The following is an 84,350-nucleotide window of genomic DNA, read 5'->3' as shown; positions in this document are numbered from 1 at the left end:
CAGTAGTTTTACCCACTACAGAAATTATAGAGCCAAAAAGATATACTATTTTTCTTGAAAAATTGTATTGCTGTGCTATAATAAAGCAAAGAAATTTTTAATGTTTATTTTGGAGGACTTAACATGCAAGCAGCATTTCTCTTTTTACTGATTTCATTCTTGATTATCTTGGGAATTCTCATCAGTATGCTTTATGTCGTACGTCAACAGTCAGTAGCTATCGTTGAACGTTTTGGACGCTATCAAAAAATCGCAACGAGTGGTATCCATATGCGTTTGCCATTTGGTATCGATAAAATTGCAGCTCGTATTCAACTACGTTTGCTTCAAAGTGAGATTGTGGTCGAAACCAAGACCAAGGACAATGTCTTTGTCATGATGAATGTAGCCACTCAATATCGTGTAAATGAGCAAAATGTTACAGATGCTTATTACAAACTCATGCGTCCAGAGGCTCAAATCAAATCATACATTGAGGACGCCCTTCGTTCATCAGTTCCTAAATTGACGCTTGATGAGCTTTTTGAGAAAAAGGATGAGATTGCCCTTGAGGTTCAACACCAAGTAGCAGAAGAAATGACAACTTATGGTTATATCATTGTTAAGACCTTGATTACCAAAGTTGAGCCAGATGCTGAAGTTAAGCAGTCTATGAACGAAATCAATGCTGCCCAACGTAAGCGTGTGGCAGCCCAAGAATTGGCAGAAGCTGATAAGATTAAGATTGTCACAGCAGCCGAAGCCGAAGCTGAAAAAGATCGTCTTCATGGTGTTGGTATTGCCCAACAACGTAAGGCTATCGTTGATGGTTTGGCTGAGTCTATTGCAGAACTTAAAGAGGCTAATGTGGGTATGTCTGAAGAGCAGATTATGTCTATTCTCTTGACTAACCAATATCTAGATACCCTTAATACTTTTGCGGCTAAAGGTAATCAAACCTTATTCTTGCCAAATAATCCAAACGGTGTGGATGATATTCGTACCCAAATTTTGTCAGCCTTGAAAGCAGATAATAAAAATTAAGCACAAAAAAAAAGTCAGATCTATACGATCTGACTTTTTTGATTTATTTTTCTAGGAATTGAGCCAAACGAATAACTTCAATCTTATAGCCATCTGGATCAGTGATAAAGTAATACATTTTTGGTTCACCAGGAAGACCTGAGAGGTCTGTAACAGTGTATCCAGCCTCTTTGTGAGCTTGGTGTGTAGCTTCTAAATCATCGACACCAACAGCGATATGACCGTATCCATCTCCTAAATCATAGGCTTCGTGGTCATAATTGTAGGTTAATTCCAACTCGTAATCAGGATCATCTTCGAGTTGCAAGTAGACAAGGGTGAACTTATATTCTGGAAAATCATTTCGACGAGCTTCTTTGAAACCAAGAGCTTCTTTATAAAATTTAAGTGAGGCTTCTAGGTCCTTGACACGGACACAAGTGTGTAGAAATTTAGTCATGTGAGATACTCCTTTTATCTAATTCTGTAAGTTTATGATAGCATTTTGAAACCGTTTTTTCTACTATTAGCTCTTTTATGCTATAATGACGAAAAACAATCTGTGGAGGATGATAATGACGATTTTAGCGATTGATTTTGGAGGAACACAGGTGAAGTCAGCACTTGTTTCGGAGGAGTTTGCCATTGAAAAAAGTCTGCCGACGCAGTCATCTCCACAAACCTTGGACCAAGCTATTGATGTTATTGATCATATAGTCACTTCAGTTGAAGCCAAGCTATCAGGTATTGCTATTAGTGTTCCTGGGACGGTTGATACTGAGGAAGGTGTCATTTATCATGGTGGCTTATTGAGATTTTTCCATGGTTTTCGTATTAAAGAGGTCCTTGAAGCCAAGTACCATTTGCCTGTAATGGCTCTTAATGATGGTAAAGCGGCAGCCTTGGCAGAGCTAGCCACAGGTCATTTGCAAGGAGTGACCAATGGTGCAGCCCTTGTTTTGGGTTCAGGTCTTGGTGGTGGACTTATAATTAATGGTAAACTTTTTCAAGGAAGTCACTTTCAAGCGGGCGAGTTGACCTTTATTTTACCAGTTCAAATGGAAAAAGTTGAGCCTTCATTGATGCGAGGCATGACTCTGTCAGCTGTAGGTTTAATTACCAAAATTAATGAAGTGTTAGGTAACTCTGACTTAAAGAATGGTTTAGCCGCATTTGAGGCAATTAATGTAGGAGATAAAATAGTCTATCCACTTTTTGAAAGCTATTGCCGTAACTTAGCCATTACCATTTTGAATCTTCAAACCATTTTTGATATGGAAACCTTTGTTATTGGAGGTGGTATTTCAGCCCAGCCTATTCTTATCGAGGAGGTCAATCGCCAGTTTGATAAGGTTCACCATGAGATTGACTTTATTGGTAAAATTATTAAACGTCCGAAGATTGTGGCCTGTCATCATCATAATGGAGCTAATCTGATTGGAGCAGCTTATTTTCTTAAGCAGAAATAAACGGATACTAAAATCAAAAGTTGATAGAATAATACATAAAATACTTAAATACCTAACTTTTTAAAGATGAACGGTTAATTCCGTTCGTTTTTTACTGTTAGGACTTTACAATATTCAGAAAATTCGCTATAATGGGACCATTAAAATTTTGGAGGTGTCTTTATGACAATTTATAATTTCTCAGCAGGACCTGCTACATTACCAAAACCAGTGCTTGAAAAAGCGCAGGCTGAATTGCTTAACTATCAAGATTCCGGTATGTCCGTGCTAGAAATGTCCCACCGTTCTCCAGAATTTGACAAGATCGTTAAAGATGCGGAAGCGACACTTCGTGAGCTCATGGCCATTCCTGATAACTATAAGGTTATTTTCTTGCAAGGTGGTGCTTCAACACAATTTACAATGGTCCCACTTAACCTCGCTCAAGGTAAGAAAGCTTACTACCTTGTAGGTGGTTCATGGGGTAAAAAAGCTTATACAGAAGCTGTTAAACTTTCAAAAACCATTCCTTTCGAACCAATTCTTTTGGCCTCTTCAGAAGAAACTGTTTACGATCACATCCCAAGTTTTGACCCAGCAACAATTGATCCAGAAGCTGCCTATGTTCACTTGACAACGAATAATACCATTGAAGGTACAGCTATCTACGATTTGCCTGATACTAACGGTGTGCCAATTGTAGCTGATATGTCTTCAAATATTTTGGCTGCTCGCTACAATGTTGAGGACTTTGCCCTTATCTACGCTGGAGCTCAAAAAAATATTGGACCAGCTGGTGTAACAGTAGTTATCGTTCGTGAGGACTTCCTAAATGACCAGCCACAATTGTCTGCCATGTTGGATTACCGTATTCAAGCTGAGGCAGGATCACTTTACAATACACCACCATGTTTCAACATCTATATTTCAAAACTCGTCTTTGACTGGGTTAAAAATGAAATTGGTGGCGTAGACAAGATGGCTGAAATTCAACGCGAAAAATCAGGTCTTCTCTACGATTACATTGAGTCATCTGATTTCTACACAAACCCTGTTAAAGATGCCAAGGATCGATCTGTCTGCAACATTCCATTCGTCACACCAAGTAAAGAGTTGGATGCTAAGTTTGTAGCAGAAGCAGATGCTCTTGGTTTCAAGAATATCAAAGGACACCGTTCAGTAGGTGGTATGCGTGCTAGTGTTTATAATGCTTTCCCACGTCAAGGTGTGCTTGATTTGATTGACTTCATGAAGAAATTTGAAGCCGAAAATAAATAATTAGGTAAAGAGATGGAAATTAGACAAGCCTTTCCAAATGAAATTGGGGCTATTATGACTGTCATTGAGAGTGCTAGAACTGCTTTAGCAGAAGCTGGTAGCACCCAATGGCAAGGAGCTGATGGTTACCCTACTGAAGAAACAATCTTCGACGATGTCCTTAAGGGACAGGCCTATGTAGGACTCATTGATGGTCAAATTGTTTCTTATGCTGCGGTGGTTGCTGATGGAGAGCCTGCTTACGACAAAATCTATGATGGAGACTGGAAACATCACAATAAGCGCTACATTACTTTCCATAGGGTTGCTGTTTTGACTGAGGTTACGGGTCAAAGGGTCGCTCAAACCTTTATTCAAGGTCTTATTGAGGGAACTGATGCTCATGATTTTCGTTGTGACACGCATGAAAAGAATCTTATCATGCGGCATATTTTGGAGAAACTTGGCTATGTCTATTGTGGCAAGGTCCCTATTGATGGTGAACGTCTTGCTTATCAGAAAATCAAAACCAAGCGTGAGAAAGCCTTTTATCAAGAAGTTGATGAAGCAGCTCACCACGGGATACATTGATTTAAGAGGAATAAAATTATGGTATTTAGTGTAAAAACATATAACAATATTAACCAGATTGGTTTGAAGGAACTTGGAAATCATTTCCAAATTGATGGTGATTTAGCGGAAAATCCAGATGCCTACATCATTCGTAGTCAAAATCTCCATAATACCGTCTTCCCTGACAACTTGAAAGCTATTGCGCGTGCTGGTGCAGGAACTAACAATATTCCAGTTGACGAAGCAACTGAAAAAGGAATTGTTGTCTTCAATACTCCAGGTGCCAATGCTAACGCTGTTAAAGAAGCTGTTCTGGCCTCTATCTTACTCTCAGCACGTGACTATATTGCGGCCAATGCTTGGGTTAACACACTTAGTGGTGACGATGTTCCTAAACAAATTGAAGCAGGGAAGAAACAGTTTGCTGGTAGCGAGATTGCTGGTAAGACCCTTGGTGTTATCGGGCTTGGTGCTATTGGTGCACGTATTGCCAATGATGCTTACCGTTTGGGTATGAAGGTCTATGGTTATGATCCATACGTTTCTATTGAAGCAGCTTGGAATATTTCTCACCATGTAAGACGTGTTTCTGATCTCAAAGAGATTTTTGAAAACTGTGATTATATCACTGTTCACGTCCCATTGACACCTGACACAAAAGGAACTTTCAATGCGGATGCTTTTAACCTTATGCAAAAAGGGACAACTATCATTAACTTTGCCCGTGCAGAGTTGGTAGATAACGATGCCCTCTTTGATGCTTTGGAAACAGGTGTGGTTAAACGTTATATCACCGACTTTGGTACAGAAGAGCTACTTAATAAACCTCATGTGACTGTCTTCCCACACGTTGGAGGATCAACAGGTGAAGCAGAACTTAACTGTGCGATTATGGCCGGTCAAACCATTCGTCGTTTCATGGAAACAGGTGAGATTGTTAACTCTGTTAACTTCCCACGTGTGCAACAGGCCTTGAGTGCCCCATACCGTATCACCTTGATTAATAAAAACGTGCCTAATATTGTGGCTCGTATCTCTACAGCGGTTTCTGATTTTAATATCAATATTGATAATATCATCAACCGTTCTAAGGGAGACTATGCCTATACACTTCTTGACCTTGATGAAACAGACAAGTCTAAGATTGATGAATTGGTTGCTAAGTTTGAGGCTAGCGACAATATCGTTCGTGTGCGTTTGATTAAAGGTAAATAATAAGAGTTAATTGACAGGAACAAGAGATTCCTGTCTTTTTGTTATAATAAATATATGTTTTATCGTCAGTATTATTTATCTCCTATTGGACGCTTGTGTTTGGTGGCAAGTGACCAAGCGCTTTATGGCATTTGGTTGGAGGGACAAAAGCATTTTCAGGCAGGTATTAAGGAAGAGGAAGTAGTAGACACCTCAAATCCTATCTTGAAAATGACGAGGGATTGGTTAGAGACTTATTTTAAAGGTAATAATCCAAGTCCAGATACCCTCCCTCTAGCAGATAGAGGGACCTCCTTCCAGTTAAAGGTTTGGTCAGCTTTACAGGACATTCCTGCGGGGCAGAGTAGAACCTATAGTCAGATTGGAAAAGTGATTTCATGTCAATCGGCACAGGCCGTAGGAACTGCTGTTGGTAAGAATCCATGGTTGGTTCTCGTCCCTTGTCATCGGGTTCTTCCTAGTAGTGGTCATATAGGAAAATATGCTGCAGGAGAAGAAGCCAAGCGTTTTTTACTTCATTTAGAAGGCATTAGGTTTGACAAGTCTTAGACAGATATTTTATGCTAGAAAAAAGGAGAAAAACATGTACACTTTTTATGAATATCCCAAATGTAGCACTTGTCGTAAGGCAAAGGCGGAACTCAATCAATTAGGTTTAGATGTTAAATCTATTAATATTAAGGAAAACCCACCTTCGGCTCAGTTTTTAAAAGAGCTTTTGGCAGGGTCAGATTTAGAGCTTAAGAAATTCTTTAATACGAGTGGACAATCCTACCGATCTCTAGGATTAAAGGATAAGCTACCAACGCTATCTCTTGATGAAGCTGTTGAACTCTTAGCTTCAGATGGTATGTTGATTAAACGTCCTATCTTGATTAAAGATGGTAAGGTTTTACAGGTTGGTTACCGTACGCCTTACCAAGACTTAAATTTATAAAAAATAAGCAAAAAATCTTGCCACAGTAAATAGAAATATGGTAAGATTAAAACAGTTGCCGCTATAGTTAAATGGTATAATAGAGCAATGGTAATGCTCCGTTCCGAGTTCAATTCTCGGTGGTGGCATCTGTGATAGAGTCCAGCCTTTAGGTTGGATTTTTTTATATTCAAAGGGGCTGATTTATGGCTCTCAAATTTTCAAAAGAATTTACTGAAAACTCTTGATATTCAAAAAAAAAGGAGTAGACTAATAGGTGATTAAACCTAGGAGGCAAGTTGTGAAATACTACGTTCAATTCATGTTGATTTGTTTGTTTGCCGTTATTGGTGAAGCTCTGTCAACATTCTTCAAATTACCTATTCCTGGAAGCATTATTGGCTTATTCTTGCTTCTGATTGCTCTTCAGCTTAAGTGGATTCGTCTACGTCATATACATGCTGTGGCAGAATTTTTAATTGCCAATATGACTATTCTATTTTTGCCAGCAGGTGTCGGTATTATGGAACGTTGGAATGCTATTTCAGCGAATATTGTCCCTATTATTTTGATTATTATGGGAGCTTTGGTTCTTAATATTGTAGTGATTGCAGTAGTCGTCGGTTTCATCAAAAAACATTTTGAAGGTGATTACGAGGAGGTTAAACGTGGCTAATTTTTTTAACACACCCTTGTTTGGGCTAACACTTTCTGTACTAGCTTACACAATAGGGCTATTGATTTATCGACGTTTCCCTAATCCTTTGACGACGCCTCTTCTTGTATCGACTGCCCTGATTATCGTCATTTTGCACTATACAGGAATTTCCTACAAGGATTACTATGTCGGTGGCTCTTATCTTAACAGTTTGATTATTCCTTCAACAGTCGCGCTAGCAGTTCCTTTTTATAAAAATCTACACCTCATGCGCCATCACTATAAGAGTATTCTAATTGGATCAACGGTTGCTTGTGTTCTAAATACGACATACACGGCCTTGATTGCTAAGCTTTTTGGAATGGATTATTTTTTGGCTATTTCGCTCTTTCCTAAGTCTGTAACGACTGCCATGGCTGTGGGAATTTCGGAAAAAATGCAGGGGATTACGACGGTAACCTTGGTTGTAGTTGTTATTACGGGTATCTTAACCTCTGTCTTAGGTCCTGTCTTTCTAAAAATGATTGGGATTAAAGACCCAGTCGCTATCGGACTTTCACTAGGAGGAACCGGACACGCTGTAGGTACAGGAACTGCCTTCAGATATGGTCAGGTTGCCGGTGCCATGGGTGGTCTCTCAATTGCTGTGACAGGGATTCTATATGTCTTTATTAGTCCTATTGTGGCGAGTTTGATTCTGAAATAAAAAATTAAGGTTTGGATAGGTTTTCCAAGCCTTTTTAGCTGTGAAAAGCAAGCAAAATCTGACCTTTTATGTTATAATTAAGGTTATGAATTATGGAGATTATATCTGGGATTTGGGTGGTACCTTGTTGGATAATTACCAGGTATCAACCCAAGCCTTTCTAGCAACTTTAGAACAATTTGAGCGTACAGCAGAACCTCAAGCAGTCTATGATGCCCTTAAGGTATCAACGAGCACTGCCATTGCTATGTTTGCGCCTGATATAGCTGATTTTCGAACCCTATATAAGCAGGAGGAAGCCAAGCATTTACAGGAACCTGTTCTTTTTGAAGGTGCTAGGGCTGTCCTAGCTAAGATTGTGACCGAAGGTGGGCGTAATTTTTTGGTTAGCCACCGTAATCACTTGGTGCTAGACATCCTTGATAAAGCAGAAATTGCCTCTTATTTTACAGAGGTTGTAACTTCTGAAAATGGTTTTGCTAGAAAGCCGAGTCCAGATAGTTTCCTTTATTTAATTAAAAAATACGATATTAAACACGGCTTGGTCATTGGTGACCGCCAGATAGATATAGAGGCAGGAAAAGTAGCGGGTCTGGATACCTTGCTTGTTGACGGCCATAAATCATTATTGGAGATTGTGACATAAATGACTGATGAATTAAAAAATCTTGAAGAAAAAGCGCAAGAATATGATGCCAGCCAGATTCAAGTCCTAGAGGGACTTGAAGCGGTACGTATGCGCCCAGGTATGTATATTGGCTCAACCTCAAAAGAGGGGTTGCATCATTTGGTATGGGAGATTGTCGATAACTCAATCGATGAGGCCTTGGCTGGTTTCGCCACTCATATTCAAGTCTTTATCGAGCCGGACAATTCTATTACGGTTGTCGATGATGGTCGTGGTATTCCAGTCGATATCCAAGAAAAAACTGGCCGTCCTGCGGTAGAAACTGTCTTTACAGTACTTCACGCTGGTGGTAAATTCGGCGGAGGCGGTTATAAGGTCTCTGGTGGTTTGCATGGGGTTGGTTCTTCGGTCGTTAATGCCCTCTCAACACAACTTGATGTTAAGGTTTATAAAAATGGCCATATCCACTTCCAAGAGTATAAACGTGGGGTAGTGGTAGCAGATTTGGCAGTAATTGGTGAAACAGAGAAACATGGTACGACTGTTCACTTTACGCCAGACCCAGAGATTTTCCAAGAGACAACCGAGTTTGATTTTGGAAAATTGGCTAAACGTATCCAAGAATTAGCCTTTTTGAACAAGGGGCTCCGTATCTCTATCACAGATAAGCGTGAAGGTCTCAAACAAGAGAAACATTATCACTACGAAGGTGGTATCACATCCTATGTGAAATACATCAATGAAAACAAGGATGTTATCTTTGATGAACCTATCTACACTGATGGTGAGATGGATGGTATTTCGGTTGAAGTTGCTATGCAATACACGACTGGCTATCATGAAACGGTAATGAGTTTTGCCAACAACATTCACACCCATGAGGGTGGTACTCACGAACAAGGTTTCCGAACAGCCTTAACGCGTGTCATTAATGACTATGCACGTCAGAATAAGATTCTCAAAGAAAAAGATGATAATTTGACAGGGGATGATGTTCGTGAAGGTTTGACTGCTATCATCTCTGTTAAACATCCAAACCCACAGTTTGAAGGTCAAACCAAGACCAAGCTTGGAAACTCTGAAGTGGTTAAGATTACCAATCGTCTTTTCAGTGAAGCTTTGAGTCGCTTCCTCTTGGAAAATCCTGCTATCGCTAAGAAGATTGTTGAAAAAGGGATTTTGGCTTCTAAGGCCCGTATCGCCGCTAAGCGTGCCCGTGAGGTGACACGTAAGAAGTCAGGTCTTGAAATTTCTAACCTTCCAGGGAAGTTGGCAGACTGTTCATCGAATAATGCTGAAATGAATGAACTTTTCATTGTCGAAGGGGACTCAGCCGGTGGATCTGCTAAATCAGGTCGTAATCGTGAATTCCAAGCTATTCTGCCAATTCGAGGTAAGATTTTGAACGTTGAAAAGGCTAGCATGGATAAGATTCTAGCCAATGAAGAAATTCGTTCTCTCTTCACAGCTATGGGAACAGGTTTTGGAGCTGAATTTGATGTCAGCAAGGCTCGTTACCACAAGTTGGTAATCATGACCGATGCCGATGTCGATGGGGCCCACATCCGTACTTTGCTTCTGACTTTGATTTACCGCTTTATGCGTCCAGTCTTGGAAGCAGGCTATGTCTACATTGCTCAACCACCAATTTATGGGGTTAAGGTTGGTTCTGAGATTAAAGAATACATCCAACCTGGTGCCGATCAAGAAGACAAATTGCGTGCTGCTTTTGAAAAGTATAGTGTGGGACGTTCAAAACCTACAGTACAACGTTATAAAGGTTTGGGTGAAATGGATGACCACCAACTTTGGGAAACTACCATGGACCCTGAAAATCGTTTGATGGCACGTGTTTCTGTGGATGATGCTGCAGAGGCCGATAAGATTTTCGATATGCTGATGGGAGACAAGGTTGAACCTCGCCGCGAATTTATCGAAGAAAATGCCGTTTACAGTACTCTAGATATCTAATATTCTTTTAGAAAAGGGTGCAATGCTAGGATAACTATGATATAATCGTAATGTTATTCTACATTTATGAACATAATAGACGATTAAGGAGAAACTATGTCTAGCGGAATTGTTTTACTGATTGTAGTGGTAGTTATGCTCGTAATTATCGCTTACTTAGTCGGTATTCTTATTAGAAAACGAAATGATTCGCGGATTGCACAGCTTGAAGAACGCAAGCAAAAATTGTTTGACTTGCCAATTAACGAAGAAATTGAAGAAGTTAAAAAGCTTCACTTGATTGGACAAAGTCAAACAACATTCCGTGAATGGCATCAGAAATGGATTGATATCTCGACAAATTCATTCGCAGATATTGAAAATCATATTTTCGAAGCTGAAAATATGAATGATACCTTCCATTTCTTCAAGGCTAGTGGTGAAATCAATAACATTGAGAGTCAGTTAGATCTTGTGGAAGAAGACATCAAGTCTATCCGTGAGGCGCTCTCAACCTTGAAAGAACAAGAAGAAAAGAACAGTGCTCGCGTTAAGCATGCATTAGACTTGTACGAAGAGTTGCAAAACTCAATCGAGGAAAACTCTGATAATTTCGGTTCTACCATGACCGAAATCAATAAGCAACTTAAAAACATTGAAGCTGAGTTTGCAGAATTCGTGACTCTTAACTCATCAGGTGACCCTGTTGAAGCATCTACTATCTTGGATCGTGCAGAAGAGCACACTATTGCATTGGGTCAAATTTCAGAGAAGATTCCTGCTATTGTAGCTAAGTTGGAAGATGATTTCCCAGATCAGTTGGATGATTTGGAATCTGGCTATCGCAAGTTGATTGAGCAAAATTATCACTTCCCTGAGAAAAATATCGAACGTCGCTTCCAAGAAATTCGTGAAGCTATCCGTTCAAACTCAAGTGAGTTGGTTTCTCTTGATTTAGACCGTGCGGAAGAAGAAAACGCTGAGATTCAAGAAAAAATTGACAACTTGTATAGCATTTTTGAACGTGAAATTGCCTCATACAAGGTTGTTATGCGTCAAAAGAAAATTTTGCCAGGTTATCTCAAGCATGCTAAAGAAAACAACAAGAAACTTCAAGAAGAGCTTGAGCGTCTCATGTTGACTTACATCTTCGATGAAACTTATGCGGCAGATGTTCGTAGCTTTGCATCTGATATCTCAGGTGTGGAGACGGCTGTTCTTCCAACCCTTGAAAATTTTGAAACTCAGGTAAAACCATTCTCAGAACTTGAGAAAATCTTTGAAAAGAGTCTTAATACCTTGTCAGCTGTTGAAAATGGTCAGGTTGAGGTCTTTGAAAATCTTCAGGCTATTGAGAAAAACGAAGCTAAAGCACGTGAAGAGCTTGATGTTTATGTTAATAAATTGCATGTTATCAAGCGTTACATGGAAAAACGTAACCTGCCAGGTATTCCTCAATCCTTCTTGAGTGTATTCTTCTCAACTAGTGCTCAAATTGAGGCCCTTATGGACGAACTCAGCCGTGGCCGTATTAATATTGATGCGGTAATGCGTTTGACAGAAACATCTAAAAACGCCATTGATCATTTGGAAGAGACTGCTTACTTGGTTGTTCAAAATGCAACCTTGACTGAGCAACTCTTGCAATACTCAAACCGCTACCGTTCGTTCGAACCTGCTGTTCAAAGTAGTTTTGAGCATGCACTTAAATTGTTTGAGGTTGATCATGATTATGATGCATCTTTGGAAGAAATCTCTTATGCCTTGGAAACAGTTGAACCAGGTGTGACAGATCGTTTTGTATCATCTTACGAGAAGACACGCGAACAAATTCGTATGTAAGAGAAAGATTCTGGACTACGGTCCAGAATTTTTTGTAAGGTCCGTTTTTCATTTCATATTTGAATTAAATCTAGTGAAGGCTTATATAGGCATCGAAGAATCGAGGTAATTATGTCAGAAGTTAAAGGTTTATTAGTTATGGACGTAGATTCTACGCTAGTCCAAGAAGAAGTTATTGATTTATTGGGAGAAGAAGCAGGCGTTGGTCAAAAGGTTGCTGAAATCACAGAGCGTGCCATGCGTGGGGAATTGGATTTTAGACAGGCCTTGAATGAGCGTGTGGCGACCCTCAAGGGATTACCAGAGAGTATATTTGACAAGGTCTACGCCCGTATTCATTTCAACAAGGGAGCCAAGGAACTTGTAGATGAACTCCACGCCCGTGGCTTTAAGGTAGGCTTGGTTTCTGGAGGTTTCCATGAGACTGTGGATAGACTAGCAGTTGAAGCAGGAATCGATTATGTTAAGGCTAATCACCTAGAGGTGGTTGACGGTGTCTTAACTGGTAAGGTCTATGGTGACATTGTCACCAAAGATGTCAAGGTAGCCAAACTCAAAGATTGGGCAGCAGAAAATGGTCTCGAACTCTCGCAAACCATTGCTATGGGTGACGGTGCTAATGATTTGCCTATGATTAAGACAGCTGGCATCGGCATCGCCTTTTGTGCTAAACCAATTGTCCGTGAACAAGCGCCTTATCAAATCACAGAACCAGATTTGTATAAGGTGATTGATATTTTGGATGGGGTTAAGAAATAGAACAGATAAAAAGAGTCCTTTGGATAATTCCAAGGGACTCTTTGTCCAGCAAAAAAAGCACCGAATCGGTGCCACTTTCTAAAGTTGAATACGGACTAAGCCTTATTTTAACTTTGCTGCCTTGTTTCGAATGGTTTCACTCCCCCATTGTAATGATTTTGGTTGACTTCTCTTCAAACGAATCTTATCATAGAGGAGTATAGTATTGAAATGGGGGAAGAGACATGTTATACGAATATCCAGCGATTTTTCACACGATTGAGGAAGGTTATCAAATTAGTTTTCCTGATTTTGGTCGTAGCATTAGGGCAGATTCTTTACCTCTTGCCATGACAAAAGCGTCTGTGTTCTTATCACATATTATTAAGGGGTATGGAGATAAGGCTTTACCTGAGCCGACTGCGGTAAGCAGCATTCCTAACGAGGAAGAACTCGTCGTGTTAATCCAAACAGAGCTTGATTAAGACTAAAAACTCTCGGAAGATTAATTCCCGAGAGTTTTAGGTTTTATTGGCCACATAGACGCCCAAGACGACTAAAATACCTGCAAAAATTTGTAAATACGAGAAGGGTTCTCCTAAGACGACGACAGCCGCTAGAATTGAGATAATTGTCGAAATCCCAATAAAGGATGCTGTTCGGTTAACCCCGATATTTGCGATGGCAAAATTTGATAGAAGATAGCCCAGAACACTGCATCCCAAGCCTTGATAAAGGATGGTGATAGTGAATTTTGGATTGGTCACAGGGAGTAGCAAGAGCTCTTTCAAATCGCCTGCTAGAAAGCCTTGGCTGAGTGCAAAGAGTCCAAATGTCAGGCAACCACTGGCAAGCATAAAATAAGTAATCTCAAGACTATTGAATTGACTAGCCCTTTCAACATCAACGCAATACAGGGCGTAGGAGACAACTGCTAGACCTAGAATCAAGTAGCCCACCAGGGAGAAGTGGGTAGAACCGCCAGCAGCAAAGACAGCCATGATGATACCGACGAGGGTGGTGATGACACCGACCACCTGCCAACGGCTGGGCCATTCTTTTAAAATAAGGCTAGACATGATAAGGGCAACGACTGGGATGCAGGCGAGAAAGGCTCCACTTTCAGAAGCCGTCGTCATACGAATACCAATTGTTTCACAGATAAAATAGATTATCGGATTGAGGATAGCAATACGTGTCAGGGGTTTAAGATTTCTACCGTTAATTGTTATCCGACGTCGACTGATGAGAAAATAGAGGTTAATAAAAAGGAAGGCTGTGACAAAACGCCAAGAGATTAAAGCCAGGTCACTGACCTGTGCTGTAATAGATTTGGTAAAGATAAAACTGAGCCCAAAGAGAATCTCACAAGTCGCTGCAGCCAAACATCCCAAGATGATTTTATTTTTCATTGTCTCACCTCCTGAATTTGGATTTCCACGCCTATTATAACACTTTCAGGAAGCGTTTACATCAATCTAAATCTAAAAAAATAGACTAGCAGAATAGCTAGCCTTTTTTATCTTATTTAGTTACCAATTGAAACAGTTCCGTCTGATCCGACTTTGACGTTTGTACCGTCTTGGCTATTAACATCGACTGAACCATCTTGACCAACTGTTGCGCTGTTACCTTCGCTATCGTTAGCTTCTACAGTGTTATTGCCGTTTGTTTTTGCTGAGTTAGCGTTTCCGTCGCTGACTTCAGATGATCCATCTTTGTTGACTTTTACTGAAGCACTTGAATCAGTTGAAGAAGATTCTTTGGTCACCTTGCTTGATGATGGTGCTGAAGATGATGAGTCAGTTTTGTCTTTAGAGTTGCCACATGCTGCTAAGGTCAACAAGGCAAGAACTGAGACAGAGGCTAAAGTTAATTTAGAAAATGTTTTCATAATAGTCTCCCTTTTTTCTTAGTAAATTCATTTTAAATGAAAAAATAAAATTTTAAAAGCGCTTCCAGTCGTTTTTACTCAACTGTAATCCCTCGGTAATATCAGTGTTGTACAAGACTAATCTATTGGAAAATAAGAGCTGCTAACCCTTACGCTTTCTGTTTTTTTGATAGATATTTCAAATCGTTCAGCTCGGTCCTTAGCCCTCTCTTTGTTATAATAATAAAAAATAGATTGAGGTGACATGATGTATCAAACAACAATTAAAGGTGACAAACGATTCCATTCACTTTCAGAGGGGTATGGAGCACCTGTGGAACTTTTTGGCTATACGGAAGATGGGGAAACACCTATGAGCCTGGTGAATATTGCTTTGGCTTCTTGTGTGACCATGTGTCTACAGAGTTATTTTGCCAAGTATCAGGGAATTGAGGAGCTTGCTATTCAGGTTGATTCCAACTATGAAGAAGGGCATTTCACACTTGCGATTCATTTACCTAAGGATCTGATTTTGGAAAATGAACAAGAACTCTTGGCTTTTGTGGATAATTATTGTCGAGTGAAGAAGCTTTTTCGTGAAGATATTAAGGTTGATATTAGCTTAGCAAAATAAGCTTATTATCCTTTATGAACTTCGTGTTATACTAGTAGATAAAGACGTGTCATTTCACTAGGTGTGGAATGAGCAACGATAGGAGGGCTTGCTATGGAAGACAAACTACATGAGATCCGTGTATTTGAGAATTTTCAAGAAGAACTATTTGAAACGGGACATGTTATCGTGACAACTAAGGTAGTCGAGAAGTCCCTGAATTATTTTGGTAATGCTCATGGGGGATATCTGTTTACGCTTTGTGACCAGGTCGCAGGGCTCGTGGCCATTTCAACAGGTGACTATGCGGTGACGCTTCAGTCTAATATCAATTATCTCAAGGCAGGGCATTTGTCTGACCAACTCAAGATTGAGGGATTGTGTGTTCATAATGGCAAGACGACCAAGGTGGTGGAAGTTGTCATTACTAATCAGGAAGAGAAAATCCTTACAAGGGCTACATTTACCATGTATGTGACAGGCTCGGTCGAGGAATAGAAAAGGAGCGTTTATGTCAGATTTTCAAACCATGGATGACTTTGCGCTCTTTGTTAATGACTACCTGACACCAAACCAACTGGGCGTTCAAGCATATTCCTATGCATCTGACCAGCAGGAGCTCTCTCTTCTGGTGACCATTGACGATTATGAGATGATGTGTCGTTGGCATGCTGTCTGGACTTTTTCAGGTTTACACCAGGCCTGCTTTCAGTCTGTAATGGACACGGATAACAGCTTTTCTATTGATAGTGATAGCTTGGCTATGAAAGTGCGTTTAAGGGATCAAGAGCTCTTGTTTCAAGCAAAGGGGCTTGAAATGGTGGTTGTCGATTTGCCTGAGCCTCTTTTTCGTTTAGCTGATGTGTCTTTTAACGAAGGAGGAAAGCACTTTACCTACCTTTGTGAAGATCAAAGTGTTGCAGCAGAAGATTGGGTCTTGGTTCCTATAGGCTCTGGTAATGCCGAAAAAGAAGCATTTGTAGAAAAGATTTCCTATGTCCTAGTGGACGAGGTTCCAGTTGAGCTGACAAAACTGAAAAAGGTGATTCAAAAGTTGGATTTAGTAACCGTTCGTTATGATGTGAGGGTTGTTCGGAAGGGGTTTTTGAGTTTTTCAGGGATGGCTTTTGAAGGCGAGGAATTAGGTAAGCCAACAGACTTCCTTTGGGTACCTTTTTTAGCAGAACAAGATGATTTGGCTGTTCCTACCTATGGCATTCGGATCAATGATGGTAGTCGCAAGACTTATGTAACAGCCTTGGCTGGTGAGGATGATAGTATGGAAATGATTGCTCTAGCACCAGCTACTTATGCGGTATTTAAACTTAGAGGGCCTGCAACGGCAGCTGTTTGGGAGAGTTTTCACTATGCTAAGAACCATTTTGAAATGATTGACCAGCCCACTGTAGAGGTTTATCTCCCAGGAAATCGTCAAGCTGAAGATTATGAGATGGAAGTTTGGATTCCAATAAAGGAGGAAGTTTAGATGCGTCTGGATAAGTTTTTGGTAGACTGTGGTGTCGGGAGTCGTAGTCAGGTCAAGACCTTTCTAAAAAAGAAGCAAGTGACTGTAAATGGTCAAGTGGAGACGTCACCTAAGGCTCAGATTGATGAGAAGCAAGATCAGATTGCTTTTCAAGGTCAAGCATTAACACATGAGACCTTTGTTTACTATCTTTTAAATAAGCCTCAAGGTGTCATTTCAGCAACAGAGGATGCCCGTCACAAGACAGTGCTCGATTTACTCGATGACACAGCAAGACATAAGCAGGTCTTTCCTGTTGGTCGTTTGGATATTGACACTCACGGCCTCCTGCTTTTGACCAATAATGGTGACTTAGCTCACGCCATGCTATCTCCAAAGAAACATGTGGACAAGATTTATCAAGCCAAGGTGGATGGTATCCTGGATCAGGAGGATATTCTGGCTTTTGAAAAAGGGATTGAACTCAAAGACCACACTTGCCAACCAGCTAAACTAGAGATTGTATCCGTAGATAGGGATGCTGGGACTAGCTTGGTTCAGATTACCATTGCTGAGGGGAAATTCCATCAGGTTAAGCGTATGGTAGCTGCTTGTGGTAAGGAAGTGACAGAGTTACAACGTATGAGTATGGGGCCTTTAAGTCTGCCAGATGATTTAGAACTTGGTGCTTGGCGACGTTTAACCGAGGAGGAGTTGGAAGCTTTAGCTGTTTTTGGAATTCCTTTGGCTTAAGCTAGTTAAGAGTTGCGAAATGGGCAGATTTTTGTTACTATTATTGTGAAATAATAGAAGAAAAAACGAGGTAAATTCAAGTGGCATTTGGAGATAACGGACCACGTAAGAAATCATTTTTTGAACGTCTAACAGTATTGGTCGTTTTGATCATGCTATTAGTAACAGTTGGGGCATTGATTTTCCAAGCAGTCGCAGCTGTCCTTTAAGACGCTATCAAGCGTTTTTTTGTGTCTGTCAGAAATTCTTTTATGTGAGAATGTCTTGATATAGGACACACGAGTCAGAAAGAGAGATATAGAGATGAGTATGTTTTTAGATACAGCCAAGATTAGTGTCAAAGCTGGTCGTGGTGGTGACGGGATGGTCGCTTTCCGTCGTGAGAAATATGTACCCAATGGCGGTCCTTGGGGCGGTGACGGTGGTAAGGGTGGCTCAGTCATTTTCAAGGTTGACGAAGGCTTGCGTACCCTTATGGATTTCCGTTATAACCGTAAATTCAAGGCTAAGAATGGCGAAAAAGGGATGACCAAGGGAATGCACGGTCGAGGTGCTGAAGACCTCATCGTTAGCATCCCGCCAGGTACGACAGTTCGTGATGCTGAGACCGGCAAAGTTATTACTGATTTGGTTGAAGATGGCCAAGAGTTTGTCATTGCTCACGGTGGACGTGGTGGTCGAGGAAATATCCGTTTTGCAACACCTCGTAACCCTGCTCCTGAAATCGCTGAAAATGGTGAACCAGGTGAAGAACGCGAACTTCAATTGGAATTGAAGATTTTGGCTGATGTTGGTTTGGTTGGTTTCCCATCTGTTGGTAAATCAACGATTCTCAGTGTGGTAACAGCAGCAAAACCAAAGATTGGTGCCTATCATTTTACGACAATTGTTCCTAACTTGGGAATGGTTCGTACTAAGTCAGGTGAGAGCTTTGCTATGGCTGACCTTCCAGGATTGATTGAGGGGGCTAGTCAGGGTGTTGGATTGGGAACGCAGTTCCTTCGCCACATTGAGCGTACACGTGTTATCCTTCATGTGATTGATATGTCAGCGAGTGAAGGGCGTGATCCTTACGAGGATTATCTTCAGATCAATAAAGAGTTGGAAACTTATAATCTTCGCTTGATGGAACGCCCACAAATTATTGTGGCTAATAAGATGGACATGCCTGAGGCTGAGGAAAACTTGAAAGAGTTTAAGGAAAAATTGGCTGCTAACTACGATGAATTCGATGAGTTGCCACAAATTTTCCCAATTTCAAGTTTGGCTCACCAAGGTTTGGAAAATCTCTTAGAAGCTACTGCAAAATTGCTTGATGAGACAGACGAATTCTTGCTTTATAGCGAAGATGATATGGAACAAGAAGAAGTTTACTACGGCTTTAACGAGGATGAACGTCCATTTGAAATTAGCCGTGACGACGATGCCTCATGGGTACTTTCTGGTGAGAAACTTGAAAAACTCTTTGTTATGACCAACATGGAACGTGACGAATCAATCATGAAATTTGCACGTCAATTGCGTGGTATGGGAGTTGATGAAGCGCTTCGTGAACGTGGTGCTAAGGATGGCGATATCGTTCGTATTGGTAACTTCGAATTTGAGTTTGTGGATTGACCATGAAAGACTTTCTAAGTGCCAAGCACTTGATAGTCTACGGCAGCCGCTATGGCGGATTGCCTATCAACCTCACTGACTGCGTAAAGTCGGTATAATCGACCGACTTTCCTTCGTTTCGTGACCATGAAAGATTCTCTAAGTGTCAAGCACTTGATAGTCTACGGCAGCCGCTATGGCGGATTGCCTATCAACCTCACTGACTGCGTAAAGTCGGTATAATCGACCGACTTTCCTTCATGTCGTGACCATGCAAGACTCTCTAAGTGCCAAGCACTTGATAGTCTACGGCAGTCGCTAAGGCGTTCTGCCTATCAACCTCACTAACTTCGCAAAGTCAGTGAAATATAAAAATATTGAAATAAGAGGTTTACAATGGGAGATAAACCGATATCCTTCAGGGATAAAGATGGGAACTTTGTTTCTGCGGCCGATGTTTGGAATCCAAAGAAACTTGAGGAACTCTTTACGCGCTTAAATCCTAACCGAAAACTCCGTCTTGAGCGTGAACGTTTGGCAAGGGAAGAAGCAGCAAAACACCCTGAATTAAATGAAGAAACAGAGCAAGTCTAGCACTTGCTCTGTTTTTTTCTTATCCAAATTGGTAATCAAAAACAGCTACTCTAGCAAGAGTAACTGTTGTGATGATTAAGCGTTTAGAACCTTGTCCAAGAATTCTTTCAAACGTGGGTGTTGTGGGTTATCGAAGATTTGATCTGGCGTACCATCTTCGAGGAACTCACCGTCCGCAGTAAAGATTACTCGGTTGGCTACCTGACGGGCAAATCCCATTTCGTGGGTAACGATAATCATGGTCATACCTTGCTCTGCTAATTCTTTCATAACGTTAAGAACGTCTCCGACCATTTCGGGGTCAAGGGCAGAAGTAGGTTCGTCAAAGAGCATGATATCAGGATTCATTGCCAAACCACGTGCAATTGCCACACGTTGTTTTTGTCCACCTGACAAGCTATCAGGTGTAGCATCGGCTTTGTCAGCAAGTCCAACACGATCAAGAAGATCCATAGCTAATTTATCAGCTTCTTCCTTGTTCATACGTCCAAGTTCAACAGGTGCAAATGTTACGTTTTCAAGGACTGTCATGTGTGGGAAGAGGTTGAAATGTTGGAAGACCATCCCGATATTTTCACGGGCTTTGTCAAGGTCTGTCTTAGGATCTGATAATTCATAGCCATCAACGACTACTTTACCAGATGTCACTGTCTCAAGTAGGTTAAGGGTACGAAGGAAGGTTGATTTACCTGAACCTGAAGGACCGATGATACATACAACGTCACCTTCGTAGAATTTGGCGTCAATGCCTTTAAGGACTTCATTGTCGCCGTATGATTTGTGCAAGTCCTGCACATCGATTTTCAATTCAGCCATTATTTAAGTCTCTTTTCTAGTCGTTTAGCCAATTTCGTCAAGCATGTGATGATGACCAAGTAAAGGATGGCCAAGATCGCATACATACGGAATGATTGGTAGTTACGAGCAATGATGATTTTACCAGTTTGGAAGAGTTCAACCAAACCGATAGCTGATACGATAGTCGTATCTTTCAATGAGATAACAAATTGGTTGATGAAGTTTGGCAACATCAAGCGAACCGCCTGTGGCAAGATAACCTTACGCATTGTTGTATTGTAAGGGACACCCAAGCTTCGGCTAGCTTCCATCTGACCAATTGGGACAGCTTCGATACCACCACGCACAATTTCGGCAATGTAAGCACCACCGTTAAGTGAGAGGGCGATTGTTGCTGCCACGAAGTCATTGATTGGTGACTGGTGACCAGTGATGTTTTCAATCAAGTTAGGAATACCCCAATAGATGAAGGCTGCAACGATCATCAATGGGATACCACGAACCACGTCAACAAAGACTTGTGAAATCACACGAAGTGTCTTGTTTGGTGCAACTGCCATCATACCGAAGATAACACCGATAATCATAGCAATAGCAAATGAAAGAAGGGTCAAACCAAGGGTAATTCCAAGACCTTGGAGAAGTTGTTTGTAGTTGTTTTTAATCAAGCCTACGATGGTTGTTTCATCGGTAGCTTTTTTTGTGCTTCCTTCTTTTGATTTGTTGCTATCGAGGTATTTATTGATAATCTTATCGTAAGTACCATCTTTCACGATAGCAGCCAAACCATTGTTGAACATTTCAATCAACTCAGGATTAGCACCTTTTTTAACAGCAAAGCCGACTTCACCAGTAGCAATACCTTCGATAGGTGTTGTAAAGTTACGCCCTTGTTGGATAGCGTATAGAAGAACGGCTTCATCATCCATAAGAGCATCGATTGAACCAGAGTTCAAGCTGTCGTACATAGTAGAAGCTTCATCGTAAGCACGAACAGTAAAGCCATATTCACCAGCATGGTCTTCCAACCATGAGTAAGATGACGTACCATTTTTAGCTCCTACAGTCTTACCTTTAAGATCCTTGTAAGATTTAACCTTACTTCCTTTAGCTACAGCCAAACGAATGTTTGATGTGTAGTAAGGATCTGAGAAGTCAAAGATTTGTTTACGAGCATCAGTGATGGTCATACCAGCCAATACGGCATCAGCTTGGCTAGATTGTACAGCATTAAGTGATGCATCGAAACCAGGGTTTGTCAATTTGACATTGAAACCTTGGTTTTTAGCAATGGCATTGATGATATCGACGTCGATACCTACATATTTACCTGAACCATTTTGGTATTCGAATGGAGCAAAAGATGAGTCCATTGAGATAGTGTAGGTTTCCTTAGCAGGAGTGGCTTTTGCGTTGGCATCACCAGTCAATTTAAGATCTGCTGAAGGTTTTGATGAAGAAGATTTTGATGAGTCACCCAACCATTTGTTCATGATTTTGTCGTAGGTGCCGTCATTCTTCATTTCCTTAAGAGCTTCGTTGAAGTCTTTGATAAGATTTTCGTGTTTTCCACCTTTTTTAACAGCGAAAGCGAAGCTACCGATAGATTCAGGCTTAATGTTGATAGCGTAGTCTTTTCCTTGACCAATAGCGTATTTAACAACTGGTGTGTCGTCCATAGCTGCGTCAACAGAACCAGAATCCAAGCTGTTGTTCATCAAGTCGCTAGTGTCAAAAGTTTTAACTGTGAAACCATATTTGCTAGCGTTTTTATCAAGCCAAGTTTGAGAAGCGGTACCGTTTTTAACACCGACTGTTTTACCCTTCAATTGTTTGTAGTCGCTGACTTTATCGCTACTACGTGTGTAGATAACAATTGAGGTGTCGTAATAAGTGTCTGAGAAAGTAAAGACCTTCTTACGTGCGTCGGTAACAGTAGTACCGGCCATAAGGGCGTCAGCTTGGCCTGATTGAACAGCATTGACAGCTGCGTCGAAACCAGGGAAGGTTTGGTTAACGTCCCAATTTTTACGTTTGGCAACTTCGTTGATAATATCAACGTCGATACCCTTGTAGGTCTGATCAGAATCTTTGAATTCAAATGGGGCATAGGCTGTATCTGAAACGACTGAGATAGTCTCGGCAGATACCTTAGCTCCGAAAACAAAGAAAACTGACATGACACTCAAGAAGAGTGTCAGAAGTTTTTTCTTCATTATAAAAAGTCTCCTTTATAAAATACCTTCCTATTCTATCAAAAAAAGGTCTTGTTATCAAACCTCTTGGAGTTTGATGTTAGGAAATGTAACAAGGTTCGTTAGCTATGAGAGCTATCTGAGAAGAAGTTGACAAGCTTGTGTCAATTAGTTACACTGTAATCGAATACATGTAAGATTTGTTACAGGAGCTAAAAAATGAAGAAACGTATGCTTGAGAAATATACTAGCCGATATGATAAAGTTCCAAGTTGGCTGATGATTATGCTGTCCTGTTTTATTGCCTTTGGTTATGTCCTTATCGGTGGGTTCCTGGCTGGGATTGCTGTGGGAATTCCTCTCTTTATTGTTTTTGCTTTCTTGATGCTTAATGGCAATATTCAGCTACAAGATGTCAATACAATTTCCTTTAATTTGTTCTCAACTTTATATTTCCAGTTGGGCGTCTTTGTTTTTATTGCCTTAGTTATCTTTTTCTGGGTTAAAGTTGTTGAAAAACGTCCCATTCGTACACTTGGATTTTTCAAGGGTCATATTTGGTTGAACTTGCTTAAGGGTTGGGGACTTGGAACTTTGCTCTTGTTAGTTAGTTTCCTTGGGACTTATTTACTAGGCGGTTTAGAATTTGTGAAGGTAGACTTTTCGCAGAAAACCCTCTTATACATACTTTCCCTAATACCTTTCTGGTTTATCCAAGGTGGAACCGAGGAACTGGTGACACGTGGTTGGTTGCTTCAGACGGTGACTAATAAATTGAACCTTTCTTGGGGAATTGCTATTTCAAGTTCTTTCTTTTCAATATTACACCTAGGAAATCAAGGTGTTACCGCCTTGTCTCTAATCAGTATTGTTCTAGTAGGGGTTCTCATGGCTCTTTACATGCTCAAGACAGATAATATCTGGGGTGTCGCTGCCCTTCACGGTGCTTGGAACTTTGCGCAAGGGAATCTAGTTGGCGTGGCAGTTAGTGGACAGAATGCAGGCGGCAGCTTATTGCACTTTCAGGCCAGGTCAGGCGTGCCTGATTGGTTGTCAGGAGGAGCTTTTGGTTTAGAAGGAAATCTTGTTACCTGTCTCGTACTCCTGGTAGGTATCGTCATCCTTCGTCTACAATTGAAAAAAGAAAACTTTTAAGGCTGAGTTCAAAGACTCGGTCTTTTTACTTCTGTGTTAAAATAGAAGAAACGCTTGGAGGAGACAATATGATAGTTAAGCTTGATAGGGTCATGTTGAAATTGAAAATAGTCGTTGGCCTTATATTTTCTGTCTTGTCTTTATGGATTCTTTGTCCTGAGCTAATTAGAGGTTCTCTTCGTGATAATCCAGTCAAGCAGTTCCTTGCTGTCATTGTTTTATTTTGGCTTTTATTATCCATTGTTCACCTTATAGACGGTATCGTAAATCTCAAAGGTCATGGAAAGCTCTTGGAACTGGATGACAATTCCTTGACCTACTATGGCCAAGCATTTGGACGGAAAACTTTTGACATTCCCTTATCCGAGATTGAATTTGTCAAGAAAGCTTGGACAACACGGATGGAGGATATTGGACGCTCTTCGACAGTGAGATATTCTTTGAAACGCATCGAGCATGTCTTCGACTATGATGCCGAGGTTGATGATAAAAAGAGATATCAGGTGTTGCTTATCTTCTTCAAAAATGGTGAGACAGCTGTTACCTATGACAAAAAACTTGGTCATCAATCACGGAAGAAACGTGCCTATGTCGCTAAGATGCGAATGATTCAAATTCCGCTTACAAGTGGAGAAATCTTCTCCGACCAAGAGATGAATGATTACATAAATGAAAGGAAAAACCATGATAGATAGAAAAGAAGACAACCAATTTCATTTGGTTTCTAAATATGAACCTTCTGGGGATCAACCTCAGGCCATTGAAGCCTTGGTTGATAATATCGAAGGTGGAGAAAAGGCTCAAATCCTAAAGGGAGCGACAGGGACAGGTAAGACTTATACCATGAGTCAGGTCATCCAGCGCGTGAATAAACCAACCTTGGTTATCGCCCACAATAAAACCTTAGCAGGTCAGCTTTACGGAGAATTCAAGGAGTTTTTCCCAGACAATGCTGTGGAATACTTCGTTTCCTACTACGATTTCTATCAGCCAGAGGCCTATGTACCATCATCAGATACCTATATCGAAAAAGATAGCTCTGTAAACGATGAAATTGATAAGCTACGACACTCAGCAACGTCGGCCCTCCTTGAGCGTAATGATGTTATCGTTGTGGCTTCTGTTTCTTGTATTTACGGTTTGGGTTCGCCCAAAGAATATGCTGATTCAGCAGTCAGCCTGCGTCCTGGTCAAGAAATTTCTCGAGACAAGCTGCTAAATGACCTAGTTGATATCCAGTTTGAGCGAAACGACATTGATTTCCAACGTGGGAAATTCCGTGTACGTGGCGATGTGGTCGAAATTTTTCCTGCCAGCCGTGATGAGCACGCCTTTCGTGTCGAATTTTTCGGTGATGAGATTGACCGCATCTGTGAGATTGAGAGTTTGACAGGACGCAATCTCGGTGAAGTCGAGCACCTTGTTCTTTTCCCGGCGACTCACTTTATGACTAATGAAGAGCATATGGAAGAGGCCATCAAGAATATTATGGAAGAGATGGAAGCTCAAGTTAAGCAATTTGAAGCTGAGGGTAAGCTTATCGAGGCTCAACGTATCCGTCAAAGGACAGAATACGATGTTGAAATGCTTCGTGAGATGGGCTACACAAATGGTGTTGAAAACTACTCACGACACATGGATGGGCGAAAAGAGGGCGAGCCACCGTTCACCTTGCTTGATTTCTTCCCAGAAGATTTCCTCATCATGATTGATGAAAGTCACATGACAATGGGTCAAATTAAGGGAATGTATAACGGGGACCAAGCTCGTAAGAAGATGTTGGTTGATTACGGTTTCCGTTTGCCATCGGCGCTTGATAACCGTCCACTTCGACGTGAAGAATTCGAGAGTCATGTGCATCAGATTGTATATGTTTCTGCTACCCCAGGCGACTATGAGATGGAACAGACCGAGACTGTGGTTGAGCAAATCATTCGTCCGACAGGACTTCTTGATCCAGAAGTCGAAGTTCGTCCAACTATGGGTCAAATGGATGACCTCCTTGGTGAAATTAATGCCCGTACTGAAAAAGGCGAGCGTGTCTTTGTAACCACTTTGACTAAGAAGATGGCTGAAGACTTGACTGACTATCTCAAGGAAATGGGTGTCAAGGTCAAATACATGCACTCTGACATTAAGACTCTAGAGCGTACTGAGATTATCCGTGACTTGCGTCTGGGTGTCTTTGATGTTCTTATCGGTATTAACCTTCTTCGTGAGGGAATTGACGTTCCTGAAGTTAGTCTGGTTGCTATTTTGGATGCTGATAAGGAAGGCTTCCTTCGTAATGAACGTGGACTTATCCAAACAATCGGACGTGCTGCCCGAAATAGTGAGGGGCACGTTATCATGTATGCGGATAAGATTACAGAATCTATGCAGAAGGCCATGGATGAAACAGCTCGTCGTCGTGAAATCCAGATGGCCTATAATAAGGAGCATGGCATTGTTCCACAAACGATTAAGAAAGAAATTCGTGACCTTATTTCGATTACCAAGGCTAATGAAGCAGAAGTGGCAGAGGATACTGTGGATTACAGTGCCATGAACAAGAAAGAACGTCAAGAAGCCATCAAGAAACTTCAAAAACAAATGCACGAAGCAGCAGAACTGCTTGACTTTGAATTGGCTGCACAAATCCGTGACATGGTGTTAGAACTGAAGAGTATGGATTAATTTACCTCCCTGCCCCAGCCTTTATTTAAGTAATCTATTGTATATGAAAGAAAGGAAATATATGTCACGCTCACAAGCAACCATTCTGACTAACATGTGTCTCATCGAAGATGGTCATGGAAATATTGTCATGCAGATTCGCGATTCCAAGCGTTATTCTTGGTCGGGTGCTGCCCTACCTGGTGGTCATATTGAAGCACACGAGGGGCTAGTGGAGTCAGTTATTCGTGAGGTCAAGGAAGAAACTGGCTTGACCATCAAAAATCCTAAGCTGGTTGGTATGAAGCATTGGTACACGACAGATGACGAGCGTTATCTGGTGTTCCTCTATAGAACTTCAGACTTTGAAGGAGACATTCACTCGACAGAAGAGGGAGAAGTACGTTGGGTTGCTCGAGAGGATGTACCTAACATGGATCTAGCCTATGATATGCTCAACCTCCTGCGAGTGTTTGAAGAGGATCAACTTTCCGAACTTTACTATCGTGAGCGTCTTGAAAATGACTTTATCCGAGAATTTTGGTAAAAAAATGAACTATTTATTCAAATGAATGAATAGTTTTTTTGTCTTTAAAAACAGATAGAAAGCTTAAAATAAACGATTTTCAGATTTTGCGACGATGATAAAATTAATAAAAATAAAAATTACAATCAATAAAAGTCCATTTTTTCGTTGACAAATGCATAATAATGCATTATTATACTTACATAAGTTAATAAATATAGAAAAGAGATTGATTATGAAAACATGGAAAAAACTTTTGTTGGGATTTGCAGGGATTTTCGCTTTGACAGCTTTAGCAGCTTGTTCTTCGTCGAAGTACACTTTGGAAAAGGTACAAGATAAAGGAACTTTGACAGTTGCTCTTAATCCTCACTTTGCTCCTTTTGAATTCAAGACAATCCAAAATGGTAAGGATACGATTGTTGGGGCAGATGTTGAAATTGCTAAGGCTATTGCAGATGAGCTTGGTGTAAAAGTTAAATTCTCTGAAATGTCTTTTGATAATGTCTTAGCCAATGTTCAATCTGGTAAGGCAGATATCGCCATTTCCGGAATCTCAGCTACTGAAGAACGTCAAAAAATCTTTGATTTCTCAGATACTTACTATGAGTCTGAAACGGTTCTTGTTGTCAAAAAAGATGCGACAGGAACTTACAAACAAACCGGTGATTTTGCTAAAAAATCTGTAGCCGTTCAAAAAGGTTCTATTCAAGAAAATATTGCCAAAGCCAACTTGTCAGATGCTAATGTGGTATCCTTGGCGCAACCTGGCGAAGCCATCAATGAATTGAAGTCTGGTCAAGTTGAAGGAGTAGTTCTTGAAAAGGCCATTGCAAAAGGTTATGTAGACCAAAACAGCGACCTAGCTGTGTCAGACATCGCGCTCAAGTCTGATTCAAAAGATGCCTATGCTGTAGCAATGCCTAAAGGAAGCGATAAGCTAAAAGAAAAGGTTAATAAGGTTATCGCTAAACTCAAAAAAGAAGGTAAGATTGACAGCTATGTTCAAGATGCCTACACTCTTTCACTTAAGAGTTCTAGCAAATAAGGAGTTATTATATGAAGAAATTTTGGTTTATCCTTACAGCTCTAGTCGCTACCTGCTTTCTAGTTGCTTGTAGCGGAAGTCAGGGAGTAAATCCCAAAACGATTAAGGAAAAGAAGAAAATTGTCGTGGCAACAGAATCAGAATTTGCACCATTTGAGTTCAAATCATTGGTTAACGGCAAAGATACGCTAGTTGGAGCAGACATCGAGTTGGCCAAAGCTATCGGTGAAAAACTCGGTGTAAAGGTTGAATTTTCCGTGATGTCTTTTGATAATGTTCTTGCTAACGTGCAAAGTGGTAAAGCCGATATTGCCATTGCAGGGATTTCGGTGACAGACGAACGTAAGAAGGTTTATGATTTTTCAGACAGCTACTATACGTCAGAAAATGTAGTGATTGTCAAAAAAGACAAGGTAAATGACTATACAAGCACTGATAGTCTCGCAAAACAAACTGTCGGTACGCAAAAAGGCTCTGTTCAAGAAACCGTTGCTAAGAAACAAATTTCTAAGGCAAGTGTAGTATCACTGACTTCAAATGGCGAAATGATTAATGAACTCAAGTCAGGACAGCTTCAAGCAGTTGTACTTGAGAAGGCCATTGCAGAAGGTTATATCTCTCAAAATGATGATTTAACCCTTGCCAACTTTAACCTCAAGTCAGACGGTTCAGATGCTTATGCAGTCGCAACACGTAAGGGGTCAGATGACTTGCTTAAAGAAATCAATGCCGTCATCAAAGAGACTAAAGACTCTGGAAAATTTGACCAATGGTTAAAAGAAGCATCAACCTACAAACAAAGTAAGTAAATTTAAAACTTCTGAGCACCTGAAACGAGTCAATTTCAGGTGCTTTCATCAACGGCGGAAAGTCTCGTTTGGTGTTGGCTTTGCTCACTCAAGGGGAGTCGTCAAAAATTCTTAAATCTAAATGGGGGAATACCCCATTTTTTATTGAATTCTCTGCTAAAAACAGTTATTATCAAAGTAGGTAAGTCTGTCAAAATAGACAAATGACATCGTATAGAGTGCTTAAGAAAAGCAAGGAGAAACTATGAAGCTACCACGTTTTGGTGTTGAAGAATGGCTGAATGTCCATGAAAAGTCTGCCATATATGATATCGCAGGAGTTTCAATTAAGGCCCTCACAATGGAAGAATTATTTGACTTATCAGGCCTTGATAAGGAAGCCTTTTTTGCTCAACTACTAAAGAAAAAGATGGATTACGGCTGGATTGAAGGGGCACCAGAGTTCAAAACTCAAGTGTCTAGCTTATACAAGGACATGCCGGTTGATAATATCCTCCAAACTAATGGGGCTACAGGAGCGACGATGCTAGCTCTTTATGCGCTTATTGAGCCTGAGGACCATGTCATTTCCATGTATCCAACTTATCAGCAGCTCTATGACATTCCTAAGTCACTAGGAGCAGATGTGGACCTCTGGGAGATTGAGGAGGACAATAACTGGTTGCCTGATTTGGACCAACTTCGCCGTCTGATTCACCCAAATACCAAGATGATCTGCATTAACAATGCCAACAATCCTACTGGTGCCCTTATGGATACTGCTTACCTTGAGGAGCTTGTGACTATCGCTAAAGAAGTAGACGCCTATATCTTCTCAGATGAGGTCTATCGCAGTTTTGACCAACCTGCACCTTCTATTGTGGATTTGTATGAAAGGGGCATTGCCGTCAATAGTCTGTCAAAGACCTATTCGATTCCTGGTATTCGAGTTGGTTGGGTAGCTTCTAATACTGAGGTGGCAGACATTCTGCGGGACTACCGCGATTACACAATGATTTGTGCAGGTGTCTTCGACGATATGGTGGCTACCCTTGTTTTAGAAAATAAAGAAGCCATCTTGGAACGTAATCGTCAGATTGTAGAGGAAAATCTAGCTCTTATGGACGTGTGGATTGCCAAAGAGCCTAAGGCTAGCTGGATTCGTCCTGCCAGTGTGTCAACTTCCTTCGTCAAATTAGATGTTGACCGTCCCATTGAAGAGTTCGCCTTAGAGCTTCTTCAGGAGTACGGTGTGCTTGTGGTTCCAGGTAACCGTTTTGACAAGGAGTCGCATGTCCGCATTGGTTATTGTTGCGATAAGGAGGTCCTTCAAAAGGGCTTGGAAAAACTGTCGCAATTTCTTAATAAATGTTGACAATGCTACTAATTTTAAGTAAAATAACAAGCGAAAAATTATATTTATACAGGAGTTTCTTATGAAAATGAAAAAACTTTTCCTTGGGGCTATGGCTCTCCTTGCTACTGTGACTTTAGTAGCTTGTGGGTCAAAAAAGGATGCTTACTTATCCATTAAAGAAAATAAAAAACTTGTCGTGGCTGTCAGCCCAGACTATGCTCCATTTGAGTTCAAAACTTTGGTAGATGGTAAAGACCAAGTAGTTGGTTCAGATATCAAGTTGGCACAAGCTATCGCTGATGAACTCGGTGTTAAGCTTGAAGTTACAACAATGAGCTTTGACAATGTCCTTTCTAGCCTTCAATCAGGTAAGGCTGATCTTGCTATTTCAGGTATCTCAGTAACAGACGAACGTAAGAAAACCTTTGATTTCTCATATCCTTACTACGAAACACAAAATGCTATCATCGTTCGCAAAGATCAAGAGTCTACTTACTCAAGTCTTGATGCTTTCAAAGGTAAGAAAGTAGCAGTTCAAAAAGGTACCATTGAAGAAGGCCTTGCTAAGAAACAATTGAAAGATTCAACAGTCGTATCACTTACAGCAATGGGTGAGGCGATTAACGAGGTGAAATCTGGCCAAGTTGATGCTGTTGACCTTGAAAAACCAGTAGCAGAAGGTTACGTGGCACAAAATTCAGATTTGGCTTTGGCAAGCGTTGCCCTCAAAGTTGATGATGGCGATGCAAAAGCAGTCGCTATGGCTAAAGGCAACGAAAGATTGAAAGAAGTAGTCAACAAAGTCGTCAAGAAATTGAAAGCAGATGGTACTTACGACGAGTACATCAAGGATGCTTCTAAATACACAGCAGTTGAATAAATCAGTAGCTAGGGGAGATGCCTCCTCTAGTTTTTGTATAGGAAAAAACTTGGATAGTTTTAGTAGACTTAGAAGTCAACTGTAATAGCAAAAATTCCTAAACTTAAATATATTTCTTGACAGAAAAAGGCGAGTCTTGTATACTTGAATAGAACGTGTAAAATGTTACATTATCTTGAGGAGGTGAATTCAATGTCAAAAACAGTAGTACGTAAAAACGAATCACTTGACGACGCTCTTCGTCGTTTCAAACGTTCTGTGACTAAAGCTGGTACTCTTCAAGAGGCTCGTAAACGTGAACATTACGAAAAACCTTCTGTAAAACGTAAACGTAAATCAGAGGCAGCTCGCAAACGTAAAAAATTCTAATTAAGAATGAAATTAACAGAAAAAAGCTTGAGTCTTCTCAAGTTTTTTTCTTTTCATCGAATAAAGAAGTCGGTTAGTAGGTATGAGATACAAAAAATAAGACGTCTGAGATTTCAGACGTCTTAAGTTTCATATGTCTTTAGTTGAACAAATAAAGATTATTTGTTTGCAAGAAGGTCGCGGATTTCAGTAAGCAATTCTTCTTGTGATGGACCTGCTGCTTCAGCAGCATCTTCAGCTTCTTTTTTGCTAAGAGCAGTTGCTTTGCTAGCAGCTTTAACAACGAAGAAGAGAGTAGTACCAACGATGATGAAGTTGATAACTGCGCTCAAGAAGCTACCGTATGCGATACCGTTCCATGACAATTTAGAGAGGTTTTCAACGTTAGCGGCCTTAACAACTGGGTTAAGGATAAGTGGTGTGATGATATCACCAACAAGTGAAGTGATGATAGCGTTGAAAGCAGCCCCCATAACAACGGCTACAGCAAGATCAAGGACGTTACCCTTGAACAAAAAGTCTTTAAGTTCTTTAATCATTTTGACAATGAATCCTTTCTTTTATTTACTTTTAATATTTTATCTGATTTTGTAAATCTTGACAAGAGATTTGCTCATGTAAAATCAATTTTATTTTACTTTCATTTTTCATCGTGTTATAATTAGGGGTAATGCAATTATGGTAAGATAGGGGGCGATTAGATGGTGATTGATAAAGCTTTAATAGAAGATATTAAGAGCAGCACCAACATCGTCGACGTGATTGGTGAAGTTGTCAGTCTTAATCGCGCAGGTCGTAATTACCTTGGCTTATGCCCCTTCCATAAGGAAAAAACTCCCTCATTCAACGTTATTGAGGATAGGCAGTTTTACCATTGCTTTGGTTGTGGAAAGTCTGGAGATGTCTTTAAATTTTTAGAGGAATACCGTCAGATTTCTTTCCAAGAAAGTGTCAAGGTTCTGGCAGACCGCTTAGGTATTGCAGTTACGATAGACGCACCAAGACAGGCTCAGCAGCAGAATTCTCCTAATCAACCTTTCTATGATCTTCATGAGGATGCGCTTAAGTTTTATCACGCAGTCTTGATGACGACTAAGATAGGAGAAGCAGCGCGTGCCTACCTCTATGAACGTGGCATGACTGACGATTTACTTAAGACCTTCCAGATTGGTCTAGCCCCTGACGAACCAGATTATCTCTATCAGTCTGTATCAAAAAAATATGACGAAGAGGTGCTGACAGAATCAGGTCTTTTTAATCTTTCTGAAAGTAATCGTCTTTTCGATACTTTTAAAAATCGAATCATGTTTCCGCTTAAGAATGAGTTTGGAAAGACCATCGGTTTTTCAGGGCGTGTTTGGACTAAGGACGATATTGAAAAAGGACAAGCCAAGTACAAAAATACAAGGGCTACCCACATTTTCAATAAGTCTTATGAACTTTATCACCTCGATCAGGCTAAACCGGTGATTCAGAAGACTCATGAAGTCTATCTGATGGAGGGATTCATGGATGTCATTGCTGCCTATAGGGCTGGGCATGTTAATGCTGTGGCTTCTATGGGGACGGCGTTGACCCCTGAACATGTTAATCGTCTTCGTAAGTTAACCAAGAAAATTGTTCTGACCTATGATGGTGATAAGGCTGGGCAAAATGCGATCGCCAAGTCTCTGGAACTGTTATCGGATTTTCAAGTCGATATTGTTAAAATTCCAGACAATATGGACCCTGATGAATATCTACAGAAAACATCCGAAGAGGCTTTGGGGAAACTCTTGGTCGAGTCCCGCATTTCAGATGTGGAATTTTGGATTGGACAGCTCAAGCCTGCTAATGTAGACAATCTTCAAGCAGAGATTGCCTATGTTGAGCAGATTGCTAAGATTATTGCCAAGTCACCTTCTGTGACGGCACAAAATTCCTACATTTCTAAGGTGGCTGACCTTTTGCCTGACTTTGATTTTTTCCAAGTCGAGCAAGCGGTCAATAACGAACGGTTGACCATGAGGAATAAGCAGACGGCTCAATTATCGGCTGCTAGTAATAGTGCTTATGAGTCTTCAGCATCAGGATTCAGAGGGACGGTCAAACTACCTTCTACACCTAAGATTACAGGTCTTCGTCGGGCGGAAAATCAACTCTTCCATCGTATACTTAATCATCCTATGATTTTGAATGACTATCGCATGAGAGAGGAGTTTTTCTTCCAAACACCTGAGTTAGAGGAACTTTATCATATTCTGAAACAAGATGGTCAGATTGATACCGTAGCTTTGTCTCTACTTTCTCAAGAGGTGCAAACAGCCTATTATCAGGTTTTAGAGGAGATTTTACCACCTGAAACCAGTCTTGAAGAAGTTCAGGCTATCGAAGAGCGTAGAAATCATTTTTTGAGGGAACAGGACTTTCGTAAGCAAAGTAAACAAATAAGAGAATCAAGTAACCACGGTGATGTGGATGCAGCGGTGGAAGCCCTGCAGATGCTCATCGCCCAAAAACGAGATATGGAGTAACACATGGCAAAGAAAAAACAAAATACAGCATTTAACGTTCAAGTCGCTGATTTCATTCGTAACCACAAAAAAGCTGGTACAGCAATTGATGATGAAGTCACAGAAAAACTAGTTATCCCATTTGTTCTTGATGCTGATGGGATTGATGACCTTTTGGAACGTTTGACAGACGGTGGTATCTCTATCACTGATAAGGACGGAAATCCTTCATCTAAATATGTTGTTGAAGCCCCAAAACCAGAAGAATTGACAGACGAGGAGCTTCTTGGTTCAAACTCAGCTAAGGTCAATGACCCTGTTCGTATGTACCTCAAAGAGATTGGGGTAGTCCCTCTCTTGAGTAACGAAGAGGAAAAAGAATTGGCTATTGCTGTTGAAAATGGTGACTTGGAAGCTAAACAACGTTTGGCAGAAGCCAACCTTCGTTTGGTAGTCTCAATCGCTAAACGTTATGTGGGACGTGGTATGCAGTTCTTGGACTTGATTCAAGAAGGTAACATGGGGCTTATGAAAGCCGTTGATAAATTTGACTACTCTAAAGGTTTCAAATTCTCAACTTATGCGACATGGTGGATCCGTCAAGCAATCACTCGTGCCATCGCAGACCAAGCACGTACCATCCGTATCCCAGTTCACATGGTTGAAACTATTAATAAATTGGTGCGTGAGCAACGTAATCTCTTGCAAGAGTTGGGACAAGACCCAACACCTGAGCAAATCGCTGAACGTATGGATATGACTCCAGATAAGGTTCGTGAAATCCTTAAGATTGCTCAAGAGCCAGTTTCTCTTGAAACACCTATCGGTGAAGAAGATGATAGCCATTTGGGTGACTTTATCGAGGATGAAGTTATCGAAAATCCAGTAGATTACACAACTCGTGTGGTTCTTCGTGAACAATTGGATGAAGTGCTTGATACCCTTACAGACCGTGAAGAGAATGTTCTTCGTCTCCGTTTCGGTCTTGATGATGGCAAGATGCGTACTTTGGAAGATGTTGGTAAAGTCTTCAACGTCACTCGTGAACGTATTCGTCAGATTGAAGCTAAAGCCCTTCGTAAATTACGCCACCCAAGCCGTAGTAAACAACTTAAAGACTTTATTGAAGACTAAGATAGTAAATGGAAGGGGCCTGAATATTAGGCCCTGATTTTGGAGGAAAAGCTATGTCTGAAGTAAAATACACTGAAGCAGAAATTGAAAAAATCAAGGATCGTATCTTGGAAGCTTTAGAAATGGTTATTGACCCTGAGTTGGGGATTGATATTGTCAACCTTGGCCTTATTTACGATATCCGTTTCCAACAAGATGGCTATACTGAAATCGATATGACCTTGACGACTATGGGATGCCCACTGGCAGACCTTTTGACAGACCAAATTTATGACGCTATGAAAGAAGTGCCAGAAGTCACTAAGACAGAGGTTAAATTGGTCTGGACACCAGCATGGACTATCGAAAAGATGAGTCGTTATGCCCGTATCGCCCTAGGTATTCGTTAGGAGAAATCTTATGAAAACACTGGCTATCGTTGTTCCTTGTTATAACGAGGAAGAGACTATTCATCCTTTCTTAGAGGCTTGTCAGGCAGTTGAGCGACAAATGGCCAATCAGTTGGCTTTCAACTATTACTTTGTCAATGACGGTTCAAAAGATCGCACCTTAGAAGTTTTGAGACAGGTTTCAAAACAATTTGAGAATGTTCACTATCTCTCTTTCTCTCGTAATTTTGGGAAGGAAGCAGGCTTACTTGCAGGACTTGAAGCAGCCCAAGGTGACTACGTCACAGTTATGGATGCCGATCTTCAAGATCCACCTGAACTGCTCATCGAGATGTATGCCAAAATCCAAGAAGGTTACGACGTTGTCGGTACACGACGTGCAGACCGCAAGGGTGAGCCACCTATTCGTTCACTCTTTGCTAAGGCTTTCTATTGGTTGATTAATAAAGTTTCTGATACTGAAATGGTGGATGGGGCACGTGATTTCCGCTTGATGACTCGTCAAGTCGTTGATGCCATCCTTGAGCTCAAGGAAGTCAATCGCTTTTCAAAAGGCCTCTTTTCTTGGGTCGGCTTTGATGTGGCCTATGTCTCTTATGAAAATCGTGAACGTGTGGCAGGAGAGACTTCTTGGTCTTTCTGGAGCCTATTGAGTTACTCACTTGATGGCTTTATCAACTTCTCAGAAGTACCCTTGAAACTTGCCACATGGGCAGGAACCTTCTCATTCTTAATCTCCTTGGTTGGAATTCTCTTTGTCGTTATCCGAAAACTAACTATAGGTGGGAGTGTTGCAGGCTGGGCAAGCCTTGTCTCGATCATCCTCTTTATCGGAGGAATCCAACTCTTGGCCTTGGGAATCATCGGGAACTATATTTCAAAGATTTTCCTAGAAACCAAGAAACGACCAGTTTATATTGTTAAAGAAAAAGGGTGAAGATAACCAGCTATTTATACAAATAAATTTGTTGTATAGAATTATAAATGAAAGCAGATTTTTTCTGCTTTTTTTGATAAAATTAAAGTGCTATTAATGAAAATTACAAGGAGAAAAATATGATTCTAGTAACAGGTGCAAATGGCCAACTCGGAACCGAGCTTCGTCACCTTCTTGACGAGCGTAACGAAGAGTATGTAGCAGTAGATGTGGCAGAAATGGACATCACAGATGCTGAAAAAGTAGATGAAGTGTTTGCGGAAGTAAAACCAACCTTGGTCTATCACTGTGCTGCCTACACAGCTGTTGATGCTGCTGAAGATGAAGGTAAAGAGCTTGACTATGCTATCAACGTGACAGGTACTGAAAATGTCGCTAAGGCTGCCGAAAAACATGGTGCAACGCTTGTTTATATTTCAACGGACTACGTTTTTGATGGTGAAAAACCAGTAGGTCAAGAGTGGGAAGTTGATGACAAACCAGATCCACAGACAGAGTATGGTCGTACAAAACGTATGGGTGAAGAACTAGTCGAAAAACATGTGTCAAACTATTATATTATACGTACTGCTTGGGTATTCGGTAACTATGGTAAGAACTTTGTCTTCACTATGCAAAACCTTGCTAAGACCCACAAGACACTCACAGTTGTTAATGACCAACATGGTCGTCCAACTTGGACACGTACTTTGGCAGAATTTATGACTTATTTGGCTGAAAACCGTAAGGAATATGGTTACTATCACTTGTCAAATGATGCAGCAGAAGATACAACTTGGTATGACTTTGCGGTTGAAATCCTTAAAGATACTGATGTTGAAGTGAAGCCTGTTGATTCAAGCCAATTCCCAGCTAAAGCTAAACGTCCACTTAACTCAACAATGAGTTTGGCTAAGGCTAAGGCTACAGGATTTGTCATCCCAACATGGCAAGATGCTTTGAAAGAGTTTTATAAACAAGAAGTGAAATAAAAACACAGCAGTCCTTTGTGGCTGCTGTTCTGTTTGTATTAGGCAAAAGCCTTGTAAAATGGTATAATTGATTAGATTATAGACTTGTTAGAAAGGGGATTTATGCAACACGTATTCATCATCGGAAGTCGTGGACTTCCAGCAAAATACGGTGGTTTTGAGACATTTGTAGATCAATTAGTCTCCAACCAAGTTTCATCCCAAATTAAATACCATGTTGCCTGCCTTTCTGATAAACAGGCCTATGAGCATTTCGAATATAAAGGTGTAGATTGTTTCACGATTAAGGCCCCCCAATTAGGACCTGCTCGCGTTATTGCCTATGATATGATGGCTATTAATTACGCTTTGAAGATAATCCGTAAGGAAAATATAAAAGAACCAATTTTCTATGTTTTGGGAAATACTATAGGTGCCTTTGTGGCTCCCTTTGCTGGTAAGATTCATAGAATTGGTGGTAAATTCTACATTAATCCAGATGGTTTGGAGTGGAAGCGAGCTAAGTGGCCCAAGCCAGTACAAGCTTATCTAAAGTATTCTGAGAAAGTAATGACAAGACATGCTGACTTGGTTATCTCGGATAATCCAGGAATTGAAACTTATATTCAAGATGCCTATCCGTGGTCTAAGTCAACTTATATTGCTTATGGAACAGATTTATCACCGACAACATTAACAAATCAGGATGCTAAAGTTAGAGATATTTACAAGACATGGAATACTTACGAGAAAAATTATTATTTGATTCTTGGACGTTTTGTTCCAGAAAATAATTATGAAACGGCTATTCGTGAGTTTATGAGTTCCTCAACAAAACGTGATTTAATTATTATTTGTAATTATGAGGGCAATGCTTATTTTGAGGAATTGCGTTCCAAAACACAGTTTGATACGGATCCACGTGTGAAGTTTGTTGGAACAGTTTATGATCAAGACCTATTAAAATATATTCGCAAAGAAGCTTTTGCCTATATTCATGGTCACGAAGTTGGAGGAACCAACCCTGGCTTACTGGAAGCTATGGCACAAACTGATTTGAATTTAGTATTAGGTGTCTCATTTAACCGGTCAGTAGCTCAAGATACAGCTCGTTATTGGGAAAAAGATGAAGGCAATCTGTCGCATTTGATTGATCAAGTAGATGACGTTTTAGATTACTCTGAACTAGGTAAGTTAGCTAAGGAGAACATGAAACAGAACTTTACTTGGAAAAAAATTGTAGGTAAGTACGAGGAGCTATTTTTATCATGAAAGTAAATATCTTACTGTCAACCTACAATGGTGAGCAGTATTTAGCGGAACAAGTTAAGAGTATCCAAGAGCAAACCTATCAGGAGTGGGAACTTCTCATACGTGACGATGGTTCATCTGATGGAACAGTCGAACTTATTAAACAACTGGCTACACGAGATTCACGTATTCACTTTATTAATGAGAATCATATCGAGAATGTTGGTGTGATCAAAAGTTTCCATGCCCTACTTAAGCATGAGGAGGCAGACCTTTACTGTTTCAGTGACCAGGATGATTTTTGGCTTCCTGAAAAAATCTCACTTCAAGTGGCAGAAGCCAAAAAGTATTCTCAGGATAAACCTCTACTCATTTATACTGATTTAAAGGTAGTGGATGAAAATCTATCTGTCCTTCATGATAGTATGATCCGTACTCAGTCTGACCATGCCAATATTGAGCTGATTCAAGAGTTGACTGAAAATACAGTTACTGGTGGCGTTGCTATGATTAACCATGCTTTAGCGGAACTATGGACTGGTGAGGAAAAGCATGATTTACTGATGCATGACTGGTATCTAGGTTTGCTAGCTTCTGCCTTTGGTAACTTAGTCTATATTGATGAGCCAACTGAGCTCTATCGTCAACATAGTAGTAATGTCCTTGGAGCTCGAACTTTGCGAAAGCGGATGAAAAATTGGGTTAGACCCCATATCCTTTTTGCCAAATATTGGAGTCTTATCAAAGCTAGCCAAGATCAAGCTAGAAATTTGCTGGAACTCCCGTTAAGTTCACAGAATAAGGAAATCATTGAAAACTTTGTAACAATTATGGATGCTCCATTTAGAGAACGTTTAGCACGTATTCGAAAATACGGTTATCGAAAAAATAGAGCATTTCACACAATTGTGTTTACGACATTGATTCTTACAAAGTTTGCATATAGAGGAGAGAAAGATGTTAGACTTTTTTAGTCAGAAAAATCGTATTTTGTTACGAGAAATGGTTAAAACCGATTTCAAATTGCGCTATCAAGGTAGTTTAATCGGTCATTTGTGGTCTATTTTGAAACCACTTATGCTCTTTACAATTATGTACCTGGTATTTGTTCGCTTCTTACGTTTTGATGATGGCACACCACATTACGCCATTGGCCTCTTAATCGGTATGGTTACATGGAGTTTCTTTTCAGAAGCGACGAGTATGGGGATGATGTCAATTGTATCAAGGGGTGACTTGTTACGAAAATTGAATTTTTCAAAAGAAATTATTGTTATTTCATCAGTTGTTGGAGCTTCAATTAACTATGTGATTAACCTCCTTGTTGTCTTTGTTTTTGCCTTGGTAAACGGTGTTAATTTTTCATTAGGCTGGTTGACAGTTATTCCATTGTTTGCTGAACTCTTCCTTTTCTCAGCCGGTATTGCCTTTGTCTTAGCAACGCTCTTTGTTAAGTACCGTGATATTGGTCCAATTTGGGAAGTAGTTATGCAAGCTGGTATGTATGCGACACCTATTATCTATTCGTTGACATTTATTTTGCAACGTGGACAAGTTAAGATTGCAAAACTGATGATGTTGAATCCTTTAGCACAAATTATTCAGGACTTGCGACACTTTATTGTCTTCTCAGGTAGCTTGCGTGGTTGGGATTTAATTGGTCATAAAGCTATTGCTATTATTCCGTATTTCCTACCACTTGTTATCTTTGCTATTGGTTACTACATTTTCCATAATCAAGCTAAAAAATTCGCGGAGATTCTCTAATGACAGAAAAGAAAATTGCAGTTAAAGTGGACCATGTAAGTAAGTTTTTCAAATTACCGGTTGAGTCTACTCAAAGTCTTAGAACTGCCTTAGTAAATAGATTTAAAGGAATCAAAGGCTATAAAGAACAACATGTTTTGAAGGATATTGACTTCGAAGTTGAGGAAGGTGATTTCTTCGGAATTGTGGGACGAAATGGTTCAGGAAAGTCGACATTATTGAAGATTATTTCTCAAATTTATGTTCCTGAACAAGGGACGGTTACAGTAAATGGTAAAATGGTTTCATTTATTGAACTTGGTGTCGGATTTAATCCTGAATTAACTGGACGTGAGAATGTTTATATGAACGGAGCAATGCTTGGCTTTACGACAGCAGAAGTGGACGCCATGTATGATGAGATTGTTGAGTTCGCAGAACTTGAAGATTTCATGAACCAAAAACTCAAGAACTACTCGTCTGGTATGCAGGTCCGTTTGGCTTTCTCTGTGGCTATCAAGGCACAGGGTGATGTTCTTATCCTTGACGAGGTTCTTGCAGTAGGTGATGAGGCTTTCCAACGTAAGTGTAATGACTACTTTATGGAACGTAAGAAATCAGGGAAAACAACAATTCTTGTAACTCATGATATGGGGGCTGTTAAGAAGTACTGTAACAAGGCTATTTTAATTGAGGATGGATACATTAAAGCCAAAGGCGAGCCAAGAGACGTTGCCAATCAATATAGTTTTGACAATACAGAACAAGTAATCACTTCAGAACAATCAGGAATTGAAAGAAGTGGTTCGCTTGTGGAAAATCTGAAGCTATCACTGTTGTCTTCTAAGAGGGCTACACCAAATGAACCAATTTCATTTGATTTGACGTATACTTTGCTAGAAGATGTGCCTACTTATATTGCTATCTCATTTACAGATATTGATCGTAATATTTGGATTTACAATGATAATACGATGGACAACTTAACAAGTGGCAAGGGTGATGTTAAAGTAAACTACCAGTGCTCACTAGCAGGGTTAAACGATATTAAGTTAAAACTCGAAATTACTGTAAGGGATGCGAATAACCAAGTTCTAGCCTTTCTTCCGGCTGATGAGATTCCAGTTATTGTTCTTAATAGGGATGATATTGATGAAGATGACGAGTCAGCCAAAGATTCTGCAACTGGTATTATTCAAAGAAATGGGAAGTGGAGTTTTTCTTAAGAGAAAAAAGGGAAGTTTGAATGAAAGTATCGATTATTTGTACCAATTATAATAAGGGGGATTGGGTACGAGAGGCTATAGATAGCTTTCTCAATCAGAAAACAAATTTTGGTTTCGAGATTATTATCATTGATGATGCTTCGACAGATCATTCGTATGAGATTATTCAAGAATATCAAAATAAGTTTCCTGAAAAAGTTAGAACTTTTCGTAATGAAGTGAATCTTGGCATTACTAGAACTTGGAAAAAAGTTTGCCAAGAAGCTAAGGGTCAGTACATCGCGAGATGTGATAGTGATGATTTTTGGACGGACCCATTAAAACTTCAAAAGCAAGTTGATTTGCTAGATGCTTCAACAGATTCACTATGGTCAAATACCGAATTTGACATGGTAGACCTAGACGGAAATCTTATCCAAAAAGATGCTTTTGCTAATAAGGCACTCCCTTTAATTGATTCTTACGAAGAGATGCTTGTCATGAAAGGAATGACAATGGCTTCAACCTGGTTGGTTGATACCACTCTTATGCAAGATGTATCTGCTCAAATTAGCGATACAGCCGCAGACGATACATTTGAGTTGCAACTTGAATTATTCAAACGCACTAAAATTTCTTTTTTGAGTGATTCCACTACTGTATATCGTATGAATTTGGGATCTGATTCAAAACCTATGACATTGGAGACTGCTGAAAGGCGGTTCACAGGTATCTTAGATTCTCAAATTAAATATCTCAACAAATATCCAGATCAGGATATTCAAAGAATTTCACACTTAGCGCTTGTTAAGGATCGTGATTTGGATATCTTAGTTTTTAAAAAAGATCGTCAGATAGAAGACTTGAATTTGAAATTAAATCAAGTATCACAGATTTCTCATGACCAAAACGAGTATATTGAAGTTTTGAAAAAAGAGAAAGAAGAGTTACGTTCTAATTTGACTAGTGAGTTGAATCGTATACAAAGTCTATATGATGACTTACAAATCCAATATAACAGTGTTGTTACTTCGAGAAGATGGACAATACCAACTAAAATTATTAATTTCTTTAGGAGAAGTAAATGAAACGTCTATTGCTTTATGTTCATTTCAATAAATATGATCATATTAGTCGACATGTATTTTATCAACTTGAACATATGAGACCGTTGTTTGATAAATTGGTTTTTATTTCAAATAGTCGTCTTAGTGAAAGTGAAGTACAGAAACTTCGTGATAAATACTTGATTGATGATTTTATCCAACGTGAGAATAAAGGTTACGATTTTGCTGCTTGGCATGATGGTATGGAATTTGTTGGATTTGATAACTTGAAACAGTATGATTCTGTCACTGTTATGAATGATACCTGTTTTGGTCCTCTATGGGATATGGCACCAATCTATGATAAATATGAATCAAATTCAAATGTAGATTTTTGGGGTATGACTAATCATCAAGGAATCAAGGCTGGTGATATTTATATTCATGAACATTTGCAATCTTACTTTATTTCATTTAAAAAACGTTTAGTTGAATCTAGTGTTTTCCAAAAGTTCTGGAAATCAGTTGAGAGTTTCGATGATGTTCAAAAGGTAATCGATAATTATGAAACTCTTTATACCAAGAAGTTTATGGATGCTGGATTTAAGTATGAATCGATTCTTAATACGATTCCACTAAATGATCAGTTTTTCCATAGTAATTTTACAATTCATTATCCTCATGTTTTGCTTGATGCAGGGGTTCCGTTTATTAAGGTTAAGACATTTGATTTAACCCAGCATCTTGCTCCTTATTTGCTTAAGGAAATCGAGAATAGAACAGACTATCCGGTAGAATTCATTTTGTCTCACATGTCAGATATGAGTTTACCGACTCCACCCTACTTGCTTGACCGCAAGGTTATTAAGGAAAGCTCAAAGCCATATTCAGACAATAAAAAGATTGCTGTACATCTTCATACCTACTATGTTGACTTACTTGAAGACTTTTTAAAGCAATTTGAGAATTTTCACTTTACTTATGATCTCTTCCTAACAACGGATTCAGAAGAGAAGAAGGAAGAGATTCAGTCTATCCTTGATAAGAATGGAAAAGTAGCTCGAATCTTTATTACTGGGAATCGTGGACGTGATGTTATTCCAATGCTTAAATTGAAAGATGAACTTTCTGCTTATGATTATATTGGACATTTCCATACGAAAAAATCACCAGAATACCCTTATTGGGTTGGAGATTCATGGCGAAATGAACTTTTCTCAATGTTAATTCAACCTGCTGATAATATTATTGCAAATCTAGAACGTGATGATAGGTTAGGGCTTGTAATTGCTGATATTCCAACTTTCTTCCGTTATACTAAAATTGTGGATCCCTGGAATGAGAATCGTTTTGCCGAAGGAATGAATGATTTATGGGAGCGTATGAATCTTGGTCGAGAAATTGACTTTGATAAGATGAATACTTTTATCATGAGTTATGGAACATTTATTTGGTTCAAGTATGATGCTTTAAAACCATTGTTTGACCTTGACTTACAAGATGAAGAGATTCCAGCAGAACCAATTCCTCAACATACCATTTTGCATTCAATTGAACGTATTCTAGTTTACCTTGCTTGGGCAAGACGTTATGATTATGCCATTGCAAAAAACGATATCTATATTACGCCTTTTGTAGATAATGTTGTGTTAAATATCCGACCAGATACTTTACCAAATACCTATATTAATTTTGATAATATCGGTGGTATAAAAGGTGCTCTCAAATATATTATTGTAGGTCCAGGGACCGCTGTGAAGTACATTTTGAGAAGAATAAAGAGAAAATTTAAATCTAATAATATGAAGGAGAAATTATGACAGAAAAAATTGCGGTGCTTTTACCAGCTTACAATGAAGAAGTGACTATCCAAAAGGTTATTGCAGATTTTCAGAAGGTACTTCCAAATGCGGATATTTATGTTTATGATAATAACTCTAAAGATAAAACTAATGAATTAGCAAGAGAAGCAGGGGCGATTGTCCGTTTTGAACCTAGACAGGGTAAGGGAAATGTAGTTCGATCTATGTTCCGTGAAATTGATGCTGATTACTATATTATGGTTGATGCTGATGACACTTATCCCGCAGATGAGGTAGAAAAACTTTTAGAGCCGTTACGTTCAGGTATGGCTGATATGACCATTGGTGATAGATTATCAAATGGTACTTATGCTGAAGAAAATAAACGAGGTTTTCATGGTTTCGGTAATAATTTAGTCAGACTTCTAGTAAATAAATTATATAAGGGTAATTATCAAGATATTATGACTGGTTACCGGGGCTTTAATCGACTTTTTGTTAAGACCTTTCCAGTTCTTTCCCCTGGCTTTGAAATTGAGACAGAGCTTTCTATTCACTCATTAGATAAACGTTTTAAATTGGTCGAGGTTCCGATTACCTATCAAGATAGACCAGAAGGCAGTGAATCTAAGTTAAATACTTTCTCAGATGGTTTTAAAGTTCTTAAAATGATTTTTAACCTTTTTAAAGATTATAAACCTCTTTTGTTCTTTAGCTTAGTTAGTCTTGTATTATTTATTTTAGGTCTATGTGTAGGAATTCCTGTAGTAACTGAATTTGCTAAAACAGGATTAATTGCTAAGATGCCATCAGCAATTTTAGCAACGGGGTTGATGATTCTTGCCGCTTTATCTTTTATTGCAGGGTTTATTCTAGATACACTAGTAAGACAAAATAGAATGCAGTATGAGTTGAAAATCTACGACTTTTATAAGGATTGATAGAATCTATTATGGAAACGATAAAAGATAATTTTTTTAGTAGAAAAGGTTATAGTAATGTTTTACTCACGATCATTCTGATGGTTACTCTACTTACGGGATTAGTGTCTATTACTTTGAGGAGCCCTATGGTGGGATTAGATGAAATGGGGCATTACGCAAGGAGTATTGAACTTTCAAATGGTAATTTACTTAGTTTACAGGATGGGAATCCTGCACTTGCTGGAGGAAAAATTTCAAATACACAATATGAATTTATAGAAAAAGCTAAGCAAGTTCAATCGGGTAATTCTACTAAGTATAAAGCGACGGATAAAGATTGGTATCATAAATTTTCTTCAATTCCTTTTACTAATCAGAAAAGGTTTTATGTGAATACAAATACTGTTCCCTATACACCTTTTTCTTACTTACCATATGTTTTTACAGCTTATTTGTCGAAAATTATTGGAATAAAGCCTGTTACAGAATATTTGTTAATGAGACTTATTGGTTTCTTAACCTATTTTCTTTTGTTTATATTAGCTATCAAAATTACACCAGTTGGGAAGTTTACTTTAGCATTTATTTCTACTATTCCGACTGTAATAGTTAGTTGGACTAATATTTCTGCCGATGGTTATATGGTTGCAATCTCAGCTTTATTCTTTGCTGTAATATTGAGAGTGGTTTATTCCTTAAAGCAAGGAAAAAACATTACTTTAAATGATGTACTAGCTGTCTCGATTGTAACGATATTATTATCAATGGGAAAAATTCCAATATTCCTATATTTATTTTTGCTATTACCGCTTGCGTTCTTACTTAAAAAAAGATCAAATTTTGAACATAAGGCATACTTTTATTTATTGCTTCTTTTTGGTCTTAGTTTTTTGGTAACTATATGGTGGGTACTGATTGTTAAGAACATTAATACAGGTGCTTATTTTGGTAGAAATGTAGATACGTTCAAGCAGTTGAGTTTTATCTTATCAGATATTCCAAGTTTTTTAACCTTACTTGTTCGTACATTATTGGGCTATAATTTTTTTGTATATACTATTGGGTATACGAATGATTTAGCTGTACATGCAATTCCAAAGTTGTTTACCTACTTGAGTGCTACAGCACTGGTATTATCAGTATTTGCTAAATACAATAGTCAAAACTATCTGAAAGCACCAAGAAATATTTATTTTAAGTTGTTTGAGATTTCAAAATATTTAATTTCTTTTGCTTTTATTGTTTCGGTATTTATCATACTTTACTTACAGTTCTCAGAAATTGGTAGTCATACCATTGATGGAGTTCAAGAACGATATTTTATCCCAATTTACTTCATTTTATTAAGCATAATTCCTAAACGAAAAATATCATCTGGATTATACCTGACTATAATTTCGTTATTGGCAATTTTACCAGCGATTTCTTACTGGTTAATTCTTTTTAATCAACTCTAGAAATGGAAAATAATTTTATGAAAAAAGCTCGTAGTTTGGGGATATCTTTTATCAAGTGGCGTTACGTAATCGCTCTATTTGCTCTTATTTGTTCAGTAAGTCTGAATCTTAATGGTAGTTCAATTGCTAATTGGAATAACTTTGGTGTTAGAGAAACCGTGTCAGGTGTTCAGTCTGAAACAAAGACAGTTGACGATTATCAAGGCTTTCAAAAATTAAAGTTATGGGTTCCATCACTGTATCGTACGGATGATACTATCATAGGTAGTCCTAGACCAATCAGATCTGATGAATGGTTAGTCCAAACACCTTTTTACTTATCTCAGGTAAAAACAGGAAATCATTTTACAAATAAATCCTATCAAGTTACAGGTCAGAATATGATGCTTGCTTATAATGTTTCATCCTGGCATATTTCAACGATAGGGAAACCATTTAACTGGGGATTTCTTTTCTTAGGAGCCTCTAGAGGGTTATCTTGGTATTGGAGTTTTAAAATTATAGCAATGCTACTATTAGCTTATGAATTTGCTATGATTTTAACCTCTAGGCGTAAGCTATTATCAGCTGTATCAAGTTTTTGGATAACTTTCACACCAACAGTACAATGGTGGTTCATGCAACATCTTGGCGATGTGGTATTCTTTTCATTATTGATAATGGTGTCTATATATCATTATTTTAACTCTGAAAAGAAAGTGTTCAAAATATTAATGGCAATAAACTTGATAATTGCTCTTATTGGGTTCCCATTAATTATATATCCAGCATTCCAAGTCCCATTTGCTTATATTATTCTATTATTTACAGTAATACAGTTTTTCAAGGCATTAAGAAATAAAAAGGTTACACTATTTGATGTGATTGTGATTACATTAACTTTATTTGTTTCGCTTACGATAGATGCATTGACCATTTATCAGAGTTGGGATGCAATATCAGCAACTCTTCATACTGTATATCCGGGAAAAAGAATTTCTGTTGGTGGGGAATATACTTGGAAAAATTTAAGTGATTTCTTATTTAATATCGTTCTGCCATTTAAGGCTCCTCAAGTAAGTAACCAAGTTGAACTATCAAGTTCATTTAATTTCTTACTTTACATACTGATAATCTTGCCTTTTGTTATTAAAAGGAAAGATATCAATAAAAACATCTTTGGGATTGTCTTAGTAGTTTATTCACTAATGCTGATGCTTTATAGTATAGTTGGTATACCAACCGTACTATCTAAATTAACATTGTTTAGCTATGTACCATTTTCTAGGTCGTGGCAATCGATGTCAGTAATTGCAGTTTTTGCTTCGATATGGTTTATATCTTTTATCTGGGATAAATTAGAGAGAGTAAAGTTAACTAAAATTTTACCATCTTTATTCATTGTCACGATACTCTACTTATACAGAGGACTAACAGATGATATCTATAAGAATTATTTAGGAAGGTTTACATCCGTTATTTTAATTGTGATTATGTTAATTGCTTTTATTTGTATTCTTTATAGAAAAAAAGGTGTATTCTATCCTATTATGTTAGTCATTATAACTGTGAGTGGATTGACTGTTAATCCACTCACACATGGCATAGGTGCTATTGAAAATAAATTACTATCTCATGAAGTTGAAAGCATTGTAGGAAGAAATCCTAATGCGATTTGGATGTCTGATTCTACAAATCTCTATCACTTTGTTCAAATGTTTGGTGCTAAAAGTATAGATGGTGTTAGATTTTATCCCGATAGACAACTTATGTCTAAAATTGATAAGCAAAATCAATATGAAGATGTATGGAATAGATATGCACACTTAAAATATTCATTAACGAACGAGAACACATCTATGACTACACCAGTTCCCGATAATGTAAATATTAACTTAAATATAAATGAGTTAAAAGACTTAAATGTAAAATATATTTTGACAACTAGAGACTTAAATAAAGAATTTGGTTCGTCATTTACAGAGATTTATCAGGATAATGATAATAATAGAATCTTTGAATATTTGAATTAACTTCCCCCTCCCACTTACGAATAAGTAAGTAGGAGGTTTTTTTCTTATGTATAGTATTGTAGCTGAGGAGTCGGGGCTTTTGCCTCGTGAGCGTCTCTTGCAGAAAGGAGCAGAAGTGTTGTCTGACCAAGAGCTGTTGGCGATAGTGCTGCGGACGGGGACCAAGTCTGAGTCGGTCTTATCTATGGCTAATCGTATTTTGAAAGGGATGACGAGTTTGGCGGATTTGTCTCGTTTGTCCTTGAATGAGCTTCAGGAGATTCCTGGTATTGGACGTGTGAAGTCTATTGAGCTCAAGGCTATGGTGGAGTTGGCTAAGCGGATTGAGAAGGCTGAGTTGTCTCGTTCTGAGCAGATTATGTCCAGTCAGCAGGTGGCTCGTCGTATGATGTTGGATATTGGGGACAAGCCTCAGGAGCATCTGGTGGCTATCTATTTGGATACGCAGAACCGTATTATTCAGCAAAAGACGGTCTTTATTGGTGGGGTCCGTCGTTCGATTGCTGAGCCACGTGAGATTTTACATTATGCCTGTCATCTGATGGCAACGTCTTTGATTGTGGTTCACAATCATCCGTCAGGTGAGGCCTATCCAAGTCGAAATGATATCGATTTTACTCAAAAGATTAAGCGGGCCTGTGATGACTTAGGGATTTGTCTGCTTGATCATCTGATTGTTGGAAAATCAACCTATTATTCCTTTCGTGAGGAGAGGGAGGATTTTGATCTTTAGGTTGAACCTATGTGATAAAGACAAGAGAAAAGCAACTGAGTACAGTCTCAGTTGCTTTTAAAGTTCGTTAACGACGTATTCAAAGAGTTTGAGGTCTTCTTCGCGTTTGTCTAGGAGAAGCTCTGGGTGCCACTGTACACCAAGGAAACGAAGGTCTGGACTATTTGACTCAACGGCTTCGACGGTGTTGTCCTCAGGGTCACGCGCAATGACACGAAGGTCAGAGGCCAAGTGTTTGATACTTTGATGGTGGAAGGAGTTGATAGAGGTTTCACGTCCGTAGATTTCTGCCAACTTACTGTTCTCATCAACAATCATCTCATGGTAGAGGTAATCAGACGGCTTGTCCTGCCAGTGATGCTCAATATCTTGATGGAGGCTACCACCTAGTGCGACGTTCATGAGTTGGGTTCCACGACAGATTGAAAAGATGGGTTTCTTCTGCTTAGTGGCTTCCTCGATGAGTGCCATTTCAAAGATATCCCGTTCGAGGAAGAAGTCATCTTCACTGGCATGGTTCTCTTCGTTGTAGAATTTAGGGTCAACGTTTTGCCCACCGATCAGGATAAGCTTATCAATCATGGAGATGTAGTTCTTGGCTTCCGAAGGATCGGATACTGGTAGTAGGATTGCTAGGCCACCGGCTCTTTGAACTCCTTCTACAAAGCCAGATGGGGCATAGGACCAGTTGATGTCTTCATGGGCTGGATTAGGCCTTACATTGGCAGTGATTCCGATAATTGGTTTAGTCATTGTTTCTCCTTGATTTTTCTTCTTCTTTCATGAAATAGAGTAGGGTTTGTAGTTCGCTAGTCAAGTCTACGTATTGGACTACCACATGGCGTGGAAGATTGAGGTTGACCGGAGAGAAACAGAGAATGCCTTCAATTCCGGCATCAACCAAAAGATCAGCCACCTCCTGGGCCTTAACTGATGGCACTGTCAGGATGGCTGTTTTGATATCTTCTTGGGCAATCTTGTCCTTAATTTGGGAAATCCCATAGATAGGAATCTTGTCCTCGGTTTGAGTTCCAACCAATTCGTTATCGTCTGTATCAAAAGCCATGACCAGCTGCATGCGGTTACGCTCTTGAAAACGGTAGTGGAGGAGGGCACGCCCAACATTCCCAACACCTACGAGGAGTACCTTGGTAGTCGCATTGTCATTTAGGAGTTCAGCGAAAAATGTCATCAGCTTGTTTACGTCATAACCAAAACCACGGCGACCTAGCTCACCAAAATAGGAGAAGTCACGACGAACAGTAGCAGGGTCAATCCCAATCGCTTCAGCAATTTGTTTAGAGCTTGCTTTATCGATATTTTCACGATGGAATCGTTTGAAAATACGATAGTAGAGAGAGAGACGTTTGGCAGTGGCGTTTGGGATGTTTTTCTCAAATGTCATTGATCGCTTTCCTTTCTTTAATTAGTATGATTCTCCTATATTTTAAGAAAAGTTTGTGAAGATTGCAACAAAATAGTGTAGATGAGGCGATATAAAAAACCTATCACATGGATAGGCTATTTCTATGTAGTAAGAAAAAACTTAGACTTCTTCTTGCTCGAAAACGTTACGATCAACCAAACTCTGCATCAAGAAGTAGAATTTTTCTTGCAAGATGTGATGATCTTCATTTTTAAAGATATTAACGTTACGAAGGCCAGATTGGTCTGTGATAGACAATTTGAAGCCTGTCAAGTCTTTGTTAATAGTGATTTTGAGTGGGAAACCTTCGCCTGAGTTAGGCACTTTTTCGAGAAGACGGTGCAACTCGTAGTTTCCGATTTTATTTTGCACAAAAGTCGTATCACGTAGAGTGAATTTTTTGACATTAGGACTGATGGTGTAACGGTACTTACAGTCAGTCAAATGAATGCTTTTTTCAAATGCCATGTTAGTCTCCTATGATTTGATTAAGTTTTTCTGCTAGGGCCTGGAGTTCTTCAGCGGTATTTTCCTCTGATAAACTAATGCGAATGGCTGTTTTTAGCTTGTCAGAATCCTTGCCATAGAGGGCCTGGATGACATGACTTGGATCAACAGTTCCAGCAGTACAAGCAGAACCCGTTGAGACAGCAAAGCCTGCTAGGTCTAACAAGGTTAAGAGAGGCCCATTTTCCTTACCAGGAAAACTGATGTTGATGACGTGAGGTAGGCTAGGTCCTCCACCATTGATTTCATAAGGAATGGTAAGGGAATCTAGAAAGGCCTGACGAATCGTTTCAACATGCTGGTAATTGTCTTGGTAGTGGTCACTAGCATGCTTGTAAGCAGCGGTCATACCTGCAATCCCAACCAGGTTTTCAGTACTGGCACGGCGTTTTTCTTCTTGCTCACCACCGTGGAGTAGGTTGTCAAAATGCAAATCGTTATGATAGAGCAAGCCGACACCTTTAGGTCCGTGGAATTTATGGGCACTAATAGAGAGAAAATCGGCTCCAAGTTCCTCTGGGTGAATAGGAAGCTTTCCTGCTACCTGAACGGCATCGACGTGGAAGGCAGCTTGGTGATTGGCAAGCAAGTCACCAATTTCCTTAATAGGAAGTAATTGGCCAGTCTCATTATTGGCATACATAACAGAAACCAGAATGGTATCGTCACGTAAGGCATCAGTGATTTGTTGGGCAGTAATGACTTGATTTTCTGGTTGAATATAGGTTACTTCAAAACCAAAACGCTCTTCCAAGTAGGCCATAGTGTGAAGGACAGAGTGGTGTTCAATAGCAGTTGTAATCAGGTGCTTACCTTTAGCTTGATTGGCTAGGGCGTAACCTTTGATAGCTGTATTGTTTCCTTCAGTCCCTCCAGAAGTGAAAATAAGCTTACGAGCAGGGACTTCAAAGTATTTGGCCATTTCTTCACGGGCTTCACGAAGTTCCTTAGAAGCCTGTCGACCGTAAGCATGGAGGCTGGATGGATTTCCAAAGGTTTCAGTCATGACATGTGTCATAACTGAAATAGCAGCAGTATTTAAAGGAGTTGTTGCTGCATTGTCCAAATAAACCATAGCTTAGTCCTCATTTGCAGTGTAAGCAAAGAGTGGGCTAAGTGGTTGACGTTCGAAAATACGAGTAGTAGCGTTAGCGATTAGCTTACTTGCTGAAATGTATTTAACGTTTGTAGGAACTTTTTCTTTAGTTGCAACTGAATCTGTCACCAAGATTTCTTTAATTGGAGCAGCGTTGAGGACTTCAGCAGCACCTCCTGCAAAGAGACCGTGACTAGCTACTGCATAGATGTCTTTAACGCCACCACGTTCAAGGATTTTAGCAGCTTCAGCAAACGTTTTACCAGTGTTAAGGATATCATCAACCAAGATTGCTGTTTTTCCTTCAACCTCACCGATGATGTAGCCTTCTTCACGTTCTGAATCATCTTGAGCGTAGTCAATGATAGCGATTGGTGCATCAAGGTAGTCCGCCAAGCTACGAGCACGTTTAACACCTGAGTTTTTAGGGCTAACAACGACAACATCACTTCCTGTGAATCCTTTTTTGTTGTAGTATTCAGCAAACAAAGGCATTGTGAAGAGGTTATCTACTGGGATATCGAAGAATCCTTGAACTTGGACAGCGTGAAGGTCAAGCGTCAAGAGACGATTGACACCAGCTTTAACTAGCATATTGGCAATCAATTTAGCAGTGATTGGTTCACGTGACGCAGCGATACGGTCTTGACGTGCATAACCAAAGTAAGGCATAACAACGTTGACAGAGTTAGCACTGGCACGTTTGCAGGCATCAATCATGATGAGCAATTCCCAAAGGTGGTCGTTAACAGGGTTGCTAGTAGATTGGATGATATAGATATCGTCCCCACGAACAGACTCTTCAATGTTGATCATGATTTCACCGTCAGAAAATTGACGTGAAGATACTTTACCAAGTGGCAATCCAGTAGCCTCAGCAATTTTTTCAGCAATTTCTGGGTTTGAGCTGAGCGAGAACAATTTCAATTGTGGGTTTGCTTTTTGATGTACCATGACGATGGTGACTCCTTTAAAAAAATAAGATGCTAAGCCCAGTTAGGGCTATTGTAATAAAACTACAGATAGTTCTATTTTAGCAAAAAGAAGCAGAAATTTCAGCCTTCAAAGTGTGGTATTAGTGAAAAATACCGAACCTTTGTTAGATAAAACGCCTTTGTATGCGTTTTTAGAGAAATCTATTACCCTCTGGAGTTCTAAATACTTGTGGCATTTGAAGCTACATGTGTTTAAAATAAAAAAAAACAAGGAGCCAACTCCTTGTCTAACTTTTAGTCTTTGTCTCGTTTGAGGGTAGCTACAAAGCGTGCAACCTTACTCTTGGCATACTTAAAGTCAATGTTATTTTCTTTAAGAAAGGCATCAAAGTCGTCTTTACCTTTCTCAGCATCCGAAACTTCTAGTTCAAGCTCGTAGTCTTTCTTATCAGCATAGACATTGACATCAAGAGCCATGAGGCCGATGTTGGTCTGGTACTCGCGACGAGTTGTGGTCAAATGTCCGAGGATGGTTAGGTCCTCTAGTTTAACCCCACGTTCTAAAAGAATGGATTTGATTTGACAATCAGGAAAGTCCAGCGACTTAGTCAAAGCCTTAGCATCCGCAGAATCCATGGTAACGTTGTACTCCATGTTCCCGACTTTTTCAGGGATTTTCAAGGTCAGCTCACCATGAGTGGGAAGTGTCCTAATACGCAAAGACAACTTTTTATTTCTCATGTCACTCTGAGGAGTGTCGATGTAGTAGTTTGTTTGCGTAACAGGTGTCACATGGGAGAAAAGCATCGCTAAACGATTGTACTCGTCTTTGGTGAGTAGAGTCTTGTACTCTATCTCTAAATGGTTCATGTGTGTCCTCCCTTGTGCTTTCAAATGTGGTATAATATAACAGATTGTATTTATTTTATAAAAAACTAAAGCTTTTGACAAGGAGGAGTCCTATCTTGACCATGGATTGGGAAGAATTTCTAGACCCCTATATTCAGGCCGTAGGTGAGCTCAAAATCAAGCTCCGAGGCATTCGTAAACAATTTCGTAAGCAAAATCGTCACTCGCCTATTGAGTTTGTGACCGGACGTGTGAAGTCAGTGGCTTCCATTGAGGAGAAAATCGCCCTTCGTGGCCTTTCGATTGAAAATTTGGCTCAAGATATGCAGGATATAGCTGGTCTCCGAGTCATGGTCCAATTTGTCGATGATGTGGATGAGGTTTTAGCTTTGCTACGTCATCGTAGTGATATGACCATTGTTTCAGAGCGTGACTACATCAGAAACCGTAAACATTCGGGTTATCGCTCTTATCATGTTATCGTCTCTTATCCTGTTGATACCATTGATGGTCGTAAGGAGATTCTTGCGGAGATTCAGATTAGGACTCTAGCCATGAACTTTTGGGCCACCATTGAACATTCCCTTAATTACAAGTATCAGGGGAACTTTCCAGAGGAGATTAAACTTCGTTTGGAAACTACGGCTCGTATGGCTTATGAACTTGATGAAGAAATGCGTAAGATACGTGATGATATTAGAGATGCCCAGTTGCTCTTTGATCCAATTAACAGAACTTTGAAGGATAGTGTAGGAAATAGTGATGACACAGATGAAGACCTCTTCGGATGAGATGAAGGTAGCTATTATTGCCAATGGTAAACCCCAAAGTAGGCGTGTGGCCTCAAAACTTTTTAATGCCTTTCGAGATGATCCTGATTTTTATTTGACCAAGAAAAATCCAGATGTGGTCATCTCAATTGGTGGTGATGGCATGTTGCTATCGGCCTTTCATATGTATGAAAAAGAGCTTGCTCGTGTGCGTTTTGTAGGGATTCACACAGGTCACTTAGGCTTTTATACGGATTATTTGGACAGTGAAGTGGATCAATTAATCGAGACGCTTCGAAAAGACAGTGGTGCTAAGATTTCTTACCCTCTTTTGAATGTCAAATTGACCCTGGCTGACGGGCGTTCTTTTACGTCGATTGCCCTCAATGAAGCAGCCATCAAGCGTAATGAGAAAACCATGGCAGCAGATGTTTGCCTTAATGATGTCTTGTTTGAGAGCTTCCGTGGTGACGGGCTGTCGGTGTCAACGCCTACAGGATCAACGGCCTACAATAAATCTTTGGGTGGTGCGGTCCTTCATCCTACCATTGAAGCTTTGCAACTGACAGAGATTGCCAGTCTTAATAATCGTGTGTATCGTACCTTAGGTAGTCCCCTTATTGTGCCTAAGCATGAGAAGATTACGGTTTATCCTACCCGAATGGGAAGCTACACTCTATCTGTTGATAATAAAACCTATACCAACCGCAATGTGAAAAAGGTAGAATTCTCAATTGACCAACGTAAGATTTCCTTTGTGGCTAGTGCTAGTCACACCAGTTTCTGGGAACGGGTACGTGATTCCTTTATCGGAGACATGGAAGAATGAGATATGAGTTTACAGTAGGGCGTTCTTGTCGGGTTAAGACCTTTTTGAAGGAGCACGATATTTCTAAAGGACTACTGGCCAAGATTAAGTTTGAGGGCGGTCATATTTGGGTCAATGGCGAGGAGCAGTTTGCGACTTATCCTGTTCATGAAGGAGACGTGGTTACCATTGAAATCCCTGATGAGGCACCGCACGAGACCTTGAAACCTATTCCTTTTGACTTGGATATTGTCTATGAGGATGATAACTTCTTGGTGATTAATAAACCTTATGGCTATGCCAGTATTCCAAGTGTTAACCATGACAATACTATGGCTAATTTCGTCAAACATCACTTCGTTAGCAACAATTATCCCAACCAGCGTGTGCATATCGTGACTCGTCTGGATAAGGACACGTCTGGTCTCATGCTGTTTGCTAAGCATGGATATGCCCACGCGCGAATGGATAAACAGTTGCAGCAGAAGTCTATTAAGAAACATTACTATGCCTTGGTTGAAGGTGACACCAAACTTGAGGAGCAGGGCGAAATCATTGCACCGATTGCACGTGATGTGGATTCTATTATCACACGTCGGGTTCATAAATCAGGGAAATATGCCCATACGAGCTATCGCTTGGTAGCTGATTATGGTAGGGTTAAACTGGTTGATATCAATCTTCATACTGGACGTACGCACCAGATTCGTGTGCACTTTGCTCACTTAGGTTTGCCTCTTTTGGGAGACGACCTTTATGGTGGGTCTCTAGACTATGGTATTAAGCGTCAGGCTTTGCATTGTCATCGTCTTGCCTTTATTGATCCTTTCACCAAAAAAGAGATGGTCCATGCGTCTTCCTTGACAGATGATTTTGAAACCGTTATCATGAACTTACAAACTAAAAAAGATTGATTGAGGATTTTTTATGCGTAGTCTATTTGGTGAACTTCGTGAACGTATTGCAGGGAAAGGTGTTAAGATTGTCTTCCCTGAGGGTAACGACGACCGTGTGGTTCGTGCTGCTGCCCGTTTGAAATTTGAAGGATTGGTGGATCCTATTATTTTGGGAGACCCAGCTGAGGTTCACAAAATCTTGAACGATCTTGGCTTTGCGGACTTTAACTATACGATTATTAATCCTGAAACCTATGAAGGTTTTGAGGAAATGAAGGAAAAATTTCTTGAAATCCGTAAAGGAAAAGCAACAGTCGAAGATGCAGAGAAGTTGCTTCGTGATGTGAACTATTTCGGTGTTATGCTAGTTAAACTTGGTCTTGCTGATGGAATGGTTTCAGGTGCTATCCACTCAACAGCGGATACGGTACGTCCTGCCCTTCAAATTATCAAAACAAAACCAGGCATTTCACGTACATCAGGTGTTTTCCTTATGAACCGTGAAAATACCGATCATCGTTTGGTGTTTGCTGATTGTGCGATCAATATTGAGCCAAATTCTCAAGAATTGGCAGAAATTGCAATTAATACTGCTGAAACAGCTAAAGTTTTTGGTATTGATCCTAAAGTGGCCATGCTTAGCTTCTCAACAAAAGGTTCTGCTAAATCGCCAAAAGTTGACAGGGTAGTAGAGGCAACAAATATTGCTAAAGAAATGCGTCCTGACTTGGCTATTGATGGTGAGTTGCAGTTTGATGCAGCCTTTGTTCCAGCAACAGCAGCGATTAAGGCTCCAGATAGTAACGTAGCAGGACATGCTAATGTCTTTGTCTTCCCAGGTTTGCAAGCAGGTAACATTGGATATAAGATTGCCCAACGTTTGGGAATGTTCGAAGCTATCGGTCCAATCTTGCAAGGTCTTAATAAACCTGTTAACGACCTTTCTCGTGGGGCTAGTGCTGAAGATATTTACAATTTGGCGATTATCACAGCTGCTCAAGCTCTTAATGGCTAATTTTAACTTAAAAACAGAGGTTTAACCAAGGTGTTAGACCTTTTTGTTTTATGCATGACAAGTGATTAAAAATAAATTGATTGAGGTGGCTAGAAACCTAGGGAATACAAGGGGTTATTGAGTTTATCGTGTTTTATCATGTAAAATGCTTGTGCAAAATTGTCTGACAACGACTGTTTTTCTTGATTATTCATGCTATAATGAAAGGGTAAAATTTTATTTTTTGGAGAAATCTTATGAAAAAAAGCAAATGGTTAGCCCTTGCGGGTGTGGCACTCCTCAGTGTAGGTGCCTTAGCGGCTTGTTCTTCTAAGTCAAGTACTAGTGGAACGACTTATGGTTATATTTATGTCTCAGATCCCGAAAGTTTAGACTATATCACGTCAAATACTGGACCTACTAAGACTGCTGTAACTAACGGTGTAGATGGTCTTATGGAAGCAGATAAATATGGAAATCTTGTTCCTTCAGTAGCTGAAGATTGGTCTGTCTCTCAAGACGGTCTTACTTATACCTATAAAATCCGTAAGGGTGTTAAATGGTATACTTCTGATGGTGAAGAGTATGCTGATGTGACTGCTAAGGACTTTGTGACTGGTCTTAAGCATGCGGCTGATGCCAAAGCTGGAGCTCTCTATTTGGTACAAGATTCTATTGCTGGCTTGTCTGATTACCTTTCTGGTGCCAATAAAGATTTCTCAAATGTTGGTGTTAAAGCAATCGACGATTATACATTGCAATACACCCTTAAAAAACCAGAACCATACTGGAACTCTAAAACAACTTATGGCTTGCTCTTCCCAGTTAACGAAGACTTTCTTAAGAACAAAGGGAAAGATTTTGGTAAGTCAACAGACCCAACATCTATCCTCTATAATGGTCCTTTCATTCTCAAATCTTTGACAGCTAAATCATCTATTGAGTTGACTAAGAATGAAAATTATTGGGACAAGAAGAATGTACACTTTGATGCCATCAAATTGTCATATTATGACGGTTCGGATCAAGAGGCTCTAGAACGTGGTTTCACGGATGGTGCCTATAGTTTGGCTCGTGTCTACCCAATGAGTTCTAACTATGCTTCAGTTGAGAAAAACTATAAAGATAATATTTATTACACAGCACCAGGTGCATCTACATCGGCTATTGGTGTGAATATTGACCGCCAAAGCTATAAATTCTCAGCCAAGAAGACGGATGCTGAAAAGACATCAACTAAGAAGGCTCTTCTAAACAAAGACTTCCGTCAATCAATCAACTTCGCAATTGATCGTACGGCTTATCAATCACAAATGAATGGTAAAGATGGTGCAGCTCTAGCTCTACGTAACCTCTTTGTTCCTTCTGATTTTGTCAGTGCAGGTGATAAGACCTTTGGAGATCTTGTAACAGAGAAAATGTCCTCTTATGGTGATGAATGGTCAGGTGTAAACTTTACTGATGGTCAAGATGGCCTCTACAATGCTGAAAAAGCTAAGACTGAGTTTGCCAAAGCTAAGGAAACTCTCCAAGCAGATGGTGTTCAATTCCCAATTCACTTGGACCTTCCTGTTGACCAAAGTTCTAAAATCAATGTTGCTCAGGCCCAATCTTTGAAACAAACCATTGAGCAATCATTGGGTAGCGATAATGTGGTTATCGATGTTAACCAATTATCATCTGATGACATACAAAATGCAACCCTTAACGCGGCTAATGCAGCGGCAGAAGACTGGGATATTTCAAACGGTGTCATTTGGGGTCCAGACTATCAAGACCCATCAACTTACCTTGATATCTTTAAGACAACTTCAAGTGAAAATACCAAGACTTTCATGGGGTATGATGATCCAAACAATGCTGCCGCAGCTCAAGTAGGTCTTAAAGATTATGACGCCTTGCTTGATTCAGCAGCTTCAGAAACAACAGACCTCAACGCTCGTTACGACCGTTATGCTCAAGCCCAAGCTTGGTTGGAAGATAGCTCTCTTGTCATTCCATTGACTGTTGGTAACGGTGCAGCACCAGTTATCTCACGTTTGACACCATTTACGGGTGCTAGCATGCAGGTGGGTGATAAGAACTCATCAGACTACTTCAAATATGTGAAACCACAAGAAAAAGTAGTTACTAAGAAAGAATATGAACAAAGTCGTGAAAAATGGCTTAAAGAAAAGAAAGCATCTAACGAAAAAGCTCAAAAAGATCTTGAGAAACACGTTAAATAATATTCTAGAGAAAAAGGCAGTTAGCCTTTTTCTTTTGTCAAAAAGGGGCTAATCCCTAGTGTTCATAAGGGGTATAATTGTGAGAAAGTCAGCATAAGACAAAATATTCTGAAAATTGTACTCATCTTATTTTTTATGGTATAATGTAGGTATATAAAAAAGATTTTTTGGAGAATGCTTATGAAAAAAAGTAAATGGTTGGCCCTTGCGGGTGTTTCCCTCCTTAGTGTTGGGGTTTTAGTGGCTTGTTCATCAAAATCAAACACTTCAAGCAATACTTATAACTATGTTTACAATGCTGATCCTGAGACATTGGATTACCTTATTTCCAATAAGGGTTCAACAATTGATGCTGTGACAAATGGTGTCGATGGCCTTTTGGAAAATGATAAATATGGTAACTTGGTACCTGCTATTGCCAAGGACTGGACTGTTTCAGCTGATGGTTTAACTTATACATACAAACTTCGTAAGGGAGTTAAATGGTATACTTCAGACGGTGAAGAGTATGCAGAAGTAACAGCTAAAGACTTCGTAACAGGTCTTAAGCATGCTGCTGATAAAAAGACAGAGTCAATTTACTTGGCAAAAGATTCTGTAGTAGGTCTTGCTGATTATTTCAATGGTACTGATAAAGACTTCTCTAAAGTTGGCGTTAAAGCACTTGATGATTACACTCTTCAGTACACACTTAAACAACCAGAACCTTACTGGAATTCTAAGATGACTTATTCTCTCTTCTGGCCTGTTAATGAAGAGTTCCTTAAGTCAAAAGGGGATAGCTTTGGTAAATCAACAGATCCATCATCTATCCTTTATAATGGTCCATACATCCTTAAGTCATTGACAGCTAAATCATCTATTGAGTTGGCTAAAAATGAAAACTACTGGGATAAGAAAAATGTCCACTATGATGGGGTGAAATTGTCATTTTTCGATGGCTCTGATCAAGAGGCTCAAGTCCGTAATTTCACTGATGGCGCCTATAGCCAAGCACGTATTTATCCAACAGGGTCGAACTTCGCCTCAGTAAAAAAACAATATAAAGATAATATTTTCTATACACAACCATCTGCTGATATTGTTGGTGTTGGTGTTAATATTGATCGTCAGTCTTACAACCATACATCTAAGAAGACTGATGCTGAGAAAGATTCAACTAAGAAAGCTCTTCTTAACAAGGACTTCCGCCAATCTATTAACTTCTCAATTAATCGTGAGTCATACTCAGCTCAAATTAATGGAGAAGAAGGGGGAGTTCTAGCTGTTCGTAACCTTCTTGTGAAACCTGATTTTGTTTATGCTGGTGACAAGTCATTTGGTGATTTGGTAACTGAAAAGATGGCTTCTTACGGTGACGAGTGGTCAGGTGTTAACCTTAAAGACAGTCAAGATGGTCTCTTCAACGCTGATAAGGCTAAGACTGAATTTAACAAGGCTAAGGAAGCCCTCCAAGCACAAGGTGTTCAATTCCCAATTCACTTAGATATGCCAGTTGACCAAACAGCAAAGACAAAGGTGGCTCGTGCACAGTCTTTGAAACAATCTGTTGAAGAGACACTCGGTAAAGAAAATGTTGTGGTTGACCTCAACCAAATGTCTCAAGATGACCTGTTGAACGCAACTCTTTCTGCTCCTAATGCAGCAGCAGAAGACTGGGATATTACTGACTCAGTTGCTTGGGCGCCTGACTACGAAGACCCATCAACATTCCTTGATATCTTCAAGACAACAGCTAGTGAGAACACAAAAACTTACATGGGATTTGACGATCCTAATAATGCAGCAGCAGCTCAAGTAGGTCTTAAAGACTTTGATGCTTTGGTTGATAATGCAGCTAAAGAAACAAGCGACCTCAACGTACGATATGAACGTTATGCAGAGGCACAAGCTTGGTTGGAAGATAGCTCACTCTTCATGCCACTTATGGTTAACAAGGGGGCTGCGCCAATGGTAGCTCGTTTGACACCATTCTCAGGTGCTTACTCTCAAGTAGGACCTAAGGGTTCTGACAGATACTTCAAGTACCTTGAACCTCAAAAAGATGTTGTCACTAAGAAAAACTATGATAAAGCTCGCGAAAGCTGGCTTAAAGAAAAGTCTAAGTCCAACGAAAAAGCTCAAAAAGACCTTGAGAAACACGTTAAATAAAAGGACGATGGAACTTTCTCATTAGATTGGGAAAGTTCTTTTGGAATTAAAGGAAGAGACATGAAAAAATATATTTTTTTGAGAACCCTCCGTTCTCTATTGTCAATATTTGTCGTGACGGCCTTGACCTACACGATTATCTATACCATGGTGCCGAGGCGTCTGATTTTCAGACAGGACCCTAACTACAATAAGATTGCAAAAACAGCTGATTCTAAGACAAACTATGAAAATACAATCTTTGAACGTATGGGGTACATTGATTACTATGACACCAAGGAGTTGCAGGAGAAAGCTAGCTCCCTTGATAAGTCAGTAACCACTAAGCCAACAAAAGAAAATAAGGCTATCTACCAAAAATATGTGGATAGTTTGGGACATGGCTGGCGTTTGCATCAGTTCAAGCAAAGTAAACAATTCTATGCGACACGTGATGTGCCAGTACTTGAACGTGTGTTTGGCTTCTATACGCACCTCTTTGAATTTGACAATACTGGATGGGTTAAAGATAAAACAAATCCAAACTTGAAGCGTTATATCCGTATTGAAAATGACCCAGCTATTGGTTGGTCAGTTGTTGGTTCAGGGACTAAGCATAAATACTTGCTTTACTTTAACGGTCAGTTCCCATTTGTTCACCAAAACTTTGTTAAGATGAACCTTGGGACATCTTACCCAACTTATGCTGAGCAAGGTGTTCTTGATGTTATTACACAAGGTCAAGGACAAACACAAAGTTCTGAGGTCAACTTCCCTACTGGTAAGAAGGTATCTTCAGTAGATATCTACTCTCGTACTTATAAATCACCAAGTCAGGCTGATGCTAGAGATCGTTCTTACTATGGAAATGACCCATACACAGCGACCAAGAGTCGCTACCAATACCCATCAATGGTGACAAGTTCTGCCATTGCAGGTTTGATTGGTTTGGTCTTGTCTTATGCTTTGGCAATTCCATTGGGATCATACATGGCACGCTTTAAAAATACCCTCTTTGATAGTGTATCAACAGGTGTCTTGACTTTCTTGCTTTCACTACCAACCATCGCCTTGGTTTATATCATTCGTTTGATTGGTTCTGAGATTGGTCTTCCAGATTCCTTCCCTATCTTGGGTGCGGGTGACTGGCGTTCATACGTCTTGCCATCTGTCATTCTCGGTCTCTTGTCAACACCAGGTCTTGCGATTTGGATTCGTCGTTACATGATTGACTTGCAATCACAAGACTTCGTTCGTTTTGCACGTGCCAAAGGGTTGTCAGAACAAGAAATTTCGAATAAACACATTTTCAAAAACGCTATGGTTTCCTTGGTTTCAGGAATCCCAGCATCTATCGTTAGTGTTATCACAGGGGCAACCTTGACAGAAACAATCTTCGCCTTCCCTGGTATGGGTAAAATGTTGATTGACTCTGTCCGTGCTTCAAATAACGCTATGGTTGTGGGTCTTGTATTTATTTTCACAGCCCTCACCATCTTCTCATTGCTTGTGGGTGATATCCTTATGACTATGATTGACCCACGTATCAAATTGACATCTAAAGGAGGTAAATAATGGCTTCAATTGATAAAAGTAAGTTCCAATTTGTAAAGCGCGATGATTTTGCCTCTGAAACAATTGATGCGCCAGCCTATTCTTACTGGAAATCGGTGATGCGTCAGTTCTTCAAGAAGAAGTCAACAACTGTCATGTTGGGAATCTTGATTGCTATCATTTTGATGAGTTTTATCTACCCGATGTTTTCAAAATTTGACTTTAATGATGTGTCTAAGGTTAATGACTTTAGTGTACGTTATGTGCATCCAAACGCTCAATACTGGTTCGGTACGGACAGTAATGGTAAGTCCCTCTTCGATAGTGTTTGGTTTGGAGCTCGTAATTCTATCCTTATTGCTGTTATCGCTACCTTTCTTAACGTTGTTATTGGTGTGCTTGTAGGTGCTGTTTGGGGGATTTCTAAGACCTTCGATATGATTATGATGGAAATCTACAACATCATCTCAAATATTCCTGCCCTCCTTGTAGTTATCGTCTTGACTTACTCATTGGGTGCTGGTTTCTGGAATATGATCTTTGCCATGACTGTTACAGGGTGGATTGGTATTGCCTATACTATCCGTATTCAAATCATGCGTTACCGTGATTTGGAGTATAACTTGGCTTCTCGTACACTGGGAACACCAACTCCTAAGATTGTGGTTAAAAACATCATGCCACAACTAGTGTCAGTTATTGTAACTATGGCTAGTCAGCTCTTGCCAGGATTTATCTCTTACGAAGCCTTCCTTTCATACTTTGGTTTAGGGCTTCCTGTTACAACGCCTAGTCTTGGTCGTTTGATTTCAGACTATGCACAGAACGTTACAGTCAATGCTTATCTCTTCTGGATTCCATTGACTACCTTGATCCTCGTTTCCCTTGCTCTCTTTATTGTCGGTCAAAACTTGGCGGATGCCAGCGACCCACGTACGCATAGATAGGAGTCCAATATGACAGAAAATAAAAATGTAATATTATCGGCTCGCGATATCGTCGTGGAATTTGACGTTCGTGACCGTGTTTTGACAGCCATTCGAGGAGTTTCCCTTGATTTGGTTGAAGGTGAAGTTTTAGCCTTGGTTGGTGAGTCTGGTTCAGGTAAATCAGTTTTGACTAAGACTTTCACAGGTATGCTTGAAGAAAATGGTCATGTCGCTAGTGGTTCGATTGATTATCGCGGTCAAGATTTGACTAAGCTTAAGAGTCACCAAGACTGGGCATCTATTCGTGGGGCTAAGATTGCAACTATCTTCCAAGATCCTATGACCAGTCTTGACCCAATTAAGACTATCGGTAGCCAAATTGTTGAAGTCATTGTCAAACACCAAGGAAAATCAGCCAAAGAAGCTAAAAAAATGGCCATTGATTACATGGACAAGGTTGGTATTCCTGATGCTGAAAAACGTTTCAATGAGTATCCTTTCCAATACTCTGGTGGGATGCGTCAACGTATCGTTATTGCCATTGCTTTGGCTTGTCATCCAGATGTCCTTATCTGTGACGAACCAACAACTGCCCTTGATGTGACCATTCAAGCTCAAATCATCGACCTCTTGAAATCACTCAAAGATGAGTACGGTTTCTCAGTGATTTTCATTACCCATGACCTTGGTGTGGTAGCAAGTATCGCTGACAAGGTTGCTGTTATGTATGCTGGTGAAATCATCGAGTACGCAACTGTTGAGGAAATTTTCTATGAGCCTTGTCACCCATACACGTGGAGCTTGCTTTCAAGCTTGCCACAGTTGGCTGACGATAAGGGTGAGCTTTTCTCAATTCCAGGGACACCACCATCACTTTATACACCGGTTGTTGGAGATGCCTTTGCCTTGCGTTCAGACTATGCTATGCAGATTGACTTTGAGGAAAAAGCACCACAATTCCAAGTTTCAGATACTCACTGGGCTAAGACCTGGCTCTTACATGAGGATGCACCAAAAGTTGAAAAACCTGCGGTTATCCAAAATCTACATGAAAAAATCCGTGCTAATATGGGATTTGCACATTTAGGAGATGAGGAGGAAGGCAATGCCTGAGAAGTTAGTTGAAGTAAAAGATGTGGAGATTTCCTTCGGTGAAGGAAGCAAGAAATTCGTTGCTGTCCACAATGCTAATTTTTTCATCAACAAGGGTGAAACCTTTTCCCTCGTTGGTGAGTCTGGTAGTGGTAAAACCACTATCGGTCGTGCCATTATTGGTCTGAATGATACAAGTAATGGTGAGATTATTTTTGACGGTAAGAAAATCAATGGACACTTATCTCACTCTGAGAAAAACGACCTTATCCGTCGTATTCAGATGATTTTCCAAGACCCTGCGGCTAGTTTGAATGAACGTGCAACAGTCGATTATATCTTGTCTGAGGGCTTGCATAACTTCCATCTCTATAAGGATGAGGAAGATCGTAAAGCTAAAATCAAGAAAATCATCAAAGAAGTGGGACTTCTTGAGGAGCACTTGACACGTTACCCTCACGAATTTTCTGGGGGACAACGTCAACGTATTGGGATTGCACGTTCCTTGGTCATGCAACCTGATTTGGTTATCGCTGACGAACCCATCTCAGCCCTTGACGTGTCAGTTCGTGCCCAAGTTTTGAACTTGCTTAAGAAATTCCAAAAAGAGTTGGGATTGACCTACCTCTTTATCGCTCACGACTTGTCAGTGGTCCGTTTCATTTCTGACCGTATCGCTGTTATTTACAAGGGGACAATCGTGGAAGTTGCTGAGACAGAAGAACTCTACAACAATCCTATCCACCCTTACACCAAGTCACTCTTGTCTGCTGTTCCTATTCCAGACCCAATCTTGGAACGTCAGAAAGTCTTGAAGGTTTATGATCCAAACCAACACGACTATTCGGTTGATAAACCAGAAATGGTTGAAGTACGTCCAGGACACTTTGTTTGGGGTAACAAGGCCGAAATCGAGACTTATCGTAAAGAACAAAGTAAATAAGTCTTTTCAATGCAAAAAAAATCGTGTTCCACAAGGAACACGGTTTTTCTTTAGTCTAAATTTAAGCGTTTGGTCATGATATAGTAGGTACCAAAGTAACTTGCTGCGATGAGAATGAGAGACTGAACTAGACTAAATATGTATGACGAGTTATTAATTGCAGTATTTGTTGCTTCTCCGGTCAAGGCTGCACCGATTCCAAAGAAGAAACCAATAAAGAATAGGATAGCCTGAATGGCAAAATAGGCGACAAATCCCATAAGAACTTTGTTAGTGTTGAAGAGATTTCCGATACTAATACAGAGGTAATAGAAAAGGATACCAGCAATCATTGACAAGATTGTAGAAGGGATGAAGAGGTAGAAAGCGCCTATCTCTTTTAGGATCTGGCCAAAGTAGCTGGTAGCTAGTAGGATATCTTTCATATCAAGGCAGAAAGCAGCTATAATTCCAATCGAAAGGAGTATAACGAGTGATGAAATGATATCTAAAATAAAGGCTACCAAGAGTTTAGACAAGATTAATTGGTGAGCAGAAACTGGGAGCGTATTGGTTAGATAACCTTCTCTCCCAAAGACAGTCTTTGCAAAGCGTCTGACAATGAGGACTATTGTCGCTATATAAATGGTTCCCCATACGATAATGGTAGCAAAAACCATCAGTGTGAAGAAAGCAAAGAAGAGTAGACTAGGTTCTTGGTGGCTCTGTTCAGTTACAAAAATAGATTTTCGAAGCATTAAACCCAAGGGGATAGAGAGTAGGATGGCAATACCATAGATGCCAAGATACCATTTACGGACCGATTGTAATTCATATTTAACTAATTTCCAAAACATGCTCATACCTCCTAGTTGTGGAACATCTCTCTAAAGAGTTTGTCGATAGATTTGCCATGGGCTTGACGGATATTATCAGCATCACCCTGAAGTTCAATCTGACCGTATTTTAAGAAGACAACTTCATCTAGGACAGATTCAATATCTGCAATCAAATGAGTTGAAATGATAACAGAAGCTTCTTCAGAGTATTGGTTGATAATGGTTTTAAGAATGTAGTCACGTGACGCGGGATCGACTCCACCGATAGGTTCATCGAGGAGATAGAGTTTAGCTTCACGACTCATAACCAAAATCAACTGAACTTTTTCTTTGTTACCTTTTGAAAGGTCCTTAAGGCGCAAATCAGGTTGGAGCATTAAATCCTGCAAGAGTTGCAAGGCAAGAGGATAGCGGAAGTCAGCGTAAAAATCTTGGAAGAAATCCAAGTAGTACTGTATTGTCTTACTTTCATCTAAATAGGTTGTGTCAGGCAAATAAGCCACTTGCGCCTTAGTGATAGGTGACGGCTGAAATCCATTAATGGTCACTAAACCTGAAGTCGGTTGAAGGAGGCCGTTCAAAATTTTGATTAGGGTTGTTTTACCACTACCGTTTGGTCCTAAGAGACCAATGATTTTACCAGAAGGGATGGACATGGTCACATCTCTAAGGGCTGGAATACCATTATAGGTCTTGGTGAGATTTGTTAGAGTTACAATATCAGTCATCGGTCTACAAGTCCTTTCCTGTTTGTTCGATGTAGTCAGTGATGATAGATTTGATTTCAGGTGAGCTAAAACCAATGGCTGTCATCTCAGTGACAAAGTTTTTCATGAGACTTTGGGCAATCTCGTGTCGTTTTTGATCAATTAGTTTTTCATCTTCGGTAACAAAGCGACCAGAGGTACGGGCAGAGTAGACCAACCCCTCTTTTTCAAGTTCTTGGAAGGCTCTTTGTACAGTGTTGGGATTGACCCCAGCTTCCTGAGCAAATTCTCTAACGGGTAGGAGTTGTTGTCCCATACTCAATTCCTTGGAAGCTATCTTCAGTTTGACGCGATAGGCGATTTGGAGATAGATTGGCGATTTTTCATCAAATGTCCAAGCCATAAGAGACTCCTTTCTAAAAGTATAATAGTATTATTTTTGTACTACCGTAATGATACAACTAAAACACTGAATTTGCAAGTAAAATTCCTTATTTTCTCTAATTTCTTTGGCTTTTCCCAAACTTATATCCCTATTTTTGGTACAATAGGGGCAAGTATGTTCGACCTGAAGGGAGATTATTTTGAAAATTTTAGCAACAGATATGGATGGTACCTTTCTAGACCATCTTGGTGCCTATGACAAGGCACGTTTGGATAACCTTTTGGATGCTTGTGAAGCTAAAGATTACGTTTTTACAGTAGCTTCTGGCCGAGCTCTCTTGGCCTTGGAGGAGCTTTTTGATGGTTTTGTGGACCGCATTGCTATTATTGCGGAGAATGGGGCCTTGGTTCAGTACAAGGGTGAAGTCCTGTTTGAGTCCAAGCTAGAACCTAAAGATTATTTAGAAATTGCAGACACAACTTTAGCCTTGCCAACTTGCGAGGGAATTCTCTTGTCGGGACGTCGCGGCGCCTATGCTCCAAACGATGCAGATCCAGCCTATCTTAAGGCCATGGAACGTTACTATGAAAATGTTATGGCAACGGACCTTGAAGCGGTTACAGATGACATTTTCAAGGTAACTGCTAAGTTCCAAGGGGATACCATTATGGAACGTGGTGACTACCTCAACACGATTTTTGAGGATATGACAGCTGTGACAACTGGCTTTGATTCTATGGATATTATCCTTAAAGGTGTGGACAAGGGCTTTGGTCTTTACCATCTTTGCCAAGAGTTGGGGCGTCAGGCTTCAGATGTTGTAGCCTTTGGTGATAATCTCAATGATATGGAGATGTTGACCTTCGCGGGTCATGCGGTTGCTACCGAAAATGCCCGCCATGAGATTAAGGCAGTAGCTGACGAAGTGATTGGTCACCATAAAGATGGTGCAGTCTTTGACTTCATGGAAGGATTGGTAGGTTCGGATGTCTGAGATTAAATTGTTGGCCTTGGACCTAGATGGGACCCTCTTTACTAAGGATAAGCAAGTAACAGCTGAAAATAGAGCTGCTCTTAAGGCGGCAGAAGCTAAGGGGGTTCATGTGGTCATTACGACTGGTCGTCCTCTGCCAGCTATTACTCATATCTTGGAAGATTTGGGCTTGTTGGATGATAAGCACTATAGTGTGACCTTCAATGGTGGCTTGGTTCAGCGTAATAATGGGGATATCCTCATAAAGAAAGAGATGAGTCGAGAAGATTTAAAGCAGATTTATGCTGTCTTCGAACCTCTAGGGCTTCCTATGGATGTTATCAGTGATGGCCTTGTCTATGGTGTGCCAAGTAAAGGCAATCATTCTCTCTATCGTCAGGCTAATCCTACCCTGACCTTCGTTGATGTGGAGAGTATTGATGACATTCCTGAAAATATCGTCTATAATAAGGTAGTTACGGTCTGTGAGGAAGCGTTTTTGGATGCTCAAATTCAAAAAATACCTGACCATTTATACCAAGCGTTTGAGGTCTTTAAGTCTCGTGAAATTATCCTAGAGGTCATGCCTAAAGGTGTTCATAAGGCTGTAGGTTTGAGACTCTTGACTGATTACCTTGCTCTGGATAAAGGTCAGGTCATGGCTATGGGAGACGAGGAAAACGACTTGACAATGCTGGAGTGGGCTGGTCTAGGTGTGGCTATGGCGAATGCTGTCCCCAAGGTTAAGGCTGTTGCCAAGGCAGTAACGACAAAAACTAATGAGGAATCTGGAGTGGCTGAGGCCATCCACAAATATATTCTAGAGAAATAAGGAGAACCAAATGGGTCTATTTGATCGATTATTTGGACAAGAGGAAAACCAGTCACAGGAAACTGTAGCAAATCAGGAAATTTCAGAAACTGAGGCTCTTGATAATCAAGACTTGTCAACAAGTGAAGGGATAAGCGAGAGTCAAACAGAACAGCTCAGTGAGTCAGAGACTCAAGTAGAAGAGATTTCATCCACAGAATCTGTTGAATCTAGTGATTCTACTGTGACAGAAGAAAGTGAAGCAGTGTCTGACGAAGACCTTTCTGTTGATAATCAGGCTTCAAGCGAAGCAGAAGGCGTTTCAGAGTCAGAAGAAAGTCAAGTTGCTGTGGATAACCACTTTGCGGATGTCATGGCTGATTACTATGCTAAGAAGGCTCAAGTAGCTGCTGCTGCAGAAAAAGGTGAAACTGTCACTTTTGAAGCCGTTCAAACCCGTAAAGTTGAGGAAAAACCTGAAGAAGTTCAGGCTTCAAAAACTGAAACAGAACAAGAAAAATATAACCGTACCCTCAAGAAGACGCGTACTGGTTTTGCTGCTCGCTTGAATGAATTCTTTGCGAATTTCCGTCGTGTTGATGAGGAGTTCTTCGAAGAATTGGAAGAAATGCTGATTCTTTCCGATGTTGGGGTTAATGTTGCAACGCAATTAACGGAAGATTTGCGCTATGAAGCTCGCCTTGAAAATGTCAAAAAGACTGAGGATTTGCAACGCTTGATTATCGAAAAACTTGTGGATATCTACGAGAAGGATGATGTCTACAAGGAGCAGATTAATTTCCAAGATGGTTTGACAGTCATGCTTTTCGTTGGTGTCAACGGTGTTGGTAAGACAACGTCTATCGGTAAGTTGGCGCATAAATACAAACAAGAAGGCAAAAAAGTTATGTTGGTAGCTGCTGATACCTTCCGCGCGGGAGCTGTCGCTCAGTTGGTTGAGTGGGGACGTCGTGTTGATGTGCCAGTAGTGACTGGTGCTGAGAAGGCTGACCCAGCTTCAGTGGTCTTTGACGGTATGGAAAAGGCCCTTGCTGAAGGAGTTGACGTCCTTATGATTGATACTGCGGGACGTTTGCAAAATAAAGACAATCTTATGGCAGAGCTTGAAAAGATTGGTCGTATTATCAAGCGTGTGGTTCCAGAAGCACCTCATGAAACCCTCTTGGCCTTGGATGCCTCAACAGGTCAAAATGCCCTTAGTCAGGCCAAGGAATTTTCAAAAATTACACCTCTTACAGGTCTTGTCTTGACTAAGTTGGATGGTAGTGCCAAGGGGGGTGTGGTTCTAGCCATTCGCCAAGAGTTGGATATTCCAGTGAAGTTAATTGGTTTTGGTGAGAAAATTGATGATATTGGTGAGTTCCATTCAGAAGAATTCATGCAAGGTCTCTTGACCGGTTTGGTTTAAAAGAGTATTTAAAAAGAGTGAGTACTGGGAAAAGGAATTCACTCTTTTTAATGGTGTCCTCACCTTGAAAAAAGTCACTTTTATTGGTAAAATAGTAAGGAAAAACGCATGCTTTGAAAAGTGAGCTGTAACTTAATCACTGAACAACCCCTAAGCCGTAAAAAGAGATGATTGCTTTCTCTTTTTTAAGGTGAGTCATAAGAAGATTTTTAATCTTAGTTTAAGGAGAAGACATGTCTGAACGTGGACTTTTGATTGTTTTTTCAGGGCCTTCTGGTGTCGGAAAAGGAACTGTTCGTCAGGAGATTTTTTCAACACCTGACCACAAATTTGAATACTCAGTATCAATGACCACGCGTGCTCAACGTCCTGGTGAAGTTGATGGGAAGGATTATTTCTTCCGTTCGCGTGAGGAATTTGAAGAACTTATTCGTAATGGTCAAATGTTGGAATATGCTGAGTATGTAGGTAACTACTACGGAACACCTTTGACTTATGTCAATGAAACCTTGGATAAAGGTATTGATGTTTTCCTTGAAATCGAAGTTCAAGGGGCCCTTCAGGTTAAGAAAAAGGTCCCGGATGCTGTCTTCATCTTTTTGACACCACCGGATTTGAACGAGCTTCAAGAGCGTTTGGTTGGTCGTGGGACAGATTCTGAGGAAGTTATTGCTCAACGAATCGAGCGTGCGCGTGAAGAAATTGCTCTCATGAGCGAATACGATTATGCCATTGTTAATGACGAAGTGCCTTTGGCTGCTGAGCGTGTCAAACGTGTTATTGAAGCAGAACACTTCCGTGTTGACCGTGTGATTGGCCGCTATCGTAATATGATTTCAGAAAAGAAATTATCAGATAAATAAATTAGAAATAGGTATAGAATTATGATGTTGAAACCCTCTATTGACAAACTTTTGGATAAAGTGCCTTCAAAATATTCATTGGTTATTTTGCAAGCAAAACGCGCCCATGAATTGGCCGCTGGTGCTGAACCAACTCAAGAGTTTACGTCAGTAAAACCAACCCTTCAAGCCCTTGAAGAGATTGAATCTGGTAATGTGACTATTCACCCAGATCCAGAATCTAAACGTGAATTGGCACGTTTGAAAGTGATCCAAGCACGTCTTGCTGCTGAGGAAGAAGAACGTAAAATCAAAGAACAAATCGCTAAAGAAAAAGAAGAAGGCGATAAAATCTAAAATCAAAGTCATGCTTTGGTTTATGAGGAGAGGGGAGCTGAGGCATAGTGTCTCAGCTTCCTTCTTTATGATGATAATCAAGAGCTCAGCTTTTCTTGAGCTTGAAAGATACTGGTTTTAAGGAAGTGACAGGAGGAAATTTATGGTTTTAGTAGCACAAATTATTGTAGACGTTCCTCTGATGCAGACGGACAGGCCTTATAGTTACCTTATCCCTGAAGCCATGCAAGGTCAAATTGCCCTTGGTATGCGAGTGCATGTACCTTTCGGTAAAGGAAATCGTCTATTGCAAGGCTTTGTTATTGGCTTCGAGGAGCAGGAGGATTTAGGAGACTTTCCTGAATTAAAACCTATTGCTGAGCTTTTAGATTATGAGCCAGTCCTTAATCAGGATCAACTGGATTTGGCTGATCAGATGCGACATACGGTCTTTTCCTATAAGATTTCCATCTTGAAGTCAATGCTACCTGGTCTCCTTAATTCTCAGTACGATAAGGTTATCATGGCGACTGATAAACTGGGTGAAGAGGATAAACAGACTTTTCTTCAGGGGCAGGATCATGTTCTTTTCTCGCAGTTGTCAGAGGAGCAGCGTCAAGCCATTCCTCGTCTGGTCCAGTCTGGGCGTGTAACGGTTGATTACCTTGCTAAGGATAAGCAGAACATTAAGACTGAGAAGCACTATAGTGTTCAAAAGGGCATTCTTGAGACTTTGGCTATTTCGCAACGGGCTAAGAGGCGTTTGGAGATACGAGACTTCTTGCTCGAGAAGAGCGAGCCAGGGAAGGTGGCAGACCTCCACAAGCTTTTTTCACGAGATGTGGTTAAGTTTTTCATTGAAGCTGGTGCCTTGGTCATCACTGAAGTTGAGGTCAATCGTGCCGATAGCTACTTTGAAAAGGTAGAGAAGACGGATTTTCTTGAGCTTAATGTTCAACAGGCGCATGCTGTTGAAGAAATGACGCGCCAAATTGGACAAGGTAGCAAACCTTTCTTATTGGAAGGGGTAACGGGATCAGGTAAGACAGAGGTCTATCTGCATCTTATCGAGAGGACCTTGGCTATGGGGAAAACTGCCATTGTCTTGGTGCCAGAAATTTCCCTGACGCCCCAAATGACCAATCGTTTCATTTCACGTTTTGGTGACTTGGTGGCGATTATGCATTCAGGCTTGTCAGACGGTGAAAAATTTGACGAGTGGCGAAAGGTTAGGTCTGGTCAGGCCAAGGTTGTGGTAGGAGCACGTTCGGCGATCTTCGCTCCCTTGAACAATATCGGAGCTATCATTATCGATGAGGAACATGAGGCTACTTATAAGCAGGAGTCTAATCCTCGCTACCATGCTAGAGATGTGGCCTTGCTTAGGGCTAAGAGTCATGGAGCCGTGCTTGTTCTTGGTTCAGCAACACCGTCTATTGAGACTCGGGCGAGAGCTCAGAAAGGGGTTTACCATTTTCTTGAGTTGACTCAGAGGGCTAATCCTAATGCCAAAATTCCTCAGGTGGAAGTGGTGGACTTTAAGGATTTTGTGGGCCGTCAAGAGGCTAGTGATTTTACGCCACCTCTCTTAGAGAAAATCCGAGAACGCTTGGGACGTAAGGAACAAGTCGTGCTAATGTTGAACCGTCGTGGGTATTCCTCTTTTGTCATGTGTCGTGACTGTGGCTATGTAGATGATTGTCCCAATTGTGATATTTCACTGACCTTGCACATGGATACCAAGACCATGAATTGCCACTATTGTGATTTTCAAAAAGCAATACCACATGTCTGCCCTAACTGTCAGAGTCGTCAGATTCGCTATTATGGGACTGGGACACAGAAGGCCTATGATCAATTGACGGAACTCTTGCCAGAAGCCAGAGTGATTCGTATGGATGTTGATACGACACGTAAGAAAGGTGCTCACGAGAAACTCTTAGAGACTTTTGGAAATGGTAAGGCTGACATTTTGCTTGGGACTCAGATGATTGCCAAGGGCTTGGATTTTCCCAATGTCACCTTGGTAGGGGTCTTGAATGCAGATACGTCCTTGAATTTACCAGATTTTCGTTCGGCTGAGCGTACCTTCCAACTTTTGACTCAGGTGGCTGGTCGTGCTGGTCGTGCTGACAAGGAAGGGGAAGTTATTATTCAAACCTATAATCCTAGTCATTATGCCATTCGGTTTGCGCAACAACAGGATTATGAAGCTTTCTATGCCTATGAGATGGGGATTCGACGTCAGTTGGCCTATCCGCCATATTTTTATACGGTAGGAATCACGCTTTCTCACAAGGATGAAGAGTTTGTCGTCCGCAAGAGCTATGAGGTTATGGCTTATTTAAGAGAGCACTTGTCAGACAAGGTGACTTTCCTAGGGCCAACGCCTAAGCCTATTGCCCGAACACATAACCTTTATCATTATCAGATTATTATCAAATACCGTTTTGAGGATAACTTGGAAGAGACGCTTAATAGGGTCCTTGATATGACTCAGGAACCTGAAAACAAGGACCTGCGTTTGATTATCGATCACGAACCTCAGAATTTTACCTAATCTAGAAAAGGAAGAATATGACAAAATTAGTATTTATGGGAACGCCTGCCTTTTCAGCGACTGTGCTGGAAGGACTTTTGACAGATGAGCGTTACGATATTGTTGCTGTGGTGACGCAACCAGACCGTGCTGTCGGCCGTAAAAAAGAAATTCGCATGACACCGGTCAAGGAAGTAGCCTTGGCGCATGACTTGCCAATTTATCAACCGGAAAAATTGTCAGGGTCAGAAGAAATGACGCAATTGATGGCGCTTGGTGCTGATGGGATTGTTACTGCAGCTTATGGACAATTTTTACCAAGCAAGTTGCTTAATAGCATGGATTTTGCGGTGAATGTCCACGCTTCTCTCTTGCCAAAATACCGTGGTGGGGCACCTATTCATTATGCCATTATCAATGGGGATGCAGAAGCAGGTGTGACAATTATGGAAATGGTCAAGGAGATGGACGCTGGTGACATGGTTAGCCAAAAGGCCTTGCCAATTCTTGACGAGGATAATGTTGGTACCATGTTTGAAAAATTGGCCGTCTTGGGTCGTGACCTTTTGCTTGAGACCTTGCCTGCCTATATTGCTGGAGAAATCAAACCTGTTCCTCAAGATACCAGTCAGGTAACGTTTTCGCCAAATATTAGTCCAGAAGAGGAGCGCCTTGATTGGAACAAGCCGGCTCGTGACATCTTCAATCAAATCCGTGGTATGTACCCATGGCCTGTGGCACATACCTTGCTTGACGGCAAACGTTTCAAGATTTATGAGGCGGACTTGGCAGAAGGTCAAGGACAGGCTGGTCATATCATTGAAAAGACCAAGAAGAGTTTGGTAGTTGCGACTGGTCAGGGAGCCATTTCACTTAAGACAGTTCAGCCTGCAGGAAAACCCCGTATGGCTATTGCTGATTTCCTTAATGGGGTCGGACGCAATCTTGAAGTAGGTGATGCATTTGGCCAATGATTGGAAAAAAACAGCCCGTGGACAGGCACTTGAAGTCTTAGAAGAAGTCTTCCAGGAAGGGGCTTATTCAAATATTGCTCTCAATGCCCATCTGAGCAAGTCATATTTGACAGATAAGGACAAGGCCTTGGTGACGGAAATTGTCTATGGGACCGTGGCTCGTAAGATTACGTTGGAGTGGGTCCTAGCCCATGTCATCGAGGACCGTGACAAGCTTGAACCTTGGGTCTATGACTTATTGCTTTTGAGCCTATACCAGTTGGCCTATTTAGATAAGATTCCAGCCCATGCGGTGGTTAATGATGCCGTTTCTATTGCTAAAAATCGTGGCAATAAAAAGGGGGCTGAGAAGCTGGTCAATGCGGTTCTTCGTAAACTATCTAGCCAGCCTTTGACAGCTCCAAGCACAATCAAACGTGTCAATAAACGCTATTCTGTTCAGTATTCTCTACCTGTATGGTTGGTTAAAAAACTTATCGACCAGTATGGAGAAGATCGTGCCCTTGCTATTTTCCAAAGCCTTTTTGTGAGAAACAAGGCTAGTGTGCGTGTAACGGATGCGTCACGTTTGGAAGAGATTGCGGAGGCCACTGGGGCTGAGTGTTCAGTATTATCCCCAGTCGGGCTTGTTAAGTCTTCAGGTTACTTTGCTGGGACAGATTATTTTAAAGAGGGCTTGTTGACCATTCAGGATGAGACCAGTCAACTGGTTGCACCAACTTTAGGGATTCAAGGTGAAGAAGAAATCCTGGATGCCTGTGCGGCGCCTGGAGGTAAGACTGTCCATATGGCCTCTTATTTGACGAGTGGACATGTGACGGCGCTTGACCTCTATGATCATAAGCTTGCTCTTATCGAAGAAAATGCACAACGTCTTGGATTAGCTGATAAGGTTAAGACTCAGAAACTGGATGCTAGTCAGGTACATCAAGTCTTTCCAGCTGATAGTTTTGACAAGATTTTAGTGGATGCACCTTGTTCAGGAATTGGGCTCATTCGTCGGAAACCCGATATCAAATATAACAAGGATCTCCAAGACTTTGAGTCCCTTAAGGCTGTGCAGTTGGATATCCTATCCAGCGTTTGTCAAACCCTACGAAAAGGTGGTATAATAACATATAGTACTTGCACCATCATAGCAGAAGAAAATCAAGAGGTGATTCAAGCCTTTCTTGAGAGCCATCCTGATTTTGAGCAAGTTGCCTTAGACCATCCATGTAAAGACATCGTGGTCAATGGCTGTTTGGCAATTACCCCCGAACAGTATCTAACTGATGGTTTTTTCATCGCACAGTTGCGTAAAAAAGCTTAGGGTTACAGAGGAGGAAATGCTGACGCAAGTCAGAAAGAAAACTATGGAAATATCATTATTAACGGACATTGGCCAAAAACGGTCAAATAACCAAGATTTTGTTAATAAATTTGTCAACCAAGCTGGTGTTACCCTTGTCGTTGTTGCAGATGGGATGGGCGGACACCGTGCTGGAAATATTGCCAGTGAGATGTCAGTGACTGATCTTGGTCGAGACTGGATTAACACTGATTTTCGTGAGTTGAGTCAGATTCGTGATTGGATGATTGCTGCCATTGATGCAGAAAATCGTAAAATTTATGAACTTGGCCAAAACGAAGAATATAAGGGAATGGGAACAACTATCGAGGTTCTTGCCTTTGTTGATAATGCTGTGATTTTCGCCCATGTTGGGGATTCACGTATTGCCCTTATCCGTAATGGTGAGTATAAGCAATTGACGAATGACCATTCTTTGGTCAATGCTCTTATCAAGGCTGGTCAGTTGACCGAAGAAGAAGCAGCAGTTCACCCACAACGTAATATCATTACGCAATCTATTGGGCAAGCTGCTCCGATTGAAGCTGACCTTGGTGTCCAACAATTAGAACCAGGGGACTATATTTTGGCCAATTCAGATGGTTTGACCAACATGGTTTCAGTCGAACAGATTGTTCATATTGTCAACAGCCCTGGTTTCGTCGAAGAAAAAACGAGTCGTTTGGTAGCTGCAGCCAATGAGGCAGGTGGACTTGATAATATTACCGTTGCTCTCATTAAGGTAGAAAGTGAGGAAGGATAATGATCCAAGTTGGCAAATTGTTTGCTGGACGTTATCGAATCCTTAAATCTATCGGACGTGGTGGTATGGCGGATGTTTATCTGGCTAATGACCTGATTCTGGATAATGAAAAAGTGGCTATTAAGGTACTTCGTACCAATTACCAAACTGATCAGGTGGCTGTGGCCCGTTTCCAACGTGAAGCGCGTGCCATGGCAGAACTCAGTCATCCTAATATCGTTGCTATCCGAGATATTGGCGAAGAAGACGGCCAGCAGTTCTTGGTGATGGAGTATGTGGACGGTTCGGACTTGAAGAAATACATTCAAGACCATGCGCCACTTTCTAACCAAGATGTTGTGCGTATCATGGGGGAGGTCCTTTCCGCCATGACTCTTGCCCATCAAAAGGGCATTATCCACCGTGACCTTAAGCCGCAAAATGTTCTTTTAACTAAGGACGGTACAGCCAAGGTCACAGACTTCGGAATTGCGGTTGCCTTTGCAGAGACTAGTCTAACTCAAACGAACTCTATGTTGGGTTCTGTCCACTACCTGTCACCAGAGCAGGCTCGTGGATCTAAAGCGACTATCCAAAGTGACATCTATGCTATGGGGATTATGCTTTTTGAAATGTTGACAGGTCATATTCCTTATGATGGCGATAGTGCAGTAACCATTGCACTCCAACATTTCCAAAAACCACTACCATCGATTTTGGCAGAGAACCGTAACGTTCCCCAAGCTTTGGAAAATGTGGTTATTCGAGCAACAGCCAAAAAACTAGAAAATCGTTACAATAGTACTTTGGAAATGAGCCGTGACTTGGTAACGAGTTTGCATCCTAGTCATCGACGCGATGCTAAGGTAGTCTTTGATGATATGACGGATACCAAGACCTTGCCGAAGGTTGATCCAGTTCCATCAGCAAGTCTTGAGAAAAAAGCCGTTGCTGCTGAACCATCAGAGCCTACACCTGCTCCAAGTAAACAACCAAGGAAAAAAACGACACCAGCTAAGAAGAAAAAGAAGAACTTCTTCTCAACCTTACTCAAGGTTTTCCTAGGACTTGTCTTTATTGGTATTATCATCTTTGCCTATTTAGTCTTTACCAATCCTGATAATGTCCAAGTACCTAATGTGGTCGGTCAGGAGTTGTCCACAGCTCAGACTAAAATTGAGGGTGCTGGATTTAAGGTAGGAGAAGTCAAAGAAGTGGAAGATGACTCTGTCGATACGGGGAAGGTCATCAAGACCAATCCTACAGCTGGAACCACACGAAAAGAGGGATCAAGCATTGATGTCTATGTTTCTTCTGGTAGTAAAGGTTTCGCTTTGAAAGACTACAAGGGTAAAAACTATAAGGATGCCATTGAGGACTTAACTTCGAATTATGGTGTTTCTGAGGACCAAATTGATATTCAGCATGTCGAAGACGACAGTGCTGAAGAGGGAGAAATCCTATCTCAAAGTCCAGGGAAAAACAAGTCTTTCAATCCTAAGGATAGTAAGGCTAAGATTAAGTTCCGTGTGGCAACTCCTAAGATAGTTACCATGCCTGATGTGACTGGTTTGACGGTTTCAACAGCAGTTCAAACCTTGAATCGTAAGAATATCTCAAGTAGTAGCATCGAGTACCACGACTATAATACTGGTGCTAAGTTAGATAAGGATAAGATTCCTAGCAGTACGGAGGTCCTTTATCAAGATCCACAAGCTGGTACAAGTGTTGATGGTACAGTGATTCTCTATGTTTCGGTTGCAACAGCAAGTTCAAACCTTCAGTCAAGCTCAAGTAGTACGACCCATTCGTCATCAACGAGCTCAAGTACTGACAGTACAACTTCAAGCACTGAAACCTCGACAGAGGCTACTCACACAGAACTACAATAGATTAAAAAACTTAGGCATAATGAAGAGAGGTTATTTAAGCTCTCTTTTTTGCTACCTAGAGATCTTGTCGATAGCCTAAAAAAGCCTGCTTGCCAGAGGTCAGAGATTCTTTTATAATGAAGACATCACATATAGGAGAGACGCTTTGAGAAACCGTAGAAAACTGAGAAGGTATATCATTACCTACGATATTGTCATGACAGTCCTGGCCCTGATTTCCATTGGCTTGGTTATCTTTGATTTAGTTGGCTTAATTTCAATTGGAAGGCGACCTTTTAGAGTGATAGATCAGTCTATAACGCTCATATTTGCCATTGATTATGCGATTCGTTTCTCCTTAGCACCTCGTAAGCGAATCTTTGTTAAAACACATGTGTTGGACTTGTTGGCTATTATTCCCTATAATGAAGTCTTTACCTTCCTCCGTTTTTCAAGAGTGGGACGCTTTGCCAGGTTGGCCAAACTCTCACGTTTAATTGGTTTGAGTGGCAAGCTCAAGCATATTTCCAATCGTATCAATCGCAGAAATGGCTTTTATTTTCTACTTTCGGTTAATAGTATTATCATTCTTATCAGTAGTGCTGTTATTGCCCGAGTAGAACACCATAATTTTATAGATGCTATTTGGTGGTCTGTAGCAACGGTGACTACGGTTGGTTATGGAGATATCGTCCCTAAAACGCTTGTAGGTAAGGCAGTCGCTGTTATTCTCATGTTTAGTGGGATTGCCACTCTAGGGTTGTTAACTAGCTCTCTTAATAATATTTTTGTGCGGTCAGGTCGTCAGACTGAACGAAAATTAGCCAATCTTGAGAAAGAATTAGCAGAGCAGCGTGTCATACTGGAGGAAATCAGAAGTACAGTACTAATGATAAAAAGCAGAATGAACGATACTGACGATTAAGATTTTTGAATGAAAGACTGTGTTTCCTGTAATGGAGGCACTTTTTTTGGTTTCTTCTTCCCATTTTCTATCTCGGTTAGTCAGTGCTTAAACTGGGTCTTTTTGTCAATTGCCTTAAAATTTGATAGAATGAAGCCTGTATACTTTTATTTGAGAGGTCCTTATGACCAAATTTAATTTTTTCTTAGTGGTGGAAGCCCTGCTTTTGACTCTGGGCCTGATTACCATTTTTAATAATGATATTACCAGTTTTATTTTCATACTGGTTTTAACCTTGTTGGCAGTTCGCTTTTTTAATAAGGAATCCAAAAGTGACTTTGTCTTGACCATCTGTTTAATCTCACTTTTTCTGGTTTCCATGTGGAATATCTATGTGGTGCTTGCGATTTTGGTGGGTGTGGCCTATGTCATGATTAACCATTTTTCACAGGTTAAGAAAAAGAATCGCTACGCTCTTATTCAATTCAAGGAAGACGACTTGGATCCTCAGGCTGTGCGAAATCAGTGGATTGGAACTCGGATGGAACCTGTCAGTGATCGTTATGACTTTGATGATATCAATATCATCCGTTTCTTTGGGACAGATGTGATTGATTTGACCCAGGTTATCGTCTCGGGGCGAGATAATGTTGTGATTTTGCAGAAACTTTATGGTCCGACGACTATCTTGGTACCAATTGATGTTTCCGTCAAGCTCAATATATCAGCGATTTATAGCTCTGTCACCTTCTTCAATGAAGATGAGTACGACCTCCGTTACGAAAGATTGACCTTGCAGGGGGCGGAGTATGAACATGCTCATCGAACAGTGAAATTGATTCTCAATGTGGGAGCTGGACCAGTGGAGGTACGTCGCAAATGAAGAAACAGTACCTATTTTTGATTCTGATTTATTCAGTTGTTGTTCTGGTTGGCGTTACCCTAGTGGTTATGGATAGCTTTAACCTTAACTTTTCATTGGTTTTTGGTAATCTGTCTCAGGTCTTCCATTTCCTTTTTAACATGTTTTTTGTGGTTCTGAGTTTGCTCATTTTGCTTTATATTCTTTGGGCCATTGCCAATGATAACAGTATGCGATCAGTCAATCAGGATTTGCGCCGCATTATCAATAATCAACCAGTCAAACGTCAAGGAGATATTGAGTTAGACAAGAATATGATGCGCTTATCTCATAAGATGCGTAAATTGACTAAGGACTTGCAGAAAACTGAGAATGCCCAGGCTCTTCAAAGCCGTGATATTATTAAGAAGGAGCGAGGACGTATTGCTCGTGACCTTCACGATACCGTTAGTCAGGAGCTTTTTGCGGCTAGTATGATCCTATCTGGTGTTTCTCAGATGGCGGACCAGCTAAGTAAAGAAGATTTGCATAATCAAATTCAGGCGGTTGAGGCCATGCTGACGGACGCTCAAAACGATATGCGTGTCTTGCTTTTGCATCTTCGTCCGACAGAGCTTGAGAACAAGACCTTGCAAGAAGGCTTGCAGATGATTCTTAAGGAATTAACCGATAAATCCAATATCCATGTCGTCTACAAGGATATGGTTAAGAAAGTGCCTAAGCGTATTGAAAATAATCTCTTTAGGATTGCCCAAGAGTTTATCTCTAATACTCTTAAACACGCCAAGGCTAGCCAGATAGAGGTTTATCTCTATCAAAATAGTCAGGAAATTCAATTGAAAATGTTGGATAATGGTGTTGGTTATGATTTAAATGCGTCGACTGACGAGATGAGTTATGGACTGAAAAATATCCAGGAGCGTGTCGATGAAATGGCGGGAACTGTGCAGTTCCTATCTGCTACAGGTAAAGGAACTTCTATTGATGTTCGTGTGCCGATATTAAGAGGAGAAGACAATGTCGAATAAGATAAATGTGATTTTGGTCGATGACCATGAGATGGTCCGTTTGGGCCTTAAGAGTTTCCTGAATCTCCAAGGAGATGTCGAAGTGGTTGGAGAAGCGAGCAATGGCCGAGAAGGTGTTGACCTTGCCCTGGAATTTCGTCCAGATGTCGTCGTAATGGACCTTGTCATGCCTGAATTAGATGGTGTTCAAGCGACTTTGGAATTGCTCAAAGAATGGCCAGAAGCCAAGATTTTGGTTTTGACTAGCTATTTGGACAATGAAAAAATTTATCCAGTCATTGAAGCTGGTGCTAAAGGTTATATGCTTAAAACTAGCAGTGCGGCAGAGATTCTCAATAGTATCCGTAAGGTTTACCGTGGTGAAGAAGCTATCGAAACTGAGGTGGACAATAAGATTAAATACCACGATAGCCACCCGGACCTACACGACGACTTGACGGCACGTGAACGTGATATCTTGGCGCTTTTGGCTAAGGGTTATGACAATCAGACCATTGCTAACGAGCTATTCATTTCATTGAAAACCGTTAAAACGCACGTGTCTAATATCCTTGGAAAACTCAATGTTGATGACCGTACTCAGGCTGTCGTTTATGCCTTTAGACATCATTTGGTTTCACAGGATGATGAATAAAGTTATCAACTAACCTTGTTATTTAGAGGCTAGGGAGAGTTATCATAATTCTTAACCCTTACTCGGATTTTGCAAGTCAAATCTTTTGACTTTATTTCTAGCAAAACATATAATGAAACTATCCTAAAACTTTTCTTTTTTCATATGAGGTTGAAGCGACCTCATATCATCTATCTAAGTTCGCTTAGATGATGAAATCTCCTAACTCCTAGCAATCGGTATTTCCGGTTGCTTTTTTTTGAAAAAAGTTAAAAAAAGTGTTGACAGCCAACTAGTTTTTCTGTAGAATAATAAGAGTCTTTTGGGGTATAGCCAAGCGGTAAGGCAAGGGAC

General features: G+C 40.3%; 84 protein-coding genes and 1 tRNA gene. 70 read left to right on the top strand and 15 right to left on the bottom strand.

Annotation, left to right across the window (positions count from 1 at the left end; all coding sequences use genetic code 11):
• Positions 1-123 precede the first annotated feature (123 nt).
• A complete protein-coding gene (locus HMPREF2637_RS06170; protein WP_002891518.1) occupies positions 124-1,023 on the top strand; it encodes an SPFH domain-containing protein in 900 nt (299 codons plus the stop codon).
• Between the two features lie 43 nt (positions 1,024-1,066).
• Here HMPREF2637_RS06170 and HMPREF2637_RS06165 read toward each other — a convergent pair whose 3' ends face one another.
• The gene (locus HMPREF2637_RS06165; RefSeq protein ID WP_060972237.1) at positions 1,067-1,462 is read right to left on the bottom strand and encodes a lactoylglutathione lyase; all 396 of its coding nucleotides are present in this window, start codon (positions 1,460-1,462) and stop codon (positions 1,067-1,069) included.
• Between the two features lie 115 nt (positions 1,463-1,577).
• Between HMPREF2637_RS06165 and HMPREF2637_RS06160 the strand changes: the two genes are divergently transcribed.
• From HMPREF2637_RS06160 to HMPREF2637_RS06095, 14 genes are all read left to right on the top strand, one after another.
• Positions 1,578-2,471, top strand: a complete 894-nt coding sequence (locus HMPREF2637_RS06160) for an ROK family protein (protein ID WP_060972238.1) — start codon at positions 1,578-1,580, stop codon at positions 2,469-2,471.
• A 162-nt stretch (positions 2,472-2,633) separates the two neighbouring features.
• Positions 2,634-3,728: a 3-phosphoserine/phosphohydroxythreonine transaminase gene (gene serC, locus HMPREF2637_RS06155; RefSeq protein WP_002891515.1), complete on the top strand. Its 1,095-nt coding sequence runs from the start codon at positions 2,634-2,636 to the stop codon at positions 3,726-3,728.
• Between the two features lie 12 nt (positions 3,729-3,740).
• Entirely contained in the window at positions 3,741-4,298 is a 558-nt protein-coding gene (locus tag HMPREF2637_RS06150; protein WP_064524178.1) for a hypothetical protein, read from the top strand.
• A gap of 18 nt (positions 4,299-4,316) precedes the next feature.
• Positions 4,317-5,495 (top strand): 3-phosphoglycerate dehydrogenase family protein, encoded by a 1,179-nt coding sequence (locus HMPREF2637_RS06145; protein ID WP_060972623.1) that lies wholly within the window; start codon positions 4,317-4,319, stop codon positions 5,493-5,495.
• 54 nt (positions 5,496-5,549) lie between these two features.
• On the top strand, positions 5,550-6,044 hold the full coding sequence (locus tag HMPREF2637_RS06140) for a methylated-DNA--[protein]-cysteine S-methyltransferase (protein WP_064524176.1): 495 nt from the start codon (positions 5,550-5,552) through the stop codon (positions 6,042-6,044).
• Positions 6,045-6,078: 34 nt separating this feature from the next.
• Positions 6,079-6,432: an arsenate reductase family protein gene (locus HMPREF2637_RS06135; protein WP_037598335.1), complete on the top strand. Its 354-nt coding sequence runs from the start codon at positions 6,079-6,081 to the stop codon at positions 6,430-6,432.
• A gap of 57 nt (positions 6,433-6,489) precedes the next feature.
• Positions 6,490-6,560, top strand: a tRNA-Thr gene (locus tag HMPREF2637_RS06130).
• 152 nt (positions 6,561-6,712) lie between these two features.
• Positions 6,713-7,087, top strand: coding sequence for a CidA/LrgA family protein (locus HMPREF2637_RS06125; RefSeq protein ID WP_037598332.1), 375 nt, complete (start codon positions 6,713-6,715; stop codon positions 7,085-7,087).
• Positions 7,080-7,775, top strand: coding sequence for an LrgB family protein (locus HMPREF2637_RS06120; protein WP_060972243.1), 696 nt, complete (start codon positions 7,080-7,082; stop codon positions 7,773-7,775). Before HMPREF2637_RS06125 ends, HMPREF2637_RS06120 begins: the two co-directional genes overlap by 8 nt.
• An 85-nt stretch (positions 7,776-7,860) precedes the next feature.
• Positions 7,861-8,421, top strand: a complete 561-nt coding sequence (locus HMPREF2637_RS06115) for an HAD-IA family hydrolase (RefSeq protein WP_048673773.1) — start codon at positions 7,861-7,863, stop codon at positions 8,419-8,421.
• Positions 8,422-10,374 carry a DNA topoisomerase (ATP-hydrolyzing) subunit B gene (gene gyrB / locus HMPREF2637_RS06110; protein WP_002891505.1) on the top strand — a complete coding sequence of 651 codons (1,953 nt, stop codon included), beginning with the start codon at positions 8,422-8,424 and terminating at the stop codon, positions 10,372-10,374. It begins immediately after the preceding gene.
• Positions 10,375-10,470: 96 nt separating this feature from the next.
• Positions 10,471-12,195: a septation ring formation regulator EzrA gene (gene ezrA, locus HMPREF2637_RS06105; protein ID WP_064524174.1), complete on the top strand. Its 1,725-nt coding sequence runs from the start codon at positions 10,471-10,473 to the stop codon at positions 12,193-12,195.
• Between the two features lie 111 nt (positions 12,196-12,306).
• Positions 12,307-12,954 (top strand): phosphoserine phosphatase SerB, encoded by a 648-nt coding sequence (gene serB / locus HMPREF2637_RS06100; protein WP_064524171.1) that lies wholly within the window; start codon positions 12,307-12,309, stop codon positions 12,952-12,954.
• Positions 12,955-13,178: 224 nt separating this feature from the next.
• Positions 13,179-13,418, top strand: a complete 240-nt coding sequence (locus tag HMPREF2637_RS06095; RefSeq protein WP_002884756.1) for a hypothetical protein — start codon at positions 13,179-13,181, stop codon at positions 13,416-13,418.
• Between the two features lie 36 nt (positions 13,419-13,454).
• On the opposite strand, the gene HMPREF2637_RS06090 is transcribed toward HMPREF2637_RS06095, so the two are convergent.
• A complete protein-coding gene (locus HMPREF2637_RS06090) occupies positions 13,455-14,345 on the bottom strand; it encodes a DMT family transporter (protein ID WP_064524169.1) in 891 nt (296 codons plus the stop codon).
• A gap of 116 nt (positions 14,346-14,461) precedes the next feature.
• A complete protein-coding gene (locus HMPREF2637_RS06085) occupies positions 14,462-14,827 on the bottom strand; it encodes a hypothetical protein (protein WP_037601648.1) in 366 nt (121 codons plus the stop codon).
• A 247-nt stretch (positions 14,828-15,074) separates the two neighbouring features.
• Between HMPREF2637_RS06085 and HMPREF2637_RS06080 the strand changes: the two genes are divergently transcribed.
• The 7 genes from HMPREF2637_RS06080 (at position 15,075) to HMPREF2637_RS06050 (ending at position 19,827) form a co-directional block, all read left to right on the top strand.
• On the top strand, positions 15,075-15,440 hold the full coding sequence (locus HMPREF2637_RS06080) for an OsmC family protein (RefSeq protein WP_037598323.1): 366 nt from the start codon (positions 15,075-15,077) through the stop codon (positions 15,438-15,440).
• A gap of 93 nt (positions 15,441-15,533) precedes the next feature.
• Complete coding sequence (locus tag HMPREF2637_RS06075; protein ID WP_022496322.1) at positions 15,534-15,917, top strand: PaaI family thioesterase; 384 nt, start codon at positions 15,534-15,536, stop codon at positions 15,915-15,917.
• Positions 15,918-15,930: 13 nt separating this feature from the next.
• Complete coding sequence (locus HMPREF2637_RS06070; RefSeq protein WP_064524168.1) at positions 15,931-16,905, top strand: GyrI-like domain-containing protein; 975 nt, start codon at positions 15,931-15,933, stop codon at positions 16,903-16,905.
• Positions 16,906-17,637 carry a pseudouridine synthase gene (locus HMPREF2637_RS06065; protein WP_064524167.1) on the top strand — a complete coding sequence of 244 codons (732 nt, stop codon included), beginning with the start codon at positions 16,906-16,908 and terminating at the stop codon, positions 17,635-17,637. It begins immediately after the preceding gene.
• A gap of 80 nt (positions 17,638-17,717) precedes the next feature.
• Positions 17,718-17,846, top strand: coding sequence for a DUF4044 domain-containing protein (locus HMPREF2637_RS06060; protein ID WP_002884629.1), 129 nt, complete (start codon positions 17,718-17,720; stop codon positions 17,844-17,846).
• Positions 17,847-17,940: 94 nt separating this feature from the next.
• Positions 17,941-19,254, top strand: a complete 1,314-nt coding sequence (gene obgE, locus HMPREF2637_RS06055) for a GTPase ObgE (RefSeq protein WP_002891491.1) — start codon at positions 17,941-17,943, stop codon at positions 19,252-19,254.
• A 375-nt stretch (positions 19,255-19,629) separates the two neighbouring features.
• Positions 19,630-19,827 (top strand): hypothetical protein, encoded by a 198-nt coding sequence (locus HMPREF2637_RS06050; RefSeq protein ID WP_002884415.1) that lies wholly within the window; start codon positions 19,630-19,632, stop codon positions 19,825-19,827.
• A gap of 75 nt (positions 19,828-19,902) precedes the next feature.
• On the opposite strand, the gene HMPREF2637_RS06045 is transcribed toward HMPREF2637_RS06050, so the two are convergent.
• Positions 19,903-20,643, bottom strand: a complete 741-nt coding sequence (locus HMPREF2637_RS06045) for an amino acid ABC transporter ATP-binding protein (protein ID WP_037601657.1) — start codon at positions 20,641-20,643, stop codon at positions 19,903-19,905.
• On the bottom strand, positions 20,643-22,841 hold the full coding sequence (locus HMPREF2637_RS06040) for an ABC transporter substrate-binding protein/permease (protein WP_064524163.1): 2,199 nt from the start codon (positions 22,839-22,841) through the stop codon (positions 20,643-20,645). Before HMPREF2637_RS06040 ends, HMPREF2637_RS06045 begins: the two co-directional genes overlap by 1 nt.
• Positions 22,842-23,039: 198 nt before the next feature.
• Here HMPREF2637_RS06040 and HMPREF2637_RS06035 point away from each other — a divergent pair, with 198 nt between their 5' ends.
• The 9 genes from HMPREF2637_RS06035 to rpsU all read left to right on the top strand — a co-directional run bounded on the left by HMPREF2637_RS06035 (position 23,040) and on the right by rpsU (position 31,598).
• Positions 23,040-23,975 (top strand): CPBP family intramembrane glutamic endopeptidase, encoded by a 936-nt coding sequence (locus HMPREF2637_RS06035; protein WP_064524161.1) that lies wholly within the window; start codon positions 23,040-23,042, stop codon positions 23,973-23,975.
• Positions 23,976-24,043: 68 nt separating this feature from the next.
• Positions 24,044-24,670 (top strand): hypothetical protein, encoded by a 627-nt coding sequence (locus tag HMPREF2637_RS06030; RefSeq protein ID WP_064524159.1) that lies wholly within the window; start codon positions 24,044-24,046, stop codon positions 24,668-24,670.
• Positions 24,660-26,651 carry an excinuclease ABC subunit UvrB gene (uvrB, locus tag HMPREF2637_RS06025; protein WP_021143783.1) on the top strand — a complete coding sequence of 664 codons (1,992 nt, stop codon included), beginning with the start codon at positions 24,660-24,662 and terminating at the stop codon, positions 26,649-26,651. Before HMPREF2637_RS06030 ends, uvrB begins: the two co-directional genes overlap by 11 nt.
• 61 nt (positions 26,652-26,712) lie before the next feature.
• Positions 26,713-27,177 carry an 8-oxo-dGTP diphosphatase gene (locus HMPREF2637_RS06020; RefSeq protein WP_064524155.1) on the top strand — a complete coding sequence of 155 codons (465 nt, stop codon included), beginning with the start codon at positions 26,713-26,715 and terminating at the stop codon, positions 27,175-27,177.
• Positions 27,178-27,391: 214 nt separating this feature from the next.
• Positions 27,392-28,204: a transporter substrate-binding domain-containing protein gene (locus tag HMPREF2637_RS06015; RefSeq protein WP_064524153.1), complete on the top strand. Its 813-nt coding sequence runs from the start codon at positions 27,392-27,394 to the stop codon at positions 28,202-28,204.
• Positions 28,205-28,215: 11 nt separating this feature from the next.
• A complete protein-coding gene (locus HMPREF2637_RS06010; RefSeq protein ID WP_070839656.1) occupies positions 28,216-29,013 on the top strand; it encodes a transporter substrate-binding domain-containing protein in 798 nt (265 codons plus the stop codon).
• Between the two features lie 244 nt (positions 29,014-29,257).
• Entirely contained in the window at positions 29,258-30,367 is a 1,110-nt protein-coding gene (locus tag HMPREF2637_RS06005; protein WP_064524151.1) for an aminotransferase, read from the top strand.
• Between the two features lie 67 nt (positions 30,368-30,434).
• On the top strand, positions 30,435-31,229 hold the full coding sequence (locus tag HMPREF2637_RS06000; protein ID WP_037601831.1) for a transporter substrate-binding domain-containing protein: 795 nt from the start codon (positions 30,435-30,437) through the stop codon (positions 31,227-31,229).
• 192 nt (positions 31,230-31,421) lie between these two features.
• Positions 31,422-31,598: a 30S ribosomal protein S21 gene (gene rpsU, locus HMPREF2637_RS05995; protein ID WP_002884573.1), complete on the top strand. Its 177-nt coding sequence runs from the start codon at positions 31,422-31,424 to the stop codon at positions 31,596-31,598.
• A gap of 158 nt (positions 31,599-31,756) precedes the next feature.
• Here rpsU and mscL read toward each other — a convergent pair whose 3' ends face one another.
• On the bottom strand, positions 31,757-32,137 hold the full coding sequence (gene mscL / locus HMPREF2637_RS05990) for a large conductance mechanosensitive channel protein MscL (RefSeq protein ID WP_037601679.1): 381 nt from the start codon (positions 32,135-32,137) through the stop codon (positions 31,757-31,759).
• A gap of 162 nt (positions 32,138-32,299) precedes the next feature.
• Here mscL and dnaG point away from each other — a divergent pair, with 162 nt between their 5' ends.
• The 15 genes from dnaG (at position 32,300) to radC (ending at position 49,675) form a co-directional block, all read left to right on the top strand.
• On the top strand, positions 32,300-34,111 hold the full coding sequence (gene dnaG, locus HMPREF2637_RS11155) for a DNA primase (protein ID WP_064524149.1): 1,812 nt from the start codon (positions 32,300-32,302) through the stop codon (positions 34,109-34,111).
• A gap of 3 nt (positions 34,112-34,114) precedes the next feature.
• Positions 34,115-35,224, top strand: coding sequence for an RNA polymerase sigma factor RpoD (rpoD, locus tag HMPREF2637_RS11150; RefSeq protein ID WP_002884252.1), 1,110 nt, complete (start codon positions 34,115-34,117; stop codon positions 35,222-35,224).
• 53 nt (positions 35,225-35,277) lie between these two features.
• Positions 35,278-35,613, top strand: coding sequence for a metal-sulfur cluster assembly factor (locus tag HMPREF2637_RS05975; RefSeq protein ID WP_002884757.1), 336 nt, complete (start codon positions 35,278-35,280; stop codon positions 35,611-35,613).
• Positions 35,614-35,623: 10 nt separating this feature from the next.
• The gene (locus tag HMPREF2637_RS05970) at positions 35,624-36,550 is read left to right on the top strand and encodes a glycosyltransferase family 2 protein (protein WP_002884561.1); all 927 of its coding nucleotides are present in this window, start codon (positions 35,624-35,626) and stop codon (positions 36,548-36,550) included.
• A 119-nt stretch (positions 36,551-36,669) separates the two neighbouring features.
• The gene (gene rfbD / locus HMPREF2637_RS05965) at positions 36,670-37,521 is read left to right on the top strand and encodes a dTDP-4-dehydrorhamnose reductase (protein ID WP_064524147.1); all 852 of its coding nucleotides are present in this window, start codon (positions 36,670-36,672) and stop codon (positions 37,519-37,521) included.
• A 102-nt stretch (positions 37,522-37,623) separates the two neighbouring features.
• Positions 37,624-38,772, top strand: coding sequence for a beta 1-4 rhamnosyltransferase Cps2T (gene cps2T, locus HMPREF2637_RS05960; RefSeq protein WP_064524145.1), 1,149 nt, complete (start codon positions 37,624-37,626; stop codon positions 38,770-38,772).
• Positions 38,769-39,725 (top strand): glycosyltransferase family 2 protein, encoded by a 957-nt coding sequence (locus tag HMPREF2637_RS05955; protein WP_064524143.1) that lies wholly within the window; start codon positions 38,769-38,771, stop codon positions 39,723-39,725. The genes cps2T and HMPREF2637_RS05955 overlap by 4 nt, the downstream gene beginning before the upstream one ends.
• Positions 39,709-40,518: an ABC transporter permease gene (locus HMPREF2637_RS05950; protein ID WP_064524141.1), complete on the top strand. Its 810-nt coding sequence runs from the start codon at positions 39,709-39,711 to the stop codon at positions 40,516-40,518. Before HMPREF2637_RS05955 ends, HMPREF2637_RS05950 begins: the two co-directional genes overlap by 17 nt.
• Positions 40,518-41,723, top strand: coding sequence for an ABC transporter ATP-binding protein (locus tag HMPREF2637_RS05945; RefSeq protein ID WP_002891458.1), 1,206 nt, complete (start codon positions 40,518-40,520; stop codon positions 41,721-41,723). The genes HMPREF2637_RS05950 and HMPREF2637_RS05945 overlap by 1 nt, the downstream gene beginning before the upstream one ends.
• A gap of 20 nt (positions 41,724-41,743) precedes the next feature.
• On the top strand, positions 41,744-42,790 hold the full coding sequence (locus HMPREF2637_RS05940) for a glycosyltransferase family 2 protein (RefSeq protein ID WP_014634838.1): 1,047 nt from the start codon (positions 41,744-41,746) through the stop codon (positions 42,788-42,790).
• Entirely contained in the window at positions 42,787-44,568 is a 1,782-nt protein-coding gene (locus HMPREF2637_RS05935) for a rhamnan synthesis F family protein (protein WP_064524139.1), read from the top strand. The genes HMPREF2637_RS05940 and HMPREF2637_RS05935 overlap by 4 nt, the downstream gene beginning before the upstream one ends.
• Positions 44,565-45,491, top strand: coding sequence for a glycosyltransferase (locus HMPREF2637_RS05930; protein WP_014634836.1), 927 nt, complete (start codon positions 44,565-44,567; stop codon positions 45,489-45,491). The genes HMPREF2637_RS05935 and HMPREF2637_RS05930 overlap by 4 nt, the downstream gene beginning before the upstream one ends.
• A gap of 11 nt (positions 45,492-45,502) precedes the next feature.
• Positions 45,503-46,930: a DUF2142 domain-containing protein gene (locus tag HMPREF2637_RS05925; RefSeq protein ID WP_227853295.1), complete on the top strand. Its 1,428-nt coding sequence runs from the start codon at positions 45,503-45,505 to the stop codon at positions 46,928-46,930.
• Between the two features lie 17 nt (positions 46,931-46,947).
• The gene (locus HMPREF2637_RS05920) at positions 46,948-48,942 is read left to right on the top strand and encodes a DUF7657 domain-containing protein (RefSeq protein WP_064524135.1); all 1,995 of its coding nucleotides are present in this window, start codon (positions 46,948-46,950) and stop codon (positions 48,940-48,942) included.
• 46 nt (positions 48,943-48,988) lie between these two features.
• A complete protein-coding gene (radC, locus tag HMPREF2637_RS05915) occupies positions 48,989-49,675 on the top strand; it encodes a RadC family protein (protein WP_064524133.1) in 687 nt (228 codons plus the stop codon).
• A gap of 57 nt (positions 49,676-49,732) precedes the next feature.
• Here radC and HMPREF2637_RS05910 read toward each other — a convergent pair whose 3' ends face one another.
• The 6 genes from HMPREF2637_RS05910 to HMPREF2637_RS05885 form a co-directional block, all read right to left on the bottom strand.
• The gene (locus HMPREF2637_RS05910) at positions 49,733-50,428 is read right to left on the bottom strand and encodes a gamma-glutamyl-gamma-aminobutyrate hydrolase family protein (RefSeq protein WP_064524131.1); all 696 of its coding nucleotides are present in this window, start codon (positions 50,426-50,428) and stop codon (positions 49,733-49,735) included.
• On the bottom strand, positions 50,421-51,080 hold the full coding sequence (locus HMPREF2637_RS05905) for a redox-sensing transcriptional repressor Rex (protein WP_002884205.1): 660 nt from the start codon (positions 51,078-51,080) through the stop codon (positions 50,421-50,423). Before HMPREF2637_RS05905 ends, HMPREF2637_RS05910 begins: the two co-directional genes overlap by 8 nt.
• Before the next feature lie 141 nt (positions 51,081-51,221).
• The gene (locus tag HMPREF2637_RS05900; RefSeq protein ID WP_064524129.1) at positions 51,222-51,569 is read right to left on the bottom strand and encodes a DUF1831 domain-containing protein; all 348 of its coding nucleotides are present in this window, start codon (positions 51,567-51,569) and stop codon (positions 51,222-51,224) included.
• 1 nt (position 51,570) lies between these two features.
• Entirely contained in the window at positions 51,571-52,683 is a 1,113-nt protein-coding gene (locus tag HMPREF2637_RS05895) for a cysteine desulfurase family protein (RefSeq protein WP_064524127.1), read from the bottom strand.
• A 3-nt stretch (positions 52,684-52,686) separates the two neighbouring features.
• The gene (locus HMPREF2637_RS05890; RefSeq protein ID WP_002886837.1) at positions 52,687-53,658 is read right to left on the bottom strand and encodes a ribose-phosphate diphosphokinase; all 972 of its coding nucleotides are present in this window, start codon (positions 53,656-53,658) and stop codon (positions 52,687-52,689) included.
• Between the two features lie 275 nt (positions 53,659-53,933).
• On the bottom strand, positions 53,934-54,509 hold the full coding sequence (locus HMPREF2637_RS05885) for a CYTH domain-containing protein (RefSeq protein ID WP_038676520.1): 576 nt from the start codon (positions 54,507-54,509) through the stop codon (positions 53,934-53,936).
• 95 nt (positions 54,510-54,604) lie between these two features.
• Between HMPREF2637_RS05885 and HMPREF2637_RS05880 the strand changes: the two genes are divergently transcribed.
• The 10 genes from HMPREF2637_RS05880 to HMPREF2637_RS05835 all read left to right on the top strand — a co-directional run bounded on the left by HMPREF2637_RS05880 (position 54,605) and on the right by HMPREF2637_RS05835 (position 66,832).
• Entirely contained in the window at positions 54,605-55,279 is a 675-nt protein-coding gene (locus HMPREF2637_RS05880) for a GTP diphosphokinase (protein ID WP_070839653.1), read from the top strand.
• On the top strand, positions 55,251-56,087 hold the full coding sequence (locus HMPREF2637_RS05875; protein WP_002884507.1) for an NAD kinase: 837 nt from the start codon (positions 55,251-55,253) through the stop codon (positions 56,085-56,087). The genes HMPREF2637_RS05880 and HMPREF2637_RS05875 overlap by 29 nt, the downstream gene beginning before the upstream one ends.
• The gene (locus HMPREF2637_RS05870; protein WP_070839650.1) at positions 56,084-56,980 is read left to right on the top strand and encodes an RluA family pseudouridine synthase; all 897 of its coding nucleotides are present in this window, start codon (positions 56,084-56,086) and stop codon (positions 56,978-56,980) included. Before HMPREF2637_RS05875 ends, HMPREF2637_RS05870 begins: the two co-directional genes overlap by 4 nt.
• A gap of 13 nt (positions 56,981-56,993) precedes the next feature.
• Positions 56,994-57,977: a phosphate acetyltransferase gene (gene pta / locus HMPREF2637_RS05865; RefSeq protein ID WP_070839647.1), complete on the top strand. Its 984-nt coding sequence runs from the start codon at positions 56,994-56,996 to the stop codon at positions 57,975-57,977.
• A 236-nt stretch (positions 57,978-58,213) separates the two neighbouring features.
• Positions 58,214-60,184 (top strand): peptide ABC transporter substrate-binding protein, encoded by a 1,971-nt coding sequence (locus HMPREF2637_RS05860; RefSeq protein WP_070839644.1) that lies wholly within the window; start codon positions 58,214-58,216, stop codon positions 60,182-60,184.
• 180 nt (positions 60,185-60,364) lie between these two features.
• Complete coding sequence (locus tag HMPREF2637_RS05855) at positions 60,365-62,335, top strand: peptide ABC transporter substrate-binding protein (RefSeq protein ID WP_070839641.1); 1,971 nt, start codon at positions 60,365-60,367, stop codon at positions 62,333-62,335.
• 60 nt (positions 62,336-62,395) lie between these two features.
• The gene (locus HMPREF2637_RS05850; RefSeq protein WP_070839638.1) at positions 62,396-63,889 is read left to right on the top strand and encodes an ABC transporter permease; all 1,494 of its coding nucleotides are present in this window, start codon (positions 62,396-62,398) and stop codon (positions 63,887-63,889) included.
• Positions 63,889-64,815, top strand: coding sequence for an oligopeptide ABC transporter permease OppC (gene oppC / locus HMPREF2637_RS05845; RefSeq protein WP_002891436.1), 927 nt, complete (start codon positions 63,889-63,891; stop codon positions 64,813-64,815). Before HMPREF2637_RS05850 ends, oppC begins: the two co-directional genes overlap by 1 nt.
• 9 nt (positions 64,816-64,824) lie before the next feature.
• On the top strand, positions 64,825-65,910 hold the full coding sequence (locus tag HMPREF2637_RS05840; protein WP_070839635.1) for an ABC transporter ATP-binding protein: 1,086 nt from the start codon (positions 64,825-64,827) through the stop codon (positions 65,908-65,910).
• On the top strand, positions 65,903-66,832 hold the full coding sequence (locus HMPREF2637_RS05835) for an ATP-binding cassette domain-containing protein (RefSeq protein ID WP_049554144.1): 930 nt from the start codon (positions 65,903-65,905) through the stop codon (positions 66,830-66,832). The genes HMPREF2637_RS05840 and HMPREF2637_RS05835 overlap by 8 nt, the downstream gene beginning before the upstream one ends.
• Positions 66,833-66,882: 50 nt before the next feature.
• Here HMPREF2637_RS05835 and HMPREF2637_RS05830 read toward each other — a convergent pair whose 3' ends face one another.
• From HMPREF2637_RS05830 to HMPREF2637_RS05820, 3 genes are read right to left on the bottom strand one after another with little or no spacing between them, the layout of a single operon-like run.
• Positions 66,883-67,668 carry an ABC transporter permease gene (locus HMPREF2637_RS05830; protein WP_070839632.1) on the bottom strand — a complete coding sequence of 262 codons (786 nt, stop codon included), beginning with the start codon at positions 67,666-67,668 and terminating at the stop codon, positions 66,883-66,885.
• Positions 67,669-67,679: 11 nt separating this feature from the next.
• Positions 67,680-68,378 carry an ABC transporter ATP-binding protein gene (locus tag HMPREF2637_RS05825; protein ID WP_070839629.1) on the bottom strand — a complete coding sequence of 233 codons (699 nt, stop codon included), beginning with the start codon at positions 68,376-68,378 and terminating at the stop codon, positions 67,680-67,682.
• 4 nt (positions 68,379-68,382) lie between these two features.
• Entirely contained in the window at positions 68,383-68,760 is a 378-nt protein-coding gene (locus HMPREF2637_RS05820; RefSeq protein ID WP_022496273.1) for a GntR family transcriptional regulator, read from the bottom strand.
• 181 nt (positions 68,761-68,941) lie between these two features.
• On the opposite strand from HMPREF2637_RS05820, the gene HMPREF2637_RS05815 reads away from it, so the two are divergent.
• The 14 genes from HMPREF2637_RS05815 to HMPREF2637_RS05750 all read left to right on the top strand — a co-directional run bounded on the left by HMPREF2637_RS05815 (position 68,942) and on the right by HMPREF2637_RS05750 (position 84,017).
• Positions 68,942-69,736: an HAD-IIB family hydrolase gene (locus tag HMPREF2637_RS05815; RefSeq protein WP_070839625.1), complete on the top strand. Its 795-nt coding sequence runs from the start codon at positions 68,942-68,944 to the stop codon at positions 69,734-69,736.
• Entirely contained in the window at positions 69,729-70,547 is an 819-nt protein-coding gene (locus HMPREF2637_RS05810) for a Cof-type HAD-IIB family hydrolase (protein WP_070839621.1), read from the top strand. Before HMPREF2637_RS05815 ends, HMPREF2637_RS05810 begins: the two co-directional genes overlap by 8 nt.
• Positions 70,548-70,557: 10 nt before the next feature.
• Positions 70,558-71,955 (top strand): signal recognition particle-docking protein FtsY, encoded by a 1,398-nt coding sequence (gene ftsY / locus HMPREF2637_RS05805; protein ID WP_070839618.1) that lies wholly within the window; start codon positions 70,558-70,560, stop codon positions 71,953-71,955.
• Positions 71,956-72,188: 233 nt separating this feature from the next.
• Positions 72,189-72,818, top strand: coding sequence for a guanylate kinase (gmk, locus tag HMPREF2637_RS05800; protein WP_002884259.1), 630 nt, complete (start codon positions 72,189-72,191; stop codon positions 72,816-72,818).
• 21 nt (positions 72,819-72,839) lie between these two features.
• Positions 72,840-73,154, top strand: a complete 315-nt coding sequence (rpoZ, locus tag HMPREF2637_RS05795; protein ID WP_002886855.1) for a DNA-directed RNA polymerase subunit omega — start codon at positions 72,840-72,842, stop codon at positions 73,152-73,154.
• 142 nt (positions 73,155-73,296) lie between these two features.
• Positions 73,297-75,693 carry a primosomal protein N' gene (locus HMPREF2637_RS05790; RefSeq protein ID WP_070839614.1) on the top strand — a complete coding sequence of 799 codons (2,397 nt, stop codon included), beginning with the start codon at positions 73,297-73,299 and terminating at the stop codon, positions 75,691-75,693.
• 17 nt (positions 75,694-75,710) lie between these two features.
• Positions 75,711-76,646: a methionyl-tRNA formyltransferase gene (gene fmt / locus HMPREF2637_RS05785; RefSeq protein ID WP_070839610.1), complete on the top strand. Its 936-nt coding sequence runs from the start codon at positions 75,711-75,713 to the stop codon at positions 76,644-76,646.
• The gene (gene rsmB / locus HMPREF2637_RS05780) at positions 76,636-77,958 is read left to right on the top strand and encodes a 16S rRNA (cytosine(967)-C(5))-methyltransferase RsmB (RefSeq protein ID WP_070839663.1); all 1,323 of its coding nucleotides are present in this window, start codon (positions 76,636-76,638) and stop codon (positions 77,956-77,958) included. The genes fmt and rsmB overlap by 11 nt, the downstream gene beginning before the upstream one ends.
• Before the next feature lie 43 nt (positions 77,959-78,001).
• Positions 78,002-78,739, top strand: a complete 738-nt coding sequence (locus tag HMPREF2637_RS05775; protein ID WP_070839660.1) for a Stp1/IreP family PP2C-type Ser/Thr phosphatase — start codon at positions 78,002-78,004, stop codon at positions 78,737-78,739.
• Positions 78,739-80,610 carry a Stk1 family PASTA domain-containing Ser/Thr kinase gene (gene pknB / locus HMPREF2637_RS05770; protein ID WP_070839607.1) on the top strand — a complete coding sequence of 624 codons (1,872 nt, stop codon included), beginning with the start codon at positions 78,739-78,741 and terminating at the stop codon, positions 80,608-80,610. The genes HMPREF2637_RS05775 and pknB overlap by 1 nt, the downstream gene beginning before the upstream one ends.
• A gap of 145 nt (positions 80,611-80,755) precedes the next feature.
• The gene (locus HMPREF2637_RS05765) at positions 80,756-81,514 is read left to right on the top strand and encodes a potassium channel family protein (RefSeq protein ID WP_070839603.1); all 759 of its coding nucleotides are present in this window, start codon (positions 80,756-80,758) and stop codon (positions 81,512-81,514) included.
• A gap of 163 nt (positions 81,515-81,677) precedes the next feature.
• Entirely contained in the window at positions 81,678-82,376 is a 699-nt protein-coding gene (gene liaF / locus HMPREF2637_RS05760; protein ID WP_037603001.1) for a cell wall-active antibiotics response protein LiaF, read from the top strand.
• The gene (locus HMPREF2637_RS05755; RefSeq protein ID WP_002891418.1) at positions 82,373-83,383 is read left to right on the top strand and encodes an envelope stress sensor histidine kinase LiaS; all 1,011 of its coding nucleotides are present in this window, start codon (positions 82,373-82,375) and stop codon (positions 83,381-83,383) included. Before liaF ends, HMPREF2637_RS05755 begins: the two co-directional genes overlap by 4 nt.
• Positions 83,373-84,017, top strand: coding sequence for a response regulator transcription factor (locus HMPREF2637_RS05750; RefSeq protein ID WP_070839600.1), 645 nt, complete (start codon positions 83,373-83,375; stop codon positions 84,015-84,017). Before HMPREF2637_RS05755 ends, HMPREF2637_RS05750 begins: the two co-directional genes overlap by 11 nt.
• Positions 84,018-84,350 lie beyond the last annotated feature (333 nt).

It is taken from the genome of Streptococcus sp. HMSC065H07 (assembly GCF_001837325.1).
Lineage (GTDB): Bacteria > Bacillota > Bacilli > Lactobacillales > Streptococcaceae > Streptococcus > Streptococcus salivarius_H.
Note: the sequence above shows the minus strand (reverse complement) of the source record. Positions and strands in the feature narration are given on the sequence as shown.

Bases quoted from the DNA above. Each gene is read 5' to 3' on its own strand.
- HMPREF2637_RS06170 (WP_002891518.1), top strand. From the start codon at position 124: ATGCAAGCAGCATTTCTCTTTTTACTGATTTCATTCTTGATTATCTTG.
- HMPREF2637_RS06165 (WP_060972237.1), bottom strand. From the start codon at position 1,462: ATGACTAAATTTCTACACACTTGTGTCCGTGTCAAGGACCTAGAAGCC.
- HMPREF2637_RS06160 (WP_060972238.1), top strand. From the start codon at position 1,578: ATGACGATTTTAGCGATTGATTTTGGAGGAACACAGGTGAAGTCAGCA.
- serC (WP_002891515.1), top strand. From the start codon at position 2,634: ATGACAATTTATAATTTCTCAGCAGGACCTGCTACATTACCAAAACCA.
- HMPREF2637_RS06150 (WP_064524178.1), top strand. From the start codon at position 3,741: ATGGAAATTAGACAAGCCTTTCCAAATGAAATTGGGGCTATTATGACT.
- HMPREF2637_RS06145 (WP_060972623.1), top strand. From the start codon at position 4,317: ATGGTATTTAGTGTAAAAACATATAACAATATTAACCAGATTGGTTTG.
- HMPREF2637_RS06140 (WP_064524176.1), top strand. From the start codon at position 5,550: ATGTTTTATCGTCAGTATTATTTATCTCCTATTGGACGCTTGTGTTTG.
- HMPREF2637_RS06135 (WP_037598335.1), top strand. From the start codon at position 6,079: ATGTACACTTTTTATGAATATCCCAAATGTAGCACTTGTCGTAAGGCA.
- HMPREF2637_RS06115 (WP_048673773.1), top strand. From the start codon at position 7,861: ATGAATTATGGAGATTATATCTGGGATTTGGGTGGTACCTTGTTGGAT.
- gyrB (WP_002891505.1), top strand. From the start codon at position 8,422: ATGACTGATGAATTAAAAAATCTTGAAGAAAAAGCGCAAGAATATGAT.
- ezrA (WP_064524174.1), top strand. From the start codon at position 10,471: ATGTCTAGCGGAATTGTTTTACTGATTGTAGTGGTAGTTATGCTCGTA.
- serB (WP_064524171.1), top strand. From the start codon at position 12,307: ATGTCAGAAGTTAAAGGTTTATTAGTTATGGACGTAGATTCTACGCTA.
- HMPREF2637_RS06095 (WP_002884756.1), top strand. From the start codon at position 13,179: ATGTTATACGAATATCCAGCGATTTTTCACACGATTGAGGAAGGTTAT.
- HMPREF2637_RS06090 (WP_064524169.1), bottom strand. From the start codon at position 14,345: ATGAAAAATAAAATCATCTTGGGATGTTTGGCTGCAGCGACTTGTGAG.
- HMPREF2637_RS06085 (WP_037601648.1), bottom strand. From the start codon at position 14,827: ATGAAAACATTTTCTAAATTAACTTTAGCCTCTGTCTCAGTTCTTGCC.
- HMPREF2637_RS06080 (WP_037598323.1), top strand. From the start codon at position 15,075: ATGTATCAAACAACAATTAAAGGTGACAAACGATTCCATTCACTTTCA.
- HMPREF2637_RS06075 (WP_022496322.1), top strand. From the start codon at position 15,534: ATGGAAGACAAACTACATGAGATCCGTGTATTTGAGAATTTTCAAGAA.
- HMPREF2637_RS06070 (WP_064524168.1), top strand. From the start codon at position 15,931: ATGTCAGATTTTCAAACCATGGATGACTTTGCGCTCTTTGTTAATGAC.
- HMPREF2637_RS06065 (WP_064524167.1), top strand. From the start codon at position 16,906: ATGCGTCTGGATAAGTTTTTGGTAGACTGTGGTGTCGGGAGTCGTAGT.
- obgE (WP_002891491.1), top strand. From the start codon at position 17,941: ATGAGTATGTTTTTAGATACAGCCAAGATTAGTGTCAAAGCTGGTCGT.
- HMPREF2637_RS06050 (WP_002884415.1), top strand. From the start codon at position 19,630: ATGGGAGATAAACCGATATCCTTCAGGGATAAAGATGGGAACTTTGTT.
- HMPREF2637_RS06045 (WP_037601657.1), bottom strand. From the start codon at position 20,643: ATGGCTGAATTGAAAATCGATGTGCAGGACTTGCACAAATCATACGGC.
- HMPREF2637_RS06040 (WP_064524163.1), bottom strand. From the start codon at position 22,841: ATGAAGAAAAAACTTCTGACACTCTTCTTGAGTGTCATGTCAGTTTTC.
- HMPREF2637_RS06035 (WP_064524161.1), top strand. From the start codon at position 23,040: ATGAAGAAACGTATGCTTGAGAAATATACTAGCCGATATGATAAAGTT.
- HMPREF2637_RS06030 (WP_064524159.1), top strand. From the start codon at position 24,044: ATGATAGTTAAGCTTGATAGGGTCATGTTGAAATTGAAAATAGTCGTT.
- uvrB (WP_021143783.1), top strand. From the start codon at position 24,660: ATGATAGATAGAAAAGAAGACAACCAATTTCATTTGGTTTCTAAATAT.
- HMPREF2637_RS06020 (WP_064524155.1), top strand. From the start codon at position 26,713: ATGTCACGCTCACAAGCAACCATTCTGACTAACATGTGTCTCATCGAA.
- HMPREF2637_RS06015 (WP_064524153.1), top strand. From the start codon at position 27,392: ATGAAAACATGGAAAAAACTTTTGTTGGGATTTGCAGGGATTTTCGCT.
- HMPREF2637_RS06010 (WP_070839656.1), top strand. From the start codon at position 28,216: ATGAAGAAATTTTGGTTTATCCTTACAGCTCTAGTCGCTACCTGCTTT.
- HMPREF2637_RS06005 (WP_064524151.1), top strand. From the start codon at position 29,258: ATGAAGCTACCACGTTTTGGTGTTGAAGAATGGCTGAATGTCCATGAA.
- HMPREF2637_RS06000 (WP_037601831.1), top strand. From the start codon at position 30,435: ATGAAAAAACTTTTCCTTGGGGCTATGGCTCTCCTTGCTACTGTGACT.
- rpsU (WP_002884573.1), top strand. From the start codon at position 31,422: ATGTCAAAAACAGTAGTACGTAAAAACGAATCACTTGACGACGCTCTT.
- mscL (WP_037601679.1), bottom strand. From the start codon at position 32,137: ATGATTAAAGAACTTAAAGACTTTTTGTTCAAGGGTAACGTCCTTGAT.
- dnaG (WP_064524149.1), top strand. From the start codon at position 32,300: ATGGTGATTGATAAAGCTTTAATAGAAGATATTAAGAGCAGCACCAAC.
- rpoD (WP_002884252.1), top strand. From the start codon at position 34,115: ATGGCAAAGAAAAAACAAAATACAGCATTTAACGTTCAAGTCGCTGAT.
- HMPREF2637_RS05975 (WP_002884757.1), top strand. From the start codon at position 35,278: ATGTCTGAAGTAAAATACACTGAAGCAGAAATTGAAAAAATCAAGGAT.
- HMPREF2637_RS05970 (WP_002884561.1), top strand. From the start codon at position 35,624: ATGAAAACACTGGCTATCGTTGTTCCTTGTTATAACGAGGAAGAGACT.
- rfbD (WP_064524147.1), top strand. From the start codon at position 36,670: ATGATTCTAGTAACAGGTGCAAATGGCCAACTCGGAACCGAGCTTCGT.
- cps2T (WP_064524145.1), top strand. From the start codon at position 37,624: ATGCAACACGTATTCATCATCGGAAGTCGTGGACTTCCAGCAAAATAC.
- HMPREF2637_RS05955 (WP_064524143.1), top strand. From the start codon at position 38,769: ATGAAAGTAAATATCTTACTGTCAACCTACAATGGTGAGCAGTATTTA.
- HMPREF2637_RS05950 (WP_064524141.1), top strand. From the start codon at position 39,709: ATGTTAGACTTTTTTAGTCAGAAAAATCGTATTTTGTTACGAGAAATG.
- HMPREF2637_RS05945 (WP_002891458.1), top strand. From the start codon at position 40,518: ATGACAGAAAAGAAAATTGCAGTTAAAGTGGACCATGTAAGTAAGTTT.
- HMPREF2637_RS05940 (WP_014634838.1), top strand. From the start codon at position 41,744: ATGAAAGTATCGATTATTTGTACCAATTATAATAAGGGGGATTGGGTA.
- HMPREF2637_RS05935 (WP_064524139.1), top strand. From the start codon at position 42,787: ATGAAACGTCTATTGCTTTATGTTCATTTCAATAAATATGATCATATT.
- HMPREF2637_RS05930 (WP_014634836.1), top strand. From the start codon at position 44,565: ATGACAGAAAAAATTGCGGTGCTTTTACCAGCTTACAATGAAGAAGTG.
- HMPREF2637_RS05925 (WP_227853295.1), top strand. From the start codon at position 45,503: ATGGAAACGATAAAAGATAATTTTTTTAGTAGAAAAGGTTATAGTAAT.
- HMPREF2637_RS05920 (WP_064524135.1), top strand. From the start codon at position 46,948: ATGAAAAAAGCTCGTAGTTTGGGGATATCTTTTATCAAGTGGCGTTAC.
- radC (WP_064524133.1), top strand. From the start codon at position 48,989: ATGTATAGTATTGTAGCTGAGGAGTCGGGGCTTTTGCCTCGTGAGCGT.
- HMPREF2637_RS05910 (WP_064524131.1), bottom strand. From the start codon at position 50,428: ATGACTAAACCAATTATCGGAATCACTGCCAATGTAAGGCCTAATCCA.
- HMPREF2637_RS05905 (WP_002884205.1), bottom strand. From the start codon at position 51,080: ATGACATTTGAGAAAAACATCCCAAACGCCACTGCCAAACGTCTCTCT.
- HMPREF2637_RS05900 (WP_064524129.1), bottom strand. From the start codon at position 51,569: ATGGCATTTGAAAAAAGCATTCATTTGACTGACTGTAAGTACCGTTAC.
- HMPREF2637_RS05895 (WP_064524127.1), bottom strand. From the start codon at position 52,683: ATGGTTTATTTGGACAATGCAGCAACAACTCCTTTAAATACTGCTGCT.
- HMPREF2637_RS05890 (WP_002886837.1), bottom strand. From the start codon at position 53,658: ATGGTACATCAAAAAGCAAACCCACAATTGAAATTGTTCTCGCTCAGC.
- HMPREF2637_RS05885 (WP_038676520.1), bottom strand. From the start codon at position 54,509: ATGAACCATTTAGAGATAGAGTACAAGACTCTACTCACCAAAGACGAG.
- HMPREF2637_RS05875 (WP_002884507.1), top strand. From the start codon at position 55,251: ATGACACAGATGAAGACCTCTTCGGATGAGATGAAGGTAGCTATTATT.
- HMPREF2637_RS05870 (WP_070839650.1), top strand. From the start codon at position 56,084: ATGAGATATGAGTTTACAGTAGGGCGTTCTTGTCGGGTTAAGACCTTT.
- pta (WP_070839647.1), top strand. From the start codon at position 56,994: ATGCGTAGTCTATTTGGTGAACTTCGTGAACGTATTGCAGGGAAAGGT.
- HMPREF2637_RS05860 (WP_070839644.1), top strand. From the start codon at position 58,214: ATGAAAAAAAGCAAATGGTTAGCCCTTGCGGGTGTGGCACTCCTCAGT.
- HMPREF2637_RS05855 (WP_070839641.1), top strand. From the start codon at position 60,365: ATGAAAAAAAGTAAATGGTTGGCCCTTGCGGGTGTTTCCCTCCTTAGT.
- HMPREF2637_RS05850 (WP_070839638.1), top strand. From the start codon at position 62,396: ATGAAAAAATATATTTTTTTGAGAACCCTCCGTTCTCTATTGTCAATA.
- oppC (WP_002891436.1), top strand. From the start codon at position 63,889: ATGGCTTCAATTGATAAAAGTAAGTTCCAATTTGTAAAGCGCGATGAT.
- HMPREF2637_RS05840 (WP_070839635.1), top strand. From the start codon at position 64,825: ATGACAGAAAATAAAAATGTAATATTATCGGCTCGCGATATCGTCGTG.
- HMPREF2637_RS05835 (WP_049554144.1), top strand. From the start codon at position 65,903: ATGCCTGAGAAGTTAGTTGAAGTAAAAGATGTGGAGATTTCCTTCGGT.
- HMPREF2637_RS05830 (WP_070839632.1), bottom strand. From the start codon at position 67,668: ATGTTTTGGAAATTAGTTAAATATGAATTACAATCGGTCCGTAAATGG.
- HMPREF2637_RS05825 (WP_070839629.1), bottom strand. From the start codon at position 68,378: ATGACTGATATTGTAACTCTAACAAATCTCACCAAGACCTATAATGGT.
- HMPREF2637_RS05820 (WP_022496273.1), bottom strand. From the start codon at position 68,760: ATGGCTTGGACATTTGATGAAAAATCGCCAATCTATCTCCAAATCGCC.
- HMPREF2637_RS05810 (WP_070839621.1), top strand. From the start codon at position 69,729: ATGTCTGAGATTAAATTGTTGGCCTTGGACCTAGATGGGACCCTCTTT.
- ftsY (WP_070839618.1), top strand. From the start codon at position 70,558: ATGGGTCTATTTGATCGATTATTTGGACAAGAGGAAAACCAGTCACAG.
- gmk (WP_002884259.1), top strand. From the start codon at position 72,189: ATGTCTGAACGTGGACTTTTGATTGTTTTTTCAGGGCCTTCTGGTGTC.
- rpoZ (WP_002886855.1), top strand. From the start codon at position 72,840: ATGATGTTGAAACCCTCTATTGACAAACTTTTGGATAAAGTGCCTTCA.
- HMPREF2637_RS05790 (WP_070839614.1), top strand. From the start codon at position 73,297: ATGGTTTTAGTAGCACAAATTATTGTAGACGTTCCTCTGATGCAGACG.
- fmt (WP_070839610.1), top strand. From the start codon at position 75,711: ATGACAAAATTAGTATTTATGGGAACGCCTGCCTTTTCAGCGACTGTG.
- HMPREF2637_RS05775 (WP_070839660.1), top strand. From the start codon at position 78,002: ATGGAAATATCATTATTAACGGACATTGGCCAAAAACGGTCAAATAAC.
- pknB (WP_070839607.1), top strand. From the start codon at position 78,739: ATGATCCAAGTTGGCAAATTGTTTGCTGGACGTTATCGAATCCTTAAA.
- liaF (WP_037603001.1), top strand. From the start codon at position 81,678: ATGACCAAATTTAATTTTTTCTTAGTGGTGGAAGCCCTGCTTTTGACT.
- HMPREF2637_RS05755 (WP_002891418.1), top strand. From the start codon at position 82,373: ATGAAGAAACAGTACCTATTTTTGATTCTGATTTATTCAGTTGTTGTT.
- HMPREF2637_RS05750 (WP_070839600.1), top strand. From the start codon at position 83,373: ATGTCGAATAAGATAAATGTGATTTTGGTCGATGACCATGAGATGGTC.